Below are 115,343 nucleotides of genomic sequence, written 5' to 3' on the forward strand. Positions count from 1 at the left end.
AGTCGCCGACCACATCGCCTTTGTTGTCGAGCCAGAGGATGTCGCCGCGGATGGGCGCGGTGAACGCCTGGTTGAACAGGATCTGCTGGCGCAGCTTGGGCGGCACGTTGAGCAATTCCGGGTGGCGCACTGCCCAGACCAGGCCCTTGAGCGACTGGTCGTAGAGCTCGACGTTGCGCAGGATGTCGCTTTCGATCAGTTGCACGATGTTGCTCGACGAGCGCATCGCCGACTGTTCGACGCTGTCGCGCTCGCGGGCCAGCAGGTAGCTGACGATGGCCACGATGGCGAGCACGGCGAGGCAGCTGCCCAGGTTGAGGATCAGCTCGGGGTGTGACTTGTACAGGGCGGATCGTGGTGATCGGGTGGGCAACGTCATGCTCGCAACTGCATAAGCCCCGGGATCCATGGGGAGTGGGCCGGAAAGCGGCGGGCGATATTCTAGGGAAGCGGGGATTGTCGGACAAGATTAAAGGTGTTCCGCCCGACGGAAATGATTCAGTAGACCTATCGCGGGGCGTACGACAATTCTGAATCTGCAACCGAATGCTTCAGCCGAGCATTGCTTCGGACCTATCACCTCACCGTCGACGAAGTTCGGGACCACGCCGCGGTCCTGATGTCGACGATCCACAAGACCGCCGATGTCTACCTGGCGTTCAGCCCCGAAGACCGCCCCGAAGTGCTGGTGGACAACCTCTGTATCCTCGCCCAACTGCTCCAATGCCTGTTCGAACACGCCAGGTCGCAGGAGGTGGCGCCATGAGCGAAAAGCCCGAACCCGGCTACACCGCAGGCGAGGAGACCTTTCTCGAATGTTTTCGTGTTCAGCCCGGTGTGCCCTTCAGCCGGGCGTTCGATGAAATTTCGGTGTTGCAGGGCTGCATCCTGCACCTGACCACCGAGGCAGAATTCGAAGGGGATTTGCTGGCGGGGAGTGCGGCGCGAATGCTCAGCGCCATGGCCAAGGCCCTGATCAATGACCTGGAGATCAGGTTGAACAGAAACCGTTGAGGCGGGAAACGCTGTCGATGTGGGAGCGGCCTTGTGTCGCGAAAGGGCTGCGGAGCAGCCCCAGCATTCTGTGCATCACTCTGGAAGCGGGGGCCGCGTTGCGGCCCTTTCGCGACACAAGGCCGCTCCCACAAGGGCAAATGCAAACTGCTAGGCAGTTGCTCCCATAGGTGGGGGCTGCGTTAGAACACGTTCAGCGGATAATCCACGATCACCCGGAACTCGTCGTTGTCCGACACCGACGAGTACGCCGCGTTGGCCCGGTGCGTGGCATAGCGCAGCAGCACCGACAGGTCCTTCAGCTGGCCTTCCTGGAACACGTACTTCACGTCGAAGTCACGCTCCCAATGCCGGGCATTCTCGCCCTCGGGGTTGTAGAAGTTGTAGTACTGGGTGTCCTGGCTGGCCTTGGTCAGGTCGGCCTTGCCGCGCGAGTACGACAGTGTCGAGGTCAGGCCGGGGATGCCGACGCCGGCGAAGTCGTAGTTGTACTGCAGCTTCCACGAACGCTCGTTCGGCGCGTTGAAGTCCGAATACATGCGCGAGTTGTCCAGGTAGATGCTGTCACCCAGGTTGATGTAGTCGAACGGCGTGTCGCCGTTGACCCGCTGGTAGGCGGCGGTGACGCTGTGGTACCCGGCGGCCACGGTGAAGTGCACGCTCCAGGTGTTGTTGTCGATGTCGCCCAGCTTCGACTGGCCGGTGTCCTGGGTGTGGTAGAAGTGCACGCCCGGGTTCAGGCTGACCAGGTCGTTGACCTGATAGGTGTAGTCGAAGTCGGCGTAGTACTGGTTCCAGATGTCCTTCAGCTCGGCGGCGTAGACATTGGCGGTGACGCCCTCGGTGCCGCTCCACGACGCGCCGGCCCAGCTCAGGTTCTGGCTGTCCTGCTCGGGCGTCTGGTTGCTGTAGTAGGTGTTGATGCGGCGGTGGCCGCTCTGGTTGTACGGCTTGGTGAAGCTGACCTTGCCGCCTTCGAGCATCAGCCCGTCGATGCTGCGGTTGGTCACGGCGACGCCGCGGAAGGTCTGCGGCAGCATGCGGCTTTCGCCACCGGCGATCACCGGGTTGGTGAGGAACAGGTCACCGGCCTTGAACTCGGTGTCGAAGCCCTTGAGCTTGATCGCGCCGCCAGCGGTGGAGAAGGCGTGGCGCGCTTTGTCTTCCGGCGCACTTGGCAGGATCGAGGTGCCGGCGTGGCCGCCACCGCCGTCCAGCTTCAAACCGACCATGGCATGGGCGTCGAGGCCAAAACCGATCACGCCCGGCGTGTAGCCGGACTCGAAGCGGGCGACGGCACCCTGGCCCCACTCACGCTTGTCCTTGATCTGGGCATTCTTCTCGTTGCGGTTGAAGTAGGCATTTCTGAAATGCAGGTTCAGCGTGGAACCTTCGATGAAGCCATCAGCCTTGGCTTCATCGGCCTGTGCGGCCACGGGCATCGTTGCGGTCAATGCAACGAACAACGGGGTGAAACGAAACGCAAAAGACACCGGTACAAACTCCTTTGGTCAAGCGATGGGGCCGTTTTTTATTGTCGTGCCTGCAAGTTTCTTATTAGAGACGTAACAGCCGGGCTGATATTTTCGACACATAAAAAAAGCCGCTGCGGGGCAGCGGCTTGGAAAGGCTAACATATCGTCACAGGCGGTGCCCATGGTGTAGCCAAGGGAAATCTGGAGACGCGGGTGTGGCCGATCAGCTGTCGGCGTTGTCGTCGACGGACGCCTTGGAAGCGGTCTGCTGCACGTCTTTGGCAGCGTCGGCCTGGCGTGCCGCGAAGGCTTCCTGGTGAACGCTGGCAAGTTCGGCGTTACGGGCGACGAAGGCCGGGGATTCTTCCGCCATGGCCAGGGGCGACAACAACAGGGAAGACAGGACGAACACGCTGGCAATACCCATACTGTTGGACATTTGATGCAACCTTCTTGCGGGGCAAGTGCTAATGGAGACAGGGCTTAAGTTAGTCCCGTAAACACATGGGAAACAGAGGCCGTTTAGATAAGCACTGTTGCGCAAAAAGTAATGATCACGATGAATAACTTCAGATTTTTACCGCAAACCCGCGTAGTTGAGCGTTCGGCAGGTTGATACCAAAGGTATTGGCGCCGGCCTCACTTCGCACGAAAACATTGCCGCCATGCATCACGGCGATAGCCTTGACGATCGCCAACCCCAACCCATGGTTGCCACCCCCGCTGTTGCTGCGCGCCGCATCCACCCGATAGAACCGCTCGAACAGCATCGGCAGGTGCTCCTCGGCAATTGCCGGCCCCGGGTTGCTCACGGCGATGCTGACCTGTTCCTCTCCCGCCTCGATGCGCACCTGGATCACCTGGTGCGGCGCGGTGTGCTGCACGGCGTTGTTCAGCAGGTTGATCAGCGCCCGGCGCAGCTGGGCCTTTTCGAAACAGGCCTGGGCGTCGCCGCTGACGCTGACGCTGACTTGGGCATCCTCGAGGATGTAGTCGAGGTAGTCGAGGGTGGTGGCCACTTCCTCGGCCAGCGAGGCGCTGGTCAGCGAGGTGGCCTTGCTGCCTTGGTCGGCGCTGGCCAGGAACAGCATGTCGTTGATGATGCTGCGCAGGCGCTCGAGCTCCTCGAGGTTGGATTGCAGCACTTCGAAGTAGTGTTCGGCGCTGCGCCCGCGGGTCAGTGCGACTTGGGTCTGGCCGATCAGGTTGGTCAGCGGTGAGCGCAGTTCGTGGGCGACGTCGGCGTTGAAGGCTTCGAGTTGTGAGTAGGCCTGGGTGACGCGGTCGAGGGCGGCGTTGAAGGCGCCGGCGAACTGTGCCAGTTCCGGGGGCAGGTCGTGGGTCGGCAGGCGGCCGTCCAGGCGCGGCGGGGCCAGGGCCTGGGCTTCGTCCGACAGGGCTTGCAGGGGCTTGAGGCCGATGCGCGCTACCCAGTAGCCGAGCAGCGAGGCCAGCAGCACGCCGAAGGCGGCCAGGCCGACGATGGCCACCAGCAGGCTGTGCTGGGCCTGCCAGAAGGTCTCGGTGTCGATGCCGATCAGGAAGCGCAGCGGCGGGCGGTCACCCAATGCCGGCAACGCGCTGACCAGCACTTTGTACGGGTAGGGGCTGCTGGCCAGGCGCAGGTCGCGCATGCCCGGCGCGCCCTCGGCGAAGGCGCGGACCTGTTCGGTGGGGTGGCCGTATTCGAAGGCCGGGTCGCTGCTGACCACCCAGAAGCGGATACGCCGGTCTTCTTCGCTCAGCAGGTTGAGCTTGTTGTTGATCTTGGCCCAGTGCTCGGGGGTACCAAAGCGGTTGAGGGTGGATTCGAGCACGCTGAAACGAGCGTCCAGTTCGGCGGCCGGCAGCAGGTCGAGGCTGCGGTCGACCTGGCGGTACAGGGCGCTGCCGATCAGCACGAACACGGCCAGGGCCACCAGGGTGAACAGGGCCGAGAGGCGCAGGGCGATGGAGTTGCCGGGTTTGGTAGGGAGATGGCCTTGGATCATTTGCGGCTGCTCATCGGGGTGCTGTTGGTTTGGCGCGATTGCGTAGGAGCGGCTTTAGCCGCGATCACCCGCATGGCGGGTGCCAGGCACCGCGGTGCCTGCATCGCGGCTGAAGCCGCTCCTACGGATCTCTCGATCGCCTGCAAGTCACGCACGGTGCTCCAGGACATAACCCATGCCTCGAATGGTATGCAGCAGCTTGTTGTCGAACGGCCCGTCGAGCTTGGCCCGCAAGCGCTTGATGGCCACCTCGACCACATTGGCGTCGCTGTCGAAGTTGATGTCCCAGACCAGTTCGGCGATGGCGGTCTTGGACAAGATCTCGCCCTGGCGTCGGGCCAGCACGCTGAGCAGCGAGAACTCCTTGGCGGTGAGGTCCAGGCGTTGCCCCGCGCGGGTGGCCTTGCGCGCCATCAGGTCGATCCACAGGTCGGCCACCTGGATCTGCAAGGGTTCGTGAATGGCGCTGCGCCGGGTCAGCGCCTGCAGGCGGGCGACCAGTTCGAGGAACGAGAACGGCTTGCCCAGGTAGTCGTCGGCGCCTTCGCGCAGCCCATGGATGCGGTCCTCGACCCGCTCGCGGGCGGTGAGCATGATCACTGGCGTCTGCTTGCGTGCCCGCAGTGCGCGGAGTACGCCGTAACCGTCCAGGCCCGGCAGCATCACGTCGAGCACGATCACCGCGTAGTCGCCCTCCAGGGCCAGGTGCAGGCCGTCGATGCCGTCGCGGGCCAGGTCGACGGTGAAGCCCTGTTCGCTCAGGCCGCGATGCAGGTAGTCGGCGGTTTTCTCTTCGTCTTCGATGATCAGCACACGCATGGTCTTGTCTCAACTGGCGCTTGGCGCGGCGGCCGGGGTGGCCCGGCGGCGGTGGAACAGGTGTTCCAGGGCCAAGTATATGACCGGGGTGGTGAACAGCGTCAGGGCCTGGCTCACCAGCAGGCCGCCGACCACGGCGATGCCCAGCGGCTGGCGCAGCTCGGCGCCGGTACCGAAGCCGAACATCAGCGGCACCGCGCCGAGCAAGGCGGCGAGGGTGGTCATGATGATCGGGCGGAAGCGCACCAGGCACGCCTGGCGGATCGCCTGCTCGGGCGTCATGCCTTGATTGCGCTGGGCTTCGAGGGCGAAGTCGATGAGCAGGATGCCGTTCTTCTTGACGATGCCGATCAGCAGCACCACGCCGATCAACCCCATGATGCTGAAGTCCTGGCCGCTGGCCCAGAGCAGGATGATCGCGCCCAGGCCCGCGGACGGTAGCGTGGAGATGATGGTCAGCGGGTGCACGAAGCTCTCGTAGAGCACCCCGAGGATGATGTACACCGCCACCAGCGCGGCGAGGATCAGGTACGGCTGGCTCGACAGCGAGCTCTGGAACGCCTGGGCCGCGCCCTGGAAGTTGCCGGCGATGGCGTCGGGCATGCCCAGTTCGCGCTGGGTGCGTTCGAGGATCTGCACCGCGTCGCCCAGGGCCACGCCGGGGGCCAGGTTGAACGACAGGTTGGCGGCCGGGAACAGGCCGTCGTGGCTGATCGACAGGGGGCCGGTGCTGGGCGGCGCGACATGGGCCAGGGCCGACAGCGGCACCATCTCGCCGGACAGTGGCGAGCGCAGGTAGAAGTAGTTGAGGCTTTCAGCTTTGCCGCGCTGGCGGGCGTCCAGTTCGAGGATGACTTTGTACTGGTTGGTCTCGGTCTGGAACTCGCTGATCTGGCGCTGGCCGAAGGCGTCGTACAGGGCCTGGTCGACGTCGGTGGTGGTCAGGCCGAAGCGCGCGGCGGCCTGGCGGTCGATGTCGATGCGGGTGACGCTGGCGCCCAGTTGCAGGTCGTTGGACAGGTCACGGAACGCCGGATTTTCCCGCAGGCGTTCGGTCAGGCGCTGGGTCCACAGGTTCAGCGCCACGCCGTCGTTGCTCTTGAGCACATACTGGTACTGGGTGCGCGAAGGGCCGGAGCTGAGGTTGATGTCCTGGCCGGCGCGCATGTACAGGACGATGCCCGGCACCTGGGCCAGTTTCGGGCGGATCCGGTCGATCCACTCGCTGGCCGACACATCGCGTTCGCCCCGTGGCTTGAGCGAGATCCAGAAGCGGCCGTTGGCGATGGTCTGGTTGCTGCCGGTGACTCCGACCGAATGCGAGTAGGCGCGCACGGCCGGGTCTTCGCCGATGATCTTGGCCAGGGCCAGGTGCTTGTCGATCATCGAGGAATACGAGACATCCGCCGCCGCCTCGGTGGTGCCGAGGATGAAGCCGGTGTCCTGCAAGGGGAAGAAACCTTTGGGGATGCCCACGTAGCCGGCCACGGCCAGGGCCAGGGTGAGGCCGAACACGCCGAGGGTGATGCGCCGATGGGCCAGGGCGCGGTCCAGGCCCTTTTCATACCCGCGCAGCAGGCGCGGGCCGAACCCACCCTCGTGCTCGCCGGGCGGGCGACGCATGAACAGTGCGCAAAGGGTCGGGGCCAGGGTCAGCGACACCACCACCGAGATCAGGATGGTCGCCGTGGCGGTCAGGGCGAACTCCTTGAACAGCCGGCCCACCACCCCGCCCATGAACAGCAGCGGGATGAACGCGGCGATCAGCGAGAAACTGATCGACACCACGGTGAAGCCGATCTCGCCAGCGCCCTTGAGCGCGGCGGTGCGGCTGTCGTCGCCGGCTTCCAGATGACGGTGGATGTTCTCCACCACCACGATGGCGTCGTCGACCACGAAGCCCACGGCGATGACGATGGCCACCAACGTCAGGTTGTTGAGGCTGAAACCGAGCACGTACATCAGCGCGCAACTGGCGATCAGCGACACCCCCAGCACGCTGGAGACGATGAAGGTTGCCGACCACTGGCGCAGGAACAGCGCCATCACCCCGATCACCAGGGCCACGGCGATCATCAGGGTCAGCTCCACCTCGTGCAGCGAAGCGCGGATGGTTTGGGTGCGGTCCTGCAGCACTGACACCTCGACCGAGGCCGGCAGCATCTCCTGCAGGCGGGGCAGGGCGTCGAGCACCCGGTCCACGGTATCGACGATGTTGGCCCCGGGCTGGCGGAAGATCACCAGGTTCAGGCCGGGCTGGTCGCCGGACCAGGCCTTCACATAGGCGTTCTCGGCGCCGTTGATCACCTTGGCCACGTCGGCCAGGTGCACCGGCGCGCCGTTGCGGTAGCTGACGATCAGCCTGGCGTAGTCCTCGGGGTGGAACAGTTGGTCGTTGGCGGCGATGGTCGACACGCTGTGCTCGCCATAAAACGCGCCCTTGGCCAGGTTGAGGCTGGTCTGCTGGATGGCCTGGCGCACATCGGCCAGGGTCAGGCCGATGGCGGCGAGCTTCTCGGGCTGGGCCTGCACGCGGATCGCCGGGCGCAACTGGCCGGTGATGTTGACCAGGCCGACCCCGTCGATCTGGCTGAGCTGGCGGGCCAGCAGGGTCTCGGCGTAGTCGCTGAGCTCGTTGCCGGGCATCTGCGCGGAACTGACGGTGAGGATCAGCACCGGGCTGTCGGCCGGGTTCACCTTGCGCCAGGTGGGGGGGCTGGGCAGGTCCTGGGGCAGGCGCGCGGTGGCAGTGTTGATCGCCGCCTGGACTTCCTGGGCGGCGGTGTCGATGTTCTTGTCGAGGGTGAACTGCAGGATCAGCGTGGTCGAGCCCAGGGCGCTGCTGCTGGTCATCTGGGTCATGCCGGGGATGGCACTGAACTGCACCTCCAGCGGCGTGGCCACCGACGAGGCCATGGTCTCGGGGCTGGCGCCGGGCAGCGCGGCGGTGACCTGGATGGTCGGGAAGTCGGCCTCGGGCAGCGGCGCCACCGGCAGGCGCGGGAAGGCGATGGCGCCCAGCAGCACCAAGGCGAAGGTCAGCAGCAAGGTGGCGATGGGGTGGTCGATGCACCAGGCCGAGACACCGTTGCGGGCGTTCATGGCTGGCTCCTGCGGTCGGCCATCTCGGCCGGCGCCGGCGCATCCGGCGTGACCTCGACCTTCGACCCCGGCTTGAGGCGCGACTGGCCATCGAGCACCAGCTGATCGCCAGCCTTGACCCCGGCGACGATGTTCAGCGTGCTGTCCTGGTACAGCACCTTGACCGGCACGCTGGTGACCTTGTCGCCATCCACGCGATAGACGAAGTGGCCGTCGATGCTGCGCTGCACCACGGGCGGCGGCACCACCAGGGCGTTTTCATCCACCGCCGTGCGCAGGCGCACGGTGACCAGTTGGCCGGGCCACAGACGGCCGTCCTGGTTGTCGAACTCGGCCTTGACCCGCACCGTGCCGGTGGTGGCCGAGACCTGGTTGTCAATCAGGCTGAGGTGGCCCTTGGCGAGCAGGCTGCGTTCGCCGTCGGCGTCCATGTAGGCCTCGACTTCAGCGGGTGTGGGTGTTTTCAGCAGGCTTTGCAAGGTCGGCAACTGTTGCTGAGGCAATGAGAACTCCAAGGCGATCGGGTCGATCTGGGTGACGCTGAACAGGCCCTGCGTATCGGTGGTGCGCACCAGGTTGCCGGGGTCGACGTTGCGGATACCGACGCGGCCGGTCACCGGCGAAGCGATGCGGGTGTAGGAGAGCTGCACCGCGGCGTTGTCGATGGCGGCCTGGTCGCCGGTAATCGTGGCCTGCAGTTGGTTGACCAGTGCCTGTTGCTGGTCGAGGGTCTGCTTCGACACGCCGTCATCGGTGCTGAGCAACTGGTAGCGCTTGAGGTTGACCCTGGCCACCTGCAACTGCGCCTGGGTCTGGCCGAGCTGGGCGCGGGCCTGGTCGAGGCTGGCGCGGATCGCCCGGTCGTCGAGGGTGGCCAGCAGGTCGCCCTGCTTCACCCATTGCCCTTCCTTGACCAGCACCTGAGTGAGCACGCCCTCGACCTGGGGGCGCACCTCGACGCTGTGCAGCGACAGCACCGAACCAATGGCGCCGATGTAGCGTGGTACGTCCTGCTGGGCGACGGCGACCACCCGCACCGGCACGGCGCTCGCGCCACGGCTGGCGGGGGCCGACGGCCGTTGGGCCAGCCACAGGCCAGCAGTGGTCAGGGCGACCAGGGCCAGGGCGGCGAGAACGAGGGGGCGGGACGGACGTCGCATCGGGCGGGCACCTTGGCCAGGGGGCGGAAACAGTTTTCGGTTATCCAGGGTTATAGCGCGCCGACCGGGTCGCCAGCGTGACGCCTGGCTGTCACGGCTGTCAGTTTCGAGGCTTGATGGCCAAATGCCAATATCCTGCCGTGGATCAATATTGCCCCGTCATTTGCTTCTAGAGTCGAACGCCCTGCCGATTTCCCGAACAACAACGAGAGCCTCCGATGAAGTGCAATATGCCCGTTACCGGTCGCGAAGTGGATTACCCCGGCGATGCCAATATCCTCTCCACCACCGACCTGGACAGCCGCATCACCTACGCCAATGACGACTTCCTGCGGGTCAGTGGTTTCACCCGTGACGAGCTGTTGGGCCAGGCTCACCATGTGGTGCGCCACCCGGACATGCCGCCCCAGGCCTTTGCCCAGATGTGGCAGGCGCTCAAGGCCGGGCGTTCGTGGATGGGGCTGGTGAAGAACCGTTGCAAGAACGGTGATCACTACTGGGTCAGCGCGTTCGTCTCGCCGATCAGCAGCGGCGGGCAGACATTGGAATATCAGTCGGTGCGGACCAAGCCCAGCGTCGCGCAGGTCGAGGCGGCCGAGCGCTGTTACGCGCGGTTGCGCGAGGGACGGCGGGGCTGGCGCGAGCGGCTACCGGTGCCGGGGCTGGCGACACGGTTGTCGCTGGGTATAGCAGGGTTGTTGGCAGTGGTGATGGGGGCGGGGCACTGGTGGCTCGAGCGCCCGCTGTTGGCGTCGCTGGTGGAGATCGGCGTCGCGGCGGGCCTCAGCGCCGGGGTGATCCTGCTGTTGCTGCGCCCGCTCGAGCGCCTGCGCCGCCAGGCGCTGGCCATCGCCGACAATCCATTGAGCCAGCAGCTGTATACCGGTCGCCGCGACGGCCTGGGCCAGATCGAGTTCGCCATGCGCATGCTCAAGGCGCAGCTGGGGGCGGTGGTGGGGCGTATCGGCGACACCTCTTCACGTCTGGCCGGGCATTCCGGGTCGTTGGTCGACGCGCTGCACAGCAGTCATGCCAACAGCCTGGAGCAGCAGAGCGAGGCCGACCAGGTGGCCACGGCGATCCACCAGATGAGCGCCAGTGTCGCCCAGGTCGCCAGCAGCGCGCAGATGGCGGCGATGGCCGCCGACCAGGCCGAGGACGAGACGCAGTCTGGCCATCAGCTGGTCGACCGCAACCGCTGCGCGATCCAGGATCTGGCCGGGTCGTTGGTGGAAGCCAGCGAAGTGATCCAGCAGCTGGAGAACCACAGCAGCGAGATCTCCGGGGTGCTCGACGTGATCCGCGGCATCGCCGAGCAGACCAACCTGCTGGCCCTCAACGCCGCCATCGAGGCGGCGCGGGCCGGCGACCAGGGGCGCGGTTTCGCGGTGGTCGCCGACGAGGTGCGCGGCCTGGCCCAGCGCACCGCGCAGTCCACCCACGATATCCAGCGCATGATCGCCGCCCTGCAGGACGGCGCCCGTGCCGCGGTGCTGGTGATGCAGCAGAGCAGCGCCCATGCCGGGCACAGTGTCGAGCAGGCGCAACTGGCCAGCGACGCGCTGGACAGCATCAGCGTGCGGGTCAACCAGATCAACGAGATGAGCCTGCAGATCGCCGCGGCGGTGGAGCAGCAGAGCCAGGTGAGCGAGAACATCAACCGCAACATCATCAGCATCCGTCAGGCCAGCGAGGCGACGGTCAGTGTCGGGCAGCGCAGCCACAGCAGCGCCAGTGACGTGGCGGACCTGGCCAAGGACCTGCGGCGGCTGGCGGATGAGTTCTGGCGGCGCTGTCAGTAGGCGCGGCTTTAGCCGCGATGCAGGCGGTGCCGTTTGGGCACCCGCTTCGCGGGTGATCGCGGCTGAAGCCGCTCCTACAGGTGGCTTAGAAACCGATGAATGCGTAGTAGACCGGTGCTTCGCCCGTCACTTGCAGATGATGATCCGTTAGCTCGGTGGCCAGCGCCTCGTCCTGGACATGCACCCTCCAAGGGGCGTCGACGGTCTGTGGCGCCTGCCCCAGCACTGCGGCAAACGCCGCCATATCCGGCAACCACGCGGTAAACCCATTACCCTTCAACGCGCTGGTGGTCATCCCCAGCGCCTGGCAGATCGCCACTTTGGCGGCGATGTCGTCCCGGTCCGCCTGGCGCGACGCGTCGATCAATGCCCGCAGCCCGGCATCCACCGGCAGGCTGCCATGGATCAACTCCGGCCCTTGCTCCCAGGCCTCGGGCGGGCAGTCCTTGTTTTCCGGCCGCAGTGGCAGGTGCGGGTTGATCTCGGCCGGGTAGATCCGGCACACCAGCGGGCGGGTGTCATAGATGGTGCACAGGTCGTTGGCGTCGAGGTTGCGGCAACGCCCCGGGTTGAAGGCGGCGAAGGTCACCGACACGCGCAGTTCGCCCGCGCCGCAAGGCACGGGGTGGGACCGGCGCAACACATGTTCGCGTTGATCGGCCGGCATGCCGAGCCCATCGACGATGAACCCCTCGATCAACACTACTACTTGGCCACCAGACGCAGCCCACTGGCGCGATTCATCGAGGGTCAGTGGCACATGGTGGCCGGTGCAGCACTTGCCGCAGCCGGTACAGGCGAAACGAATGCTGTCACTCACGGCTTGCCGGTTTCCCACTCTGTGACGAACGCTTGCTGGCGCTGGCGATCGTACAGGCACAACTCGGTGCCAGTGCGTTGTTGCATGTGCTTCTGTGGGTAGGTGCCTTCGACCAGCAGCACGCTGTAGCCGACCTGGTCGTCGAACTCGGCGGGCTTGCCCAGCACGTGGGCATCCTTGAACTGGCTGGCGGCCAGGCAGGCCTTGAGCATGTGCTGGCGCTGGTCGCTCCAGGCCTGGTTGCTCGAAGCATGGGCTGCGCCGTTGAACAGGGCGCAAGCGAGCAGGACAGAGTTGAGACATTTCATATGCGTACTGGCCATGAACATCCGAAGGGCGCGAATTATGCCCGAACATTCTCCTGCATCAAGTCAGGAAAGTCCTGACTTGATTTGTCAGCGTTCTTCGAACACCACTGCCCGCGCCGCCGTCACCAGGCAGTTGGTCAGCTCCGGCGAGGAGAACTTGGTGAGGATGGCGTTGGCCCCCGCCAGCTTGGCCTTGTCGCCACTCATCGCGCTGTCCAGCGAGGTGTGCAGCAGGATGTACAGGTGCTGGAAGTCCGGCGTCTCGCGCAAGGTGCGGGTGAAGGCGAAGCCGTCCATCTCCGACATCTCGATGTCGGAGACGATGATGTTGATCTCCTTGTCGGTGCCTTGCAGCTCCAGCAGCACGTTGATCGCATCCTTGGCGCTGCGCGCGGTGTGACACTCGATACCCAGGTTACGCAGGGTATGCACCGACTGTTGCAGCGCCACCTGGCTGTCGTCCACCACCAGGATGTTGGCGGCGGCCAGCAGGCTGGCATCCTCTTCGCTGACTTCACCCGGGTGTGGCTCGTGCGGGGGCGGGGCGATGCCATGGATCACCTTTTCGATGTCCAGCACCTGCACCAGGGTGTTGTCGACCCGGGTCACGCCGGTGATGAACGAGCGGTTGCCCGAACCGAACGGCGGCGGCTTGATGTCGGTGCTCAGGCAATGAACGATGCGGCTCACCGCCTGCACGTGCAGGCCCTGGCGCGAGCGGCTGATCTCGGTGACGATCAGGCAGCCGCCGTCCGGGTCGGCCAGGGGCATCTCGCCGATGGCGCGGGACAGGTCGATCACCGACAGCGAGTTGCCGCGCAGGGTGGCCACGCCCTTCACGTGCGGATGAGCCTCCGGCAGCTTGGTCAGCGGCGGGCAGGGGATGATCTCGCTGACCTTGAGCAGGTTGATTGCCATCAGCTTGCCGCTGCGCAGGGTGAACAGCAGCAGGGACAACGAGTCCGCGCGGGCTTTTTGCGTGGCCATGGGCAACCTTTGGTTCGAAATGGGGAGGATGCCGGGTTATCGGCTTTTTAGTGCCGGGCTTTAGCTTAGTTTGCGATTATGGGCAGTGCTTTACCGCCTGTTCGCCGGCTTGACGACGAACAGAGCCAATCAACGCAACCCCAGGCGCTTGGCCAACCGGCTCAGGTTCGCCCGATCCAGCCCCAGCTCCCGTGCCGCAGCCGCCCAGTTGTCCCCGTGGCGCTTCAGGCACGCTTCTACGATCTGCCGTTGATAATCATCCATGGCCTCGCGCAGCCCACCCTCGGGCAGCGGCGCGTCGACGGGCGGTATCTCTGCTTCGGCACGCATGGCCGGCGCCACATTGCGCAGATCCAGGTCCGCCGCCTCCAGCGTCAGTATCTTCGGCCGCTGCCCGTGTTGCCCCAACGCCTTGAGCGCCGAGCGGCCGATCAGGTGCTCCAGCTCACGCACATTGCCCGGCCAGTCATAGACCAGCAGCGCGGCCTGGGCATCGGTGGAGAGCCTCAGGCTGCCCAATCCCAGCCGTGAGCGGTTCTGCTCCAGGAAATATCCGGCCAGCAACAGCACATCGCGGCCCCGTTCACGCAGGGGCGGTACCTGCAGGGGATAGACGCTCAGCCGGTGATAGAAGTCGGCCCGGTAGTTACCGTTGCGCACTTCCTCCGCCAGGTCGCGGTTGGTCGCGGCGATCAGGCGCACATCCACCTGGTGCTCACGGTCAGAGCCCAGCCGTTGCAACTGGCCGCTCTGCAGCACGCGCAACAACTTGGCCTGTACAGCCAGCGGCAATTCGCCGACTTCATCGAGGAACAGAGTGCCGCCGTTGGCCAGCTCGAACTTGCCGCGCCGTTCGCCGTGGGCGCCGGTGAAGGCACCACGCACATGGCCGAACAGCTCGCTTTCCACCAGGGTGTCGGGCAGCGCGGCGCAGTTCAGGCTGATCATCGGCTTGTTGGCGCGGTTGCTGGCGCTATGCAGTGCCTGGGCCACCAACTCCTTGCCGACGCCGGTCTCGCCGGTGATCAACACAGTCAGGTCGCTGCCGCCGACCAGGCGGATTTCCTCGACCAGTTGCTTGTGCGCCTTGCTCTGGCCGATCAGTTCCCTGTCCTGGCCGCTGGCCTGGCGGTACACCTCGGCGCGTTGGTGCTCGTCCTCGGCGCGCAGGGCCAGGTGCTCGATGCGTTCGGCCACGGTGACGGTGGCGGCGGCCAGGCTGGCGAAGGCTTGCAGGGCATCGAGCTCCAGGCTCTGGAACTGGCCGGGGGTGAGGGCGTCGAGGGTCAGCAGCCCCCAGGGGCGCTCGTCGACCATCAAAGGGCAACCCATGCAGTCATGCACTTCGAGGTCGGCGTGGGTGGCGTTGACCAAGCCGTCGTAGGGGTCGGGCAACGGGCTGTCGCTGGCGAAGCGGGTTGGTTCCGGGCGGCTGAGCAGCGCCTGGAAGCGTGGGTGCTCGCTGACCCGGAAGCGCCGACCGAGGGTGTCCGCCGACAGCCCGTCGACCGCCAGCGGCACCAGCCACTCGCCATCTAGGCGCAACAACGCTGCGGCGTCGCACGGCAGCAGGCCGCGCATGGCTTGCAGCAGGCGGCGGTAGCGCTCCTGGTCGGGCAGGTCGCAGGACAGGTCGCTGACCAGGGGGAGGAGGGCGGTAAGCAGGGGTTTTGCAGTCATATGGACTCCTGTTGGTCGGAATGACTATACGCTTGGGTGTGTCCTTATGACACCGCTAATGCTCAAAGCCCTGAATTCATTGGCTTTTAAAGTTGGCACGATTGCTGAAATAACCACGGCAACTATTCGAAGCCACAGGCTCAGGAGTCGCTGCAATGCTCAATGCCGAACAACGTGCAATCATCAAGGCCACTGTTCCCCTGCTGGAAAGCGGTGGCGAGGCGCTGACCACCCACTTCTACAAGCTGATGCTCAGCGAATACCCCGAAGTGCGCCCCCTGTTCAACCAGGCCCACCAGGCCAGTGGCGACCAGCCACGTGCCCTGGCCAACGGCGTGCTGATGTACGCCAAGCACATCGACCAGCTCGAACAGCTCGGTGACCTGGTCGGGCAGATCATCAACAAGCATGTGGCCTTGCAGATCCTGCCTGAGCACTACCCGATCGTCGGCGGTTGCCTGCTGCGTGCCATCGAAGAGGTGCTGGGCAAGGACATCGCCACCCCCGAGGTGATCGCCGCCTGGGCCGCCGCTTATGGACAGTTGGCGGATATCCTCATCGGCGCTGAAGAGAGCCTGTACAAGCAGAAGGAAGAAGCCGCCGGCGGCTGGCGCGGTGCCCGCGCATTCCGCCTGGTGCGCCGCGAACAGGAAAGCAGCGAGGTGGTCTCGTTCTACTTCGCCCCGGTAGACGGCAAGCCGGTCATCAAGGCCGAGCCGGGCCAGTACATTGGGCTGCAACTGTTCATCGGCGGCGTCGAGCAGCGTCGCAACTATTCCCTGTCGGCCCTGTGCGACGGTGAACAGTACCGCATCAGCGTCAAGCGCGAGGCTGAAGGCAAGGTTTCCAACTACCTCCACGACGAACTGATGGTGGGGGCGACGGTGCAGTTGTTCCCACCTTCCGGTGACTTCACCCTGGCCGCCAGCGACAAGCCGCTGGTGTTGATCAGCGGTGGCGTGGGCATCACCCCGACGCTGGCCATGCTCGAGGCGGCGCTGAAGACCGAGCGGCCGGTGCACTTCATCCACTGCGCGCGCAATGGCGCGGTGCATGCGTTCCGTGACTGGGTCGACGGGCTGGCCGCGAAGCATCCACAGCTCAAGCGCTTCTATTGCTACGCCGAGGACGACGGCAGCCGCGCCGCGGATGCGGTGGGCCTGCTGGACCAGGATCTGCTGGCCGAGTGGATGCCGCGCGAGCGCGATGTCGATGCCTATTTCCTCGGGCCCAAGGGTTTCATGGCGGCGATCAAGCGTCAGCTCAAAGGGTTGGGCGTGCCGGAAGGGCAGAGCCGTTATGAATTCTTCGGGCCGGCGGCGGCGCTGGAGTAATCGGTAGGCGCACAAGGCGCCTGTGGGAGCGGGTTTACCCGCGAAGCAGCCACCGAGGTGGATGGCAAGGGCTTTGCCCTTGTTCGCGGGTGAATCCGCTCCCACAGGCACCGTGCCTCAATATCAGTTCCGGTCTCATCCATTCCAATCGCTGCGGTTCGGCGTTTAGCCGTAGCGCTTCCCGCCATGCTCCCGGCCGTGGGTAATCGAGAACGAAGCGGACGATTGCATTCGCAGGGGGCGCTGCGGCCGAGCGCCGAACCGCAGCGATTGGGCCCAGCCCCTCTCTATATAAGGAAAGATGAAAGCCGCTACACCGGCCTTCATCTTTAATCCTCCTTTAATCACTGTATCCTTCACTCCCGACTGTCGAGGGGCCTTGCCCTGTCCGGCGCTCGGGCCGCCGTGTTTTTCACGCACAGCGGTTGAACCGAAACCGACCTGCTCGGTCCTAGGTCAACAGTGGATAGCCGCACGCCCCGCCTCGACACATTCAAAGGTCATCTCCAGCGTGTAGACTTGGCGCCCCCGGGCAGCCAACGCTGCCACTCTCCATCGAAGGAATCGGCAATGAACGAACTCACATCGCGCCTGAATCGGGAACGGCGCTTTCTGGTGCTCCTCGGCGTGATCTGCCTGGCGCTGATCGGTGGCGCCCTGTACATGCAGGTGGTGCTGGGCGAGGCGCCGTGCCCGCTGTGCATCCTGCAACGCTATGCGCTGCTGTTCATCGCGATCTTCGCCTTCATCGCCGCCGCCATGCCGGGGCGCAAGAGCCTGACCTTCTTCGAAGCATTGGTGGTGCTCAGCGCCATCGGTGGCATCGTTGCAGCCGGCAACCATGTGTATATACTCGCCAACCCGATGGTCAGCTGCGGCATAGACACGCTGCAACCGATCGTCGATGACCTGCCGCTGGCCAAGCTGTGGCCGTTGGTATTCCAGGTCGATGGCTTCTGCTCCACGCCGTACCCGCCGATCCTCGGGCTGTCGCTCGCCCAATGGGCCCTGGTCGCCTTCGTGCTGACCACCGTGCTGGTGCCCCTGGGGATCTACCGCAACCGCCGTCGCGGTTAGACCAAAGTCCCTATTTGACCCAGGTCTATTGCAGGGCGCGAGAAGGCACAAACCCTGCCGAATGATTGACCAGGATCAAGCTCGGGGCCTTGCGTGATGCGGGTTTAAGGGCTATTCAGCGGGGTGCGACAAACTGTCGCGAAGTTGATTTTTTGAGCATTATTGTTGCGCATTCTGTAAAAGACTGTTGCTCAATAAGTCATAGTCAATGGGGGGCGACCTCACTACAATCGCCCCCAATTTCCGTTCGGCACTGCTTGCGAGTCGCAGGATTGAAGGAAGCCGCAGCGCTCCCTTTTGCTGACTTCGTCAAGTTTCGCCCAACGGCGATACCGGGCGGACCCCCCTCCGCGTTTTCCCGCACCAAATGGACTTGGTCTGAAGTACAGGCCTGTTGCCTACGAAACCATAAGCACCGTTAACCCGCTTGAAGCCAAGATCCTGCAGTCGGATCCCGGGCAGGGGCGTGTACGGGCGCGAATTGCCGCACTTGGCAGGACGAAGTGTTGGCTACCAAAACACAAATTGCATTGAAGCAAGCTGATCTAGAGGTCGTGAGATGAGTAAAAAGCGTTACCCCAGACTGTTTGGCATATTGCCCTTTTTAGGCATGCTTTTACTCAGTGGGTGCAACTGGACCCTGCTCGACCCGAAGGGCCAGGTCGGCATTGAGCAGAAGAACCTGATCCTGATCGCCACCGGCCTGATGCTGCTGGTGGTCGTGCCCGTGATCATCATGACCCTGGCGTTCGCCTGGAAGTACCGTGCTTCCAACAAGGCCGCCACCTACACTCCCGACTGGTCGCACTCGACCAAGATCGAAGCCGCGGTGTGGATCATCCCGATCCTGATCATCATCGCCCTGGGTTACTTCACCTACCACTCCACCCACAAGCTGGACCCGTACCGTCCACTGGATTCCGACGTGAAACCGGTGCAGATCGACGTGGTCGCGCTGGACTGGAAGTGGCTGTTCATCTACCCGGAGCAGGGCATCGCCACGGTCAACAAGATCGTCTTCCCGGCTAACACCCCGGTCAACTTCCGTGTCACCTCCGACGCCGTGATGAACTCCTTCTTCATCCCGGGCCTGGGTGGCCAGATCTACGCCATGGCTGGCATGACCACCAAACTGCACCTGATCGCCAACGAGAACGGTGAGTTCGACGGTATCTCCGCCAACTACAGCGGCGCCGGCTTCACCGGTATGAAATTCAAGGCTGTTGCCACCTCGCAAGCTGACTTCGATGCATGGGTCGCTGAAGTGAAGGCATCGCCGAAGAAACTGGACCAGGCCGAATATGACGCCTTGGCCAAAGCAAGCGAAAACAACCCAGTCGCGCTGTACAGCGAGGCCCAGGCTGACCAGTTCCAGCGTATCGTCGACAAGTACGAAGGCATGAACCGCGGTCGTCCGAGCCACGAAGAAGCAGGCAGCAAAGATCTGGCCACTACCAAGGGTGTGGAATCGAGTATGCAACCAGCTGCCGGTGCAGAGGAGTAAGAGATGTTCGGTAAATTAACTCTGGAGGCGATACCGTATCACGAGCCGATAGTCATGGTGACGCTTGCCATGATCGCGCTCGGTGGTATTGCCGTCGTTGGTGCCATCACCTATTTCCGCAAGTGGACCTACTTGTGGACCGAGTGGCTGACCACGGTCGACCACAAGAAAATCGGCGTGATGTACATCATCGTCGCTATGGTCATGCTGCTGCGCGGCTTCGCCGACGCCATCATGATGCGTACCCAGCTGGCCGCCGCCACCGGTGGCTCCGAAGGCTACCTGCCGCCTGAACACTATGACCAGATCTTCACCGCTCACGGTGTGATCATGATCATCTTCATGGCGATGCCGTTCTTCACCGGCCTGATGAACCTCGCGGTTCCGCTGCAGATCGGTGCACGTGACGTTGCCTTCCCGTTCCTGAACTCCCTGAGCTTCTACCTGCTGCTGGCAGGCGTGCTGCTGGTCAACATCTCGCTGGGCGTTGGTGAATTCGCCAAGACCGGCTGGGTTGCCTATCCGCCGCTCGCGGGTATCCAGTACAGCCCTGGGGTGGGTGTCGACTACTACATCTGGGCGCTACAGCTCTCAGGTCTCGGTACGACACTGACCGGCGTGAACTTCCTCGTCACCGTGATGAAGATGCGCGCCCCTGGCATGAAGCTGATGGACATGCCGATCTTCACCTGGACCTGCACCTGGGCCAACGTGCTGATCGTCGCTTCGTTCCCGATCCTGACCGCCGCACTCGCCCTGCTGACCGTTGACCGTTATCTGGACTTCCACATTTTCACCAACGAGCTTGGTGGGAACCCGATGATGTACGTCAACCTGTTCTGGGCGTGGGGTCACCCTGAGGTCTACATCCTGATCCTGCCGGCCTTCGGCGTGTTCTCGGAAGTCACCTCGACCTTCGCAGGCAAGCGCCTGTTCGGTCACCACTCGATGATCTACGCATCGGGCGCGATCGCCATCCTCGGCTTCGCGGTCTGGCTGCACCACTTCTTCACCATGGGTGCCGGCGCCAGCGTCAACACCTTCTTCGGCCTGGCGACGATGCTGATCTCCATTCCGACCGGTGTGAAGCTGTTCAACTGGCTGTTCACCATCTACCAGGGCCGTCTGCGCTTCACCGCGCCGATCATGTGGACCCTGGGCTTCATGGTCACCTTCTCCATCGGTGGCATGACCGGCGTTCTGCTGGCTGTTCCAGGTGCCGACTTCGTTCTGCACAACAGCCTGTTCGTGATCGCCCACTTCCACAACGTGATCATCGGTGGCGCGGTATTCGGCTACATCGCCGGCTTCGCCTTCTGGTTCCCGAAAGCCTTCGGTTTCACCCTGAACGAGAAGTGGGGCAAGGCTGCCTTCTGGTTCTGGATCTCCGGCTTCTACGTTGCGTTCATGCCGCTGTACGCCCTGGGCTTCATGGGCATGACCCGTCGTCTGAACCACTCCGACAACCCACTGTGGGAACCCTACCTGTACGTGGCCGTCGTCGGCGCCGTGCTGATCCTGTTCGGTATCGCCTGCCAGCTGATCCAGATCTACGTCTCGGTTCGCGATCGCAAGGACAACATGGACGTCACCGGCGACCCATGGGGCGGCCGCACGCTCGAGTGGTCGACTTCGTCGCCACCTCCGTTCTACAACTTCGCTCACATGCCTGAGCATGTAGGCCTGGACGCCTGGCACGAAGCCAAGCAAGCCGGTGCCGCGTACAAAGCTCCGGCCAAGTACGAAGCGATCCACATGCCGAGCAACACCTCGACCGGTCTGTTCATGGGCCTGCTGTTGACCGTGTTCGGCTTCGCCTTCATCTGGCACATCTGGTGGCTGGTGGGTGCGAGCCTGGTTGCGACCATCGCTGTCTTCGTTCGCCACGCCGCGCGTGACGACCAGGGCTACATGGTTCCGGCCGAAGAAGTGGCGCGCATCGAAGGCGAGCGCATGAAGGCGCTGGCCCAGGCTGGTGCACTGCCTGCCGGCGGCGCACGTGTCGAATCGTTTGAACGGGTGTAATCAATGTCCAGTCAAGTAATGCACGGTGCTGCTCATGGTCACGACCATGGGCATGATGACCACCACCACGACTCGGGCCAGATGACCGTCCTCGGTTTCTGGCTGTACCTGATGACCGACTGCATCCTGTTTGCGTCGCTCTTCGCCACCTACGCGGTGCTGTCCGGCAGTTTTGCCGGCGGCCCGTCGGGTCACGACATCTTCCAGCTCGACTTCGTGCTGGTAGAAACCGCGTTCCTGCTGCTGTCCTCGATCACCTTCGGCTTCGCCATGCTGAAGATGTTCGACGGCAAGAAGGCAGGCGTACTGGGCTGGTTGGCCGTGACCTTCCTGTTCGGTGCTGGCTTCATCGCGATGGAAATCTATGAATTCCATCACCTGATCGCCGAAGGCTTCGGCCCGCAGCGCAGTGGCTTCCTGTCGGCGTTCTTCGCCCTGGTAGGTACCCACGGTCTGCACGTGACCGCCGGCCTGATCTGGATGGCGATCATGATGTATCAGATCAACAAGCACGGCATCACGCCGACCGCCAAGACCCGCATGAGCTGCCTGAGCCTGTTCTGGCACTTCCTGGACGTGGTCTGGATCTGCGTGTTCACCGTCGTCTACCTGCTGGGAGTTCTGTAATGGCTAGCGCACACGACACTCATCACGAGGGCAACCACGGTAGCGTGAAGTCGTACATGATCGGCTTCGTGCTCTCGATCATCCTGACCGCGATCCCGTTCGGCCTGGTGATGTTCCCGAGCCTGCCGAAGAACCTGACCGTCCTGATCGTGGTGGCCATGGCCGTCATCCAGGTGGTGGTGCACCTCGTGTACTTCCTGCACATGGACCGCTCGAAAGAGCAACGCTCCAACGTGTCGACGTTCCTGTTCACTGTTCTGGTAATCGCGCTGCTGGTCGGCCTGTCGCTGTGGATCATGTTCAGCATCCACTTCGAAATGCTGGCCAAGTGAGGTAAGACTGCATGTCCGTTAAGCACTTTATCCAAATCACCAAACCGGGGATCATTTTCGGTAACGTGCTTTCCGTGGCAGGCGGCTTCTTCCTTGCCTCGAAGGGCCATGTGGACTTCGCCCTGTTCCTGGCGGTGGTGATCGGCACTTCGCTGGTGGTCGCGTCCGGATGCGTGTTCAACAACTGCATCGACCGTGACATCGACCACAAGATGGAGCGCACCAAGAACCGCGTCATGGTGCAGGGCGGCATGTCGCTGCCCCTCGCGCTGGCCTACGCCACCCTGCTCGGGGTGGCTGGCTTCAGCCTGCTGTATGTCCAGGCCAACCCGCTGGCGGCGTTCTGCGCGCTGGTCGGTTTCGTCGTCTACGTCGGTTTCTACAGCCTGTGGCTGAAGCGCAAATCGGTGCACGGCACCTTGGTCGGCAGCCTGTCCGGTGCCATGCCTCCGGTGATTGGTTACTGCGCCGTGAGCAACAGCTTCGACCTGGCTGCGGTGACGCTGCTGGTGATGTTCAGCCTGTGGCAGATGCCGCACAGCTTCGCGATCGCGATCTTCCGCTTCAAGGATTACAGCGCCGCCAACATTCCGGTCCTGCCGGTGGCGCGCGGTATCCTGGCGGCGAAGAAGCAGATCGTGCTGTATGTGCTGGCCTTCGTCCTCGCCACCGTCATGCTGACCCTGGGCGGCTATGCCGGCCTGGGTTACCTCGCCGTGGCAGCCGCCATGGGCCTGTACTGGTTGTACATGGCCTGGGGTGGCTACAAGGCCGAGGACGACAGCAAATGGGCGCGCAAGGTATTCGGCTTCTCCATCCTCACCGTCACCGCCTTGAGCGTGATGATGTCGGTGGACAGCCAGACCGCGGCCGATGTGCTGATGACCTACGCCCGCTGACAGCTGCCTGAACAGCAAAAACGCCCCGGCTTGCCGGGGCGTTTTTTTTTGTGTCGGAAAATACATAACTATCCAGTTGACAGGGTCACGCACTTTGCTGGATTTTATCCGCCGCAGGTCAGGATGACCTGGCGGCCGTGGGTTGGCCGTACCCTCTTCCGACAAAGGACTGTACCGTGACCGTATCGAGCCTCGCTCTCTCGGCAGGCGGCGTGTTGCCGCGCCAACGCCCCCTCGCTGCCCCCATCGACACCGCACTCGCCATTCTTGAATGCCTGTTCCGCCGCCGCAGCCTGGCCCCCGGGCAGGACTCTGCGTTGGACGAGGCCGCCCTGGCACCGCACCTGCCCAAGGTGTTGGCCGCGCTCGAACAGGGCCTGCCGATCGAAATGGTGCTGCCGGCGTTCCCCGGCAAGTCGCCGAACCGCCAGAAGACCCTCGGCCCATTGCCCGATCTTGCCGAGCACCACGCCATCGACGAGCTGCACAGGTTATGCGAAGAGATCCGTGCGCTGCACGCACCGGGCGCGGTGATCCATATCTGCTCGGACGGTTATGTGTTTTCCGACCTGGTGCGCGTGCCCGATGCCCATGTTGAGGCCTACACCGACGATATCCAGCGCTACGCCGACCAGCACTACCCCGGCAGCTTCACCCTGTTCGACCTGAAGGACGCCTACCCGCATCTGGGTTGCCTGGATTCGATGCGCGAAGAGCTGATGATCGAGCACGGCCAGCCGCTGCGGGTATTGCAGCAGCGCTTCGAAGCCGAAGACCACATGATGCTGATGTACTGCGGTATCCACCGTTTCCTGTCGGAGGACTACGCCGGCCTGGCGGATTTCGCCGGCATGAGCATGAACGCGGTGAAGAAGGTGGCCAAGCCCGCGTCGCAGCGGGTGATCCAGCGCAGCGAGGCGTGGAGCGCCTTGCTGGAAGCCCGCTACCCCCAGTGCCTGCGCCTGTCGATCCACCCGCAACTGGCCGTGTCCGCCAAGATCGGCATCCGCCTGGTACCCACCAGCGACCTGTGGCGCACGCCTTGGCATTCGGTGGCCATCAAGCGCCGTGGCGTGGTCACCCTGGAGCGCCGCAGCAATGTCGACGAGCGTTACAGCCGCCTGGTGTTCAGCCGTGGCCGGCCATGCCACTACGCCAGTGTGCTGTGATGGAACGACTGGCCGATGTGCGTGCGGTGCTGTTCGACCTGGACGGCACCCTGGTGGACACCTTGCCCGATATCGCCTGGTGCCTGAATCATGTTCTGGGCCAGCACCGGTTGCCTCTACGGGCTGTCGAGTCTGTGCGCAACTTGATCGGTGGCGGGGTAGCCGCAATGATCGAACGGGTTGCGCACGAGCACGGTGTAGAAGATGCCCAGCACCTGCAAACAGCCTACAGCGCCTGCTATCGCCAGCACCTGGTCAGGCTGTCGAGGCCTTACGCGGGTGTCGAGCAGTTGCTCGAGGCCCTTGGCAAGCGCGGCCTGCCCATGGCGGTGGTAACCAACAAGGCCCATGCACTGGCATTGGCAGTGGTCGAGCGCCTGTTGCCGGCGAATGCCTTCGCCGTGGTTCTTGGTCATCGACCTGGGCAGCGGCTCAAGCCCGCGCCGGACGCCGCCCTGCAGGCCGCCGAGCGGCTCGGCGTGGCGCCTGAGCATTGCCTGTTCGTCGGTGACACGGCGTTCGACCTGCTCACCGCACAGGCCGCCGGCATGCCGGTGGCGGCGGCGGGCTGGGGCTATGGCGAGCCTGGTGTGCTGCGTGATCACAACCCACAGCTGTATTGCGAACACCCTCATCAGTTGCTCGCGGCCTTGTGCCCGGCAGCTGTGCAACCCCCGCGAGCCGAATTGACCGGTTCGCTGTAGCTTCCACTCAAGGACGACAGAAGATGCAAGACAAAGACAGCTGGGTCTCGGCCGTCAGCCAGGTGCTGGATGGTTATCTGCTCAAGGCCGAGGGTGATCGCTTCGCCGACGCCGGCAAGGCGCACCTGGCCAGGGACCTGGTACGTTGCTTCGAACGCGGTGAACCTGTGCGCATGGTGCTGCCGGGCTTCCCTTGCAAGTCGCCGAACGACCGCGACAAGACCTTTGGCGTGTTGCCGGACTTCGGCGAGGTCATGGCCATCGAACGCCTCGACCGCCTCGGTCAGGAGATCGCCGCCTTGCACGCGCCGGGTTGCGAGATCGTCATCCTCAGCGATGGCACCACCTTCAACGACATCGTCGGTGTGCCCGACGACGTTCGTCGGCAGTACAACCAGGCGTTGCGCACCCTGTGCGTCACCCACAGTATCCGCTGGGTGAGCATGGAAGACCTGTTCCCCCAGGCCAGCAGCCCGGAAGCGTTGCGTGCGACCCTGGTCAAGCAGGCCCGCCTGCCCTGGAAGAGCGTCGAAGCATTGATCGAACAGTGCCAGCAGGATGAAAACCTGGCCCGCAGCCACGACAAACTGTGCAGCCACCTCTACAACGACCTGCGCCTGTGCCGCCAGCCGGGGCAGGACGAGGACGAGCACCTGCGCCAGATCAGCCACAAGGCCTACCAGATGATGCTGCGTGGCCAGGCCCTCAACGCTGCTGTGGAGCGCTTCTTCCCCGAACACATCCGCCTGTCCGTGCACCAGTACGACAACGCCGGGCCCAAGTTCACCCTGGCCCTGGCCGACGGCCTGAGCCACGTGGCCAGCCCCTGGCATGCGGTGCCGGTGCGCCAGCTCGATGGCGGCCAGTCCTTGCGCGGCCGCGCCGAGATCGACGGCAGCCGGCATGTGCAGGTGACCTGGCAGGGGCGGCCGTGGCTGCTTCACGAAACCCAGGGTGAAGCGCTGCAAGGCTATCGCTTCGAATTGCAGAAGCTGCCGCTGTTTGGCCTGGTGGTCAGTGACCCCATGGGGCTGGGCTTCGAGCGGCTGTCCACCGAGACCTTGCAAGCGCTGGTGCGCAGTTTCGGCTTCGTTTGCCTGAGGGGCTGCGAGTACACCGACCAGGCCAGCTTCGCCGCCGACTGCGCGCGCTTCGGCACCATCTACCGTTGGGCCTTCGGCGAGGTGCACGTGGTCAAGCCAGCCGACCAGCCGCAGGGGGTGGTGCACTCACTGGAGAAGACGCCGTTGCACTGGGACCTCAACCTGCTGCCCGACAGCGATCCGTTGGTGCAGCGCGACCCCAAGTTCTGCGCCCATACCTTCATGCTCTACTGCAAGACGCCGCCGCAGCCAGGGGAAGGGCAGACCACCATCGTCGACAGCCGCAATGCCCTGGCCAAGGTTGGCCTGCGGACCGCCCGGCAGTGGCAGGGCATCGACATCACCTACTACACGCGCATGACCTATTTCGGCGGCTCACCGCGTTCTTATCCGCTGGTGGACCGCGATCCTCGCAGTGGCCAGCCGGTGTTGCGTTACCAGGAGGGTTGCGAGTCGTCGCTGCAGACCCTGGAGCAGCGCGTGGAGGGCGGTGACGAGGCCTTCCAGCGCGAACTGATCGAGCAACTGGACGGGCTGGTCTACGACCCTCATTGCCTGATCGCCCATGAATGGGCGGCGGGTGACCTGGTGCTGATCGACAACTACCAGACCTTGCACGGGCGCCTGCCCATGAGCCCGGCCTCGGCGTCGCGTGAGCTGTGGCGGGTGCAGGTGTACTGACTGGCCAGGTGCGTTCTGTGGGAGCGGCCTTGTGTCGCGAAAGGGCCGCATCGCGGCCCCAGGATTTATGCAACACCCCATAAATGCTGGGGCTGCTGCGCAGCCCTTTCGCGACACAAGGCCGCTCCCACAGGGCTTGTGTCGTTCAGTTTTTATTTGTTTTTCAATTGTTACGCCTGAAAAATTCTAATAAAACAGAAAATTATCCTTTACGAAATTTGCTCTGCGGGATTATCTTCTGAAACGGCCGCCGTAGCGGCCAACGTCGCTCGGACGGTTCCGGGCGCTTACGTCTGCAGAGGAACACATGGCCAATCCCGGTTCGCCGCGCCGCTTTGCGCGCATCGATCGTCTCCCCCCGTACGTTTTCAACATCACCGCCGAACTCAAGATGGCCGCCCGCCGCCGTGGCGAAGACATCATCGACCTGAGCATGGGCAACCCCGATGGCGCGACCCCGCCGCATATCGTCGAGAAGCTGGTGCAGGTCGCCCAGCGCGAAGACACCCACGGCTACTCCACCTCCCGCGGCATCCCACGCCTGCGCCGCGCCATCTCGAACTGGTACAAGGAACGCTACGACGTCGCGATCGACCCGGAGAGCGAAGCCATCGTCACCATCGGCTCGAAAGAGGGTCTGGCGCACCTGATGCTCGGTACCCTCGACCATGGCGACACCGTGCTGGTGCCCAACCCCAGCTACCCGATCCACATCTACGGCGCGGTGATCGCCGGTGCCCAGGTGCGCTCGGTGCCACTGGTGCCGGGCGTGGACTTCTTCAACGAACTGGAGCGGGCGATCCGCGAGTCGATCCCCAAGCCGAAGATGATGATCCTCGGCTTCCCGTCCAACCCCACCGCCCAGTGCGTGGAGCTGGACTTCTTCGAGCGCGTGGTGGCCCTGGCGAAACAGTACGACGTGCTGGTGGTGCACGACCTGGCCTATGCCGACATCGTCTACGACGGCTGGAAGGCGCCGTCGATCATGCAGGTGCCAGGCGCCAAGGACATCGCGGTGGAGTTCTTCACCCTGTCCAAGAGTTACAACATGGCGGGCTGGCGCATCGGCTTCATGGTGGGTAACCCGGAACTGGTCAGCGCCCTGGCGCGGATCAAGAGCTACCACGACTACGGCACCTTCACCCCGTTGCAGGTGGCGGCCATCGCCGCCCTGGAAGGCGACCAGCAATGCGTGCGCGACATCGCCGAGCAGTACCGCCAGCGCCGCAACCTGCTGGTCAAGGGCCTGCACGAGCTGGGCTGGATGGTCGAGAACCCCAAGGCCTCGATGTATGTCTGGGCCAAGATCCCCGAGGCTTATGCGCACCTGGGCTCGTTGGAATTCGCCAAGAAGCTGCTGGCCGAGGCCAAGGTCTGCGTGTCGCCGGGGATCGGTTTCGGTGATTACGGTGACGACCACGTGCGTTTCGCCCTGATCGAGAACCAAGACCGGATTCGCCAGGCGATCCGCGGGATCCGCCAGATGTTCCGGGCCGATGGCCTGATCAGCAAATAAGCTTCAAGCCTTAAGCTTCAAGCCGCAAGCGTAGCTGTGCCATGCAGCCTTCTTGCGGCTTTTCCTGATCGGCGAGGCAGGGAAGGCACAGCGCTTTTTCTTGCCACTTGTCGCTCACGGCTTGAGGCCGCGATGAGCGGCCATCTTTTTTTCTTTCCCCCTCTTCTCAGCCGTTCGCGCTTGGATTACAAATGGCGCCGCGGGCGCTCGCCCTCATAACAACAACCTCCCTCCCTGGCCATCATGTCCGAACAGAACCCTTGCCTGACCTGCGGCGCCTGCTGCGGCTACTTTCGTGTGTCTTTCTTCTGGGGTGAATGCCAGTCCGCCGGCGGCGTGGTGCCCGACGATCTGGTGGTGCAGATCAACCCGACCCGCGTCGCCATGATCGGCACCGACGCCAAGCCTTGCCGCTGCGTCAGCCTGGGTGGCGAGATCGGCACGCAGGTGGCGTGCAGCATCTATGAGAACCGCTCCAGCCCGTGCCGCGAGTTCGAGGCTTCCTGGGAGAACGGGGTGCACAACCCCAGCTGCGACGATGCCCGGGCGGCCTATGGCCTGCCACCGCTGACACCGCCAGGGGCCAACGAGCCGCATTGGCCGGATGACGGCGCCGAGGTGGCCTGACGCGGCGTATGAAACCTCTGTAGGAGCGGCTTCAGCCGCGATCACCCGCAACGCGGGTGCCGCATACCGCGATGCCAGCATCGCGGCTGAAGCCGCTCCTACAAACGTCTAACCTGTTCACGCTTTGGCAAAGTGACATGACCGTTCGTCGGTTGGATCCAGCCAGGATCCCCTTGAAACCCGCGAAACACGTGCCGCCTTGAAAAAGTATTAACACCATTTGATCCCCTCCAACGCCGTACTGCCCGTCCTACAGCGGCTACACATTCCCTCAAAGGAAATTCGTAGCCATTGATCAGGCGTTTCGGCCGTCGCGTGTTTCGCTGCTCTTTCTCACCCCGCTGCACACGCATTCAAGGACTGAATTGCCTGATCCACGAAGGAGCTCTCCGTGGACAGACGTGCCGCCTCCCGTTTCCCCTCCCGTTTCTCGCATCTGTCCCTGGCCATCAGCCTGGGCGTCGGCGCCTTGGCCTTCGGCCTGACGAGCGAGCAGGCGCTGGCCGTCTGCAGCGCAGCCGGCTCCATCATTACCTGCAACGGTGCGGCCAACCCCCTGGCACCCAGCTATACCAACGGCGGCAGTGGCCTCACGGTCAACGTCAACCCGGGGGCCTCGCTGGGCACCCTGCTGGGCGTGGGTGGCACGTCCCTGTCGCTGGCCGGCAACAACAACACGCTGAACAACTCCGGCACCATCGACCCGACCTTGCTCGGGCTGCTGAGCATTCAGTCTTCCGCCGTGCTGATCGGCAACACCGGCACCGGCAGCACGCTCAACATCAACAACAACGCCACGGGCGTGATCAAGGGCACCGGCGCCTTGCTGGGCGCCAACCTGCTGAACCTCACAGGCATGGCGCTGGACGCGCGCAACGGCGCCGCTGGCACCACCACCATCAGCAACGCCGGCAGCATCGGCTCCTCGGCGCTGGCCAGCCTCACCCTGGTGAGCGAGGACACCCCGGTCATCGCCGTCACCGGCGGCAGCACGGTGAACTTCACCAACACCGGCACCATACTCGGTCGGGCAGCGTTCGAGGCCTCGGCGGCGGGCAACACCTTCACCAACGCCGGCACCCTGACCGGCAGCCTGGCGATGGGCGCCAACAGCACCAACCGTTTCAACGCCATCACCGGCTCCAGTGTCAGTGCCGGGCTCGGGGTCGGCGTGGCCTTGCTGGTCACCAGCAACCCCAACCTGGCCTTCGCGGCGGCAGGCAAGATCGATGGCGGCGCCGGTGGCACCAACACCCTCGCGTTGCAGAACGCCATCGGAGGCGGTAGCGGGACCAGCGGCAGCGGTACCATCAATGCCACCAACTACATCAACTTCAGCCGGCTGATCGTCGACAGCGGCACCTGGAGCCTGATCGGCCAGGTGCTCAACGGCACCACCCAGACCACCCTCAATGGCGGTGCACTCAGCTTCGATAACTCCAGCGCCTTCGGCAGTGGCGGCATCACGGTCAACGGTGGCAGCCTGCAGGGCAGTGTCGGCGGGCTGAGCCTGGCCAATGCCCTGACCCTCAACGCCGGTCTGAGCGTTGGCGGCGCCAACGACCTGGCCCTCAATGGCGTGGTCTCGGGGGTAGGCGGGCTGACCAAGACCGGCGCCGGCCTGCTCACCCTTGGCGCCACCAACACCTACAGCGGCGGCACCACCCTGGCCGCCGGCGGCCTCAACCTGACCAGCGCTGCGGCGCTCGGCAGCGGCGGGCTCACCGTCAGCGGTGCCGGCAGCCTGCAAGGCAGCGTGCCACTGGTGCTGAACAATAACGTGACGTTGAACGCGGCGCTGACCTTGCCTGGCAGCAACGCCCTGACCCTGGGCGGCGTGCTCAGCGGTACCGGCTCGCTGGTCAAGAGCGGCAGCGGTGGCCTGACCCTGAACGGCGTCAACACCTACAGCGGCGGCACCACCATGGCCAGCGGCACCCTCACGCTCGGCAATGCCAGCGGCCTGGGCAGCGGCGCATTGGGCCTGACCGGCAACGGTACCCTCGATACCACGGCGACCATGACCCTGGCCAACGCCATCAACCTGGGCAGCAACACCCTGACCTTGCCGGGCAACAACGCCCTGACGCTCAACGGCCTGATCGGCGGTACCGGCAGCCTGGTCAAGAACGGTGCAGCCGACCTCACCCTCAACGGCGTGAACACCTTCAGCGGCGGCACCAGCCTGGGCGCGGGCAAGCTCACCGTCGGCGACAGCGCCGCGCTGGGCACCGGCGCCCTGGCGCTGACCGGCAATGCCAGCCTCGATGCCAGCACCGGAGTCAGTCTGGCCAATGCGCTCAACCTCGGGGCCAACACCCTCAACCTGCTGGGCACCAGCGCCACCACCCTGGGCGGTGTGATCAGCGGTACCGGCGCGCTGATCAAGAACGGTGCCGGCGACCTGACCCTGAACGGCAACAGCACCTTCAGCGGCGGCCTGACGCTCAACACCGGCAAGCTCACGGTCGGCCACAGCAACGCCCTGGGCGGCGGCGCGCTGACCCTGGGCGGCAACGCCAGCCTCGATGCCAGCACCACGGTCAACCTCGGCAACGCGGTCAACCTCGGCGCTAACACCTTGAACCTGTTGGGCACCAGCGCCACCACCCTGGGCGGCGTGATCAGCGGTACCGGCGCGCTGGTGAAAAGCGGCAGCGCCGGCCTGACCCTCAATGGCAGCAACACCTTCAGCGGTGGCACTACCCTCAACGCGGGCGTGCTGACCGTGGGCAACAACAACGCGCTGGGTACAGGCGCGCTCAGCCTGGGCGGCAACGCCAGCCTCGACGCGGGTGCGACGGTCAACCTGGGCAACGCCATCAACCTGGGCGGCAACACCCTGACCCTGCCCGGCAGCAATGCCGCCACCCTGGGCGGTGTGATCAGCGGTACCGGCGCACTGGTCAAGAACGGTGGCAGCAACCTGACCCTTTCCGGGGCCAACACCTTCAGCGGCGGCCTCAGCCTCAATGCCGGCACCCTGACCCTGGCCAGTGCCGCCGCCCTGGGGACCGGCGCATTGTCCGTCGGCGGCGCGTCGACCCTGGCCAACACCACGGCCTTCACCCTGAACAACGGCGTCAATCTCGGCGCCAACCTGACCCTGGCCGGCGCCAACAACCTGGTCCTGGCCGGCAACCTCAGCGGCACCGGTGGGCTGACCAAGAACGGCAGCGCCAGCCTGACCCTGGCCGGCAACAACACCCAGAGCGGCGTCACCACGCTCAACGCCGGTACCCTGGTGCTGGGCAGCGCCACCGCGCTGGGCAGCGGGGCGCTCAACGCCGCGGCCGGCACCACCCTCGACACCAGCGTCGCCGGGCTGAACATCGGCAACGCCGTGAGCCTGTCCGGCAACCTCACCCTCGCCGGTAGCAACGACCTCACCCTGGGCGGTGTGATCTCGGGTGTCGGCGGCCTGACCAAGAACGGCAGCACCACGCTGACCCTCACCGGCGCCAACACCCAGGTCGGCGCCACCAACCTCAACGCTGGCGCCATCGTGGTCGGCAGCAACACCGCGCTGGGCAGTGGCGCGCTCAATGCCGCCGCAGGCACCAGCCTGGATGCCAGCAGCGCGGTCAACCTCGGCAACGCCGTCAACCTCGCCGGCGCGCTGGGCATCGGCGGCAGCGCCAACCTTGGCCTTGGTGGCTTGATCAGCGGCGCGGGCAGCCTGATCAAGAACGGCAGCGCGACCCTCACCCTGTCCGGCCCCAACGCCTACCTGGGCGGCACCACCCTCAACGCCGGTGGCCTGGTGTTGGGCAACGGCGCCGCGCTGGGCGTGGGCAAGCTCACCGTGGCGGGTGCGGGCAGCCTGGATACCACGGCGGCTCTCAGTGTCGGCAACGCTGTCACCCTCGATGCCGACCTCACCCTGGCCGGCAGCAACAACCTGAGCCTCAACGGCGTGATCGACGGCACCGGCCGGCTGATCAAGAACGGCACCGCCACGCTCACCCTCGGTGGCCTCAACAGCTATGCCGGCGGCACGCTGCTCAATGCCGGCGGCCTGGTGCTCGGCAACGGCAGCGCGCTTGGCACGGGGACCCTGACCGTGGGCGGCGCCGCAAGCCTGGACAACAGCAGCGCCATCAGCCTGGGCAACAACGTCGCGCTCGACGCCAATCTCACTCTCGGCGGCAGCAACGCGTTGACCCTGGGTGGCGTGCTCAGTGGGGCAGGGCAACTGGTCAAGAACGGTGCGGCTACCCTGACCCTCGACGGCGTCAACACCTACACCGGTGGCACCACCCTGAATGCCGGTGGTGTGGTTGTCGGCAACGGCGGCGCCCTGGGCAGCGGCGCCCTCAACGTGACCGGTGTCGCCAGCCTCGACAACAGTGCCGCGCTGACCCTGGCCAACGACATCGGCCTGGGCGCCAACCTCACCCTGGGTGGCAGCAACAACCTCACCTTGAGCGGTGCTCTCAGCGGCACGGGCGGCTTGATCAAGAACGGCTTGGCCGACCTGACCCTTACCGGCAACAACACCTTCAGCGGCGCCATCGACCTGGTCGGTGGCAGCCTCACCACCGTGGGTACTGGCGCGCTGGGCAATGCCTCGTCGCTCAACGTCGGTGCCGGCGCCAGCCTCAACCTGGGCGCCAGCGCCGGGGTCGGCAGCCTGAGTGGTGCCGGCACGGTGAACGTGGCCGGTGGCGGCAACCTCACCGTGGGTGGCAACAACTCGAACAATGTCTTCAGTGGCGTGCTGGCGGGCGCTGGCGGGCTGATCAAGAACGGTACTGGCAGCCTGGAACTGTCGGGCGTGAACGTGCTGGCGGGCAACACCTCGGTCAACGCCGGCCTGCTCAACATCACCGGCGCCCTGGCCAGCGCCAACGTGCAGGTCAACAGCGGCGCCAGCCTGGGCGGCACCGGCAGCCTGCTGGGTGCCCTGGATATCGCCAACGGCGCGCACCTGCTGGCCAACAGCGGCGCGACCCTGGCCACCGGCGCGCTGACCCTGCACAGCGGCTCGATCCTCGATTTCGGCCTGGGCTCGCCGTCCACCGGCGGCACCGCGCTGGTCAACGTCAACGGCAACCTGACCCTCGACGGCACCCTCAATGTCACCGATATCGGCGGCTTCGGCACCGGTATCTACCGCCTGTTCGACTACACCGGCGCCCTGGTGGACAACGGCGTGGTGATCGGCAGCGTGCCGGGCAGCGTGCTGCCGGGCGACTTGCAGGTGCAGACCTCCATTGGCAGCCAGATCAACCTGCTGGTCGGCGGTGCCACCGGCACCGTGCAGTTCTGGGACGGCGGCCAGAGCGTGCCCAACGGCGTGATCGACGGCGGCACGGGGACCTGGAACGGCGTCAACACCAACTGGACCGACGTCAACGGCGTGCTCAACAACACCTGGACCAGCGACTTCGCGGTGTTCCAGGGTACCGCGGGCGATGTCACCGTGGTCGGCACCCAGGCCGCCACTGGCCTGCAGTTCGTCACCAACGGCTATCGCCTGATCGGCGCCGGTGGCCTGGACCTGGTCAACGGCAGCAACGGCGCCTTCACCGTGCGGGTTGATCCGGGTGTCACCGCCACGCTGAACGTCGGCCTCTCGGGCAGCGGCCAACTGGCCAAGCTCGACAGCGGCACCCTGGTGCTCAACGCTGCCAACAGCTACAGCGGTGGCACCCTGTTCAATGGTGGCAGCATCGTTGTGGGCAACAACACGGCCTTCGGCACCGGGGCGGTCAGCGCCGCCGCTGGCACCAACCTGGACAGCAACACCGCTGTCACCCTGGGCAATGCCTTTGCCCTGGGTGGCGCCTTGACCGTCGGCGGCAGCGCCGACCTGGGCCTGGCAGGCGTGGTTTCAGGTACCGGCAGCGTGATCAAGGCCGGTGGCGCCAACCTGACCCTCGGCAACGCCAACACCTACAGCGGCGGTACCAGCCTCGGGGCCGGTACCCTGACCTTGGGCAATGCCCAGGCGCTGGGTACCGGCGGCCTGACCGTGACGGGCGCCGCCAGCCTGGACACCAGCGCTAACCTGGCATTGGCCAATACCATTGCGCTGAACGCCAACCTCACCCTGCCGGGCAGCAACGACCTCACCCTCAACGGTGCGCTCAGTGGCACCGGCGGTTTGATCAAGGCCGGCGCCAGCACGCTGACCCTCAACGGCAGCAACAGCCAGCAGGGCAGCACCAGCCTCAACGGCGGCACCTTGGTGGTGGGCAGCAACACGGCGTTGGGCACAGGGGCTCTGAATGCGCTGGGTGGCTCCACCCTGAGCAGCAATGCCAACGTCACCCTGGCCAACCAGCTCAACCTGGCCGGCAACCTGACCATCGCCGGGGCGCAGAACCTGACCCTGGGCGGCAACGTCAACGGCGTCGGCGGCCTGACCAAGACCGGCAGCGGCACCCTAACCCTGAACGGCACCAACGGCAACCTGGGCAACACCAACCTCAACGCCGGCACCCTGGTGCTCGGCAGCGCCAGCGCCCTTGGTCTCGGCCAGCTCAACGCGGCGGCCGGTACCACGCTGGACAGCAATACCGCGCTGAACATCGGCAACACCGTCAACCTGGGGGGCAACCTCACGATCACCGGCAGCAACGACCTGGGCCTGGGCGGCCTGGTCACCGGCGCCGGCAGCCTGACCAAGAACGGCGCCAGCAACCTCACCCTCAGCGGCGCCAACACCCTGGCCGGTGGCGTGACCCTCAATGCCGGCACCCTCACCCTGGGTAACAGCCAGGCCCTGGGCAGCGGCACCCTGACCGTCGGCGGCGCCAGCAACCTGGCCACCAGCGGCCCCCTGACCCTGGCCAACCAGGTGACGCTGAACGACACCTTGAGCCTGCCGAGCAACAACAACCTGACACTGAACGGCGTGATCAGCGGAACAGGTGGCTTGACCAAGACCGGTTCCGGCAGCCTGACGCTTGGGGCCGCCAACACCTACCAGGGCACCACCACCCTCGGGGCCGGCAACCTGACCCTGGGCAACAACACCGCCCTGGGCTCCGGCAACCTGGCCGTGACCGGCAACAGCACCCTGGCCAGCATCGGTGTGTTGCAGGTGGCCAACGCCATCGGCCTTGGCACCGGCACCACCCTGGGTGTCAGCAACACCCAGACACTGACCCTCGATGGCGTCATCAGCGGTGACGGTGGCCTGAGCAAGCTGGGCAGTGGCCAGTTGATCCTCAACGGCAGCAACACCTACACCGGTGGCACCGCATTGCAAGCGGGCAGCCTGCTGCTGGGTAATGCCAGCGCCTTGGGCAGCGGCGCGCTGAACGTGAACGGCGCCGCCAGCCTCGACGCCAGCCAGGCACTGGCCCTGGGCAACGCTGTCAACCTGAGCGGTGGCAACCTCACCCTCGGCGGCAGCCAGGCGCTGACCTTCAACGGTGTGGTCGCGGGCAACAACAGCCTGATCAAGAACGGCGCCGCCAGCCTGACCCTCAACGGCAGCAATACCTACAGCGGCGGCACCACGCTCAATGGTGGCACCCTGGTGGTCGGCAGCAATACCGCCCTGGGCACCGGCGCCCTCAGCACCGGCGCCAACACCAGCCTCGATGCCAGCGGCGCGGGCGTCACCCTGGCCAATGCCGTGCACCTGGGCGGCACGCTCAACGTGCCGGGCAGCGCCAACCTCACCCTCAATGGCGTACTCGACGGCGCCGGCGGCCTGAACAAGTCGGGCGCCGCCACCCTGACCCTCAACGGCGCCAACAACTACCTCGGTGGCACCACCCTTGGCGCCGGCCAGCTGGTGGTCGGCAACGACAACGCGCTGGGGCAGGGTGCCCTGACCGTGGCCGGGGCCTCGACCCTGAGCGCCGGCAGCAGTGTCACCCTGGCCAACAACGTCACCCTCAATGCCGGCCTCACCGTCGCCGGCAGCAATGACCTGACCCTCAACGGCGTGCTCAACGGCACCGCCGGCCTGGTCAAGAACGGCAGCGGCAACCTGACCCTCAACGGCAACAATGGCTATCAGGGTGGCACCCAGCTCAACGCCGGGCGCCTGACCGTGGGCAACAGCGGTGCCCTGGGCACCGGCACCCTGGCGGTCACCGCCGATGCTACCCTGGCCAACAGCGCACCCATGGCCCTGGGCAACACCATCGCCCTGAGCAACGGTGCCAACCTGACCGTCGAAGCCGCCAACGCGCTGATCCTCAGCGGCGACCTCGGCGGCAGCGGCAACCTGGTCAAGACCGGTGTCGATGACCTCACCCTGGTCGGCGTCAAGACCTTCACCGGCAACGTCGATATCCAGGCCGGTTCCCTTACCGCCCTGGGCAGCGGCGTGCTGGCCAACGTCGACACCCTCAACGTCGGCGCCAGCGGCCAGCTCAACCTCAACGGCAATGCCAGCCTGGGCAGCCTGACCGGCAGCGGCCAGGTCGATGTCGGTATCGGCAGCGTGCTGAGCCTGGGCAGCAACAACCTCAGCAGCACCTTCGCCGGCGGCCTCAACGGCCTCGGTGGCCTGACCAAGGTCGGTACCGGCACCCTGACCCTGTCGGGCACCGGCAACCTGGCCGACAACACCCAGGTCAACGGCGGCACCCTGAAAGTCGATGGCAGCCTGGGCAGCAACCTGCTGACCGTCGCCAGCGGTGCCACCCTGACCGGTAGCGGCACCGCCAATGCCACCGTGGTCATCAACAACGGCGGCCACCTGGCCGGGCAGAGCGGCAGCACCCTGGGGCTCGGCAGCCTGGTGCTCAACAGCGGCTCGATCGTCGACGTCGGCCTGGGCGCGCCGTCCACCGGTGGCACCGCGCTGTTCAACGTCGGCGGCAACCTGACCCTCGACGGCACCCTCAATGTCGGCAGCATCGGCGGCTTCGGCAACGGTGTGTACCGGATCTTCGACTACACCGGCTCGCTCACCGACAACGGCCTGGACTTCGGCAGCCTGCCGGGGGGCGTGGGCCTCGGTGACGTGAGCCTGCAGACCGCCCTGGCCAACCAGGTCAACCTGCTGGTCAGCGCCGCTGGCCTGAACATCCAGTTCTGGGACGGCAGCCAGAGCGTGGCCAACGGCCAGGTCGACGGCGGCGCGGGTGTGTGGAACGCCGCCAACACCAACTGGACCGACCTCAACGGCGTGACCAACAGCACCTGGGGCAGCACCTTCGCGGTGTTCCAGGGCACGGCGGGCGACGTCACCGTCGACGGCAGCCAGACCGTCAACGGCATGCAGTTCGTCACCAACGGCTATCGCCTGCTGGCCGGCACGGGCGGGGCGCTCGACCTGATCAACGGCTCCAGTGGCGATACCAGCGTGCGCGTCGACCCGGGCGTGACGGCCACCCTCGATGTCGGTTTGACCGGTGTCGGCAAGCTGAACAAACTCGACACCGGCACCCTGGTGCTCAATGGCAGTAACAGCTACAGCGGCGGCACCACCCTCAGTGGTGGCACCCTGGTGCTGGGCAACAACAGTGCCCTGGGCAGTGGCGTGCTCGACACCGCCGCAGGCACCACCCTCGACAGCAACGCCGCGGTGGCCTTGGGCAACGCCGTCGTCCTGGGTGGCCCGCTGAATATCGCCGGCAGCAACAACCTCGCGCTCAACGGCAACATCAGTGGTGCCGGTGGCCTGCTCAAGGCCGGCAGTGCGCGCCTGGCGCTGGCGGGCAACAACACCTTCGCCGGCAACACCGCGCTCAACGGCGGCACCCTGGTGCTGGGCTCCAACACCGCGCTGGGCACCGGCAGCCTGAACGCCGCCAGCGGCACCAGCCTGGACAGCAGCCAGGCCGTCACCCTGGCCAACAACGTCAACCTGGCCGGCCCGCTCACGGTGCTGGGCGGCAACGACCTGACCCTCGGCGGCAGCGTCGCCGGCGCAGGCCGCCTGCTCAAGGCCGGCGCCGCGCGCTTCGCGCTGATGGGCGCCAACACCTACAGCGGCGGCACCGACCTGCAGTCCGGCACTCTGGTGGTCGGCAACAACGCCGCCCTTGGTACCGGCGGCCTGGACGTCACCGGCAACGCCAACCTCGACAGTGCCAGCGCCGTCAGCCTGACCAACCCGGTGAATGTCAGCGGCATCCTCAACGTGCTGGGCAGCAACGACCTGCAACTGGATGGCGTGCTCAGCGGAGGCGGCACGCTCAACAAAAGCGGCCTGGCCGACCTGACGCTGTCGGGCAACAACACCTTCAGCGGCGTGCTCAACATCCTCTCCGGCAGCCTGAGCACCATCGGCACCACCGCCCTGGGCACCCAGAGCGCGCTGAACGTCAGCACCGGCGCCAACCTCAACCTCGACGGCAACACCACCCTTGGCGACATCGGCGGCACCGGCGCGATCCAGATCGCCACCGGCAACAGCCTGAACGTCGAAGGCGGGGTGTTCGATGGCAATATCGCGGGCACTGGCACCCTGAACAAACTGGGCGCCGGCACCCTGTCGCTGAGCGGCAGCAACAGCCACACCGGCAACACCAACGTGCAGGCTGGCCGGCTGCGGGTGAACGGTTCGCTGGCCAGCAGCGCGGTCAACGTCGCCAGCGGTGCCACCCTGTCCGGCGCCGGTAGCCTCGGCGGCGCAGTGACCGTGGCCAGCGGCGGTGCCCTTGCGGCCACCAGCGGCGCCACCCTGAGCACGGGCAACCTGATCCTGGACAACGGCTCGAGCTTCAACGCGGCCCTCGGTGCACCGGTCGGTGGCGCCGCCGCGCTGGTCGATGTGGCGAACAATCTCACCTTGGGCGGCACCCTCAATGTCACCGACATCGGCGGCTTCGGCGCCGGGGTGTACCGCCTGTTCGCCTATGGCGGGAGCCTGGTCAACAACGGCCTGGCCATCGGCAGCGCGCCGGTGCCGGTCACCGACCTGACCGTGCAGACCGCCGTCGCCAACCAGGTCAACCTGGTGGTCGGCGGGGCCAGCAACGTGCTGTTCTGGGATGGCAGCCAGAGCGTCGCCAACGGCCTGATCGACGGTGGCAGCGGCACCTGGAACGCCGTCAACAGCAACTGGACCGACGCCAACGGCGTGCTCAACCAGACCTGGAACGACACCTTCGCCGTGTTCCAGGGCGCGCCGGGCACCGTCACCGTCGACGGCAGCCACACCATCACCGGCCTGCAGTTCAGTACCAATGGCTATGTGCTCAACGCCGGCGCCGCGGGTGAACTGCTGGGCAACGGCGCCACCAACCTGCGCGTCGACACGGGCGTCACTGCCACCCTCAATGTCGCCCTCAACGGTACCGGCAGCCTCGCCAAGCAGGACGCCGGCACCCTGGTGCTCAACGTCGCCAACGGTTACAGCGGTGGCACCGCGCTCAACGGCGGCACCTTGATGGTGGGCCATGACAGCGCGCTGGGCAGCGGTACCCTGACCGCCGCAGCCGGCACCACGCTGGACAGCAACAAGGCGGTCACCCTGGCCAACAGCGCTGTGCTCAATGGCGCCCTGGCCATTGCTGGCAGCAACGCCCTGACCCTCAACGGCGCCATCAGCGGCAGCGGCAGCCTGGTCAAGAACGGTGCCGGCCAGCTGACCCTGGGCGGCGCCAACAGTTACACCGGCGGCACCCAGATCAACGCCGGCAGCGTGGTGGGCAACAGCACCAGCCTGCAGGGCGCCATCCTCAACAACGCCGCGCTGACCTTCGAGCAGAACGCCAACGGCAGTTACACAGGCAACCTCACCGGCAACGGTACCTTGACCAAGAACGGCAGCGGCGAACTGCTGCTGACCGGCATCAACGGCCTGACCGGCGCCACCACCGTCAACGCCGGCAGCCTGCTGGTCAACGGCCGGCTCGACAGTGCCACCGTGCAGGTCGCCACCGGCGCCCGCCTGGGCGGCAGCGGCACCTACGGCGGCACCGTGCAGATCGCCGACGGCGCCACCCTGGCCGCAGGCCAAAGCGCAACGCCGTTGACCGTGGGCAACCTCAACCTGAGCTCGGGCAGCGCCCTGGACTTCAGCCTGGGTGCCCCGGCCGCGTCCACGACGGTGGTCAAGGTCAACGGTAACCTGGTGCTCGACGGCACGCTGAACATCACCAATCTCGGTGGCTTCGGCACCGGTGTCTACCAGCTGTTCAGCTACAGCGGCAGCCTTACCGACAACGGCCTGGTGTTCGGCGCCATCCCCGGTGGCGTGGCCCTGGCCGACCTCGGCCTGCAAACCGCCATCGCCAACCAGCTCAACCTGGTGGTGCAGAACTACGGTGAAGAGCTGCAGTTCTGGAACGGCGGCAAGACCAACCCCGACGGCAGCATCGGTGGCGGCAGCGGTACCTGGGGCCCGAACACCAACTGGACCAATGCGTCCGGCACCGCCTCCACTGGCTGGAGCGGCCAGTACGCCGTGTTCGGCGGCGCCCCGGGCACCGTCACCGTGGTCGGCAACCAGTCGTTCTCCGGCATGCAGTTCCTCAGCGACGGCTACCAGGTGGTCCCGGGCGCGGGCGGCAGCCTGACCCCGGTCAACGAGGCTGATGGTGGCCTGGCGCCGGTGCGGGTCAATGCCGGCGCCACCGCCGTGGTCAGCGCACCGCTGGTGGGCACAGGCGGTATCGAGAAGCTCGACGCCGGCACCCTGGTGCTCAGTGGCGCCAACACCTACAGCGGCGGTACCACCGTCAGCGGTGGCACCCTGGTGGGCAACACCACCAGCCTGCAGGGCAACATTCTCAACAACGCCAGCCTGGTGTTCCAGCAATCGGTCAACGGCACCTTCAATGGCACCCTGAGCGGCACCGGTACCACCACCAAGCAAGGGGCCGGTACCCTGCTGCTGACCGGCAACCAGCCCACCACCGGCGCGTTCAACGTCAACCAGGGCGTGCTCCAGGTCGGTGACGCGGCCCACCCAGGCACCACCCTCGGCGCCCAGGTGACCGTGGCCAACGGCGCCGCGCTGACCGGCAACGGCACCGTCGGCGGGCTGGTCAACAACGGCACGGTGATGCCCGGGCCAGGCGGCAACCTGAACGTGGCCGGCAACTTCACCAACGGCCCCAGCGGCACCCTGGTCATCGACCTCGGCGTCGAGCCGGTGAACTACCTGAACGTGGGCGGTACCGCCAACCTGGGCGGCAGCCTGCAGGTGCTGAACGTCGACGATGATGACGGGGTGTATACCGTGGTCAACGCGGCCGGTGGCATCAATGGCACCTTTGCCGGCACCAACCTGAGCAACTCGGCGTTCCTCAACAGTGTGCTCGCCTATGGCACCAACCAGGTGACCCTGTCGGTCAGCCGCAACGGCACCTCGTTCGCCGACGTCGCCGCCTCCGGCAACCAGCGCGGTGTCGCCACCGCCCTGGAAAGCGCCGGGGCCCCGGCGGCGCTGCGCAACACCATCGTGACCATGGACCGCGACTCGGCGCGCAGCGCCTTCGACAGCCTGTCCGGCGAGATCCATGCCAGCACCGCGACCGTGCTGATCGAGGACTCGCGCTACATTCGCGACGCGGTCAACGACCGCCTGCGCCAGGCCGACTGCACCCGCGAGAACGACCCACGGCGCACCCTGGCGCCCACCGCCAACCAGCAGCTCACCAGCGAAGGTTGCCAGGGCCAGGCCGTGGGCTGGATCCGCGCCATCGGCGGTTGGGGGGACTACGACGGCAACAGCAACCATGCCAGCGTCGACCGCGACCTGTCGGGCTTCATGCTGGGTGTGGACCGTGCACTGGATGACGAGTGGAAGGTCGGTGTCGCCGCGGGCTACACCCGCTCCAGCATCGACGCCCACCGTCGTCGTTCGGACGCTACCGTCGACAGCTACCACCTGACCACCTACCTGGGTTACCAGCTCGACGCCTTCGCCGCACGCCTGGGCGTGGCTTACGCCTGGCACGACATCGACACCAAGCGCGATGTCGCGGTGGGCAGCTACGACGACCGCCTCAAGGCCAAGTACAAGGCACGCAGCGCCCAGGTGTTCGGCGAGGTGGGGTATGCCATCGATGCCGGTGGTATCGCCCTGGAGCCGTTCGCCGGGTTGGCCTACGTCAACTACGACAGCGACACCGCCCATGAGAAGGGTGGGGCTGGGCGGTTGGAGGGCAAGGTCGACCAGGACGTGACCTACTCCACCCTCGGTGTGCGGGCGGGCAAGCACATCAAGCTCGACAGTGGTGGCACCATCACGCCACGGGTCTCGGTGGGCTGGCGCCATGCTTTCGGTGACGACAAGCCGGATGCCGACCTGCGCTTTATCGACGGGGGTTCCGGGTTCAGCACCGAGGGCGTGCCGATTGCCAAGGATGCGGCAGTGGTCGAGGCCGGGCTGGACCTGAGCGTCGGGGCCAGTGGCAAGCTGGGGGTTGGGTATTCCGGGCAGTTGTCCAACGAGAACCGCGACCATGGGGTGGTGGTGAGCTTCAGCATGGGGTTCTGAGGGGGACGGGAGAGGGGCGGCGCTCATGAGATCGAGCGCCGCTCGCGGATGAATCCGCTCCTACAATTATTGCAACGTGGGCATGATTGTCCGCCTTGTGGGCACGACGCGGTATCTCGGCTGGCAACCATGGCCTCACAGGTGCGGCACGTTGCAACAGATGTAGGAGCGGATTCATCCGCGATGCGCCGCGCGGGCGGCGCTCGATCTCATGGTCGCTGCAACTCCCCCGGCGAACACTTCGAAAAGCCAACGCCTAACCTCCGTCAGACATTTCCGAATCTGAAACAAAATCCTTCAGCCGGTCGGCGCTTGGGACCTATCCTACGCGCCTGCCGGAAGGCTCCGAATTGGCTGGAAATTACTCCGGGGGTAACGTCGCTGGGTCGTCAAATTTGGCGACCGGGTGTGAGAAGCCCGTTGTGTAACCAAGTCGACCTTCCAGACTATGGCGGTCGTACGCGTGCAGGCTTTGGCCTGGCCGTGGATTTCATGGTTGCACACGGTCTTCTCACCATGCGTACGGCTGCCACCCTTGTCTGTGAGAAGGATGGAGGTGGCTTCTTCATTGAAGGAGTGACCATGAAAAAACTAGTACCTGACCCACCTTACCCAATCCCCTTCGTCACCATCATCAGCGACCTCGCCCCCGAGGAAGCCATGGCCCACGCCAACAAGCTGATGCACACCCTCAGCGACACCATTCACGCCTACACCCACTGCCCACGCGACGAACGCCTGGACGTGCTGATGGACAGCGCCGAAATCCTCGCTCAACTGGTCATCGCGTTGGTCCGCCACGCTCGGGCCAAGGGGGCGCCGGTATGAGCGACGACCATAAGCCCGGCCCAACCCAGGGCACGACCACCTGCCTCGAGATCTTCCGTATCCAGCCGGGCATTCCTTTCGATCACGCCTTCAGCGACCTGTCGGTGCTGCTCGGGTGCGTGGCGCATTTCACCACCGAGGCCGAGATGGAGGGCGATCTCATGGCCGCCAGCGCCGCGCGGATTCTCAGCGGGCTGGCCAAGGGGCTGATCGATGATATGGAGTTGGGGCTGAGTAAAGGCAAATAAGCGCATCCCTTATCGAGACTGCCAGGCAGTCTCGATAAGGCAAGGTCAATAAGGGCTGACCAGGATGGCCAAGAGTGTGACCAAGGCGATCGGCGCGAAGAGCACCATCAACACGAGTATCAGGTGAATGAAGGCTTCCATGGTTTATCGTTGCGTGCCTCCAAAGAATGCCCAGCTGTGGAAAAACACCATGAAGAAACAGAAGACGAACGAGGCAGGCCAAAGCCACTCGTACAGCTCTGTGATGTCAAACACCAGTAGGAACTGCCTGTGGAGCGCCATGTAGAGGTACAGTGCGCCGATCAGGGTGTTGTAGAGATAGCTGGTTATGGCGCCAAACCAGAAAAACTCTCTCCGCGCCAGGTAACGCCTAAACATTACTGAAACAATAATGTCCGCTGTGATGAACGCGGTGAGAGCAAATATCATTTCCGGAAGTATTCCATGATCAACTGATAGGTCGTGACGCTGCTGACAAGGCCCTCCAGAAACAACGTGTGATGCCCCATCACACGGAATGCTCGCGCTCGATCAATGTCGTGATATTTATAGAGACGCCACGCTCCTGGTTTTAGTAATTTTCGAAAAAATACACCGTAACCTGCCAATCCTATATCTACCGTGTAGTAGGCGAGATTTCCCTCTCTCTCGGCATACCCTAGCTTCCCAGCGACTTGCTGATACCCCTTGCGAACCGGGCCGATAGTATTGTTCCTCTTATTCCACATATTGTTTCCGTTTTCGTAAACGTTGTTTGCGCCATGGGCGAGCATGGGTGCACCAAAAAAAGTGCATAAAATTGGGCCAGTGGCGCAGGCGCCCGCGCCAGCTGCCACCTGACTCACTCCGCCAACAAACCCAATCACCTGCTGGCCAAGCTTTTCAGCCTGGCCCCGTAAACTCACCTCTTCCGCCTTGAGCAACTTCAGCCCGTCTTCTGGGCTCAACTGTTGCAACGCCACCTTGTCCACGACCTGTTTGGAGAAATAGGCTATCTCCCGGTTGAACTGCATTCGTGCCATTCCATGGCGCAAATGACGTGCGCTAACTGTGCAGGCGAACGCTGTGAGCCGCGTAGCGGCTTGGGTGACATCCCAGTAGTCAGGCCCAAGTGGATAACTCTCCTGGCGTGCGTTCATGCTGGATCCTGCCAAGCAGAATGGGCCGAGGTATTGGCTGTATGGTGAATCCAACTGATATCGCGATAGCGGATGGCCAGGTATTCCTGAGCCTCTTGATCGTTTTGCAGCATGCTGTGAGGCATGTCCATCCGTTGCTCGACCAGTACGGCGCCACCGAGTTTGATGGTGAAGTAGCACTCGAGTTGCCCGGCGGGGTTGGTGCGGTAGAAGTTGAGGTCGCACTCCAGTCGCTCGCCGCTATCCACCGCTTGGGCCAGTAGTGGCGTAGCCTTATCGACGAACTTGGTGATCAGGATCGGTTCATGGAGCGAACGTTGGTTGTCGTCGCCGCGGGTTAGTTGATGGGCGAGTGACAACACCATCACTTCGTCGGTGTGGTCAGCCTGACAGCGGTTGCCGATGGAGGCCTCGGTGGAGCAACCTGCCGAGATCAGGCCCTGACGCTCGCCCGTGATGGAAAGATAACCGTGATGTGCCATGGACTAATTCCTTGTCTGTAGAAGTGCAAGACACTAAGGCAGGCGGCCTTGTGCTGTATGCAGGATCGCTCCGACAGCGCAATAGGAAACGCCTGCATAAGGCGAGGCCTCAGTCCTACAGTTGGGGCGCCAATTTAAACACCATGGTGCAAGACCACCTGCCTCGGGATCTTCCGTATCCAGCCAGGCATTCCTTTCGAACACGCCTTCAGCGACCTGTCGGTGCTGCTCGGGTGCGTGGCGCATTTCACCACCGAAGCGGAGATGGAGGGTGACCTCATGGCCGCCAGCGTTGCGCGGATTCTCAGCGGGCTGGCCAAGGGGCTGATTGATGATATGGAGTTGGGGTTGAATCGGTAGTTCATCGCGGGAATAGCCCTGTGTGTTCAGGGTGTTCGGCGGAAAAGTTGTAGCGCCCTTTAGACCGCGCGCCGCCCGCGCGGCGCATCGCGGATGAATCCGCTCCTACATCTGTTGCAACGTGCCGCACCTGCAAGGCCATGGTTGCCAGCCTTGGCGCAAGGCTTGAGACAGGCGGGGCGGCGGTAGTGCAAGCCGAAAATCCGCGTCGTACAAACAAGGCGGACAACCATGGCCTATCTGTCATGGCCACGTTGCAACAAATGTAGGAGCGGATTCATCCGCGATGCGCCGCGCGGGCGGCGCTCGATCTTATAGGCGCTGCAAGAATCGCGGCGGGCATCTGGTGGCCTTGATGCGGTCACGCCCCTGCGTCCAAAGACCTTGAAAGTGATAGGTCTTGGCACGACAACGCAGCCAACGGTGCCGGGTTACATCTGCGACTGAAGCCCTGCTGACTCAAGGAATAAGGTGATTATCTCAAGATTCAGCCGGCGCGAGAGTGGGCCAGCCAAGCAATTTCAACCGAGTCAAGCCCCTACCAACGGCGAACTTTTCTTCACATAGCCAAATGGATGAAGCGCAAGGGTGAATTTAAGACCCTTTGGATTCATTCGTTCAGCAGAACTGTCATTGCCCTCTGGCTTCAAATGCATACCTTGCGCGATGTATTTCTTTGAAAACGCTCTAGCACGGCGCTTTTGCGGGGGGCAAAATGTTTAAATCCAGTTACATGTCTGAAACAAGCTGAAATATAGAAAACAGTTTTAACGTGTGTGTCTTTGTAAATTCATATTTGTATTATTTTGATACAAATGCTGGATCGACAAAAAAATCCCCCGGCCATTTACTTGCCCCCGACTTCGGTGTGCACCAAGTGACTAGTGAGAAAGTTGCACGGATACCCCGCACTCCCGAATAAGTCCGTAGTTGAACACCCGACTTTGACGAATGAAGTCGGTGCCTTGCGCTTAACACTTTCAGACGTATCCGCCTTGTTGCGGATCGCCAGGCATGCTGGCCAAAAACAGAGGGCGAATGCGCCGTCTTAAATGGTGGGCGTGGTGTAAGTTGCGAGTCTGCTAGTTGTTAACGTCAAACTTTGATAAGGAATATCAGGCATGACGCAACTCCCCATCCAAGGTGTCCTTCCGGTCGCCATCCTGCCTTACAACAACGACCTCTCCCTGGATACCTCGGCCCTGCGCCTGCAGGTCGAACACATTCTGCACACCGGCTGCGACGGCGTGGTCATCGGGCAGATTTCCGAGGTCTCGCGGCTGACCACCACTGAGCGCTTCCGCGTGGCCGAACTGATCGCCGAACAGACCGGCGACAAGGGCCTGGCCATCATGAGCACCGGTGGCGAGAGCATCGCCCAGGCGATCGAATATTCGCGCCAGGCCGAACAGGCCGGCTGTGACGCGCTGCTGGTGATGCACCCGTCGATGTGGGCGCTCGATGACGAGCAGATGTACACCTACTTCGCCAATGTCGTCGAAAGCGTGCAGATCCCGGTGCTGGTGCACCACGCCAAGTCGCTGGCCAAGCGGCCGCTGTCGATCGATGTGCAGGCCCGCCTGCTCAAGGCCTTCGGCCCGCAGAAGGTGCAGTTCAAGCCCGAATCCGCCCCCACCGCGCCCAAGGTTTCGCTGCTGCGTGACGCCACCGGCGGCCAGGCGCGGATCTTCGAGGGCGACGGCGGCATGATGCTGGTCGATACCTACCAGCGCGGCCTGGCAGGGGTGATCCCGGCCACCGAGATCGCCGAGATCACCGTGGCCCTGTGGCGCGCCTTGCAGGCCGGCGACGAGCGAACCGCCCGAGCCATCGCCTACCCGCTGTCCTACCTGATGTGCCACATGATGGCGAGCATCGACTGTTACTTGCAGTTGTCGAAACACCTGCTCAAACGCCGCCGGTTGATGAGCAATACATTGATCCGCCCACCCGTGGATTTCACCATGGATGTGGAAACCCTCAAAGAAGTTGAAAAAGTCTACGACCAACTTTTCGAATTCGTGACCCAGTAATAAGGAAGTTACTCATGAAACGTATTGGTTTCTCCATTGAATTGACCAGCCTCGAAGCCGCCGAACTGTATAAAGCCATGCACCGTGATGTCCCCGTGCAAATTGCCGGTGAACACGGCGTACTGCGTGAAATCGGTTTGCAGCGTATGTCGATCTACCTGTTGCCGCCACGCACTTTGTTCATGCAAGTCGAAGCCCACGACCAGTTCGACCCGCTGCGCGACTTTACCCACGCGCTGTCGGTACACCCGGTGATCCAGGCCTGGGACGACCGCATGCACGGTGACGACAACCCGCTGCTCAAGCGCATCGAAGGCAACCGCACCGACCTCAACTGGTGGCGCCTGGAGCAGGTGTACGACTGGAGCCTGGAAACGGCGGGCCAGCAAAAATGACCGCGCACAACCAGTCATTCGTGTTGATGGACTGCACCTTCCGTGATGGCGGGTTCCAGACCGACTGGCGGTTTTCCGATGCCATGGTCGGGCACTACTTCGGTATGTGCCAGGCCGCCGGCGTGGACATTGTCGAGATGGGCTACCTGAACCTGGACCCCGCTGCCGGGGTCAGCCACCTCGGGTCATTCAAGGCATTGCCCGAGTCGCTGAGCGACGTGCAGCGCCAGCAGGTCGACCTGGGGCCGATGCGCGCGGCGGTGATGATCGATGCCTGGCGCGTCCTCGATCAGCCGGTGCAGGCTGTCGCCGAGGTAATCATGGCGGCGATCCGGCGTTCGCCGTTCCCCATCGCCATCCTGCGCATCGCGGCCATGAGCAGCCAGCTCGAGGGCAGCCTGGCGCTGGCCAAGGCGCTGGCGGGGCAGGACCTGGCGGTGATGATCAACCTGATGCAGGCCGCCGAGCTGACGCCGGAGCAACTGGCCCATGACCTGCCGGCCCTGGCCGTCGAACCGGTCACGGCGCTGTATTTCGCCGACAGTTTCGGGCGAATGTTGCCGGAGCAGGTCCATCGCCTGTTCAGCCAGGCGCGCGAGCTGACCCCGTTGCCGCTGGGCTTCCATGCCCACGACAACTATGGCCTGGCGGTCGCCAACACCCAGGCGGCGCTGGACGCAGGCGCCCGTCATGCCGACGGCACGTTCGCCGGGATCGGCCGGGGGGCCGGCAACGCGCCGACCGAAACCCTCGGCCTGCTGAAGTCGGGGACACGGGAAATGGCCGAGTGCGAGGCGTTTCTGGCGGAGCACATCGAACCGCTCAGGCATACGGCGAACTGGGGCTACTCGCCCACCTACCGCAGCCAGGCCAGGCACAACGTGCACCCGACCTACGCCCAGCGCCTGTTCGAAGGCACGCCGCTGACGGGCCTGGAGCGTATCGACATCCTCGGCAAGATCGCCGGGCATGCCGGGGCGCACAAGTTCGACGCGGGCATTCTCAGCCACTACCGGTGAACGAACATGGTCAAACTCGGTGAACTGCTGGCGGACTGCAAGTTGGTGTTCTTCGACTGCGACGGTGTGCTGCTGGACTCCAACGGGGTGAAGCTGGCCGCGGTCGATCACGCCCTGGCCGCCTACCCGGCGGTACTGCGTGAGCGCTGCAAGGACAGCTTCCGGCTCAACTTCGGCCGCCCGCGGCGCTGGCATTTCGAGGCCTTCCAGCGCGTGATCGGGGCGGCCCAGGAGGAGGACTTCGTGGCGGCGAGCATCGACCGCTACGAGCAGTACCTGCAAGCGCACTATCGGTTTTCGCCGGCAGTGGCCGGTGCACCGCACCTGCTGGCCCGGTTGGCGGCCCGTGGGGTCATCTGCACGGTGGTGAGTGGCGGGGTGGAGGCGGAGATCAATGCCGCGCTGGCCGAGTGCGGGATGGATCGGCTGCTGGCGCGGGTGGTGGGTTCGCCGGTGACCAAGATCGCGGCGATCAACGCGCTGCTCGAGCAGTACGACTGCAGCGCCGCGCAAGCCGTGTTCCTCGGTGATGCCAGCGCCGACGCCGAAGCCGCCATCGCCTGCAAGGTGCCGTTCATCTTCGTCAGCGGGCATGCGCTGATCGCCCGCTCGACCCTCAGCGCGAGCTGGCCGGAGGGTCACTGGGGCGGCGAAGTGCCCAACCTGCTGGCGGACAACGCTGTATCGCGCTTTTGCGTGAGCAACCAGACGATCAAGGAGGAATCATGAACACAACCACGCAGCGGCCGCTGCGCATCGCCATCACCGGCGTGAGCCGTGGCCTGGGGTTGGCCCTGAGCCAGGCGCTGGCCGCCCGCGGCCACCAGGTGTTCGGCTGCCAGCTGTCGGCCGACGCCGCGCCGGCGGCCCAGGCCAACCCGGCGCTGTTCAGTGCCTCGGTGGCGGTGCCCGAGGACATGCGGCGCTTCGCCGAGGCGGCGGGGCGCGAGGGGGCGATGGATATCGTGGTGTGCAATGCCGGGGTGATCAATGCGCGCAAGCCAGCCTGGGAAATCAGCCAGGAAGAGTGGGCGCAGGTGATGGAGGTCAATGTGCTGGGCGTGGTCAACACGCTGCACGCCTTCCTGCCGGCGATGCTCGACCGCGGCCAGGGCCTGTTCGTTGCCATCAGCTCCGGCTGGGGGCGTTCGGCGTCCTGGGGGCTCGGCCCGTACTGCGCGAGCAAGTTCGCGGTGGAGGGGCTGATCGGTTCGCTCAGTGCCGACCTGCCGGAGGGCTTGCACGCGGTGGCGCTGGACCCGGGCAACGGGGTGAACACCAAGATGCTCGCCCAGTGCCTGCCGGATGACCATACGCAGTACATCGCCCCGGGGCTGTGGGCCGAGCATGCCGCGGACTACATCGTCGACCAGCTCCATGGCCAAAAGCTCTCGGGCAGCCGTACGGTGCCGCACCCCGGCTGTTGACGGATTTCATGACAGGGAAGCAGACAATGCTGAAGAACAAACGTGTAGTGGTCACCGGCGGTGGCCGTGATTTCGGCCAGGCGGTTTCGGTCTGGCTGGCCCGCGAGGGCGCCCATGTGGACCTGTGCGCGCGCCAGCTGGACAGCGCCCGGGCCACTTGCGAGATCATCCAGGGTGAAGGCGGCTTGGCCCGTGCCTATGCCTGCGACATCGCCGACGCCCGCTCGGTGCGTGCGTTCGCCGAACAGTTGCAGGCCGACGAGCGGCCGGTGGATATCCTGGTGCTCAGTGCCGCGCAGTGGCTCGAAGGGCCGTTGGGCGAGGGTGACAGCGATGAAGAGATCGTCAGCACCATCAATTCCGGGCTGACCGGCTCGATCACCCTGACCCGGGCACTGCTGCCCAGCCTGCGCCGCTCTGGCGCGGCGGACATCATGGCGATGGTCTCGGTATGCGGCGTGCCGCAGTTCACCAACTCCGTCGCCCATCCGGCGTTCTTCGCGGCCAAGCATGGCATGAGCGGTTTCTGCCAGAACATGACCCACCACCTGGCGGCGGAAGGCATCCGGGTTACCGGTTTCTACCCGCCCGACTTCGAGGTGACCAGCCTCGATGAGACTGTCGACCCGGCAGGCCGGCTGCTCAATGGGCGCTCGATCTGGGAAACCATGCGCTTCGTGCTGACCCAGCCGCGCAGCTGCCATATCGACGCGGTGCACTTCCGTGGCCCGACCCGGCAGGACTTGATGTGATGCGCGCGGCCAACGCCCAGGCGCCGGCGGCGTATCAGTTGGCGGCCGATGACCAGCAATTGCGCCAGGTCATGGCCGCCAACATCGCCGCTGGCTACTTCAGCGCCGATTGCGATCCGGCGGTGTTCTACGACAAGTGCGCGCAGCATCGCGCTGTCAGCCAGATCGATCCAGGCCTGGCGTTCAACGGCCAGTCGCTGGCGTCGTTGCACGCTTTGCCGGGCGAAGCCGGGCGGACCTGGGTGGTGCGCCCGTCGCTTTCACCGGCGTCGCGGGGCTCGGCGTTGCTGCTCGGGCTCGGTGGCCTCGATGCGCCGGCGCTGGCGGTGGCGATGCAGGGCGTATCGGGGCCGTTCCTGCTGCATGAACACGAGCCGGGCGAGCCGCTGTTCATCAATGGTGTGTTCGCCCAGGGGCAGTTCATCGTCAGCGATGCCTGGCACTGCTACACCCTGGACCTGGAGGGCCGCAGGATTCTTACCGCGGTCACCAGCCTGCCCACGTCCCGGCTGCCCGACGGGCTGGTGCCACGGCTGGCGGCCGTGGCCAGCGGGCTGGGCATGGTGCATGGCCCGCTGCATGCCGAAGTGGTGGTCACCCAGCACGGGCCACGCCTGGTCAAGCTGTCGCCGCGCCTGGCCAGCACGCCGTTGCCCGAGTTGTGTCGGCTGGGGGGCTGGCCTTCCCAGGAAGACAGCTGGCGCCAGTTGCCGCGCATGGGCGCCGGCGCGGAACAACCGGTGGCGGACTACTCCTTCGTGGTGACCCGCCCAGGGCGTGTCAAAGCGTTTCGCTTCGACCGGGAGGTGCGTGGCCTGGCCAGTTTCAGCCACTACTTCGTCGCGCCGCCGCTGGGCGAGTACATGGCGATGACCACCGATGGCACCACCTACGGGTGCACCGTGTTCCTGCGTCATCGCAGCCTGGCGGTGCTGGAGGAGGACATCGCCCGGCTGCAGGCGCTCAACCTGGCCGACGCGTTCGAGTTCGACTAGCCCGCAGGCACTTTGCAACACCCTAACCGGACCGCCCGGGGCCGTCATCGTGCGATGACGACCCCGTGGCCCCGCTCAGCCTGAAATTCAGTAGAAAGGGAGTTCACATGAGTTTTGCAACAGATGTGTCCAGAAGCCCTTGCGAGCGCAAGGTACATGACGTGGTGGGCATTGGCTTCGGCCCGTCGAATATCTCGCTGGCCATCGCCCTGCAGGAGTTGGCCCCGGAACTGTCGGTGGCGTTCGTCGACAGCGCCCCAGGCTTTGCCTGGCACAAAGGCATGTTGTTCAAGAACGCCACCATGCAGGTGTCGTTCCTCAAGGACCTGGTGAGCTTCCGCAACCCGCGCAGCCACTTCACCTTCGTCAACTACCTGCACAGCAAGGGCCGCATCGCGGCGTTCTGCAACAAGAAGGACTTCTTCCCCGGGCGCGTGGAGTTCCATGACTACCTGAGCTGGTGCGCGGCCGAGTTCAGCGAGCAGGTGTTCTATGGCCACCGGGTGCTGCGCATCGCCGACGGCGGTGTGGCGGACGACGGCGCGCCGCTGTTCCGGGTCGAGATGCAGGTGGGCGATACCACCACCTCAATGCTCACGCGTTCCGTGGTGCACTCGCTGGGCCTTGAGCCGCAGATGCCGGACGATGTCCAGCCCGGTGAGCGCGTCACCCATGTGCATCACCTGCTGGCGCGGCTGCAGGAAGCCGACTTGCCGGCGGACGGCCATTGCGTGGTGGTTGGTGGCGGGCAGAGCGCCGCCGAGGCGGTGGAGTACCTGCTCGAGACCTACCCGGCGTTGAAGGTGACGGCGATCCACGCCCGTTACGGCTACACCCCCGCCGACGACAGCCCGTTCGTCAACGAGATCTTCGATGCCGAGGCCGTGGATGGCTTCCATGCGGCGCCGGCCCATGTGCGCAAGCACGTGCTGCGCACCCATGCCTCCACCAACTACGCCGCGGTCGACCTGGCGCTGATCGAGAAGCTCTACCGCCAATGGTACGACGACGAGGTCAGCGGCCAGCAGCGCCTGACCCTGGAGCGCCTGAGCCGGTTCCAGAAGGTGCAGGTGCAGGGCAATGGGCTGCAGGTGACGTTCGATCGGCAGCTGAGCGGCGAGGCACGGCAAGTCCACTGTGACTACCTGGTGTGCGCCACGGGCTTCCGCCCGCGCAACATCGCCGACCTGCTGTGCGCGCCGCTGGCGTCGCGGCTGGTCAAGGAGGAGGGCGGTGCGCAGTTGTCGCGCCATTACCGCCTGGCCTTCAAGGGCGAGGCCGCTCCGTTGCTGTATTCCACCGGTGTCGCCGAGGGCTCCCACGGGCTGAGCGCGACGCTGATTTCCAACATGGCCATCCGTGCCGGCGAAATCGTCGGTGACCTGAAGACCAGCTTGAGGCACAGGCAGTATGAAAAAGCCGTTTGATGTGATCATCGTGGGCGCAGGTATCGTCGGTGCGACCTGCTTCCATGTGCTGAGCCAGGCGGGCAAGCGCTGCCTGCTGCTCGACGAGAAACAACTGGCCTGCGGCATCACCGGCGCGTCGGGTTGCATCGTGCGGGTCACCCACGCCTCGCGCGAAGCCACGGCGGCGGCGGCCGAGGGTTACCGCTTCTACCAGCGACTGAGTACAGCCTCGCAGGGGCGGGTGCCGTTCGCTCGTACGGGCTATCTGCACTTCGCCGAAGTGCCCGATCTGGACCGCATGCACGGTTGGCTGGCGGAGGAGGGCATCGGCGCCGAACTGCTCGATGCCCAGGCGCTGGCCGCGCGTTTTCCGGCCTTGCCGATCAACGCCGAACTGGCGCTGCTCGAGCCTGGCTCGGGCTACATGGACGCCAGGCCGACCCTGGAGTACCTGGTCAGGGCCGGTATCGCGCTGGGCGGTGTCTACCAGGACGCGGTCACCCTGCACGGCTTGCGGGTCGATGGCAGCGGCAGCCGGGTGGCCGGCGTGGAGACCTCCAGTGGTGCGTTCGAGGCCGGGCATGTGGTGCTGGCCATGGGTAATGGCACCCCTGACTTCCTCGCGCGCCACTTTGGCGATGCCTTCGGCCTGTGGAACCAGCACATCCAGGTCACCCGCTTCAAAGGGCCTGCCGCGCTGGCCACCGCGCCGTGCTTCATCGATGACGTCAACGACCTCAACGGGCGCTGGTGCCCGCTGACCGGCGGCTTCTACGTGGGCACCCCCACCGGCCTGCGAGTGCCGGCCAGCCAGGCCTATGCCGCGGCCAGCCCGGCCCATGCGCAACTGACCCGTGAACGCGGCGAGCGGCGCTTCCCCTGGCTGCGCACGGCCAGTGCCGAAGGCGCGCTGTGCCACAGCGACTGCTACAGCGCTCAGCCCATCGCCCTGCTCGGCGAGCAGCCCGGGTTGCCTGGCGGTGTGCTGGTGGCGTCGGGCTTCAGTGGCGGTGGCTTCAAGATGGCGCCTTACGCCGCCATGCGTGTTGCCCGTGTGATCACTCAAGGATAGAGACAAGAACAATGAAAAAAATCAGCATGTTCGAGCCAAGCAAGCGCTTCTACAACGTCGACTCGCGTGCCGTTGATCTCGAAGGCACCAATATCAACCTGATGGGCTGCACGCTGGCGCCGGGGCAGGAGAGTCAGCCGCACAACCATTTCGAGGACGAGCTGTTCGTCTTCACCGCGGGCCATGGCCTGGTGCGCACCGCCCAGGAGGTGCTCGAAGTGCATGCCGGCGACGCGGTTCACTGCCAGCGTTTCGAGCCCCATACCATTCGCAACCTGAGCGCCAGCGAGCCGCTGCAGTTCCACTCGCTGTACTGGGACGCCGGGGAGGTGAACCCGGTCGAAGCGCAGCCGGTGCTCGACACGCTGATCTTCGCCACCCCGCCCACCCCCAATGGCGACTTGCACCTGGGGCATCTGTCGGGCCCCTACATTGCCGGCGACGTGCTCAAGCGCGTGCTGGCCGGCGCGGGCGCGCAGGTGTTCTATGGCAGCGGCCGCGACGACAACCAGACCTACGTGGTGACCTGCGCGGCCCGGGAAGGGTTCAGCCCCAGCGAGTGCGCCGACCATTATGCCGAGGCGATCCGCGAGACCTGGCAGGGCTATGGGATCGACATGGACTTTTTCATCACCCCGGACAACCAGGGTGAGTATGCCGATTTTGTCCATCACTACCTGCAACGCCTGTACGACCAGGGTTTGATCTACGCCAAGGATACTCCGGTGTTCGTCGACAACCAGGGCAACGCGCTGCACGAAGCCTTCATCCACGGTGGTTGCCCGCATTGCGGCGAGAGCAGCGATGGCAATGCCTGCGAGGCCTGTGGCCAGCCGAACCAGTGCGTCGACCTGACCCAGCCGCGGGTCAAGCAGGATGGCCGGCAGCCGCAACTGAAGATCGAGACGCGCTTGTTCTTCCGCCTGAGCGCGTTGGCCGATGAACTGGCCAGCTATGTGCAGACGGCGAACATGCCGGCGCACGTCTACCAGCTGTGCCACACCATGCTCAGCCAAGGGCTGCCGGATATCTGCATCAGCCACCGCAGCGACTGGGGCATTCGCCATCGCCTGCCGGGGATGCAGGACCAGGTGGTATACGTCTGGTTCGAAATGGCCTTCGGCTACCTGTGGGCCGCCAGCGAACTGCCGGGCGCCGAAGGTGATCGTGTCGCCAGGGCCGCGCAGCGTTACGCGGGGGCCATGGACATCGTTCACTGCTACGGCTTCGACAATGCCTATTACCACACCCTGCTGTTCCCGGCGGTGTACCTGGCGTTGGGGCTGACGCCACCGCGGCACCATGTGGTCAACGAACTGCTCGACCTCAACGGCAGCAAGTTCTCCACCAGCCGCCGGCACCTGATCTGGGGCAAGGACTTCCTCACCGAGGCCGGGGCCGACTATGCCCGCATGGCATTGATGCTGACCCGGCCCGAAGGGGTGAGGACCAACTTCACCGTGGGCCAGGTCTGCGAGCGGATCAACGACCTGTTCGCCGACAAGCTGACCCACTGGGTGCAGCGCCTGCAGCAGCATGTCGCCCGGCAGGGTGGCCAGGTGCCTGAGTCGGGTGCCTGGCTCAGCGACCAGAAGATCTACCACGGTGAGCTGATGCAGTGGATGGCGGGCTACCGGCAGGCAGCCGCGACCCAGACCTTCTCGCCACGGCGCATGGCCGAGCAGGTGGCCCAGGTGATCGACCGGGCGTGGCGCTTCGGCCTGGCGCAGGAACACCTGCTGGCGCCCGGGCAACCCTTGTCCAACCATGCGCGCACCGCCGTGGCGCTGCTGGCGCTCACCGCACGCTGGCTGGCCCATGCCACCGCCCCGTTGATGCCGGGGGTGAGCCGCCAACTGAACGAGGTGCTGAACATCGAGGCGCAGGCCAACGACGCAGCCCAGGCCTGCACGTTCTTCGCCGGCAATCATGTACTGGCCCAGGGCGCCACGCTTGAGCTGCCCAAGCTGTCGCCAGAGGCACTGGCGCAACTGATGCCAGGGCGGGCGGGATGAGCCAGGTCTCGTCATCGCGCCCGGTCGGTATCGTCGGGCCGCTGAGCGGTGCGCGCGCGGCCTATGGGCAGTGGCTGCGTCGAGCCGCCGAAGGCACGACCTTGCCACTGCTGTGGGCCGACGACGGTGCCGACCCGGCCATGGCGGAGGTGGCCGCGCGCTACCTGCTCGATGCCGGCGTCGAGGGGGTGATCGGCCACTTCAACAGCGAATGTGCCCGGGTGGCCGGGCGCCTCTACCAGGCGGCCGGCGTGCCGCTGCTGTTGCCCGCCGCCACGGCGCCTGACCTGTGCCATGCCGTGGGGGCCTGGCGCTTGTGTGCCAGCGAAACGCGGCAGATCGCGGTGATGCTCGAATACCTCGCCCGGCATGCCGGGCGAGTCGAGCCGCCCTGGGCGCAGCCGGGGGCCTATGGCGAGCGGTTGGCCAGGGCGCTTGGCGAAGGGTTGGGCGAGAGGGCAGTGTCGCATACCGGGCCGGTGGTCCACGCCTTGATGGGCTCGCACGTCGCGGTGGCGCGGGAGATCCATCGCCGGGCCCAGCCCGGCGCGGTCTACCTGGTACCCGACGATTGCCTGATCGACGAGTTCGACAGCCTGCTGGCCGGCTCAGGCGTGGTGACGTTGTGCCCACACGCCACGCCGGACTTCGGCGAGTGCGTGGGCCTGGCGCTGCGCCTGGTCGAGGCGGCGCGGGCTGGCGGTCACGACCTGGCCGGTTACCTGGAGGCTCACCCCGACTTCGACCAGCGCCAGTACCGGCATGCCGACTACCGCATGGTGCGGCGTGAATACCCCATTGAATTGACCCAGCCTCTGTAGGAGCGGCTTCAGCCGCGATCACCCGCAAGGCGGGTGCCACACACCGCGGTGCCTGTATCGCGGCTGAAGCCGCTCCTACAGAGCCCAAGCAGGATACTTTGAACATGCAAATGCGCAAACCGATCGCCATGAACCCGCCACGGCTACTGCCCACCATCGGCGAGGGTGACCTTGCCGGCGGCGATATCGACCTGATGCTGGAGGCGCTGCGCCAGGCGCTGAGCCGACCACGTGGCGAGCTGTCGGCACCGGACGAAGCGCCAGCCATCAGCCGTGCCGTCGAGCAGCGCGTCGGCCATCCCATCAGCGAGGCCGGGCTGGGGCTGTCGGCCGCGCTCGATGTGTTTGGCAGCCTGCTGGCACAACAGGGCGTGCCCACTGACCATCCTGGTTATCTCGCCTATATAGGTTCTGCGCCGACCCCGGCCGCCGTGCTGATGGATGGGCTGCTGTCGGCCACGGGCATGATCGGCTCCGGCTGGCTGGGGGGCGCCGGGCTGATCTGGGCCGAGAACCAGGCCTTGCGCTGGCTGGCCGACCTGGCGCAGTTGCCGGGCGAGGCGGGCGGCTGTTTCGTCAGTGGCGGAACAGCCGGCAACTTCTCCGCGCTGGCGGCCGCCCGGCAGCGCTACCGCGAGCGCACGGGGCGGCGCGGCGGGCTGGTGCTGACGGGCTCGGCGGCCCATGCCTCGATCGACGTCAGTGCCGGGCTGCTCGACCTTGAGCGGGTCGGCGTGGCCTGTGACGAACAGGGGCGGATGACGGCGGCCGGCCTGGAGCAGGCCCTGGGTGAACTGGCCGCCGATGGCCGGCTGGAGCAGGTCGTGGCGATCGTCGCGGTGGCCGGCTCGACCAACGCCGGGCAGATCGACGACCTGCCGGGCGTCGGTGCCATCGCCCGTCGGCAGGGTATCTGGTTCCACGTCGATGCCGCCTACGGCGGCGCGTTTCTCTGTGTCCCGCAGGTGCGCCCGCAGTTCCAGGGTATCGAACTGGCCGACTCGCTGATCATCGACCCGCACAAAGGCCTGTTCGTGCCCTATGACTGCTGTGCGCTGCTGTATGCACAGCCGCAACAGGCCATGTCGGCCTTCACCCAGGAGGCGTCCTACCTGGACCAGATCAACGAGTCGCAGCAGTTCAACCCCATGCACTATGCGTTTCACCTTTCCCGTCGCGCACGGGGCGTGCCGTTGTGGTTCTCGCTGGTGGTGCATGGCAGCGACGCCTATCGGCATACCCTGGAACGCATCCTGGCGCTGACCGATAACTTGCGCCAGCGCATCGCCCGGCACCCACGGCTGGAGCTGATCGAGGCATCGGGGTTGAGCGTGATCCTGTTCAAGCGCCGCGGCTGGCAAGCGGCCGACTACGAGGCCTGGGCGCAGGGCTGCCTGCGCGATGGGATCGCCCTGGTGGTGTCGACGCGCTGGCAGGGAGAAACGGTGATGCGGCTGTGCATCATGAACACCGGCCTCGACGAGGCGCGCTGCGACCGTTTGTTGGCGGGGTTGTAGGGGCGCGCGGGTGAGTCTTGCCGGGGCGGCTATGCCCGCCCTGGCGCTGACGCTAGACTGTCACCTTCCCCACAATCGGACAGGAGTCCCGGCGTGCCTCACCCCCGCAGTTTCCCCAGCGACCTGTGCCTCGACAGCCCACGCCTGCAGCTGCGCCCCATGCGCCATGGCGATGCGCAGCAGTGGCTGACCATCATGGCCGACCCGGAAGTGATGCGTTACTGGTACCACGCCCCCTGGCAGACCCTGGCCGAGGCCGAAAGCGCCCTGGCCGCCGACCGCGAAGCCTATGCCGCCGGCCAGATGCTCAAGCTGGGCATGTACCGCCGCGACAACGGCGAGCTGATCGGCATGGTCCAGCTGTTCAACCTGGAGGAGGGTTCGCGCCGTGGCGAGATCGGCTACTGCCTGGCCAAGTCCGCCCAGGGCCGGGGCTACATGGACGAGGCCCTGACCTGTTTCATCGACTACCTCGCCCACACCCTGCACCTGCGTCGCCTGGAGGCGGAGATCGACCCGCGCAACCTGGGTTCGGCGCGCACCCTCGAACGCCAGGGCTTTGTCCTCGAAGGCACCTTGCGCGCGCGCTGGTGCGTGGCGGGGGAGTTGTCCGACTCGGGGCTCTACGGGTTGCTGCTCGAACCGCCAGTGGCCTGATGCCCGATTGCGTCATGGACGCGCTTTTTGCTGTTGGATGGAGCCTTCGCTTTGCCTGTTTCCCATGTGACGTTCACGTTGTTGCTGTTCTTGCTGTGCCTGTGTTTCGACGCAATCCTGATGGGCGCCGACGGGCATATGCCGGCGCTGCAAGTCCTCCTCATGGGCCCTTGGGGGATCGCCTTCGGGCAATACCAGTGGTTCGCCAACCCGCTGTTGGGGCTGGCGATACTCGCCCATCGGCGTTTTCGCCGGCTGGCGCTCGGCGCCGGGGTGATCGCGCTGGGCCTGGCGCTCAGTTGCCTTGGCATCGAGCGGGTGCCGGACAACCGCAGCTATGACTTCCTGCCTTTGACCGGCTTTGGTGCCGGCTACTACCTGTGGACACTGGCGATCCTGGTGTTCTGCCTGGGGCAGGCCTGGTGGTGCCGGAAAGTGTACGCGGCAATCGATGTACCGCGCTGGCGCTGGTTCGATGGCGTGCTGATCGTGGCCCTGGTGGCGACGATCTATGCGGGGACGCAGATGCCGAGCCTGCGCGTCCAGCCCACCAGCCACGCCGAGGCGATCGAGCAGGCCGAGGCAGGTTGAAGGCGCGCCGTGTCTCGCCATCGGGTTTGGATACAGGGCGCAGGCTGGGATAAGGTCGCACTCTGTCCGTTTTCACCAGGTGCCTCACTTGCCCGCTTTCTACCTGACCACCAGCCTGGCCCTGTACCTGCTGAGCCTGGCCTTCGATGGCGCCCTGCTGGGCGCCGGGCGGCACATGCCGGCGTTGCAGATGTTGCTGTACGGCCCCTGGGGCATCGCCTTCGGGCTGCACCAGTGGTTCGCCAACCCGCTGCTGGCGCTGGCGATCCTTGCCCACCGGCGCTTCCGTCGGCTGGCGCTCGCCATCGGTTTACTGGCGCTGTACCTGGCGGCCAGCAGCTTTGGCATCACCCGGTTGCCGGACAACCAGAGCTATGCGTTCCAGGATGTGACCGGGTTCGGCGCCGGGTTCTACCTGTGGTTGCTGGCGTTCGTGGTGTTCTGCGCGGGGCAGGCCTGGTGGTGCTGGAAGGCGTGTTCGGCCGCCGACGTACCGGGCTGGCGCTGGCTGGATGTGGTGCTGATCGCGGCCTTGGGCACGGCGCTGTATGCCGGCACCCAGATGCCCTCGCTGCGTTTCGAGCCGCACAAGGTGATCGCGCCGCCGGAGCAGCCGCGGGCGTTGTGACAACGGCCAGGCGCGGCACATTCCTTGACGGCACCGGCCCCTACAGGTGGGGTGCCGTTCTTGAGGTTATCGCGGTCCCTGTAGGAGCGGGTTTACCCGCGAACACCGGCAAAGCCGGTGCCATCCACCACCCGACCGCTCCCACAGTGCTTGCGGTGAGGCTGGCTCAGCGCGCCGTCCCCCACTGCACCACCAGCATCCCCACCACGATCAGCCCCACCCCCGCCAGGCGCGCCAGGTTCACCGGCCGCTCCGGCAGCCCCATCAGCCCGAACTGGTCGATCAGCAGCGACGACAGCACCTGCCCGGCGATCACGCAGACGATGAACCCCGCCGCCCCCAGGCGCGGCGTGAGCACCAGCGCGGCCGTAATGTAGAGCACCCCAGCCACCCCGCCGAACCATGCCCACCAGGGGGCGCTCGCCAGCTGCTGCACCTGCGGCATGGGCGCGCGCATCAGCAACAAGGCCGGCACCAGCATCAACAGACTGACCAGCAGCGACACGCCTGCGGCCCACAGCGGATGCCCCAGCAGGCGCCCAAGCGCGGTATTGCTGCCTGCCTGGAACGGCACGGCGGCGCCGGCCAGCAGGGCCACGAGCAAGGGTAGGGCGGCAAGCAGGGTAGCGGGCATGTGATGACTCCTGAACAGAACCTGGCCTGAGTCTCGGCTATCCACCGGCATGATGGAAATTCGAATACCGTACAGGCTGTATTCGTGTCATGGATGAAGTGCCTCAACGAAGCGGCACAGCAGTGCTAGGCTGTGCGGCGTTCCCCCGCGATAAGGAAGCGTCATGTTCAAGCATCACCTGATCGGCGCCGCTGCCCTGCTGGCCATGGCCGGTGCCCAGGCCGAGGACTATTCATCTGCTTACACCCAATGCATGGACAAGGCCTCCAGCACCCTGGCCATGGGCGCCTGCATCCAGACCGAAACCAAGCTGCAGGACGATCGGCTCAACCGGGTGTACAAGCAGCTAATGACCAAGCTCGATGGCCAGCAGCAAAAAGACCTGCGCGAGGTGCAGCGGACCTGGGTGAAGTACCGCGACGGCAATTGCGCATTCCACGGCACGCTCAGCAACGGCAGCCTTTACCGCATCGAAGGGGCGATGTGCCTGATGGACATGAGCAAGGATCGGGCGGCGGAGCTGGAGCGGGTGCTCAGCCCCGGGCAGTGATCGGGGCACTCCACTCTGTAGGAGCGGCTTCAGCCGCGATTACCCGCGAAGCGGGTACCAGGCTCCGTGTTGCCTGCATCGCGGCTGAAGCCGCTCCTACAGGGCAAGTATCAGCCGAAGCGGTGTTGGCGTTGTGCACGGGCCCTGAGGTACTCCCGCACTTCCACCCCATCCCCGGCAAACTCGATCCGCCCCGCCTTGGCCTCGCGCTGGTAGGCATACATCGGGTCGTAGTACTCCTTGAGCAACCCCTCGATCCAGCCACGGTGCAGGCTCACATCGCCACTGCGCAACTGCTCGTCCAGCGCCTGCCCCAACAGCTCGGACAAGCGCTGGAAACGCTCGCCACCCAGGCGCTTGTAGATATTCGCCATGCTCTGGCGCATGCGTTCGGCGAACAGTCGACGACCATCCTCATCGCCGTGCACCGCGACGAATTCGGCGCACAGGTTGGTCACGTAGTCGCGCAGGATGCGCTCGACGCGGTTGTCGAAAGTGTCTTCCAGCCACACCAGCGGATAGCGTTGCATCCCCTGGTACAACCCCAGCGGTACCGTGCAGCTACCGACGATTCGCCCTTCGTCTTCCAGCACGAACTGCCCGATCCCCCGTGCACGCTTCTTCAGCATGTCGATGGCCAGGCCGTTCTCGAAGTCGATCTGTGCCGGTTGCGCGGTGGCGCGTTTGCCGAAGCTCGAGCCACGGTGGTTGGCATGGCCCTCGAGGTCCAACACGTTGTCCAGTTGCTGCAGCACGTCGGTCTTGCCGGTACCGGTCAGGCCACCCAACAGCACGAAGTCGCACTGCTCGACCGCCTGTTGCGTGGTGTCCAGCAGGAACGTACGCATGGCCTTGTAGCCACCGACCACCTTCGGGTAGTGGATGCCGGCATCCTTGAGCCAGCCCTGGACGATCTGCGAACGCAGCCCGCCACGGAAGCAGTAGAGGTAACCGTCGGGATGGGCCTGGGCGAAGGCCGCCCAGGCTTCCAGGCGCTGCTGCTTGAGCGCGCCGTTGACCAGCTGGTGGCCCAGGGCGATGGCGGCCGCCTGGCCCTGCTGCTTGAAGCAGGTGCCGACTTTCTGCCGTTCCTGGTCGTTCATCAGCGGCAGGTTGACGACACCGGGGAAGGCGCCCTTTTTGAATTCGATCGGCGCGCGCATGTCCATCATGGGCACGTCATCGAGGAACAGCGTGTTGAAGTCGGTGCAGTCGGGGCGCATCAGATCACCTCGACCGCGTGGCTCTGTCGCTCGACCAGCGCGCCGATCGGCGCAAGCGCCAGGCCCAGCTCCTCTGCCACGGCGAGGAATTCGGCCTCGCCTTCCGGGGTGACCGCCACCAGCAGGCCACCGCTGGTCTGCGGGTCGCACAGCAGGTGCTTCTGGTCGTCGGTCAACGTGCCGATCTTGTGGCCGTAGCTGTCGAAGTTGCGCAGGGTGCCGCCGGGAACGCAGCCTTCGGCCAGGTAGTGGTCGACGCTGGGCAGGCGCGGTACGGCATCGAACTGCAGGCGCGCGGTCAGGCCGCTGCCTTCGGCGACCTCGACCAGGTGGCCGAGCAGGCCGAAGCCGGTGACATCGGTCATGGCCGCCACGCCGTCGAGCTTGCCGAAGCGGCTGCCGGGGGTGTTGAGGGTGCACATCCAGTCGCGGGCCAGGCCCTGGTCCTGCTCGCGCAGCTTGGCCTGCTTCTCGGCGGTGGTGAGGATACCGATACCCAGCGGCTTGGTCAGGTAGAGCTTGCAGCCAACGCGGGCGGTGTCGTTGCGCTTGAGGTGGCGCTTGCTCACCACGCCGGTCACGGCTAGGCCGAAGATTGGCTCGGGGGCGTCGATGGAGTGGCCGCCCGCCAGGGGGATACCGGCTTCGGCGCATACGGCGCGGCCGCCACGGATCACCTCGCGGGCGACCTCCGGCGGCAGCACATTGACCGGCCAGCCGAGGATGGCGATGGCCATCAGCGGGTCGCCGCCCATGGCATAGATATCGCTGATGGCGTTGGTGGCGGCGATGCGGCCGAAGTCGTACGGGTCGTCGACGATGGGCATGAAGAAGTCGGTGGTCGAGACCACGCCGCGCTCGTCATCCAGGGCGTAGACCGCGGCGTCGTCGCGCGAGGCGTTGCCCACCCACAGCTTGGGGTCGAGTGCCTGGGTGCCGCTCTCGGCGAGGATCACATCCAGCACTTTCGGGGAGATCTTACAGCCGCAGCCAGCGCCGTGGCTGTATTGTGTCAGACGAATCGGCTCGCTCATACGCACCTCGGATTTTCGTGATGGGCGATTGTAGCAAAGCTGGCCTTTGCGCCTGCGCCTCTTATACTTGCCCCGATCAGCGCATGGCGCGCGACGCGCTGTGGGAGCGGGTTTGCCCCGCGATGCGCTATCGACTTCTTCCCCGCCCTTGAATCGGAGAACCCCCATGTTCAAACGCCCACTGGCACTGGCTGCCGGCCTCGTCCTGTCCTGCTGCGCCGTTGTCGCCCAGGCCGCCGACGTACTGCGCGTCAGCGCCATCCCCGACGAAGCGCCGACCGAGCTGCTGCGCAAGTTCAAACCGCTGGGCGAGTACCTGGAGCAACAGCTGGGGATGAAGGTGCAGTTCGTGCCGGTCGCGGACTACCCGGCCGTCGTCGAGTCGCTGGCCAGCGACCGCCTGGACCTGGCCTGGCTGGGCGGCTTCACCTTCGTCCAGGTGCACCTGAAGGATCCCAAGGCCACGCCGCTGGTGCAGCGTGAGCAGGATGCCAAGTTCACCTCCAAGTTCATCACTGCCAACCCGGATGTGAAGAGCCTGGCCGACCTCAAGGGCAAGACCTTCGCCTTCGGCTCGATCTCGTCCACCTCCGGCAGCCTGATGCCGCGCTTCTTCATGCTCAAGAACGACAACATCAAGCCCGAGGCGTACTTCAGCCGCGTCGCCTATTCCGGCGCCCATGACGCCACCGCCGCCTGGGTCCAGGCCGGCAAGGTCGATGCCGGCGTGCTCAACGCCAGCGTCTGGGACAAGCTGGTCGCCGCCGGCAAGGTCGACACCAGCAAGGTGAAAGTCTTCGCCACCACGCCGGAGTACTTCGACTACAACTGGACCGTGCGCGGCAACATGGACCCGGCGCTCAAGGAGAAGATCAAGCAAGCCTTCCTCGCCCTCGACCCGGCCAAGCCGTCGGACAAGGCGATCCTCGACCTGCAGGCCGCCAGCCGGTTCATCGAAACCAAGCCGGAAAACTACGCAGGCACCGAACAAGCCGCGCGCGAGGCCGGCCTGCTCAAGTGAGTATTCGTCTCCAGGGGGCCGGCCTGCGCCATGGCCAGGTCCAGGCCCTGAACAACGTGGACCTGCACATCGACAACGGTGAACGGGTGGCGATCATCGGCCCGTCGGGGGCCGGCAAGTCGAGCCTGTTGCACCTGATGGCCACCGCCGTAAGGCCCAGCACCGGGCAATTGGATCTGTTGGGCGAGCAGCCCTGGTCGCTCTCGTCCGGCGCTCGCCAGCGCTTGCGGGCGCGGATTGGCCTGGTGCACCAGGCGCCGCCCCTGCCGCCTCGCCAGCGTGTGGTGACTGCGGTGCTGGCCGGGCGCCTGGGGCAGTGGGGCACGTTGCGCGGTCTGCTCAACCTGATCCACCCCGGCGATGTACCCGGCGCCCGCGCGGTGCTGACCGAGCTGGGCATGGTCGACAAGTTGTTCGTGCAGTGCGGGCAGTTGTCCGGTGGCCAGTTGCAGCGGGTTGGTATCGCCCGCGCGTTGTACCAGCGGCCTGAAGTGCTGCTGACCGACGAGCCGGTTTCGGCCATGGACCCGGTACTCGCCGACCACAGCCTGGCGTTGCTCAACCGCCATGCCCAGGCCCATGGGGTGACGCTGGTGGCCAGCCTGCATGCGGTGGAACTGGCCCTGACGCACTTCCCAAGAATCATTGGTATTCGCGCCGGTGAAGTCGCCTTCGATTGTCCCGCCGAGGCTGTCACCCCAACAATGCTCGATGCGCTCTACGCCAATGAACAACTGGGCTCTCCAGTAACGCCGACAGCTACCGTGCTGGTGCAGATCCCAAGATGCTGAGTGCCGACCGCCGCGACCCTGCGGCACTCCCGAGATTGCTGTTGTCACTGGTATGCCTGGCCCTGTTGTGGCCGGGGTGGCAGTTGAGCGAGCTCGACCCCGGTGTGCTGTTTCATGCCGAGAACCGCAAGCAGATGGCCAGTTTCGTCGGTGCGTTCTGGCCACCGGCCCATGATGCCGACTTCCTCGCATTGCTGTCGGAGGCCACGTTGCAGACCTTGGCCGTGGCCACGGCGGGCATGACCCTGGCGCTATTGCTGGCCGTGCCCGCGAGCCTGCTGGCCAGCCGCGCGTTGTCGCTGCGGGCGGCGTCGACCGCTGGCCGGTTGGGCCTGTGGTCGCGCACCGTGCGCCTGCCGGTGCGTGGCCTGCTGATCTTCCTGCGCAGCGTGCCCGAGATCGTCTGGGCGCTGCTGTTCGTCCGCGCCGTGGGCCTGGGGCCGACGGCCGGGGTGCTGGCCATCGCCATCACCTACAGCGGCATGCTTGGCAAGGTGTACGCGGAAATCTTCGAGTCGGTGGACCAGCGCCCGGCCCATGCCTTGTTGCAGGCGGGCAGCGGGCGGTTGTCCGCGTTCTTCTACGGGATCCTGCCCCAGGCTTCGACCGAGGTGGTGTCCTACACCGTCTACCGCTGGGAATGCGCGGTACGCGCCTCGGTGGTGATGGGCTTCGTTGGTGCTGGCGGCCTGGGCCAGCAGATCGACCTGTCGATGCGCATGTTCGCCGGTGCCGAGGTGGCGAGCATGCTGCTGACGTTTCTGCTGCTGGTGGTGCTGGCCGATCTGCTCAGCCGCTTCCTGCGCGGGAGGCTGGCATGAACCGGTTGATCAACGGGTTAGTGATTGTCGCGATCCTGGCGGCGGTGGTGGCGTCGTTCGTCTACCTGGAGCTCGACCTGGCCTCGCTCGTCGGCAATGGCGGGTTGGCGCAGATGGGCGAGTATGCCGCGCGCTTCCTGCATCCGGACCTGTCCGTGGAGCACCTGCGCGCGGTCGGGCGCGGGGCGTTGGAGACGCTGGCCATGTCCGGGCTGGGCACGTTGCTGGCGATGGTATTGGGGATGCTCCTGGCACTGCCCGCCGCAGGCCGTTTCGGCTGGCCGCTGCAAGGCGCGGCGCGGTTGCTGCTCAATGGGTTGCGGGCGATTCCCGAACTGGTCTGGGCGGCGTTGACCGTGCTCGCGGCCGGCCTCGGCCCCAACGCCGGCACCCTGGCGCTGGCGCTGCACACGGCCGGCGTGCTGGGGCGGTTGTTCGCCGAAGCGCTGGAGAACGCGCCACCGGAACCGGCCGCGGCGATTCGCTTGCAGGGCGGCAGCCAGATCGCGGCATTCTGTTTCGGCACCTTGCCCAACCTCTGGCCGCAGTTGCTGGCGTACAGCTTGTATCGGTGGGAGAACAACATCCGCATGGCCAGTGTGCTGGGCTTTGTCGGTGCGGGTGGGTTGGGGCAGATGCTGTATGCGACCCTGAGCCTGTTCCAGGAGGCCCAGGCCAGCACGGTGATCATGGCCATGCTGGTGTTGGTGCTTTTGGTGGATGCACTGAGTGATGTGTTGCGGCAACGCTTCGTGCGTGCCTGACGACAGCAACTTGTGGATGGCACCGCCTGCGTCGGTTTCGCGGGTAAACCCGCTTCCACATTTTATTAAACGATATGGCTGAGACACCGCCATCCTTGTAGGAGCGGGTTTACCCGCGATGGGCTGCAAAGCAGCCCTGATCCGGGCAACACAAACTCAGGTGATCACAATGAGCCCCAGACAATCACCTGCTTCACCTCCGCCAGCGCCACCCGCCAGTCACCCGATGTTCGCTGTTCCTCAAATCTGAATGGTACGAAACCCAGTTGTGGATGAAGCAGCAGCCCAACGGTGTTGTGGTTTAAACACAATACCTACACGTCCCTCGCTGCGAACTGTTCACGAACCAGCCCGATCATGCTCTGTACCAGATTTGGAACTACGCCCTATTCTAAGCTGCCTACACGGCAGTGAACTCCCCTTACCGGGCGTACCAGATTTGCTTGATTTTCTGAGCTGCCTATACGGCAGTGAGCCCGTTGAACTCGCTTGGCTTGCTCAGCGTTACTTTCTGAGCTGCCTACACGGCAGTGAACTTTGAGCCAGACACGATCGTCGCCGAGCGCGAATTTCTGAGCTGCCTACACGGCAGTGAACCCGAGGACGCCACTGGCGAGGTCGAGGCATTCGTTTCTGAGCTGCCTACACGGCAGTGAACCTGCGCTGGCCGTGCCCGGTTCATCCGCCGAATTTCTGAGCTGCCTACACGGCAGTGAACATGAAGAAGGCGGCGAGCGCGCAGACCTGCGCTTTCTGAGCTGCCTACACGGCAGTGAACTTCACCGACGCGCCAGCCTCCACGATCCGCGATTTCTGAGCTGCCTACACGGCAGTGAACTTGTCAGCGCCCGGGTTGCGCGCTGCACGAACTTTTCTGAGCTGCCTACACGGCAGTGAACGCAGTACCACCTTCAACGTGCCAGACCTGCGTTTTCTGAGCTGCCTACACGGCAGTGAACGGTGACGCATTCCAAGGCCCTGACGGGCGGTGTTTCTGAGCTGCCTACACGGCAGTGAACATCAACCTGCTGCGGATCGAGGAGAACCTCTCTTTCTGAGCTGCCTACACGGCAGTGAACAAGGTGGTACTGCCATCGCCCGCGCCGCCAAATTTCTGAGCTGCCTACACGGCAGTGAACTGGTTAGCGCAACGGCCGTTGTCAGCCTTGCGTTTCTGAGCTGCCTACACGGCAGTGAACTGACCTCACTGAGATCGACAGCATCTTGCAGTTTTCTGAGCTGCCTACACGGCAGTGAACAGCGCCACTAGTACATCGCCTTATGATGGGTTTTTCTGAGCTGCCTACACGGCAGTGAACACATGGCAGGCAACGCCGTTCCGCCGCTGGCGTTTCTGAGCTGCCTACACGGCAGTGAACGACAAGGAGGTGGCATACGAGGCTGGCCAGATTTTCTGAGCTGCCTACACGGCAGTGAACAAGAACCCGCGCCGCCGGCTCGGCGTCGAGGTTTTCTGAGCTGCCTACACGGCAGTGAACGTGTTGGTCGCGACCTGCTGGGCCAGGCCGTTTTTCTGAGCTGCCTACACGGCAGTGAACGCGAATCGCCCGCCAAACTTCAATGGATCGTGTTTCTGAGCTGCCTACACGGCAGTGAACAGGTTGTTGGCCGGCGCCACCTTGTTCGAGGGTTTCTGAGCTGCCTACACGGCAGTGAACTAGAACCCGAATAACCTAACTGACTGAATGGATTAAGGAATAACTCAGTTCATGCCTCAATACCCTTTTTGCGACCACCCCTGTAAGTCATTGATTTTACGTGGGTGGCCACCTTCTCAAGAAAAAAGGGTCAGAACCACGGCACGGTCGCGTTGCTACTCAAACCATAACTCCCAAAGCCCCCTCCCTGTGCTTCATCGACAAGTGGGCCGTGGCGCACAAACAGCTTGAACAGTTGTCCAGTTGTGTGACTGCGCAATTGTGCAAACGGAAGGTCACTCAGCTTGCGCTTGCTGTCCGGTATGCGCTGCAAGGCTTCCTCTTCACTGATCCCGTGCCGCTTGACCAGCCGCCGACGCAGGCGCTCCGGGTTGCTGTCGACTTGCACCCGCGAAACGCATCGATGCCGAGCGTCAGCTGGCACCTGCTCAACGCCTGATGCCTGGGTATGGTCACGCATTCCGCTGAGCCAGTTGAGCGCTTGCAGTTGTTCCAGAGCGGTTTTGCATCCGTGCACGCGCAGGCGTTTGCCAAGGCTGTACGGTTTCGTACTGTGGTCCGGGAAGCTGATGCCGATATCGTTTCTCTGCAGGTCGTGCAGCGCCCGATGGAGCTTCGCCAGCAGCGCGCTCATCAACATCGCCTGGGGGAAGTCAGGGTCTGGCAGTAGCGTCAGTTCGAGGTACTGATCCATGGCTCAGCCCGCCTCGCCAAACACACCGCCACGGATCAGGGTGGCAATGACAAAGTGCTGTTGCTCCAGGGCTGGCACCTTGTCCTTGAGTACCCAGCCGTCAAGCAGGGAGTAGAAGTCGTCCTTGCTCTTGTTGCGCGGCTGGCGATAGGCCTTGCCCTGGGTGGTGACCGACCCATAGGGTTCGACGGCGATCGGCCCGTTGCTGGCGGCTTCCTCATACCAGGTGTCGATGCTGCGCAAGGCGTTGCCGACCTTCTGCGAGTGAAGCCCGGCAATGCCGCTGACGGTGTACAGGGTCTTGCTCTTGTCGCCACGGCCGCGGTCCATGATCAGTTCCTGGGACGGGAACACTTCCTGGCCGGCACCCAGGCGGGCAAGTGCGGTGATGCGCAGCAGCACATGCTGCTCACCGAGCAGGCCGTTGCTGATGATCTGGGCCAGCGCCTTCAGCGCCGTGGCATTGTTGCCATGGCTGTCGAAATGGCGCAGGGACAGGCTGAGGGCGTCGAAGGTCCAGGTTTCTCGGGCCTGACCGTCCACCAGTTGTTCCACTTTGACTTCGACCTGCTCGGCGCCAATTCGGTTGCGCCAGAGGAAGCGGGCGTTGGCCAGGTTGCAGGCGTAGCGATAGGCCAGTTCGTTGAAACCGTTCTGTTCGGCATAGCCTTTCACGGTTGCTTGAAGTTTGTGCCGGTAAGCCGCGTCGTTGCAGGCCGATGGTTGGTCGATATTGCCCAGCACGCGCAGGGTGAACGAGACCTGAAGGGTATCGGCGTCGTGGGGCAGGGTGGCGACATCAATAGTTTGCGGGTTCGGTTTCTGTACTTCGGCGTCCAGCTTGGCGGGGTCCAAGTCCTTGGTCTTCATGCGGTTGGAAATGGTGCCGCGTACGGACTTTTCACGTACGGCAATTGGCACCCAGCTGTCGCGTTTTTCCCAGTTGCCAGCATGGAACAGCGCGTCCGACGGGTCGAGCTTGCGCTCGAAAGCCAGAACGGAGGCGGTCTTGAGGGTGTCAGTGGTCATTGGCAAATCCTTCTGTAATGAGATGACGGCTTCAGTCGAAGTTGAATACGATGTCGGGTTGGTAATCGTTTCGGCAGCGGTAGAGCCCGCTTTCCACGCAGACAGTCGGGTACCAGAGCAGCTGCTCCATTGATTCCAGGCGGTGTGGACTCAGCCATTCACCGATGCTGTAAAGGCTCTCCACGATCCGAACCGGCGTGTCGCTGTCACGGGCATTGAGTACCGAGCCAGCGGGTTGCAACGGCGTCAGCGCGCCGTAGCCGACCGGAATGGGTACGATCCAGCCGAGGCCCTGACGGTCGTTGTGCCAGGCTGCCTTGCCGCTGGCGTCGGGTTCGCCGGCGTGCCAATTGATCCGGGCCAGTGACAGCAGTGCATCCAAGGCGGTGGCGCCAGGCTGGGTGCTCTGCAGTTCGTTTTGCCGTTGCATCAATAGGTCATGGCGTTCGACCAAAGTGAAGCCAGGTAGCCAATTGGGGGCGGTGTTTGCAAACACTTCCTGGCGATCGTCTTCACTGCCACTCAGGGGCATGAAGTAAGGTGTCTGATCGGTGGTTGGTTGTATCGCCGGTACGAAACTACCACCTGCAAGTCGCAGGCTGTGGAGCAGGTCCAGCAGTTGCCGGGCGAGCGTATTGGCCTGGGACGGGTCATCCAGCGCTGCCCCTTTCACACCCAGCAACAACGTGAGCTCCAGATGGATTCGACCCTCTTCGACGATGGGAGAGGGGCTGCCATTGCGGTCATTCGGGTTGCGTGTGAGGTGCAGGGCTTTCACATAGCGGTCCGAGCTGGCCTGCTCTTCGTGTTGGTGGACAACGACACCAACTGCCGGGAACCTCAAGTCGATGCCTGTCGCACGTGCCTTGCGCTCCAGCGCGCACATCAGCCCAGTGAACGCTGTCATGGACGGGAAGCCGTGAGTCAGAGGGCTGGAAATTGAATTAGCGTTTTGAATGCGCAAGTGAGGCAGAACCAGAAGTGCCTCCAGTTTTGCAAGTTCAGACACGGTTGGCCTCCTTTTGACTGGCGGTGAAGCCTAGGGTGTGCTCGAGTGCCTTGCGGGCCCACTGCAAGTGCTCCGCATCGCTGACGGGGAAGCCTTTATGCCGGAGTAAATTGTTGAGCCAGAGCGCAAAGTGCTTTGCGACCTCATCTGGCCAGGTTTGCTGCTCGACCATTCGTTGAAGTGCCAGATCCTCGTCTGTGAAGTCTGCGCGAATGTCCAGGCTGGCACGGCCAGGATCCAGCCAAACCTGTTCACATAGGGGGAGGCGGCATTCCGAGGTACGGGTCCAGCCCGCAGGTAGTTGGGTGCGGATGCTCAATCCAAACGCGGTCAGGGCAAGGCCGAGTGCTCGCTGAATGCGGTCGAGGCGTTTGCGAGCGGCGAAGTCCGCAGGCGGTTCCTCCTTGAAGTGACCATATAGAGCATTCAGCTGGCGCTGTACTCCGTCAAAGCGATGGAAGCGCGAAAATGCGGAGTCGACCGACAGCAACGGTTTGAGTGCCAGTGATTTCCAGGTGGGGGGAAGGGAGGCAAGCAGGTAGTTCACACCGCCTCGTTCGCTATTGAGCTGGCTGATGTTCTGCGGTTTGGTGCCACCCAGCTTGCGTGCGACGAGTTCACGGTACTCGCGGTAAGTGTCGCTGTGTTCTTCGTTGTTGCGTCGCGCTTGCCGGGCGAGTTTGTTGGCTTCACCAAAGCGTGCATCGTTGATCTCCGTGTGCACGGCATGCACCAGGCTGCTGGGAAACAGTGGTTGCAGCAAATGGAATGAGGCCGTCTGTGTTGGGTCGTTGCCTACACACCAGTACAGCTGCTTGGCTTTTTCATGGGAGACCACCGACTCACCTTGGCGTATCAGGCCCTTGAAGGCTGCTGCCCACGCCGTGGCCTGCTCGATATCGGGCGTTAGCGCACTCAGCAGATCGGGATCGTCGTGCTGCAGCCAGTCGAGCAGCGCACGACCCTCGACCTGCAGTTTGAGAAATTTGTAGACGTCCAGTGCGGCAGCGTTGCCGACAATGTCTGTGGCGTATTGGTCGCCCAATGAGTGGCTACCAACTTCCTTATGGGAGGGGAGTGATTTCGGATCGACGAACAGGCTGCTGCCACGGGCGTCTGGGTGGGTTGCCTTGAGTACATGGGTCACAGCCTGGATTTGTGTCACACGCCGGGCGGCGTCGGCGAGCCAGGTCGAGTACTCATATTTGGCGGCGGTGACGGGGTCGTCCTTGCCGTTGAGCTTGGTGTCGCGGCGGTCGTTGATGAACTGGATGATGGTGCTGCGGAATAAGCTTGATCGTGTGAGTTTTTCTTCCATAAGAAACTCTGACTCATTGCCAGCTTGGCAGTTTGTTGTGAACCAGCCTGGGCAAGGCTGGAATGTTTTTGAGCAGTCTTACCTGCAATTCACGAGGGGACTGTCAGATTTTTTGTGTGCGGGCCGGTAACGGCCTGCCGTCAGGCAGGCCCTGATTCTCACCAGGTCGGCCTGATGAACCGATCTCCGTACAGAATCGCAAATTGATTCATCGCGCTTTTCCAATCATGGGCCGGTTTTCCCCAATTGGCTGTTATGTTGCGCAATCCCAGCCAAATCAGTTTGGTCGCTGCGTCATCATTCGGGAAATGCCCGCGAGTCTTGATGACCTTGCGTAGCTGGGCGTTGATGCTCTCGATGGCGTTGGTGGTGTAAATCACCTTTCTGATGGCCGGTGGGAAGACGAAAAATGGAATCACTCGATCCCAGGCGCGTCTCCAGGCAGCCACCACCGTTGGATATTTCTCGCCCCACGGCCCGTTCTCAAACTCATCGAGTGCTTGCTCAGCCGCTTCAGCATTAATGGCTTGGTAAATCGGCTTCAGCTCCTTGGCCAGAGCCCGCCGCTTGTCCCAGGCCGCGAAGTCGAGGCTGTTGCGGATCAGGTGCACGATGCACGTTTGCAACGTCGTCTCTGGAAACACGGCACTGAGAGCCTCTGGCATACCTTTGAGGCCATCGGTCACGGCAATCAGCACATCTTCGACACCGCGCGTCTTGAGATCGTTAAAGACCTTCATCCAAAACTTCGCGCCCTCGGTGTTCTCGATCCAGATGCCCAGGATATCCCGCGTCCCGTCGGGGAGGACGCCCAGGGCCAGGTAAATGGCCTTGTTGCGCACCAGGCCCTCTTCGCGGATCTTCACCCGCAGTGCATCGAAGAAAATGACCGGGTACATCGGCTCCAGTGGCCGCTGTTGCCACGCGCCAATCTCGTCCATGACCTCGTCTGTCACAGAGCTGATGAAGTCGGGTGAGACCTCTGTTCCATACTGCTCGGACAAAAAGGCTCGGATCTCTCTGACCGTCATTCCACGGGCGTACATGGCGATGATCTTGTCATCGAAACCGGTGTACCGCCGCTCGTGCTTGGGGATCAGAATGGGCGAAAAACTGCCGTCTCGATCGCGAGGAATTTCCAGCCGCAGTGGGCCATCCCCCGTTAAAACCGTCTTGCCACTCTTGCCGTTACGCTGGTTGGTTTCATCCTCTGGGCGCTGCGCGCCCGGCGGATAGCCCAGGTGGTGGCCAAGCTCGGCATGCAGAGCGCGTTCGATCAGGGCCTTCTTGAACGCCGCAGAGGCATCCTCGATAGCTTCTGCGGTCATCAGGCCCTCACCGAACTGCTCCAGCAGCTCTTTGGGGATTTTGGGCAGGTCACGCAAGGGTTTCTTTTTGGTTGGCATACATGCACCTCTTACTCATGTTATGCCCGAACACAAAATTTCTGACACCCTCTTCACGAGTAATGCCATTTAGCCATTAGTAACGGTTCGTGCTCTTCTTGGCAAACCCCAAGACCGGGTGATACCGCCACCCTGACTTGCTGGAAGGGACGCTCACCGGGGTAAATCTCCTGGCACACTCCTCCAACGAAATGTCCTGCGCCACTGCCAACTCTTCCAATTGAGCCATCAGGTCGACCTCACCCCAAGGGCATATACCGCTTCCCAGGTGTGCTTGCAGGTCGACCCTTTCCAGCATGCTTTCACAGGCCAGGTAGTCCGGAGGTTTCCGCTTATCGGGTTGATGCAGGCTATGCAGGCATAGTCGTTCCTCATCGTCATCGAGCTTGAACACCAGATCGACCATTGGCTGTGTCTGCTTGCGAAACGGTTGGTGCTGGGGCAGTACCCAGGTCAGCGCGGCGTTTGGGTATTGCCATGCACAGGTGGCGTCCAAGTCGGATCTGCCATCGCTAGGTAGCATCAGTTCCGCGAGGCGTCGATGTTCGAGGTCCACAAGATTGTCTTTGGTTTTCAAGGCAGCGTCGGGGCGAGGTTGAATACGCGGGCGAGCGTTGAAAGGAGCGAGGTCTTCCTGCGACAGCAGATGCTCAAGGCTGTGCTTGTTCAGGCGGAAGGGATGCCTGGGGTCCTTTGTGTCCTGTTCGAAACCCGGATAGATGAAGGCAGCACAGCTTTCCTTTTCCGGGTCCGATTTGTTCTCGAAGTGTTTCAGGTTGAATTCGAACACCAGCAGATTCGGTGACATGCAAGGCATTCGTCGGTGCCGTTGCACGCGCCCTGCCAGTTGAACCAGCGACCGAACGGAGGAGGGTTCGACGATTGCCCAGTCGTAGTCATGATCTCGGCCAACCTCCGTGACAGGCGAGCCGAGCACCACGAACAGGTGGTCCAGTTCCGGATAGGCATCCAGTGCCTGGCGGACCTCGGGCAGGTCGTACACTGCTTCCGGCTGCTTGCGATTGAGGCATCGATCCAGCCGCGTCTCGATGGCCGAGCGCAGAATCATGGGGAAGCGTGAGTGATAGACGGCCAGGTGAATACGCTGTCCCGTTGCAGCTCCTTGTTTGAATAACGCCAGGGCGACATCGAACAACGGTTCGATATTAGCCATGCGTATCAGGCCAAAGCTCACACGCTTGGCGCTACGCGGACAGGCCTGAGCATGGCGACCGTGGGCCTGTTGCATCGCCTGGAACAGCTGCCCGGCGAAGTGTTCGCGAACGCGGGCTTCAGTGTAGGAGCCTTCCATTTTCCAGGGCAGTATCTCGACATTCCGTATGGGCTTTTCACTTTCGATGCCCAACGCGGCAACGCGCCGGGACACGAACAGTGCATGCTGTTCGGCGAGCGTACCAGCACTGTCACAGTCGAAGTCGAGGGTTGAAAACTCGTCGACCCAAAGGCAGGGGATATCAATCTGCGGATGCGATGCATGCAGAGGTTCGCCACGATTGCGTCGATATTGCTGTCTGCCTGCCTGGTAAGCGTGGAACATGCCGGTCACCAGCGCCGGCGGCAGGGTCGCGGAGGAGAGCAGCACCCGCGATCCAAGCATGCCGGCCCAATGCATCAGTCGGGTGAGTGCCGGCAGGTCGTTGAGGTCGAAGTCATCGAGTTCGTCCAGTACCAGGTCACCACTCATCAGCCTCAGCATCGGCGCGATCTGCCTCCCGGCGCGTTGCGCTTCGGTTGCTGGCATCAGGTGGTCGATGGTGCAGACCAGCAGCGGTGCCGCGAGCATGGCGCGGATGTGCGGGTCCCCCATCGCTTTACCCAGAAGCCCATGGCCATCGGTGTTGCCTTCGTAGAACACATGGCTGTCTTCATCTATCAGGTTCTGGATCGAGGCCGAACCATGGCGTTCATGCTGGGCTTCGAAGTACTCCTGTAGCAGCCCGGAGTCTGAACCGCCTACACGAATGGCCAGTTCGTTATCACCCAGGTACAGGTCATGGCGATAGCTTTCGCCCGTCTGCCGGGTGAGCGTCCTCAAGCCCAAGGCGAAGGCGCAGCGCATGCCAAGCTGCGGGTTGGCGAGGGCATTCATGATCCGCGCATTGGCCAAGGTCTTGCCGCAGCCGGTGGAGGCCATGTTGATGATGAACGCACCACGCTCGGCACTGGCATCGCGCAGGCTACCGGCCTTGTCGGCGGCTTTGTCCTGCCAGCGGAAGCGTTCTTCACCACTGCGTTTGCGCAAGCCCTTGTGCTGGACCAGGCGCGGCAGGTGGCGTTCGAAACGGGGCAGCGCGTGGACGATGCTGGCGCACATCCGCTCCACCCCCAGCAGGTGTTCATCGAGAGGTTGCTTGGGGCTACCGTCGCTGTTGGTGTTGGCGTGCAGTGGTGTCGTACCGTCACCCTGTACCCGCCGGCTATCGCCTGGGCCGAGGCTGGAATAGTGGTGGTCGCCAAGCATCAGGCTCAAGCGTGCCAGGTGCATTACATAAGGGTTGTGCAGCCAGTCGCCTTTGCCGGGTTTGTTGCGCAGTGCCAGCAACTGGTTGGCCAATTTGGCGGCTTTGGCTCGCCACTTCGGTTCGGTTACCGGGAGGCCATGATCGAACTGCCAATAGCTGCCTGGCGATTCAGCACTGTTCGGGTCTGGTGTTTCGTTCCAGTGAGCGCTGATGTTCTCCAGCAAGTGTTCCAGCTTGCGGCGGTTCATGCCTAGGGTTCGGCTACCTAAACGCGTTTCAGTACCTGTGCGCTTGTCTTCGAGATTAGGCACCACCGGCAAACGGTGGTGGCTGACCACCAACCAACCAATGGCGGCTGCCAGAGGCGGAAGCTGGCGAAAGGGCGGAATGGTCTGAGTATCCAGGCCATCACGCATCAACCGGCCTGGTGCAAGCCAACTGGCGTCGTCCTCCAGGGTCGGGGCAGCCAAGCGTTGCAGCCATGTCTCATCGTCATCGTTACCCACGAACGCCTGGAGCAGGCGAAGTGAAATCCACTCGTGGCGATACAGGTTCCGGGTTATGGATTGTGTGCGTAGGCGTTTTTGGAACGAAGCACAGGATTTGCCGAGGTCATGCAGCAGCGCCGCCATGCGGGCAAGCAGTTGGATGTCCTCTGCGGTGTGCCAGTCGTTTTCGTCCTCTTTGCGCAGCATATCGCGTCGTGTGCTGTGGGTAGGGACCGCGCCCTGCGCATTGAAGCGGCTGGCATTGCCGACGATCCACAGCAGTTCACTGTGGTCCAGGCCGCGAATCCAGTGGCAGGCGACGGAGGTGTTGCGCCTGGCGGTTTTCCTCAGCAGGCGACGCAAGGTATCGAGGCCGGCTTTGGTGATGGGCGTTTGCCAGGTACGGTCACCGCGACGCTCGGCGAACTGATCCAGGATCCGGCGGGTTTCGCTGAGCGCGCGTTTGTCGCATTGGGAGATCAACAGGATGTTCACGCCAGTGGTGCTCCCAGTTGTTCGGCGACTGCCTTCAGGCTGTCGATCATGAAGTCCAGGGCTTCGTTGCGCGTCAGACTCTCGATGCACGCCTGGCGGAAGGCCTGCTCATCATCACCGCGCATCGCCGAGAGGAATGCCAGTGGCAGGATAAGGCCGTCCTTGATCAGGTCGGCGACATCGAACACCAGCCCGCCACGGCGTGTCTTGCCATGCAGCACAGCGAGGCCATGCGGCAAGCCAAGTACCCAGGTGGCTGTGGCGCCCAGGCCATAGGCGAGGTAATTGCCGTGGTCGAGAAAGCGATTGGCGGGGTCTGTGCCGCTGCCGCGCTTGGCACGGGTGAACTCACCGTAACGGGTGGCATTGGCGGCGAGCTTGAACAGGCGTTTGGTCAGGCGGGCCTCCTCGGTCAGCAACTCGTCGTGATTGCGGGCCTGCTCGACACGTGAGAGGGATTGGCCAAGCAGGTCGTTGAAGGCAGAGGCGTCAACGCTGAAACCTGCCTTGTCGAACGAGCGATTGCCACACCATTGCTTGCCCAGGTAATCCAGGCGCAGGCGCTGGAATGCCTTGGCGGCGTCCAGGCGTTTTTCTGCGTCAAACCAGAATGAAACCCAGCGTTGCAGGTACTCGGTGGGGCGGTATTCGCTCTGGGGGGAGAACCACGCGATATCGATGCCCACTTCATTGGCGCTGAACAGGGGCGTGGCGCCGCTGCCGCAAAAACCGACCAGTACGCCGGCTCGGGCCAGTTCGCGCATGGCGGCCTGGGTGACCGAGGTGCCAGTCCCCAGCAGCACCGTGGTGGTGTTGGCGATGGGAATGTTCCAGTAGAGCGATTGCTTGCCGGCATCGGTGACGTACTCGACCCGGCCGCCTTTTACCAATACCCGGCAGTGCTGGAGGTAGTAGATGTTGGCTCGTTTGGAGTGGAGGATGCTTTTGAGGTCTGACGAGGGGATGCCTTCCATGGTGGCCGTATGCTCGTGAGTGGATTGGGCTGGTCGTTATAGCTGAGTTGGAGAGCCGGGTGCTTGTGGATTCTGTTGCGAGAGACTTCTGCCTTGCCACGTTAGCTGGGTAGCACGTAGGAGATCACACATACCGCTGTGGGAGCGGGTTTACCCGCTAAAAAGGCGACGCGGAGTTCACGGCGGTTCGACGCTTCGATAAACCCGCCCACATGCACCTCGCCAGCCTCGGTAACAGCACTGTACCTGTAGGAGCCGGCTTGCCGGCGAATGGGCCAGTGCGGCCGGCACAAGGCAGTTGCTCCCACAGGGACCTGTTGAATGAATGGATTACGTGCTGTTCCATGAGAGGAAGACTGACCCTCTTTTTAAGGGCGTGAGGTTGGGCTTTATAAATCAATTAGTTACGGAAGCTGGCGGAAAAAGGGTGTTTGGGCTTCTCAAGTGATTTTGGTTTTATACCTCAATGAGTTAAGGTTTTTGGGCTCTAGTTCACTGCCGTGTAGGCAGCTCAGAAACATGGCGATGATGTCGGCAACCCGGGCGCGTTGTTCACTGCCGTGTAGGCAGCTCAGAAAATGATGGTGCATCAGGCCGACAGGGCGACCCCGTTCACTGCCGTGTAGGCAGCTCAGAAAACCGGCCGAATGTCGTCGTCATTGAGGTGGGCGTTCACTGCCGTGTAGGCAGCTCAGAAATGATGGATTCGGACGACTGCATCAAAGTCATTGTTCACTGCCGTGTAGGCAGCTCAGAAATGGTAGTAGACGTAGCAGTTGACGCCTTGGTCGTTCACTGCCGTGTAGGCAGCTCAGAAATCCTGCGGCCAAGGCCTCAGCCTTCAGAGATGGTTCACTGCCGTGTAGGCAGCTCAGAAATTGATCTTGATCTGCTTTTTCTCTGGAGACTCAGTTCACTGCCGTGTAGGCAGCTCAGAAACTCTGGAGTCGTAACCCTGCCGGCCTGGATGAAGTTCACTGCCGTGTAGGCAGCTCAGAAAAAACGCGCACGCGCGCGACTCAGGCAGTTCCGGTTCACTGCCGTGTAGGCAGCTCAGAAATTGAGTACCGCGGTGAAGCTTGCCTTCGTGACGTTCACTGCCGTGTAGGCAGCTCAGAAAAGCATCGGCTTGCCATCACTACCGGCAATGATGTTCACTGCCGTGTAGGCAGCTCAGAAAACAGCCGTAAAGGCCCGGCAATGGATGGGCCAGTTCACTGCCGTGTAGGCAGCTCAGAAATGTCCACGAACAGCAGCACGGCCCAGGGGCACGTTCACTGCCGTGTAGGCAGCTCAGAAATTCGAGGCCCAGTTGTGTTGGTACTACTCCGAGTTCACTGCCGTGTAGGCAGCTCAGAAATTTGTCGGAGAGGACGCCGGGGACGTTTTCCCGTTCACTGCCGTGTAGGCAGCTCAGAAATTTCAGGCAGCCGCAGCGGTATGGATGGGCGGGTTCACTGCCGTGTAGGCAGCTCAGAAAATGAACAGTTCCTGGTTCCCGATCCGAAGCGCGTTCACTGCCGTGTAGGCAGCTCAGAAAGCGTGGCTCACGGAGACGCGACCCGCCAGCGCGTTCACTGCCGTGTAGGCAGCTCAGAAAGGGTGGTCTGGACGCGTTGCGCGTAAAGAAAGGTTCACTGCCGTGTAGGCAGCTCAGAAATTCAAAGGCCTCGGCTTCCAGTGGCGTAATGCTGTTCACTGCCGTGTAGGCAGCTCAGAAAATGGGGGTTGAAGAGGTTAGGCGTTTGATGGCTGTTCACTGCCGTGTAGGCAGCTCAGAAATGGGTGCGGCCCGACCCTTGGATCAGCAGCGGGTTCACTGCCGTGTAGGCAGCTCAGAAATTGGCACCGGCGCCGACTGGGGCGGCCAGCACGTTCACTGCCGTGTAGGCAGCTCAGAAATGGCAGCGGTACCGGTCCGTTCGATGAGCTGAGTTCACTGCCGTGTAGGCAGCTCAGAAAAACCAGGGAAGCGAAAGCCCCAGGATGATTGGTATTCACTGCCGTATAGGCAGCTCAGAAAACCCAGGCCATGAACGGCAGCGCGAGCTTGGACATTCACCGCTGTGCAGGCGGCTGAAACATCAAGGCGTTTGCAGGCAAGGCTAACGCCTCGCATTCGCCAGCAAGGCTGGCTCCTACAGGTGGAGGGCGAGGCTGAAAGCCAGGCACAAAAAAACCGACCATAAGGTCGGTTTTTTCTGGATCTTGGTGCCCCGAGGGAGACTCGAACTCCCACTCCTTTCGAAAACGGATTTTGAATCCGCCGCGTCTACCAATTCCGCCATCAGGGCTTGTGGCGCCGCAGTATAGAGAGGTCGCACAAGCCGGTCAATCGGCTTTCATGGTCAATTTTCACGCATTGGGCTAAACTTCCCGGCCCTGTCGAACCGAACATCATCATGCGCGTCGCCGATTTCTCTTTCGAACTCCCTGACTCACTCATCGCCCGCCACCCACTGGCCGAGCGCCACGGCAGCCGCCTGCTCGTGCTCGATGGCCCCAGCGGCGAGCTGGCCCACAAGCAGTTCACCGACCTGCTCGAGTACCTGCGCCCGGGCGACCTGATGGTGTTCAACAACACCCGGGTGATCCCGGCGCGGCTGTTTGGCCAGAAAGCCTCCGGCGGCAAGCTGGAAGTGCTGGTCGAGCGCGTGCTCGACAGCCACCGCGTGCTGGCCCACGTGCGCGCCAGCAAGGCGCCGAAAGAGGGCGCGCAGATTCTCATCGACGGCGGTGGCGAAGCTGAAATGGTCGCCCGCCACGATACGCTGTTCGAACTGCGCTTCAGCGAAGAGGTGCTGCCGCTGCTCGAACGCGTCGGCCACATGCCGCTGCCGCCGTACATCGACCGCCCGGACGAAGGCGCCGACCGCGAGCGCTACCAGACCGTCTACGCCGAGCGCGCCGGCGCCGTGGCCGCGCCCACCGCCGGCCTGCACTTCGACGAGGCGCTGCTGGAAAAGATCGCCGCCAAGGGCGTCGAGCGCGCCTTCGTCACCCTGCATGTGGGCGCGGGCACCTTCCAGCCGGTGCGGGTCGACAAGATCGAAGACCACACCATGCATAAAGAGTGGCTCGAAGTGAGCCAGGACGTGGTCGACGCGGTAGAAGCGTGCCGCGCCCGTGGTGGCCGGGTGATCGCGGTGGGCACCACCAGCGTGCGCTCGCTGGAGAGCGCGGCGCGCGACGGCGTGCTCAAGGCGTTCAGCGGCGACACCGACATCTTCATTTTCCCGGGCCGCCCGTTCCACGTGGTCGATTGCCTGGTCACCAACTTCCACCTGCCGGAGTCCACGCTGCTGATGCTGGTCTCGGCCTTCGCCGGTTACCCCGAGACCATGGCCGCCTACGCGGCGGCGGTCGAGCAGGGCTACCGCTTCTTCAGTTACGGTGATGCCATGTTCATCACCCGCAATCCGGCGCCACGCGGCCCAGAGGATCAAGCATGAGTCGCACCTGTCGAATGTCGTTCGAACTGCTGGCCACCGACGGCAAGGCCCGTCGCGGCCGGCTGACCTTCCCCCGTGGCACCGTCGAGACCCCGGCCTTCATGCCGGTGGGCACCTACGGCACGGTCAAGGGCATGCTGCCGCGTGACATCGAGGCCATTGGTGCCGAGATCATCCTCGGCAACACCTTCCACCTGTGGCTGCGCCCAGGTACCGAGGTCATCAAGAAACACAACGGCCTGCACGACTTCATGCAATGGAAGGGCCCTATCCTCACTGATTCCGGTGGTTTCCAGGTGTTCAGCCTGGGCGCCATGCGCAAGATCAAGGAGGAAGGCGTGACTTTCGCATCGCCCGTGGATGGCTCGAAAGTGTTCATGGGCCCGGAAGAGTCCATGCAGGTCCAGCGCGACCTGGGCTCGGACATCGTGATGATCTTCGACGAGTGCACACCCTACCCGGCCGAGCACGACGTGGCGCGCACCTCCATGGAACTGTCGCTGCGCTGGGCCCAGCGCTCGAAGAACGCCCACGGCGACAACACCGCGGCGCTGTTCGGCATCGTCCAGGGCGGCATGTATGAAGACCTGCGCATGCGCTCGCTGGAGGCACTGGTCAACATCGACTTCGACGGCCTGGCCATCGGCGGCCTGTCGGTGGGCGAGCCCAAGCACGAGATGATCAAGGTGCTGGACTACCTGCCCGCGCAAATGCCGGCTGACAAACCTCGTTACCTTATGGGGGTAGGCAAGCCGGAGGATCTTGTAGAGGGTGTGCGCCGCGGCGTCGACATGTTCGACTGCGTGATGCCCACGCGCAATGCGCGCAACGGCCATCTGTTCGTCGATACCGGGGTGATCAAGATCCGCAACGCGTTCCATCGCCACGATGATTCGCCGCTGGATCCGACCTGCGATTGCTACACCTGCACCAACTTCTCCCGCGCTTATCTGCACCACCTGGACAAGTGCGGCGAAATGTTGAGCAGCATGCTGAATACCATCCACAACTTGCGCCATTACCAGCGCTTGATGGCCGGTTTACGCGAGGCTATTCAACAGGGTAAATTGGCCGCCTTTGTCGACGCCTTCTACGCCAAGCGCGGGCTGCCTGTGCCGCCTTTGGACTGACTGTTCGCACCCATTATTAGAAATTCCATTAGGAGAGCCCAATGAGCTTCTTGATTCCCGCCGCCTACGCGGACGCAGCAGCCCCAGCCGCCGGCCCCGCCGGTACCGGCTTCGAGTGGATCTTCCTGGTCGGCTTCCTGGTCATCTTCTACCTGATGATCTGGCGCCCGCAGGCCAAACGCGCGAAAGAACAGAAGAACCTGCTGAGCAACTTGCAGAAAGGTGACGAAGTTGTCACCAACGGCGGCATCGCCGGCAAGATCGTCAAGGTTTCCGATGACTTCGTGGTCCTGGAAGTATCGGACAACGTCGAGCTGAAGTTCCAGAAGGGCGCCATTGCCGCGACCTTGCCAAAAGGTACGCTCAAGGCTATCTGAGTTACCGGTTTCATTTTTCCAGTCGGGGCGCGCAAAGCGCCCCGCGTCTTGAACGGGCGGCGTGATGCTGAACAAATACCCTCTGTGGAAATACCTGCTGATCGTGGTGGTACTGGCGGTCGGCTTCATTTATTCCGCACCCAACCTCTACCCGGATGATCCGGCGGTGCAGATCAGCGGCGCCAGTTCCGCCCTGCATGTCAGCCAGGCCGACCTCGACCGCGTCACCAAGGCGCTGGGCGATGCCGGCATCGCCGTCAAAGGCGGCAGCCTGGGCGTGAAGGGCAGTGCGCTGGTGCGCCTGACCAACCAGGAAGACCAGTTGCCAGCCAAGGATGTGGCGCGCAAGGCCCTCGGTGACGACTATGTCGTGGCCCTGAACCTGGCCCAGACCACCCCGCAGTGGCTGCGCAACCTGGGTGCCAGCCCGATGAAGCTGGGCCTGGACCTGTCCGGTGGTGTGCACTTCCTGCTGGAAGTGGATATGGACAAGGCCATGACGGCCCGCATGAAAGTCTACGAAGGCGAGGTCAAGACCTTGCTGCGCAAAGAGCGCGTCCGCTACCGCAGCCTGCCCCAGCAGGACGGCGGCATCATGCTGGGCTTCGCCGACGACGCTACCCGCGAGCAGGCACGTGCCCTGATCCGCAAGAATTTCAATGATTTCGACCTGACCACCACCGAGCGCAACGAGCTCGCCGTGCTGCGTCTGGCGCTGACTCAGGCGAAAGTCGCCGAGATCCGCGAATACTCGATCAAGCAGAACCTGACCACCGTCCGCAACCGTGTCAACGAGCTGGGCGTGGCCGAGCCGCTGGTCCAGCGCCAGGGCGCCAACCGCATCGTGGTCGAGCTGCCGGGCGTGCAGGACACCGCCGAAGCCAAGCGTATTCTCGGCAAGACCGCCAACCTGGAGTTCCGCTTTGGTGCTGAACCAGGCGCGTCGAAAGCCACCACCGAAGTGTTCGAGTTCCGCGAAGGCGGCCGCTCCGCCGCGGTCGAGCGCGGCCTGATCATCACCGGTGACCAGGTCACCGACGCCCAGGCCAGCTTCGACGAACACGGTCGCCCGCAGGTGAATATCCGTCTGGATGGCCACGGCGGCGAGCTGATGAGCCGCGCCACCCGTACCAACGTCGGGCGCAGCATGGCGGTGATCTTCATCGAGCAGAAGCCGATCACCCGCTACGAAAAGCAGACCGTCGACGGCGTCGAGAAGGACGTTGCCGTACAGAGCTTCAAGGAAGAGAAGAAGATCATCAGCCTGGCGACCATCCAGTCGCCGCTGGGCAGCCAGTTCCGCATCACCGGCCTGAACGGCCAGGGCGAATCGTCCGAGCTGGCCCTGCTGCTGCGTGCCGGTGGTCTGGCCGCGCCGATGTACTTCGCCGAAGAACGTACCATTGGCCCGAGCCTGGGTGCCGACAACATCACCAAGGGTATCGATGCGTCGCTGTGGGGCATGCTGTTCGTCTCGCTGTTCATCATCGCCATCTACCGTGGCTTTGGCGTGATCGCCACCGTCGCCCTGGCGGGCAACATGGTGCTGCTGCTGGCGCTGATGTCGCTGCTGGGCGCCACGCTGACGCTGCCGGGTATCGCCGGTATCGTGCTGACCATGGGTATGGCGGTGGACGCCAACGTGCTGATCTTCTCGCGTATCCGCGAAGAGCTGAACGCCGGCATGTCGGTGCAGCGCGCCATCCATGAAGGCTTCAACCGTGCGTACACCGCGATCATCGACGCCAACCTGACCAGCCTGCTGGTCGGTGGCATCCTGTTCGCCATGGGTACCGGCCCGGTCAAGGGCTTCGCGGTCACCATGTCCCTCGGGATTTTCACCTCGATGTTCACCGCCGTCATGGTGACCCGCGCCATGGTCAACCTGACCTGCGGCGGGCGTGACATCAAGAAGCTGTGGGTTTGAGGGAGCTGCGATGAAAACCATCAACTTCATGGGCGTGCGCAATGTCGCGTTCGCCGTTACCGTGCTCCTCACCGTGCTGGCGTTGTTCAGCTGGTGGCACAAGGGCCTGAACTTCGGCCTGGACTTCACCGGCGGTACGCTCATCGAGCTGACCTACGAGCGCCCGGCCGACCTGAAGGCGGTGCGCGCCGAGCTGGTCGAATCCGGCTTCCACGAGGCCGTGGTGCAGAGTTTTGGTGCTACCACCGACCTGCTGGTGCGCATGCCGGGCGACGACCCGCTGCTGGGCAACAAGGTCGCCGCCGCGCTGCAGAAGATCGGCGGTGACAACCCGGCCACGGTCAAGCGTGTCGAGTTCGTCGGCCCGCAGGTGGGTGAAGAGCTGCGCGACCAGGGCGGCATGGGCATGCTCCTGGCCCTGGGCGGCATCCTCATCTACCTGGCCTTCCGCTTCCAGTGGAAGTTCGCCGTCGGCGCCATCGTCTCGCTGGTGCACGACGTAGTGGTGACCCTGGGTATCCTGTCGTTCTTCCAGATCACCTTCGACCTGACGGTGCTGGCGGCGGTGCTGGCGATCATCGGCTACTCGCTCAACGACACCATCGTCGTGTTCGACCGGGTGCGCGAGAACTTCCGGGTGATGCGCAAGGCCTCGCTGATCGAGAACATCAACGTCTCGACCACCCAGACCCTGCTGCGCACCATCGCCACTTCGGTGTCGACCCTGCTGGCGATCGCCGCACTGCTGTTCTTCGGTGGCGACAACCTGTTCGGTTTCTCCCTGGCACTGTTCATCGGTGTCATGGCGGGTACCTACTCGTCGATCTACATCGCCAACGTGGTGCTGATCTGGCTGAACCTGAACAGCGAAGACCTGATTCCTCCGGTCAAGAACGAGGGTGTGGACGACCGCCCGTAAGGCTTCGTCCTGCGCCATTTGGCGTAAAGAGAGGCGCGAGTGTTGAACTCGCGCCTTTTTTTTTGCTCCAAGGCTGGGAAGAAGGCGGGTCGGAGCCCGCAGGTACGATCAGGAGGTTCACGTGAACAAATCAATGCTGGTGGGTGCGGTTCTGGGTGCTGTCGGTGTAACCGCCGGAGGTGCTGTGGCGACCTACAGCTTGGTGAACAAAGGGCCTGAATACGCCCAGGTCACCGATGTGCAGCCGATCAAGCAGCAGGTGAAGACACCACGCGAGGTCTGCAAGGATGTCACCGTGACGCGCCAGGCGCCGGTCAAGGATCAGCATCAGATCGCCGGTACGGTGGTAGGTGCCATCGCTGGTGGTCTGCTGGGTAACCAGATTGGTGGCGGTACTGGCAAGAAGATTGCCACCGTGGCCGGTGCGGTCGGTGGCGGCTATGCCGGCAACAAGGTGCAGGAAGGCATGCAGGAGCGTGACACCTACACCACCACGCAGACGCGCTGCAACACGGTCAACGACATCAGCGACAAGGTCGTGGGTTACAACGTGACCTATACCATCGGTGACCAGGTGGGCAAGGTGAAGATGGATCACGAGCCGGGCTCGACCATTCCGCTGGACAAGAATGGCAAGCTGGTCCTGAGCCAGAACCAGCCGGGGCAGTGAGCCGTTTTCGGGCTGCTCTTGTGTGGGAGCGGCCTTGCGTCGCGAAAGGGCTGCGAAGCAGCCCCGACAATCTCGCGGCAGGCCGCAGATCCTGGGGCCGCTTCGCGCCCCTTTCGCGACACAAGGCCGCTCCCACAAAGCGGTGGGCACGGACATAAAAAAAGCACCCCGAGGGGTGCTTTTTTGTGCCCGTTGCAATCCGCGCTTAGCGCTTCATGTGCTCGGGCAGGTGCGGCTGGATGGCGGTCAGCACAGCCTTGAAGCACTTGATGTTGCCCGCGACGATGTGGCCCTTCTCGAGGAAGTCGTGGCCACCGTTGAAGTCGCTCACCAGGCCACCGGCTTCCTGGATCAGCAGCACGCCTGCGGCCATGTCCCAATCGGACAGGCCCGACTCCCAGAAGGCGTCGAAGCGGCCAGCGGCCACATAAGCCAGGTCCAGGCTGGCGGAACCGGCGCGGCGGATGCCGGCGGTCTGCCCGGTCAGGGCGCGGAACATGCCCAGGTAGTTGTCCAGGTCGGCCATCTGGTTGTCACGGAACGGGAAACCGGTGCCCAGCAGCGCGCCTTCCAGGCTGGTGCGCGAGCTGACGCGGATGCGGCGGCCGTTCAGTTGGGCGCCACGGCCACGGCTGGCGGTGAATTCTTCCTGGCGAACCGGGTCGAGGACCACGGCGTGCTCCAGGCGGCCGCGGTATTTGCAGGCGATGCTGACGGCGAAGTGTGGCACGCCGCGCAGGAAGTTGGTGGTGCCGTCCAGCGGATCGATGATCCACAGGTAATCCTTGCCTTCTTCGCCTTTGCCGGCGTGCAGGCCAGTCTCTTCACCCTGGATCGAGTGGTTCGGGTAGGCTTTGCGCAGGGCGTCGACGATGACCTTCTCGGCGGCGCGGTCAACCTCGGACACGTAGTCCTTGGCCTGCTTTTCGTCGACTTTGATGCTGTCCAGGCGTTCGATGGAGCGGAAAATCAGTTCACTGGCGCTGCGAGCCGCGCGCAGGGCGATATTCAGCATAGGCTGCATGGGAAGGTCACCTGGAGATGTTAAAGAAGAAAGCCGACCATTCTAGCAGAAAACTTTAACGACTGAAGTGTCACATTTGCTTTCATGGCGTTACGCTGGTCGGTTCTGTAAGATCGAACCCTCATATTATCTGCATCCGAGAGCACGACACCTTGCTGCAAAATATTCGTGTTGTCCTGGTCAATACCAGCCATCCCGGCAACATCGGTGGCGCTGCGCGTGCCATGAAAAACATGGGCCTGTCGCGCCTGGTGCTGGTGCAGCCAAAGGCATTTCCCTCTGCCGAAGCCTCGGCGCGGGCCTCTGGCGCCGATGATCTGCTCGACAATGTCCAGGTGGTCGATACGCTTGAACAGGCGCTGGTCGGCTGCAGCCTGGTCATGGGCACCAGTGCCCGCGAGCGCAGCATCCCCTGGCCGTTGATCGACCCGCGAGAGTGCGGGGCCAAGGCCGTGGCGCATGCCGCCGGCGGCGAAGAGATCGCCCTGGTGTTCGGGCGCGAGCACGCCGGCCTGACCAACGAAGAACTGCAGCGATGTCACTTCCACGTGCACATTCCCTCGAACCCCGACTTCAGCTCGCTGAATCTGGCCGCCGCCGTCCAGGTGCTCTCTTATGAGGTGCGCATGGCCTGGCTGGCAGGGCAGGGCACGGCGGCCAAGGTCGAGAAGGTCGACGCCAGCGAGCTGGCGACCATGGACGAAATGGAGCTGTTCTATGACCACCTGGAGAAAACCCTGGTGGACATCGGCTTCCTTGACCCCGAGAAGCCCAAGCATCTGATGGCGCGCCTGCGCCGGCTGTATGGGCGAAGCTCGGTCGAGCGTCCGGAAATGAGCATTTTGCGCGGCATCCTCACCGAGACCCAGAAAGTCGCACGGGGCGAGCCGCATAAACGGAAGGACTGAACAGATGTTCGAGCGTCTGCGTGAAGATATCCAGAGTGTTTTTCATCGTGACCCGGCGGCGCGCAACGCCTTTGAAGTGCTGACCTGCTACCCGGGCATGCACGCGATCTGGTTGCACCGCTTGGGTCATGCCCTGTGGGTCCGCGACTTCAAGTGGCTGGCGCGCCTGGTGTCGAACTTCGGGCGCTGGATGACCGGTATCGAGATTCACCCCGGTGCCACCATCGGCCGGCGCTTCTTTATCGACCACGGCATGGGCATCGTCATTGGCGAGACCGCCGAGATTGGTGATGATGTCACGCTCTACCAGGGCGTGACCCTGGGTGGCACCAGCTGGAACAAGGGCAAGCGCCACCCCACGCTGGAGAACGGCGTGGTGGTGGGTGCCGGTGCCAAGGTACTGGGGCCGTTCACTGTCGGTGCCGGCGCCAAGATCGGCTCCAACGCCGTGGTCACCAAGGCGGTGCCGGCAGGCGCCACCGCGGTCGGCATTCCCGGGCGGATCATCGTCAAGGTCGAAGATGACGCGGTCGAGGCCAAGCGCAAGGCGATGGCCGAGAAGATCGGCTTCGATGCCTATGGCGTCAGCGGCGACATGCCCGACCCGGTGGCGCGCGCCATCGGCCAGATGCTCGACCACCTGCAGGCAGTCGACGAGCGGTTGGAGGGGATGTGCGGGGCGATGACCAGGATGGGTAGCGACTACTGTGCCAAGGAACTGCCGGCACTGCCCGCCGATGACTTCGCTGAAGTGAAGCAGGTGGCCCGGGGCGACACTCAGTCGCATTGATTCCGCCGGCTCGACACAAGGGGCGTGTGCTTGCGCCCCTTGTCTGCTACACTCGCGCCCGCCTTCCACATGCATACCCGACTAAAGCACTAGGTCTAATAGTTGACTTAAATGCTCGGGAATCGCATACTCGCACACATCTTGTAACTCCCGTGGTAACCACACGCCATGCGACTGACTACCAAAGGCCGATACGCCGTGACCGCCATGCTCGACCTGGCGTTGCACGCGCAGCATGGGCCGGTGTCTTTGGCCGATATTTCCGAGCGCCAGGGCATTTCCCTCTCTTATCTGGAACAGCTGTTCGCCAAGCTGCGCCGCAGTAGCCTGGTTTCCAGCGTTCGCGGCCCGGGCGGCGGCTACCAGCTGTCGCGCGGCATGGAAACCATCCAGGTGGCCCAGGTTATCGACGCGGTCAACGAATCGGTCGATGCTACCCGTTGCCAGGGCCTGGGGGATTGCCATGCCGGTGATACCTGCCTGACTCACCACCTGTGGTGCGACCTGAGCCAGCAGATCCATGAATTTCTCAGCGGCATCAGCCTGGCCGACCTCGTCATGCGCCGCGAGGTGCAGGAAGTCGCCCAGCGCCAGGACCTGCGCCGTGTCGCCGGCCGGGTTGCCCTGCTGGACAAGATTGAGACGTCCGCCGTCGACTGAAACAGCCGCGACGAGCGACGCCACCGCCTGATAGGAGATACTCAATGAAGTTGCCGATCTACCTCGATTACTCCGCGACCACCCCGGTCGATCCCCGTGTCGCCCAGAAGATGGCCGAGTGCCTGCTGGTCGACGGGAACTTCGGTAACCCGGCCTCGCGTTCCCACGTGTTTGGCTGGAAAGCTGAAGAAGCAGTCGAGAACGGCCGCCGCCAGGTCGCCGAGCTGATCAACGCCGACCCGCGCGAAATCGTCTGGACCAGCGGTGCCACCGAGTCCGACAACCTCGCTCTGAAAGGCGTCGCGCACTTCTATCAGACCAAGGGCAAGCACATCATCACCTCCAAGATCGAGCACAAGGCGGTCCTGGACACCGCTCGCCAGCTCGAGCGCGAAGGTTTTGAGGTCACCTATCTCGAGCCGGGCGAAGACGGCATCGTCACCCCGGCCATGGTCGAAGCCGCCCTGCGCGACGACACCATCCTGGTCTCGCTGATGCACGTGAACAACGAAGTCGGCTCGATCAACGACATCGCCGCCATCGGTGAACTGACCCGCTCGCGCGGCGTGCTGTTCCATGTCGACGCCGCCCAGTCGGCCGGCAAGGTCGAGATCGACGTGCAAAAGCTGAAAGTCGACCTGATGTCGTTCTCGGCGCACAAGGTCTACGGCCCGAAAGGCATCGGCGCGCTGTACGTCAGCCGCAAGCCGCGGGTTCGCCTGGAAGCCATCATTCACGGCGGTGGCCATGAGCGCGGCATGCGTTCGGGCACCCTGCCGACCCACCAGATCGTCGGCATGGGCGAAGCCTTCGCCATCGCCAAGCAGGAAATGGCCGCTGAAAATGTGCGCATCAAGGCCCTGAGCGACCGCTTCTTCAAGCAGGTCTCCGATCTTGAAGAGCTGTACGTCAACGGCAGCCAGACCGCCCGCGTGCCGCACAACCTGAACCTGAGCTTCAACTACGTCGAAGGCGAGTCGCTGCTGATGTCCCTGAAGGATATCGCCGTGTCGTCCGGTTCGGCCTGCACCTCCGCTTCGCTCGAGCCGTCCTATGTCCTGCGTGCCCTGGGTCGCAACGACGAACTGGCGCACAGCTCGATCCGCTTCTCCTTCGGCCGCTTCACCACCGAAGAAGAAGTCGACTACGCCGCGCAGGAAGTCTGCAAGGCCGTGAACAAGCTGCGTGAATTGTCGCCGCTGTGGGACATGTACAAAGACGGCGTCGACATCTCCAAGATCGAGTGGGCCGCCCACTAAGCAGTCGCCGGCAAGAGCGGCTCCCTGATGAGGAAGGAATTGCACCATGGCATACAGTGAAAAGGTCATCGACCACTACGAAAACCCGCGCAACGTCGGCAAGATGAACGCCGACGACCCGGATGTCGGCACCGGCATGGTCGGCGCCCCGGCCTGCGGCGACGTGATGCGCCTGCAGATCAAGGTCAACGAGCAGGGCGTGATCGAAGACGCCAAGTTCAAGACTTACGGCTGCGGTTCGGCCATCGCCTCCAGCTCCCTCGCCACCGAGTGGATGAAGGGCAAGACCCTGGACGAGGCCGAGACCATCAAGAACACCCAGCTGGCTGAAGAGCTGGCGTTGCCGCCGGTCAAGATCCACTGCTCCGTGCTCGCCGAAGATGCCATCAAGGCCGCTGTTCGCGATTACAAGCAGAAGAAAGGCTTGATCTGAGTCGCCTGACGCAAGGTAAGGAGTTCTGATGGCTATCAGCATGACAGAAGCCGCCGCCAACCACATTCGCCGCTCCCTCGACGGGCGTGGCAAGGGTGAGGGCATTCGCCTGGGCGTGCGCACCACCGGTTGCTCGGGCCTGGCCTACGTGCTGGAGTTCGTCGATGAACTGGCAGAAGAGGACCAGGTGTTCGAGAACCATGGCGTGAAGGTCATCATCGACCCGAAGAGCCTGGTCTATCTCGATGGCACCGAGCTGGACTTCGTCAAGGAAGGGTTGAACGAAGGCTTCAAGTTCAACAACCCCAACGTGCGCGGTGAGTGTGGCTGCGGCGAAAGCTTCAATGTCTGAGGCTTGACGTGGGTACTCCTTGCCATTACGCCCTGTTCGACCTGCAGCCGGCCTTCCGCCTGGACCTCGACAAGCTGGCCGTTCGCTACCGCGAACTGGCCCGCGAGGTCCATCCTGACCGTTTCGCCGACGCTTCCGAGCGCGAGCAGCGGGTCGCCCTGGAAAAGTCCGCCGCGCTGAACGACGCCTACCAGACCTTGCGCAGCGCGCCGCGCCGCGCCCGTTACCTGCTGGCCATCGGTGGCCACGAAGTGCCCCAGGAAGTCACCGTGCACGACCCGGACTTCCTGCTGCAGCAGATGCAGTGGCGCGAAGAGCTCGAAGAGCTGCAGGACGAAGCCGACCTGGACGGTGTCGGTGTGTTCAAGAAGCGCCTCAAGGTCGCCCAGGACACATTGAACGATGACTTCGCCGACTGTTGGGATGACGCCGCCCAGCGCGACAAGGCCGAACGCCTGATGCGCCGCATGCAGTTCCTCGACAAGCTCGCCCAAGAAGTGCGCCAACTGGAAGAGCGCCTCGACGATTAATCCCGGCGTTGCCGTGACGACGCCTAAGGTACTCAGAAAAGCATGGCCCTACTGCAGATCGCCGAACCCGGTCAGAGCCCCCAGCCGCACCAGCGCCGCCTGGCGGTGGGCATCGACCTGGGCACCACCAACTCCCTCGTCGCCGCCGTTCGCAGCGGGCGCAGCGAACCGCTGCCCGATGCGCAGGGCAACGTCATCCTGCCGTCTGCCGTGCGCTACCTCGACAACGCTGTCGAAGTTGGCCTGGCTGCGCGCGAGGCGGCTCCCCGCGACCCGCTCAACAGTATCCTGTCGGTCAAGCGCCTGATGGGGCGCGGCCTGGCAGACGTCAAGCAACTGGGCGAGCAACTGCCGTACCGTTTTGTCGGTGGGGAGTCGCACATGCCGTTCATCGACACCGTCCAGGGGCCGAAAAGCCCGGTGGAAGTGTCGGCCGACATCCTCAAGGTGCTGCGTCAGCGCGCCGAGGAAACCCTCGGCGGCGAGCTGGTCGGTGCGGTGATCACCGTGCCTGCCTATTTCGACGACGCTCAACGCCAGGCCACCAAGGATGCCGCCAAGCTGGCCGGCCTCAACGTCCTGCGCTTGCTCAACGAGCCGACCGCGGCAGCCGTGGCCTATGGCCTGGACCAGGATGCCGAAGGCGTCGTGGCGATCTTCGACCTGGGCGGCGGCACTTTCGACATTTCCATCCTGCGCCTGACCGCCGGTGTCTTCGAAGTGCTGGCCACCGGTGGCGACACGGCCCTGGGCGGTGACGACTTCGACCATGCGATCGCCGGCTGGATCATCGAGCAGGCAGGTTTGTCCGCCGACCTCGACCCGGCCACCCAGCGCCTGCTGCTGCAGACCGCTTGTGCCGCCAAGGAAGCCTTGACCGACAGCGAAGCGGTCAGCGTCCAGCATGGCGCCTGGCAGGGCGAGCTGACCCGTAGCGCTTTCGACGCCATGATCGAACCGATGATCGCCCGCAGCCTCAAGGCCTGCCGTCGCGCCGTGCGCGACAGCGGCATCGAGCTGGAGGAAGTCGGCGCGGTGGTGATGGTCGGCGGTTCGACCCGTGTGCCGCGTGTGCGCGAGGCGGTCGGTACATTGTTCGGACGTACCCCGCTGACCTCCATCGACCCGGACCAGGTGGTCGCCATTGGCGCCGCGATCCAGGCCGATACGCTCGCCGGCAACCGCCGCGAGGGTGGCGAGCTGCTGCTGCTCGACGTCATCCCGTTGTCGCTTGGTCTGGAGACCATGGGCGGGCTGATGGAGAAGGTGATCCCGCGCAACACCACGATCCCGGTGGCGCGCGCCCAGGAATTCACCACGTACAAAGATGGCCAGTCGGCCATGATGATCCACGTGTTGCAGGGCGAGCGCGAGCTGATCAGCGACTGTCGCTCGCTGGCGCGCTTCGAGCTGCGCGGCATCCCGGCCATGGTCGCGGGCGCGGCGAAGATTCGCGTCACCTTCCAGGTCGACGCCGACGGCCTGCTCAGCGTCGCGGCCCGCGAACTGGGCTCGGGCGTGGAGTCGAGCATACAGGTCAAGCCGTCCTACGGCCTGACCGACGGCGAGATCGCTCGTATGCTCAAGGATTCCTTCGAGCACGCCGGCGCCGACAAGCATGCGCGCCAGTTGCGCGAGCACCAGGTCGACGCCGAGCGCCTGCTCGAGGCGGTGCAGGGCGCCCTGGACGCCGATGGCGAGCGCCTGCTCAGCAGTGACGAGCGCGACGCGATCGAATTCCAGATGCAAGAACTACGTGATTTGCTGACCGGCACCGATGGCGCCGCCATCGAGCAACAGACCAAGCGTCTGTCGCAGGTGACCGATGCATTTGCCGCCCGTCGCCTTGATTCGACGGTCAAAGCCGCACTGGCCGGGCGCAACCTGAATGAGATCGAGGAGTAACCGATGCCGCTGGTGACATTCCTGCCGCACGAGAAGTTCTGCCCCGAGGGGTTGACCGTGGAAGTACCGACCGGGACCAACATCCTGGAACTGGCCCACGACCATCACATCGAGATGGAAAGCGCCTGCGGCGGCGTCAAGGCCTGCACCACCTGCCATTGCATCATCCGCAAGGGCTTCGACTCCCTTGAAGAAGCGGACGAGCTCGAAGAGGACATGCTGGACAAGGCCTGGGGCCTGGAGGCGCAGTCGCGCCTGGGTTGCCAGGTGGTCGTCGGCGATGAGGACCTCACCATCGAGATCCCCAAGTATTCGCTCAACCACGCCGCCGAAGCGCCGCACTGAGGGCCTGTACATGAGTCTGAAATGGGTTGATGTACTTGAGATCGCCATCCAGCTTGCGGAAAGCAAGCCCGAGGTCGATCCTCATTACGTGAATTTCGTCGATCTGCGCGCATGGGTCATGGCTCTGCCGGACTTCGATGACGATCCGTCGCGTTGCGGCGAGAAAGTTCTCGAGGCCATCCAGGCGGCCTGGATCGAAGAAGCCGACTGAACGCACGCTGCAGGTTAGGCAATCCCCTGGAACCCGCGTATAATTCGCGGGTTTAATTTTTCGCAACACTCAATATTCTGGAGTTTTCCATGGCTGTTCAACGTACTTTCTCGATCATCAAGCCTGACGCCGTCGCCAAAAACGTCATCGGCAAGATCACCACTCGCTTCGAAGAAGCCGGCCTGAAAATCGTCGCTTCGAAAATCAAGCAACTGTCCAAGGCCGAAGCCGAAGGCTTCTACGCCGAGCACAGCGCTCGTGGCTTCTTCGGCGACCTGGTTGCCTTCATGACTTCCGGCCCGGTCGTTGTCCAGGTTCTGGAAGGCGAGAACGCCATCGCTCTGAACCGTGAGCTGATGGGCGCCACCAACCCTAAAGAAGCTGCTCCAGGCACCATCCGCGCTGACTTCGCCGAGTCGATCGACGCCAACGCCGTTCACGGTTCGGACTCCGAAGCCGCTGCCGCTCGCGAAATCGCTTACTTCTTCGCAGCTACCGAGGTAACCACTCGCTAAGCGAAAGCTTACGGGTGTGAGGGTGAATCCATGACGACATCGACTGGCAAGATCAACCTGCTGGGGCTGACCCTGGCGGAAATGGAACAGTTCTTCGACTCAATCGGGGAGAAGCGCTTCCGCGCCGGGCAGGTGATGAAATGGATTCACCATTTTGGCGTCGATGATTTCGCCGCCATGACCAATGTCGGCAAGGTCTTGCGCGAAAAGCTCGAGGCCGTTGCCGAGATTCGGGGCCCGGAAGTGGTCAGCGAAGACATTTCCGCCGACGGCACCCGCAAGTGGGTGGTTCGCGTTGCTTCCGGCAGCTGCGTAGAAACCGTCTACATCCCCACCGACGATCGCGGCACGCTGTGCGTATCGTCGCAAGCCGGCTGCGCCCTGGACTGCAGTTTCTGCTCCACCGGCAAGCAAGGCTTCAACAGCAACCTCACCGCCGCCGAAGTGATCGGCCAGGTGTGGCTTGCCAACAAATCCTTCGGGACCGTCCCCGCCAAGATCGACCGCGCCATCACCAACGTGGTCATGATGGGCATGGGCGAGCCCTTGCTGAACTTCGACAATGTCATCGCCGCCATGAAGATCATGATGGAAGATCTGGGCTATGGCATCTCGAAGCGTCGCGTCACGCTCTCCACCTCGGGCGTGGTACCGATGATCGACGAGCTGGCCAAGCACATCGACGTGTCGCTCGCACTGTCGCTGCACGCCCCCAACGATGAGCTGCGCAACAAGCTGGTACCGATCAACAAGAAGTACCCGCTGAAGATGCTGCTGGAATCGTGCATGGGCTACATGTCCACGCTCGGCGGCAAGCGCGTGCTCACCATCGAGTACACCCTGCTCAAGGACGTCAATGACCAGCCCGAGCATGCCGCGCAGATGATCGAGTTGCTGCGCGACGTACCGTGCAAGATCAACCTGATCCCGTTCAACCCGTTCCCGCACTCGGGCTACGAGCGACCCAGCAACAACGCCATCCGTCGCTTCCAGGACCTGCTGCACCATGGTGGTTTCAACGTCACCACCCGTACCACCCGCGGCGACGACATCGATGCCGCCTGCGGCCAGCTGGTGGGCCAGGTCAACGACCGCACCCGTCGCAGCGAGCGTTACATCGCCGTGCGCCAGCTCGCCGACGAGCCGCAAGACAACGCCGCGCGCCCCTGACGAGCACTCCGCCCATGACCCTGCGCGCCGCGCTGTCGATCCTGACGCTTTCGCTGCTGGTTGGCTGCGTGTCCGGCGGCGCGGGCGATCCGCTGGCCAACCGCCAAGGGCGTGAGGAAGCGGGGCGGGCCTACGTGCAGTTGGGGCTTGGGTATTTGCAACAAGGTTTGACCGAGCAGGCCAAGGCGCCGCTGGGCAAGGCCCTGGCCTTGAGCGAGCGCGATGTCGATGCCCACGCGGCATTGGCCTTGGTGTTCCAGGCAGAAGGCGAGCCGGCGCTGGCCGCCCAGCACTTCGAGAAAGCGCTGGCCATACGCCCGAGCGACACACGAATCCGCAACAACTACGGCAGTTTCCTATATGCTCAGGGCCGCTTTGATGACGCCCAGGCGATGTTCCGCCAAGCGGCCGCCGATACCCTGTATCCTGAGCGCTCCCGGGTCTACGAGAACCTGGGGCTGACGGCCCTGAAGCTGGGGCAGGGCGAACAGGCCCGCGAGCATCTGGAAAAAGCCCTTCGGCTCAATCAGCGGCAACCGAGGGCTTTGCTTGAAATGGCTGAGTTGTCCTACGAAAACAGGCATTATGTGCCGGCCCGGGACTACTACGATCGATTCAGCCAGCTGAGCGACCAGAATGCCCGCAGTCTGCTGCTGGGCAGCCGCCTGGCCCGCGCCCTCGACGACCGGGGCGACGCGGCCCGCCTGGGCCAGCAATTACAACGACTTTATCCCGGTACGCCGGAATATCAGCAATACCTGTCGGAGCAACGATGAAAGCCGCGCACACTGAAGTAGCAGCAGCGACTCGCCAAAACCCCGGTGACGTCTTGCGTCAGGCCCGCGAGAAACGGGACTGGAGCCAGGCCGAGGTCGCTCGCAAGCTCAATCTCACGGTATCTTCGCTGAACAACCTGGAAAACGGCGCCTTCGACAAGCTGCCGGGGCATACCTTCGCCCGCGGTTACATCCGTGCCTACGCCAAACTGATGGACATGGACCAGGCACCGCTGGTCGAGGCGTTCGACCAGATTACCGGCACCCACGCCAAGGGCAGCGAAGTGCATGCCCTGGGCCGCATCGAGGAGCCGGTGCGCCTGTCCCACAACATCCTGCGCGTGGTCAGCCTGCTGCTGCTGGTGGCCGTGGTCGGTGGCAGCTTCCTCTGGTGGCAGGACAACACCAGCCTGCGCGGCAAGGACCTGGCCAAGATCGCCCTGGAGCATGTCGAAGTCGAGAGCGCCGACGGCACCACCCAGATCCACCCGCTGGACGAGCCGGAAGACCAGGCCGTGAGCGAAGGCCAGCAGCCTGAAAGCGAAGTGCTGCCACTGGAACCCGCGGCCAGCGAGCAGCCCCCGGCCAGTACCGCCGAGGCTCCCGCGACAGCGGTAGCCGCGCCTGCGCCGGTCGCGCCGGCCGCCGCGCCACAAGCGCCGGCTGTCGCCGTGGCGCCGACCGCTCCGGCAGCGCCTGCCGCACCGGTTGCCCCGGTCGCTCCCGTGGCCACCGCGCCCGCACCGGTAGCTCCGGCACCCGCTGTCGAGGCTGCGCCCGCCCCGGCCGGCAGTGGCAATGTACACATCCAGTTCACCGCCGATTGCTGGACCCAGGTCTCAGATGGCAACGGCAAGGTGCTGTTCAGCGCCATCAAGCGCAAGGGCGACAGCCTGGAACTGACCGGCAAGCCACCGTTCGCGGTGCGCCTGGGCTTCGCCCGTGGCGCCCAGGTGAGCTACAACGGCCAGGCGGTCGATGTCGCCCCGTTCACCAGTGGCGAAACCGCTCGCCTGAAGTTGGGACAGTAAGACATGCACGGCGAATCTCCGATCAAACGTCGCGAATCCCGCAAAATCTGGGTCGGCAATGTGCCGGTGGGTGGCGATGCCCCCATCGCGGTGCAGAGCATGACCAACACCGACACCAACGATGTCGCCGCCACCGTGGCGCAGATCCAGCGCCTGGTCGATGCCGGCGTGGACATCGTGCGTGTCTCGGTACCGGACATGGACGCCGCCGAGGCGTTCGGCAAGATCAAGAAGCTGGTCAGCGTGCCGCTGGTCGCCGACATCCACTTCGACTACAAGATCGCCCTGCGCGTGGCCGAACTGGGCGTCGACTGCCTGCGTATCAACCCGGGCAACATCGGCCGCGAAGACCGCGTGCGCGCGGTGGTCGACGCCGCCCGTGATCGTGGCATCCCGATCCGCATCGGCGTCAACGCCGGCTCCTTGGAAAAAGACCTGCAGAAGAAGTACGGCGAACCCACCCCCGCCGCGCTGGTCGAGTCGGCGCTGCGCCATGTCGAGCACCTGGACCGCCTGGACTTCCAGGACTTCAAGGTCAGCGTCAAGGCCTCCGACGTGTTCATGGCCGTCGAGGCCTACCGCTTGCTGGCCAAGCAGATCATCCAGCCGCTGCACTTGGGGATAACCGAAGCCGGTGGCCTGCGTTCGGGGACGGTGAAATCCGCCGTCGGCCTAGGTATGCTGCTGGCCGAGGGTATCGGTGACACCATCCGTATTTCGCTGGCGGCCGACCCGGTCGAGGAAGTGAAGGTCGGCTACGACATCCTCAAGTCGCTGCACCTGCGTTCCCGTGGCATCAACTTCATCGCCTGCCCGAGCTGCTCGCGGCAGAACTTCGATGTGGTCAAGACCATGAACGAGCTGGAAGGGCGCCTGGAAGACCTGCTGGTGCCGCTGGACGTGGCGGTGATCGGTTGCGTGGTCAACGGCCCGGGCGAAGCCAAGGAGTCGCACGTCGGCCTGACCGGCGGCACCCCGAACCTGGTCTACATCGACGGCAAGCCATCGCAGAAGCTGAACAACGACAACCTGGTCGACGAGCTGGAGAAGCTCATCCGCCAGAAAGCGGCCGAGAAGGCCGAGGCCGACGCGGCGCTGATCGCCCGTGGCTGATACACAGAATTCGTAAGGACTACTCGTGAGCAAATCGCTGCAAGCCATCCGTGGCATGAACGACATCCTGCCCGACCAGTCGCCGCTGTGGCGCTATTTCGAGGGCACCGTGGCCGGCCTGCTGGACAGCTATGGCTACAGCCAGATCCGCACGCCGATCGTCGAGTTCACCGAGCTGTTCAAGCGCTCGATCGGTGAAGTCACCGATATCGTCGAGAAGGAGATGTACACCTTCCAGGACAACAAGGACTCGCTTACCTTGCGCCCGGAAGGTACCGCCGCTTGCGTGCGCGCAGTGCTCGAGCACGGCATCATCGGTAATGGCCAAGTGCAGAAACTCTGGTACGTGGGCCCGATGTTCCGCCACGAGCGCCCGCAACTGGGACGCTACCGTCAGTTCCACCAGATCGGTGTCGAGGTGTTCAACCTGGCCGGCCCCGATATCGACGCCGAACTGATCATGCTCACCTGGCGCCTCTGGGCGTTGCTGGGTATTCAGGATGCGGTGACCCTGGAGCTCAACAGCCTGGGCACCAGCCAAGCCCGCGCGCGTTATCGTGATGCACTGGTCGAATTCCTCTCGCAACGCATTGATCAACTGGACGAAGACAGCCAGCGCCGCCTGAAGAGCAACCCGCTGCGTATCCTCGACAGCAAGAACGAAGGCACCCAGGCCGCCCTGGTGGGCGCACCGAAGCTCGAAGAGTATCTGGACGAAGAGTCCCGCGTGCACTTCGATGGCGTGAAAGCGCGTCTTGACGCTGCTGGCATACCCTTCGTGATCAACACCAAGCTGGTACGCGGCCTGGATTACTACAGCAAAACGGTGTTCGAGTGGGTCACCGACAAGCTCGGTGCCCAGGGCACGGTCTGCGCCGGTGGGCGCTACGATGGCCTGGTCGAGCAGATGGGCGGCAAACCAACCGCTGGCGTTGGCTTTGCCATGGGTATCGAGCGCCTGCTGCTGCTGATCGAAACCCTGGGCCAGGTACCTGAGTCGATCAGCCGTACCATCGATGTCTACCTGTGCGCCTTTGGTGAGCAGGCGGAGCTGGCTGGCCTGAAGATCAGCGAGCAACTGCGTGATCGCCTGCCGAACCTGCGCCTGGCGGTCAACGCCGGTGGCGGCAACTTCAAGAACCAGTTCAAGAAAGCTGACAAAAGTGGCGCGCTGTTCGCCCTGATCCTCGGCGACGACGAACTGGCCAAGCAAGAAGTCGGCCTCAAGCCCCTGCGTGGCCAGGGCGAACAACAGAACATTGCCTGGGATGCGCTTGCCGCGCACCTGGAAACCGCGATCGCCCAGGCGTAACGCGGTTCAACAACGAATAGGCGAATAGGAGTATTGGGGTGTCGAGTACCGATGATGAAGGCCTGGCAGCGGCCAAGGACTGGTGGAACCGCAACGGCAAGCCGCTACTGACCGGCGCCCTGCTGGCCGGCGTGGTGGTGATGGGCTGGCAGACCTGGCACAAGTACCAGGCCAACCAGTCGCAAGGCGCCTCGGCGTTGTATCAGGCCCTGCTGGAAACCTCGCTGACCCCGAGCGGCCAGCCTGACGCAGGCAAGGTCGCCGAACTCTCCGGCAAGCTCAAGAGCGAGTTCGGCGGTACCGCTTATGCCCAGTACGGCAGCCTGTTCGTGGCTAAAGTGGCGGTGGACAGCGGCAAGCTGGACGACGCGGCCAGCGAGCTGAAAGGCGTGATGGACAAGCCGGCCGACGCCACCCTGGGCGAGATATCGCGCCAGCGCCTGGCCCGTGTACTGGCTGCCCAGGACAAGGCCGAAGACGCGCTGAAGCTGCTCGACGGCGACACCGACAAGGCCTTCCTCGCCAGCCGCGAGGAGCTCAAGGGCGACCTGCTGGTACAGCTGGGCCGCGCCGACGACGCGCACAGCGCCTACGAAAAAGCCAAGGCCGCGCTGTCCGACGACGCCGCGATCGGTGGCCTGCAACTGAAGCTGGATGACCTGGCCAAAGGGGACGCCTGAAGTGAAGGGTTGGAAACAAGCAGCAGTGCTCACCCTCGCCGTGCTGGCAGCGGGTTGCAGCAGCAACAGCAAGAAGGAACTGCCCCCGGCCGAGCTGACCAAGTTCACCGAGGAAGTGGTGCTGAAGAAGCAGTGGAGCCGTTCGATCGGTGACGGCCAGGGCGAGACGTACAACACCCTGGTACCGGCCATCGAGAACGACCGCATCTACGCTGCTGATGTCACTGGCAAGGTCTTCGCGCTGAACCGCCTCGACGGCGACGTGGTGTGGAAGAAGGACCTCGAGCTGCCGGTTTCCGGCGCCGTGGGCGTAGGCTACGGCCTGGTCATGCTGGGCACGCTCAAGGGCGAGGTCATCGCCCTGGACTCCAGCACCGGTGAGGAACGCTGGCGTTCCCGCGTCACCAGTGAAGTGCTGGCACCGCCCGCCAACAACGGCGACGTGGTGGTGGTACAAACCCAGGACGACCGTCTGATCGGCCTCGACGCCGCCACCGGCGACCGTCGCTGGATCTACGAGAACACCCCAGCCGTGCTGACCCTGCGCGGTACCGGCGCCCCCGTGGTGACCAACCGCCTGGCCGTGGCCGGCCTGTCCACCGGCAAGGTGGTGGCGGTCGATATCAGCAACGGCGTGCCGGTGTGGGAGAGCCGCGTGGCCATCCCGCAGGGCCGTTCCGAGCTGGATCGCGTGGTGGACATCGACGGCGGCTTGCTGCTGTCTGGTGGCACCCTCTACGTGAGCACCTACCAGGGCCGCGTCGCGGGCCTGGATGTGGAGAGCGGCCGTGTGATGTGGCAGCGCGATGCCTCCAGCTACGTAGGGGTCGCCCAGGGCTTCGGCAACGTCTACGTGAGCGAGGCGTCGGGCACCGTCGAGGGTATCGACGAGCGTTCGTCCAGCGCCCTGTGGAGCAACGACACCATGGCTCGCCGTCAGCTGTCGGCGCCGGAAGTGTTCTCCAGCTATGTGGCTGTCGGTGACTTCGAGGGTTACCTGCACCTGCTCAGCCAGGTCGATGGCCGCTTCGTCGGCCGTGAGCGTATCGACAGTGATGGCCTGCGCGCCCGCCCCCTGGTGGTCGGCGACACCATCTATGTCTTCGGCAACAGCGGCAAGCTCGAGGCACTGACCATCCGCTGAAGCTAAGCTTGAGACCGTCAACGGCTCAGGCAGCGGCGTAGGAAACGCCGCCCGAACACCGGCCGCTGCTCTGCAGCGGCCTTTGCATTTTCAAGAATTCAAGAGTGGAGAGCCGCATGGTTCCCGTAATCGCCCTGGTGGGCCGGCCGAACGTCGGTAAATCCACCATGTTCAACCGCCTGACCAAGACCCGCGATGCCATCGTCGGCGACCTGTCGGGCCTGACCCGTGACCGCCAGTACGGCGACGCCAGCTGGCAGGGTCGTTCCTACATCCTCATCGACACCGGTGGTATCACCGGTGACGAGGTGGGCATGGACGAGAAGATGGCCGAGCAGTCGCTGATGGCCATCGAAGAAGCCGACTACGTGCTGTTCCTGGTCGATGCCCGCGCCGGCATGACCGCCGCCGACCAGATGATCGCCGAGCATCTGCGCAAGCGGAACAAGGAAGCGATCCTGGTTGCCAACAAGATCGACAACATCGACGCCGATGTCGCCCGCGCCGAGTTCTCGCCGCTGGGCATGGGCAACGCCATTCCGGTGGCCGGCTCGCAAGGTCGCGGTATCAACGCGCTGATGGAGGCCGTGCTCGGCCACATTCCGCGCGATCCGGTCGAGGACGCCCTCGACGAGGACGTCGCCGAAGGCGAGGAAGCGACGCGCATCCCTGGCCCGAGCGAGAAGGATGGCATCAAGATCGCCATCATCGGCCGCCCCAACGTGGGCAAGTCGACCCTGGTCAACCGCATGCTCGGTGAAGAGCGCGTGGTGGTGTATGACCAGCCGGGCACCACCCGTGACAGTATCTACATCCCGTTCGAGCGCGATGGCGAGAAGTACACCTTCATCGACACCGCAGGTGTGCGCAAGCGCGGCAAGATCCACGAGGAAGTCGAGAAGTTCTCGGTGGTGAAGACGCTGCAGGCGATCAAGGACGCCAACGTGGTGATCTTTGTCATGGACGCCCGCGAAGGCGTGGTCGACCATGACCTCAACCTGCTGGGCTTTGCCCTGGACGCCGGCCGCGCCGTGGTCATCGCCCTGAACAAGTGGGACGGCATGGAGCCGGGCGAGCGCGACTACGTGAAGACCGAGCTGGAGCGCCGGCTGTTCTTCGTCGACTTCGCCGACATCCACTTCATCTCGGCGCTGCACGGCACCGGCGTGGGCCACCTGTACAAGTCGGTGCAGGCCGCGTTCATGTCGGCGGTTACCCGCTGGCCGACCAGCCGCCTGACGCAGATTCTGGAGGACGCCATCAGCGTGCACCAGCCGCCGCTGGTCAACGGCCGTCGCATCAAGTTGCGCTACGCTCACCTGGGCGGTGCCAACCCGCCGCTGATCGTGATCCACGGCAACCAGACCGACAAGATCCCCAACTCGTATTCGCGTTACCTGGAGAACACCTATCGCCGGGTGCTGAAGCTGGTCGGCACGCCGATCCGCATCGAGTACAAGGGCGGCGACAACCCGTTCGAGGGCAAGAAGAACACCCTCACCGATCGCCAGGTCAACAAGAAGCGCCGCCTGATGTCGCACCACAAGAAGGCCGAGAAGAAGCGCCGCGACAAGCGGAAATAAACGGCAAGCTGTAAGCTGCAAGCCGCAAGAAAAAGCAGGCGCTGATCCCTGCCGCTTTTTCTTGTCGCTTGGAGCTTGTAGCTTATAGCTCTCAGTCCCCCAGGAAAGAGGGCTCCATGATCCGCAGCAAACTGCCGAATGTCGGCACGACCATCTTCACCACCATGTCGCAACTGGCCATGCAGACCGGTGCGCTCAACCTCTCCCAGGGTTTCCCTGACTTCAACGGCCCCCAGGCCTTGCTCGATGCCGTTGGCCGCCATGTGGCCGCCGGGCATAACCAGTATTCGCCCATGACCGGCCTGCCAGCGTTGCGTCAGCAGGTGGCTGCGAAGGTCGCCCGGTTGTATGGCGTGAGCGTCGATGCCGACCTTGAAGTGACCATCACCCCGGGTGCCACCGAGGCGATCTTCTGCGCCATCCAGGCGGTGGTTCACGCCGGTGACGAAGTGATCGTCTTCGACCCCTGCTATGACAGCTATGAGCCATCGGTGGAACTGGCCGGTGGACGCTGCGTGCATGTGCCGCTGTGCGACGGCAGCTTCAGCGTCGACTGGCAGAAGTTCAGCGATGCCCTCAGCCCACGCACGCGCATGGTCATTCTCAACTCGCCGCACAACCCCAGCGGCGCGCTGATCAGCCGGGACGACCTGGACCAGCTGGCGAAGCTGATCGCCGACCGCGATATCTACCTGGTCAGCGACGAGGTCTACGAACACCTGATCTACGACGGCGTGCGCCACGCCAGTGTGCTGGCCCATCCGCAGCTTCACGCCCGGGCGTTCGTGGTCAGCTCGTTCGGCAAGACCTACCACGTCACTGGCTGGAAGACCGGCTATGTGATCGCGCCACCGGCGTTGAGCGCTGAATTGCGCAAGGTGCACCAGTACGTCAACTTCTGCGGCGTGACGCCCCTGCAATGCGCCTTGGCCGATTTCATGGCCGAACACCCTGAGCACATCGATGAGCTGCCGGCCTTCTACCAGGCCAAGCGTGACCTGTTCTGCGACTTGCTGCAGGATTCGCGTTTCACCTTTACCCGTACGCCGGGCACCTATTTCCAACTGGTGGACTACTCGCAGATCCGGCCCGACCTGAACGATGTCGACATGGCCCTGTGGCTGACCCGCGAACATGGCGTGGCCAGTATTCCGGTATCGGTGTTCTACCAGCACCCCATCCCCGAGCAACGCCTGGTCCGCCTGTGCTTTGCCAAACGTGAGGAGACGCTGCAACAGGCAGCGGAGAAACTATGCGCGATCTGAGCCAACTGCCGAACCTGAAAATCGCCCTGGTGCAGACCACCCTGGCCTGGCACGACCGCGAGGCGAACTACGCGCATTTCGAGGAACTGATCGGGCAGGCCGGCGAGGTGGATCTGGTGGTGCTGCCGGAAATGTTCACCACCGGTTTCTCGATGGAGTCCGAAAGCCTCGCCGAACCAGAGAACGGCCCCACCTACAAGTGGCTCAAGGCCCAGGCGAAGAAAGCCAACGCGGTGATCACCGGCAGCGTGATCATCCAAGCCGCCGATGGCAGCCACCGCAACCGCCTGCTGTGGGCGCGGCCCGATGGCGAGATTCTGCATTACGACAAGCGTCACCTGTTCCGCATGGCCGGTGAGCACAAGCACTACACCCCCGGTGAACGCCAGGTGCAGTTCGAGATCAAGGGTTGGCGAGTACGCCCGCTGATCTGCTACGACCTGCGCTTCCCGGTGTGGAGCCGCGATGCCCAGGACACCGACCTGCTGCTGTACACCGCCAACTGGCCAGCGGCGCGGCGCTTGCACTGGAACCGCCTGCTGCCGGCACGGGGCATCGAGAACCTGTGCTTCGTGGCGGCGGTGAACCGGGTGGGCACCGATGGCAAGGGCTTCGCCTATTCCGGCGACAGCCAGGTGCTGGACTTCCAGGGTGAGAGCCTGTTGAGCGCGGGGGAGGCTGACGGCGTGTTTACCGTAGTGCTGCGAGCGGCGGAGCTGGCGGCGTATCGTGCCCGGTTCCCGGCGAACCTGGATGCCGATACCTTCGAATTGAATTATTGAGGCAGTTCGCCGGCAAGCCGGCTCCTACAAAGGCATATGACCTGTAGAAGCCGGCTTGCCGGCGAACAGTCGCAAGATCAGTACACGTCCCGCCGATACCGCCCATCCTCGATCAGCTGTTGCACGACATCTTCCCCCAGAATCCCGCCTATCGCTGCATCCACGCCTGCGGCCATCCCTTGCAGGCTGCCACAGACATACACGCAAGCGCCCTCATCGATCCAGCGCTTGAACTCGGCGGCGTGCTGCAGCAGCACATCCTGCACATAGACCTTCTCCGCCTGGTCCCGTGAAAACGCCAGGTCCAGCCGTTGCAGGTCGCCATCTCGCAGCCAGCCTTGCAGTTCGTCGCCGCACAGTAGGTCATGGGCCTGGTTGCGTTCACCGAACAGCAGCCAGTTGCGTTGCTCGCCGGCCGCGATTCGTGCCCTGAGCAAGCTGCGCAGCCCGGCCAGGCCAGTACCGTTGCCGATCAGAACCATGGGGGCGGAAGCCTCGGGCAGGTGGAAACCACTGTTGCGCCGCAGGCGCAGGCTCACCGTGCCGTCCAGCGGCAGGTACTCCGTCAGCCACCCTGAACCCAGGCCCAGGCTGCCGTCGGGGTGGCGCTCCTGGCGCACGATCAGTTCCAGCACGCCATCGCTGGCGATGGAGGCGATCGAGTACTCGCGCGCAGCCAGCGGGATCAATGCATCGACCAACGCCTGGGCGTGCAGGCCGACCAAATGCTCGCGACTCTGCGGCAACTGGCGACTAGCCAGGGCCTGGGCGAGGGTTTCGTTCAGGCCGTCCCGTTGCACGGGGCTTTCTGGAGGCAGTCCGAGCCCGGCGAGGAAGGCGTCGACATGTACCTGGCGGTGGCGAGGCAGAATTTCTACCAGGTCTCCGGCTTCCCAGGTTACAGCGGCGGGAGGTAGCAGGCCGAGCAGGTAGACAGGGGCGCCCTGGCTACCAGGATTGAGCAGCTCTTTTCGGGTCAGGCGCCAGTTGTCGAAACGCGGAGGCTGCCAGGCGCCCACCGGGCGGGCGCCGGTGAGCTGGGCCAGTTCCTGCTGCCATTGTTGCAGCGCGGTGGGGTCGGCGTTGTCCACTTCAACCGCGCCGAAGGCGCTGCTGGCGCCACGTTCACCGAGCCAGGCCTGCAGGCGCCGGGCGAAGCCACAGAAGTGCGGGTACTGACGGTCGCCCAAGGCGAGCAAGGCATAGTCCAGATGCTCCAGTGCCCAGGGCTGGCCCAGCACCTTGCGTTCGAAGGCGCGGGCGCTGTCCGGCGCCTCGCCATCACCGAAGGTGCTGACCACGAACAGCGCGCGCTTGGCCTGGCGCAGTTCCTGCTCGCCCAGTTCCCCCAGCGGGCGTACTTGCACCGGCAGCCCGGCGGCCTGCAACTGGCCCGCGCTCTGCCAGGCCAATCGCTCGGCGAAGCCGCTCTGGCTGGCGAAGCCGATCAGCCAGCTGTCGCCACTGCTCGCGCCGGTGTCCACCGCACCGCGGGCGGCGCGGACCTGGCGCTTCTTGCGGCGGCGGTCGAGGTACAGCAGCCAGCCGGTGACGAAGAACAGCGGCATGGTCAGGCTGGCGAGGGTGACGATGATCCGCCCCGGCAGGCCGAAATAGCTGCCCACGTGCAGGGCGTAGACACTCTGCAGCAGCTGGGCCTTGAATGATTTGTCGGTGTAGCGCTCGTGGCGCTTGACCTGGCCGGTGGCTGGGTCGAGGGTCAGGGTGTTGAACGCGCGCTCATGGTCGGCGCCGTCGAGCAGGTAGAACAAGGTCGCCGGTTGTCCGCCTGCGGGCGGAAGACGCAAGTTGTAGGTCAGAAGGTCAGGGCCAGCGGCTTCCTTCAGGTTGGCCCAGATGGCGTCGTAGTCGACCACCAGCGGTGGTGCGTTCTTGTCGACCTTGGGCGGGCCATGGCGGCCGCCACGGCCTTCACCGCGTTTCTGCTCTCCGGCGGCCGGCTTGTCGGCCAACAGTGTGTTCAGGCCTTCGCGGTACCACTCATAGGACCAGAACAGCCCGGTCAGGGCGAACAGCAGGTAGAACAGCAGGCACCAGGTACCGAATACCGCGTGCAGGTCCCAGTTGAACGCGCGGCCTTTCTTTGCCCAGTCCAGGGTCAGCCAGGCTCGCCAGTTCAGCGCTTGGCGCGGCCAGCGCAGGTACAGGCCGGAAAGGCAGAAGAAGATCAGCATCAGGGTGCAGGCACCGGTGATCTGCCGGCCGGTGTCGCCCATGGCCAGGAAGCGGTGCAGGTTGAGCACGAAGTCGAAGAAACCCAACCCCGCGACTTCACCCTTGAGTTCGCCGGTGTATGGGTCGGCATAGCGCAGCTCGCCACGGCGCTTGCCTGGGGGCGGGGTAAAGAAGATCCGCGCGGCGTTGCCTTCGCGGGTATCCACCCAGAGCATCGAAACGGTATCGCCTTGCGCGCTCTCCACCCGGCGTACCAGCTCGGCCGGTGGCAGCACGCCCTCCTGGCGTACCTCGACCTTGAGCACATCGGCATTGAATGCGCGCAGCAGTTCTTCCTGGAACGACCAGATGGCGCCGGTGATGCCCATCAGCGCCAGCACCAGGCCTGCGGTGATGCCAAAGAACCAGTGCAATTGGAACAGCGTCTTCTTCACCACATCGATCACCTTGTGTTGCCGCCAGAGCCCGCGCGGCGTGCATTATGCCTTGATACGCAAAAGCCCCGTCCATAACCATGGACGGGGCTTGGGGGGGCCACCTTTAGAAGTGCACGCTGGTGGTCAGCAGTGCGGTCCGGCCCGCCGCCTGGTTGGCGAAGTGGGTGGAGAAGGCCTTGTCGTAGTAGACCTCGTTGGTGAGGTTCTGCACGTTCAGTTGCAAGTCGATGTTCTTGGTCAGCTTGTAGGCGGCCATGGCGTCATAGCGCACGTAGCTGTCGACCATGGTGGTGTTGGCCACGTTGCCGTACACGTCATCCACGTAGAAGGCGCCGCCACCGATGGTGAACTTCGGCGTGACCTGGTAGGTGGTCCACAGGCTGGCGCTGTTGTTCGGCGTGTTCGGCAGCTGGTTGCCGTCGTTGGCCTTGCCCAGCGCACCGCCGTCGATCTGGCGGGCCTGCATGTAGGTGTAGCCGGCGAACACCTGCCACTTCTCGGTGATCTTGCCGCTGGCCGACAGCTCGATGCCCTGCACGCGGGTTTCGCCGACGTTTTCGTAAGTCGTGGTGCCGACCTGCACGCGGGCGTTTTCCTTCTCGGTGCGGAACAGCGCGGCGGTCAGGGCCAGGCGCTCGTCAAGCAGGTCCCACTTGGTGCCGATTTCGTAGTTGGTGGTCTCTTCCGGCTCCATGTCGCTGCTCAGCAGGTTGCCGGAGCGGTCGGTGGTGTTGCCCAGCGGGTTGCCTTCCATGCCTTCGCCGAGCGAAGCGCCTGGCGGGGTGGCGGAGGTGGCGTAGGATACATAGATGCTGCCGTTGTCGGCCGGCTTCCAGACCACGCCCAGTTGGCCGGTGATGAACTCGCTGGTGTCGCTGCCCTTGGAGGCAACACCCTGCTTGTTGACCACGGTGGTGCCGGAGGCGTCGTAGCCACGGTACTGGGTGTCGAAGTGGTCATAGCGCAGGCCCATGTTCACCAGCCACTGCGGAGTCAGCTCCAGGGTGTCGAACACGTACAGCGCACGGGTGTTGCTCTTGGTGTCGGTACCGGCGTAGTTGCGGGCGATGGAGCCATTCCACGGATCGTCCGGGTTCGGGTTGCTCAGCGAGGTGCAGTTGTAGCCGCTGTTGGCGCCAATCAGGCCTGGGTTGCAGGTCGTGGCCGTTGCACCGCGGGTGTTGGTGTCGACATCGTAAGTGGAGCGCTTGCTTTCCTCGCGGCTCAGCTCGATACCCGTGGAGAAGCTGTTCTTCAGGCCGCCCACGTAGAACTCGCCGAACAGGTCGGTCTGGTTGGTGGTGGTGGCGGTGTTGCCCACGCGGGTGTTGGCCCGGCGCCAGACGCTGCCGTTGTTGACGTTGCCCTTGCTGTCGTCGGGTTGCGTGAGGATGTAGTCCTGCATGCTGTTGCCGTGGCGCAGGGTGTTCTTGATGGTCAGCGCGTCGGTCAGGTCGTGCTCGATGGCGAAGGTGGCGATGTCCACGCGCGACTTGCGGAAGTCGCGGCCGGTCAGGCCGTAGAAGTTGTCGTGGTCGCCACCGGCGTAAGGTTTGCTCGGGTGGGCCGAGGTACGGTTGCCGGTGCCACCTGCTGGCACGGTGTACGGGATGCCCGAGTCCGGCAGGTCGTCGCTTTCCAGGTGGTAGTAGTCGAGGTTGACGCGGGTCGGCGTGCCCAGGCCGAAGGCCAGGGACGGGGCGATGCCCCAGCGGTCGTAGTTGACCTTGTCGCGGCCGGCCACGTTGCTCTCGTGGGTCATCAGGTTGAGGCGCCCGGCCACGCTGTCGCTGAACTGGTAGTTGCCGTCGAAGGTGTAGCGCTGGGTCTGGTCGCTGCCCCAGGTCCAGGCGCCGTCCAGCGAGTTGCCCAGGTGCGCGCGCTTGCTCACCAGGTTGATGGTGCCGCCGGCGGCGCCGCGGCCACCGATGGCCGAGTTCGGACCCTTGGCCACTTCCACCGATTCGATGGCGAAGATTTCACGGGTTTGCGCGCCGGTGTCGCGCACGCCGTCCAGGTACGTGTCGCCTTGGGCGTCGAAGCCGCGAATGAAGGGGCGGTCGCCCTGCGGGTTACCGCCTTCGCCGGCGCCGAAGGTGATGCCCGGCACGGTGCGCAGGGCGTCCTGCAGGTTAAGGGCGTTGGTGTCCTTGATCACCTGCTGCGGGATCACGGTGACCGAACGCGGGGTGTCCACCAGCGGCGCGGTGTACTTCTGCGACGCGGCCTTCTCGACCTTGTACTCGGTGCTTGCCTGCTCGGCCTTGCCGTTGATGCTGGTGGCATCGAGGGTGACGGCGGCAGGATCGGCGGCATAGGCGGAGGTGGCGGTGATCGCCATGCCGATGGCAGAAACGAGCAGACGAGGTGAACTCACAGCGGTTGGCACGTGACGCATTGTTGTAGACCTTCCCCAAGGTATGAAGGCCGCGGATGTTAATGTAAGCGAATGTAAGGAACAATTGAGAAGCGTTACCATTCGACAGAAATTTACATTCTTTACAATTTCACCTTACGGTTTTTACGGGCTCATACGTCGCGGCGGGATCAGGGGGGCTTGTGATCCGTAAAAGGTAATCAATATCATTGGCGGCTCTCTCTCCGCATCAGGTGCCATTGCCATGCTGCTTCACATTCCCGGGCTGTTCGATGCCGACGAAATCTCGCGTATCCGCGAAGCCCTGGAACAGGCCGACTGGGCCGATGGCAAAGTCACGGCCGGCTATCAGTCGGCCAAGGCCAAGCACAACCTGCAACTGCCCGAGGGGCATGCCCTGGCCAAGGAAATCGGCAATGCTTTGATCGACCGACTGTGGCGCAACCCGCTGTTCATGTCGGCGGCGCTGCCGCACAAGGTGTTCCCGCCGCTGGTCAATTGCTACCGCGAGGGCGGCAACTTCGGCTTCCACATCGACAATGCCCTGCGCCAGCCCAAGGGCAGCCCGGAGCGCATCCGCACCGACCTGTCCTCGACCCTGTTTCTCAGCGACCCGGACAGCTATGACGGCGGCGAACTGGTGATCCAGGACACCTTTGGCGTGCAGCAGGTCAAGCTGGCGGCCGGCGACATGGTGCTGTACCCCGGCACCAGCCTGCACAAGGTCAACCCGGTTACCCGTGGCGCGCGCTACGCGGCGTTCTTCTGGACCCAGAGCCTGGTGCGCGAGGACAGCCAGCGCACCCTGCTGTTCGAGATGGACAACGCCATCCGCCAGCTCACCGCCGATGTGCCGGAGCATCCGTCGCTGCTGCAACTGACCGGCACCTACCACAACCTGCTGCGCCGCTGGGCCGAGGTCTGAACCGTGTCCTATCCGTTGCGCCGTGAACACGTGGTGGATGTCGCCGGGTTGCAGGCGATGCTCGAGCACAGCCCTGGCCAAGCCGCCCAGGCGATCCTGGCGGCGGCGGGGCAGGGTGTGGTCGAGGCGCAGTTGCTGCTGGGGCAGATCCTGCTGGATGGGCGGGGGATCGAGCAGGATGCGTTGGTCGCCAGGCGCTGGTTCGCCATCGCCGCTCAAGCGGGTAGTGCGATGGCGCACAACATGCTTGGCCGGTGCCTGGAGCATGGCTGGGGTGGTGAAGTGAGCCTGGCGCAAGCGGCCATTCACTATGCGCGCGCGGCTGATGCTGGGCTGGACTGGGGCCTGTACAACCTGGGCAACCTGTTGGCCACCGGGCGCGGGGTTCCGGCCAACCAGGCCCAAGCGTTGGCGTGCTATGAAAAGGCGGCGCACATGGGGCATGCCAAGTCGATGAACCTCTACGGGCGCTATCTGGAACAGGGCATCGCCACTGTCGCCAGCCCGGCCCGTGCCGTGCGTTGGTATCGGCGCTCCGCCGAAGCGGGGGATTTCCGGGGGATGTTCAGCCTGGCGATGGTGCTGGCCGAGCGCGGGGCACTGGCGGACGCGTGCGTCTGGTTGGCACGTGCCCGGGCTCAGGGCAACCTGGCATTCCTGCGCAGCAGCGTGGCAACCCTGCTTGCCGCTGGGCCTTTGCTGTCAGAGCAGGCTATAGGATTCATGAATGAAATCAGCAGGCGCGAGGAAGTTTCGCCTGCTTAAAGTGTGAAAAGCATACGCAGATAGTTGCCCTTTCTCAGCTTCGCCAAGGGCAACACTCATGCGCTACATCCAAGACCGCTCCTTCATCGCAACCCTGACTTCAGTGACACCCGATTATCCGGGGCATCTCGACTCCGTCGAGGGGACACCCCGCGAGCGCCGCAATGCCTGGCTGACCGTGACATCCCCGGGGGCCATCGAGACCCAGCAGCGCTTCTGGTTCGGCTACTTCGAAGGGCGCGATGCCGGCTACCAGGTGCGTACGCTGGAGTCGGCACCGGGGGGCTCGCACTACGCCATCTGGGATCTGGACTTTCAGAACTATATTGGCTACTACCCGTCGAGCAAGTCCCCGACCCTCTGGCGGGTGCGGGTTGACGGTACCAAGTTGAAACAGCCCGAACAACGCCTGTACCAAGGGGTGACACTCGCTGCGCCAGCCCTTGCCATGCTCA

96 protein-coding genes, 1 tRNA gene and 2 CRISPR repeat arrays (2 of these 99 running past the window's edge) are annotated in these 115,343 nt (G+C 64.1%); of the genes, 69 read left to right on the top strand and 28 right to left on the bottom strand.

Features of this window, described 5'->3' with window-relative positions:
- A protein-coding gene (locus tag JYG34_RS04375) for a sensor domain-containing diguanylate cyclase (protein ID WP_213661112.1) crosses the window boundary here: on the bottom strand, window positions 1-373 show its 5' portion. The gene continues 1,133 nt to the left of window position 1, outside the view; 373 of the gene's 1,506 nt are visible here — the first part of the coding sequence; the start codon lies at window positions 371-373; its stop codon lies off the left edge, out of view.
- 189 nt (window positions 374-562) lie between these two features.
- Here JYG34_RS04375 and JYG34_RS04380 point away from each other — a divergent pair, with 189 nt between their 5' ends.
- Entirely contained in the window at window positions 563-766 is a 204-nt protein-coding gene (locus tag JYG34_RS04380; RefSeq protein WP_213659630.1) for a hypothetical protein, read from the top strand.
- Window positions 763-1,014, top strand: coding sequence for a DUF3077 domain-containing protein (locus JYG34_RS04385; RefSeq protein ID WP_213659631.1), 252 nt, complete (start codon window positions 763-765; stop codon window positions 1,012-1,014). Before JYG34_RS04380 ends, JYG34_RS04385 begins: the two co-directional genes overlap by 4 nt.
- A 182-nt stretch (window positions 1,015-1,196) precedes the next feature.
- Here JYG34_RS04385 and JYG34_RS04390 read toward each other — a convergent pair whose 3' ends face one another.
- The 6 genes from JYG34_RS04390 to JYG34_RS04415 all read right to left on the bottom strand — a co-directional run bounded on the left by JYG34_RS04390 (window position 1,197) and on the right by JYG34_RS04415 (window position 9,561).
- Window positions 1,197-2,456 (bottom strand): OprD family porin, encoded by a 1,260-nt coding sequence (locus JYG34_RS04390; RefSeq protein WP_434011675.1) that lies wholly within the window; start codon window positions 2,454-2,456, stop codon window positions 1,197-1,199.
- 256 nt (window positions 2,457-2,712) lie between these two features.
- Window positions 2,713-2,928 (bottom strand): hypothetical protein, encoded by a 216-nt coding sequence (locus JYG34_RS04395; protein WP_213659633.1) that lies wholly within the window; start codon window positions 2,926-2,928, stop codon window positions 2,713-2,715.
- Window positions 2,929-3,058: 130 nt separating this feature from the next.
- Complete coding sequence (locus tag JYG34_RS04400; protein WP_213659634.1) at window positions 3,059-4,480, bottom strand: heavy metal sensor histidine kinase; 1,422 nt, start codon at window positions 4,478-4,480, stop codon at window positions 3,059-3,061.
- Window positions 4,481-4,627: 147 nt separating this feature from the next.
- Window positions 4,628-5,299: a heavy metal response regulator transcription factor gene (locus JYG34_RS04405; protein ID WP_213659635.1), complete on the bottom strand. Its 672-nt coding sequence runs from the start codon at window positions 5,297-5,299 to the stop codon at window positions 4,628-4,630.
- Window positions 5,300-5,308: 9 nt separating this feature from the next.
- Window positions 5,309-8,401 (bottom strand): multidrug efflux RND transporter permease subunit, encoded by a 3,093-nt coding sequence (locus JYG34_RS04410; RefSeq protein WP_213659636.1) that lies wholly within the window; start codon window positions 8,399-8,401, stop codon window positions 5,309-5,311.
- A complete protein-coding gene (locus JYG34_RS04415; RefSeq protein WP_213659637.1) occupies window positions 8,398-9,561 on the bottom strand; it encodes an efflux RND transporter periplasmic adaptor subunit in 1,164 nt (387 codons plus the stop codon). Before JYG34_RS04415 ends, JYG34_RS04410 begins: the two co-directional genes overlap by 4 nt.
- Window positions 9,562-9,779: 218 nt before the next feature.
- Here JYG34_RS04415 and JYG34_RS04420 point away from each other — a divergent pair, with 218 nt between their 5' ends.
- A complete protein-coding gene (locus tag JYG34_RS04420; protein ID WP_213659638.1) occupies window positions 9,780-11,363 on the top strand; it encodes a methyl-accepting chemotaxis protein in 1,584 nt (527 codons plus the stop codon).
- An 85-nt stretch (window positions 11,364-11,448) separates the two neighbouring features.
- Here the strand turns inward: JYG34_RS04420 and JYG34_RS04425 are convergent, their stop codons facing one another.
- The 4 genes from JYG34_RS04425 to norR form a co-directional block, all read right to left on the bottom strand.
- Window positions 11,449-12,183, bottom strand: coding sequence for a YkgJ family cysteine cluster protein (locus JYG34_RS04425; RefSeq protein WP_213659639.1), 735 nt, complete (start codon window positions 12,181-12,183; stop codon window positions 11,449-11,451).
- The gene (locus JYG34_RS04430; RefSeq protein WP_213659640.1) at window positions 12,180-12,491 is read right to left on the bottom strand and encodes a hypothetical protein; all 312 of its coding nucleotides are present in this window, start codon (window positions 12,489-12,491) and stop codon (window positions 12,180-12,182) included. The genes JYG34_RS04425 and JYG34_RS04430 overlap by 4 nt, the downstream gene beginning before the upstream one ends.
- An 87-nt stretch (window positions 12,492-12,578) precedes the next feature.
- Window positions 12,579-13,478, bottom strand: coding sequence for a chemotaxis protein (locus JYG34_RS04435; protein WP_213659641.1), 900 nt, complete (start codon window positions 13,476-13,478; stop codon window positions 12,579-12,581).
- Between the two features lie 129 nt (window positions 13,479-13,607).
- On the bottom strand, window positions 13,608-15,158 hold the full coding sequence (norR, locus tag JYG34_RS04440) for a nitric oxide reductase transcriptional regulator NorR (RefSeq protein WP_213659642.1): 1,551 nt from the start codon (window positions 15,156-15,158) through the stop codon (window positions 13,608-13,610).
- Between the two features lie 155 nt (window positions 15,159-15,313).
- Here norR and hmpA point away from each other — a divergent pair, with 155 nt between their 5' ends.
- From hmpA to JYG34_RS04515, 15 genes are all read left to right on the top strand, one after another.
- Complete coding sequence (gene hmpA / locus JYG34_RS04445) at window positions 15,314-16,492, top strand: NO-inducible flavohemoprotein (protein ID WP_213659643.1); 1,179 nt, start codon at window positions 15,314-15,316, stop codon at window positions 16,490-16,492.
- A gap of 570 nt (window positions 16,493-17,062) precedes the next feature.
- Complete coding sequence (locus JYG34_RS04450; RefSeq protein WP_213659644.1) at window positions 17,063-17,569, top strand: disulfide bond formation protein B; 507 nt, start codon at window positions 17,063-17,065, stop codon at window positions 17,567-17,569.
- A gap of 559 nt (window positions 17,570-18,128) precedes the next feature.
- Complete coding sequence (gene cyoA / locus JYG34_RS04455; RefSeq protein WP_213659645.1) at window positions 18,129-19,073, top strand: ubiquinol oxidase subunit II; 945 nt, start codon at window positions 18,129-18,131, stop codon at window positions 19,071-19,073.
- 3 nt (window positions 19,074-19,076) lie between these two features.
- Window positions 19,077-21,098 (top strand): cytochrome o ubiquinol oxidase subunit I, encoded by a 2,022-nt coding sequence (cyoB, locus tag JYG34_RS04460; protein WP_213659646.1) that lies wholly within the window; start codon window positions 19,077-19,079, stop codon window positions 21,096-21,098.
- A 3-nt stretch (window positions 21,099-21,101) separates the two neighbouring features.
- Entirely contained in the window at window positions 21,102-21,725 is a 624-nt protein-coding gene (gene cyoC / locus JYG34_RS04465; protein ID WP_011532289.1) for a cytochrome o ubiquinol oxidase subunit III, read from the top strand.
- A complete protein-coding gene (cyoD, locus tag JYG34_RS04470) occupies window positions 21,725-22,057 on the top strand; it encodes a cytochrome o ubiquinol oxidase subunit IV (RefSeq protein WP_186658833.1) in 333 nt (110 codons plus the stop codon). The genes cyoC and cyoD overlap by 1 nt, the downstream gene beginning before the upstream one ends.
- An 11-nt stretch (window positions 22,058-22,068) precedes the next feature.
- Window positions 22,069-22,956 (top strand): heme o synthase, encoded by an 888-nt coding sequence (gene cyoE, locus JYG34_RS04475; protein WP_213659647.1) that lies wholly within the window; start codon window positions 22,069-22,071, stop codon window positions 22,954-22,956.
- Between the two features lie 176 nt (window positions 22,957-23,132).
- Window positions 23,133-24,125, top strand: a complete 993-nt coding sequence (locus JYG34_RS04480; RefSeq protein WP_213659648.1) for an isocyanide synthase family protein — start codon at window positions 23,133-23,135, stop codon at window positions 24,123-24,125.
- Window positions 24,125-24,829 (top strand): HAD family hydrolase, encoded by a 705-nt coding sequence (locus tag JYG34_RS04485; protein ID WP_213659649.1) that lies wholly within the window; start codon window positions 24,125-24,127, stop codon window positions 24,827-24,829. Before JYG34_RS04480 ends, JYG34_RS04485 begins: the two co-directional genes overlap by 1 nt.
- A 23-nt stretch (window positions 24,830-24,852) precedes the next feature.
- Window positions 24,853-26,613, top strand: coding sequence for an isocyanide synthase family protein (locus JYG34_RS04490; protein WP_213659650.1), 1,761 nt, complete (start codon window positions 24,853-24,855; stop codon window positions 26,611-26,613).
- Between the two features lie 307 nt (window positions 26,614-26,920).
- On the top strand, window positions 26,921-28,129 hold the full coding sequence (gene alaC, locus JYG34_RS04495; RefSeq protein WP_213659651.1) for an alanine transaminase: 1,209 nt from the start codon (window positions 26,921-26,923) through the stop codon (window positions 28,127-28,129).
- A 243-nt stretch (window positions 28,130-28,372) separates the two neighbouring features.
- Window positions 28,373-28,756 (top strand): YkgJ family cysteine cluster protein, encoded by a 384-nt coding sequence (locus JYG34_RS04500; protein ID WP_046857051.1) that lies wholly within the window; start codon window positions 28,373-28,375, stop codon window positions 28,754-28,756.
- A 391-nt stretch (window positions 28,757-29,147) separates the two neighbouring features.
- Window positions 29,148-43,124, top strand: a complete 13,977-nt coding sequence (locus tag JYG34_RS04505; RefSeq protein WP_213659652.1) for an autotransporter-associated beta strand repeat-containing protein — start codon at window positions 29,148-29,150, stop codon at window positions 43,122-43,124.
- Window positions 43,125-43,706: 582 nt separating this feature from the next.
- Window positions 43,707-43,952 (top strand): hypothetical protein, encoded by a 246-nt coding sequence (locus JYG34_RS04510; RefSeq protein ID WP_213659653.1) that lies wholly within the window; start codon window positions 43,707-43,709, stop codon window positions 43,950-43,952.
- The gene (locus tag JYG34_RS04515) at window positions 43,949-44,200 is read left to right on the top strand and encodes a DUF3077 domain-containing protein (protein WP_213659654.1); all 252 of its coding nucleotides are present in this window, start codon (window positions 43,949-43,951) and stop codon (window positions 44,198-44,200) included. The genes JYG34_RS04510 and JYG34_RS04515 overlap by 4 nt, the downstream gene beginning before the upstream one ends.
- A gap of 144 nt (window positions 44,201-44,344) precedes the next feature.
- On the opposite strand, the gene JYG34_RS04520 is transcribed toward JYG34_RS04515, so the two are convergent.
- The 3 genes from JYG34_RS04520 to JYG34_RS04530 are packed head-to-tail and all read right to left on the bottom strand — an operon-like array spanning window position 44,345 to window position 45,821.
- Window positions 44,345-44,629, bottom strand: coding sequence for a hypothetical protein (locus JYG34_RS04520; RefSeq protein ID WP_213659655.1), 285 nt, complete (start codon window positions 44,627-44,629; stop codon window positions 44,345-44,347).
- Window positions 44,626-45,339, bottom strand: a complete 714-nt coding sequence (locus tag JYG34_RS04525; RefSeq protein WP_213659656.1) for a DUF4225 domain-containing protein — start codon at window positions 45,337-45,339, stop codon at window positions 44,626-44,628. The genes JYG34_RS04520 and JYG34_RS04525 overlap by 4 nt, the downstream gene beginning before the upstream one ends.
- Window positions 45,336-45,821 carry an Hcp family type VI secretion system effector gene (locus JYG34_RS04530; protein WP_213659657.1) on the bottom strand — a complete coding sequence of 162 codons (486 nt, stop codon included), beginning with the start codon at window positions 45,819-45,821 and terminating at the stop codon, window positions 45,336-45,338. The genes JYG34_RS04525 and JYG34_RS04530 overlap by 4 nt, the downstream gene beginning before the upstream one ends.
- Before the next feature lie 168 nt (window positions 45,822-45,989).
- Between JYG34_RS04530 and JYG34_RS04535 the strand changes: the two genes are divergently transcribed.
- The 16 genes from JYG34_RS04535 (at window position 45,990) to JYG34_RS04610 (ending at window position 61,512) form a co-directional block, all read left to right on the top strand.
- Window positions 45,990-46,181, top strand: a complete 192-nt coding sequence (locus JYG34_RS04535) for a DUF3077 domain-containing protein (RefSeq protein WP_213661113.1) — start codon at window positions 45,990-45,992, stop codon at window positions 46,179-46,181.
- Between the two features lie 1,121 nt (window positions 46,182-47,302).
- Entirely contained in the window at window positions 47,303-48,214 is a 912-nt protein-coding gene (locus JYG34_RS04540; protein WP_213659658.1) for a dihydrodipicolinate synthase family protein, read from the top strand.
- Between the two features lie 14 nt (window positions 48,215-48,228).
- Window positions 48,229-48,609, top strand: coding sequence for an L-rhamnose mutarotase (locus JYG34_RS04545; protein ID WP_213659659.1), 381 nt, complete (start codon window positions 48,229-48,231; stop codon window positions 48,607-48,609).
- A complete protein-coding gene (locus JYG34_RS04550) occupies window positions 48,606-49,628 on the top strand; it encodes a homocitrate synthase (RefSeq protein ID WP_213659660.1) in 1,023 nt (340 codons plus the stop codon). The genes JYG34_RS04545 and JYG34_RS04550 overlap by 4 nt, the downstream gene beginning before the upstream one ends.
- A gap of 6 nt (window positions 49,629-49,634) precedes the next feature.
- Window positions 49,635-50,357 carry an HAD family hydrolase gene (locus tag JYG34_RS04555; RefSeq protein ID WP_213659661.1) on the top strand — a complete coding sequence of 241 codons (723 nt, stop codon included), beginning with the start codon at window positions 49,635-49,637 and terminating at the stop codon, window positions 50,355-50,357.
- The gene (locus JYG34_RS04560; RefSeq protein ID WP_011532307.1) at window positions 50,354-51,055 is read left to right on the top strand and encodes an SDR family oxidoreductase; all 702 of its coding nucleotides are present in this window, start codon (window positions 50,354-50,356) and stop codon (window positions 51,053-51,055) included. Before JYG34_RS04555 ends, JYG34_RS04560 begins: the two co-directional genes overlap by 4 nt.
- A gap of 26 nt (window positions 51,056-51,081) precedes the next feature.
- Window positions 51,082-51,807, top strand: a complete 726-nt coding sequence (locus JYG34_RS04565; protein ID WP_213659662.1) for an SDR family oxidoreductase — start codon at window positions 51,082-51,084, stop codon at window positions 51,805-51,807.
- Complete coding sequence (locus JYG34_RS04570; protein WP_213659663.1) at window positions 51,807-52,802, top strand: hypothetical protein; 996 nt, start codon at window positions 51,807-51,809, stop codon at window positions 52,800-52,802. Before JYG34_RS04565 ends, JYG34_RS04570 begins: the two co-directional genes overlap by 1 nt.
- A 107-nt stretch (window positions 52,803-52,909) precedes the next feature.
- Window positions 52,910-54,229, top strand: a complete 1,320-nt coding sequence (locus JYG34_RS04575; RefSeq protein ID WP_213659664.1) for a lysine N(6)-hydroxylase/L-ornithine N(5)-oxygenase family protein — start codon at window positions 52,910-52,912, stop codon at window positions 54,227-54,229.
- Window positions 54,213-55,283, top strand: a complete 1,071-nt coding sequence (locus JYG34_RS04580) for an NAD(P)/FAD-dependent oxidoreductase (protein ID WP_213659665.1) — start codon at window positions 54,213-54,215, stop codon at window positions 55,281-55,283. The genes JYG34_RS04575 and JYG34_RS04580 overlap by 17 nt, the downstream gene beginning before the upstream one ends.
- An 11-nt stretch (window positions 55,284-55,294) precedes the next feature.
- Entirely contained in the window at window positions 55,295-57,298 is a 2,004-nt protein-coding gene (locus tag JYG34_RS04585) for a class I tRNA ligase family protein (protein WP_249746217.1), read from the top strand.
- Window positions 57,295-58,119 carry an ABC transporter substrate-binding protein gene (locus JYG34_RS04590; RefSeq protein ID WP_213659666.1) on the top strand — a complete coding sequence of 275 codons (825 nt, stop codon included), beginning with the start codon at window positions 57,295-57,297 and terminating at the stop codon, window positions 58,117-58,119. Before JYG34_RS04585 ends, JYG34_RS04590 begins: the two co-directional genes overlap by 4 nt.
- A 104-nt stretch (window positions 58,120-58,223) precedes the next feature.
- Window positions 58,224-59,636, top strand: a complete 1,413-nt coding sequence (locus JYG34_RS04595) for a pyridoxal phosphate-dependent decarboxylase family protein (protein WP_213659667.1) — start codon at window positions 58,224-58,226, stop codon at window positions 59,634-59,636.
- A 93-nt stretch (window positions 59,637-59,729) separates the two neighbouring features.
- Window positions 59,730-60,293: a GNAT family N-acetyltransferase gene (locus JYG34_RS04600; RefSeq protein WP_213659668.1), complete on the top strand. Its 564-nt coding sequence runs from the start codon at window positions 59,730-59,732 to the stop codon at window positions 60,291-60,293.
- 51 nt (window positions 60,294-60,344) lie between these two features.
- Window positions 60,345-60,884, top strand: coding sequence for a hypothetical protein (locus JYG34_RS04605; protein ID WP_213659669.1), 540 nt, complete (start codon window positions 60,345-60,347; stop codon window positions 60,882-60,884).
- An 88-nt stretch (window positions 60,885-60,972) separates the two neighbouring features.
- Window positions 60,973-61,512: a hypothetical protein gene (locus JYG34_RS04610; protein ID WP_213659670.1), complete on the top strand. Its 540-nt coding sequence runs from the start codon at window positions 60,973-60,975 to the stop codon at window positions 61,510-61,512.
- A 166-nt stretch (window positions 61,513-61,678) separates the two neighbouring features.
- Here the strand turns inward: JYG34_RS04610 and JYG34_RS04615 are convergent, their stop codons facing one another.
- Complete coding sequence (locus tag JYG34_RS04615) at window positions 61,679-62,146, bottom strand: DMT family transporter (protein ID WP_213659671.1); 468 nt, start codon at window positions 62,144-62,146, stop codon at window positions 61,679-61,681.
- 163 nt (window positions 62,147-62,309) lie between these two features.
- Here JYG34_RS04615 and JYG34_RS04620 point away from each other — a divergent pair, with 163 nt between their 5' ends.
- Window positions 62,310-62,696, top strand: coding sequence for a lysozyme inhibitor LprI family protein (locus JYG34_RS04620; RefSeq protein ID WP_213659672.1), 387 nt, complete (start codon window positions 62,310-62,312; stop codon window positions 62,694-62,696).
- A gap of 110 nt (window positions 62,697-62,806) precedes the next feature.
- Here JYG34_RS04620 and mnmH read toward each other — a convergent pair whose 3' ends face one another.
- Together mnmH and selD are read right to left on the bottom strand one after the other, a co-directional pair.
- Window positions 62,807-63,919, bottom strand: coding sequence for a tRNA 2-selenouridine(34) synthase MnmH (gene mnmH / locus JYG34_RS04625; protein WP_213659673.1), 1,113 nt, complete (start codon window positions 63,917-63,919; stop codon window positions 62,807-62,809).
- Complete coding sequence (gene selD, locus JYG34_RS04630) at window positions 63,919-64,953, bottom strand: selenide, water dikinase SelD (protein ID WP_213659674.1); 1,035 nt, start codon at window positions 64,951-64,953, stop codon at window positions 63,919-63,921. The genes mnmH and selD overlap by 1 nt, the downstream gene beginning before the upstream one ends.
- Window positions 64,954-65,119: 166 nt before the next feature.
- Between selD and JYG34_RS04635 the strand changes: the two genes are divergently transcribed.
- The 4 genes from JYG34_RS04635 to phnE are packed head-to-tail and all read left to right on the top strand — an operon-like array spanning window position 65,120 to window position 68,350.
- Entirely contained in the window at window positions 65,120-65,974 is an 855-nt protein-coding gene (locus JYG34_RS04635) for a putative selenate ABC transporter substrate-binding protein (protein ID WP_213659675.1), read from the top strand.
- On the top strand, window positions 65,971-66,765 hold the full coding sequence (locus JYG34_RS04640) for a phosphonate ABC transporter ATP-binding protein (protein WP_213659676.1): 795 nt from the start codon (window positions 65,971-65,973) through the stop codon (window positions 66,763-66,765). The genes JYG34_RS04635 and JYG34_RS04640 overlap by 4 nt, the downstream gene beginning before the upstream one ends.
- Window positions 66,759-67,586 carry a PhnE/PtxC family ABC transporter permease gene (locus tag JYG34_RS04645; protein WP_213659677.1) on the top strand — a complete coding sequence of 276 codons (828 nt, stop codon included), beginning with the start codon at window positions 66,759-66,761 and terminating at the stop codon, window positions 67,584-67,586. Before JYG34_RS04640 ends, JYG34_RS04645 begins: the two co-directional genes overlap by 7 nt.
- A complete protein-coding gene (phnE, locus tag JYG34_RS04650; protein WP_213659678.1) occupies window positions 67,583-68,350 on the top strand; it encodes a phosphonate ABC transporter, permease protein PhnE in 768 nt (255 codons plus the stop codon). Before JYG34_RS04645 ends, phnE begins: the two co-directional genes overlap by 4 nt.
- Window positions 68,351-68,738: 388 nt before the next feature.
- Window positions 68,739-70,029: direct repeats of the CRISPR family, unit length 28 nt; unit sequence TTTCTGAGCTGCCTACACGGCAGTGAAC.
- A 130-nt stretch (window positions 70,030-70,159) separates the two neighbouring features.
- Here the strand turns inward: phnE and cas6f are convergent.
- From cas6f to JYG34_RS04690, 8 genes are all read right to left on the bottom strand, one after another.
- Window positions 70,160-70,723, bottom strand: coding sequence for a type I-F CRISPR-associated endoribonuclease Cas6/Csy4 (cas6f, locus tag JYG34_RS04655; RefSeq protein ID WP_213659679.1), 564 nt, complete (start codon window positions 70,721-70,723; stop codon window positions 70,160-70,162).
- Window positions 70,724-70,726: 3 nt separating this feature from the next.
- Entirely contained in the window at window positions 70,727-71,752 is a 1,026-nt protein-coding gene (gene csy3, locus JYG34_RS04660; RefSeq protein ID WP_213659680.1) for a type I-F CRISPR-associated protein Csy3, read from the bottom strand.
- 31 nt (window positions 71,753-71,783) lie between these two features.
- Window positions 71,784-72,761 (bottom strand): type I-F CRISPR-associated protein Csy2, encoded by a 978-nt coding sequence (gene csy2, locus JYG34_RS04665; RefSeq protein WP_213659681.1) that lies wholly within the window; start codon window positions 72,759-72,761, stop codon window positions 71,784-71,786.
- The gene (gene csy1 / locus JYG34_RS04670) at window positions 72,754-74,079 is read right to left on the bottom strand and encodes a type I-F CRISPR-associated protein Csy1 (protein ID WP_213659682.1); all 1,326 of its coding nucleotides are present in this window, start codon (window positions 74,077-74,079) and stop codon (window positions 72,754-72,756) included. Before csy1 ends, csy2 begins: the two co-directional genes overlap by 8 nt.
- Before the next feature lie 158 nt (window positions 74,080-74,237).
- Window positions 74,238-75,485, bottom strand: coding sequence for an IS256 family transposase (locus tag JYG34_RS04675; protein WP_213657248.1), 1,248 nt, complete (start codon window positions 75,483-75,485; stop codon window positions 74,238-74,240).
- A gap of 76 nt (window positions 75,486-75,561) precedes the next feature.
- Window positions 75,562-78,951, bottom strand: coding sequence for a type I-F CRISPR-associated helicase Cas3f (cas3f, locus tag JYG34_RS04680; RefSeq protein ID WP_213659683.1), 3,390 nt, complete (start codon window positions 78,949-78,951; stop codon window positions 75,562-75,564).
- Entirely contained in the window at window positions 78,948-79,925 is a 978-nt protein-coding gene (cas1f, locus tag JYG34_RS04685) for a type I-F CRISPR-associated endonuclease Cas1f (RefSeq protein WP_213659684.1), read from the bottom strand. Before cas1f ends, cas3f begins: the two co-directional genes overlap by 4 nt.
- A 490-nt stretch (window positions 79,926-80,415) precedes the next feature.
- Window positions 80,416-81,948: direct repeats of the CRISPR family, unit length 28 nt; unit sequence GTTCACTGCCGTGTAGGCAGCTCAGAAA.
- Between the two features lie 186 nt (window positions 81,949-82,134).
- Window positions 82,135-82,219, bottom strand: a tRNA-Leu gene (locus JYG34_RS04690).
- 108 nt (window positions 82,220-82,327) lie between these two features.
- Here JYG34_RS04690 and queA point away from each other — a divergent pair.
- From queA to JYG34_RS04720, 6 genes are all read left to right on the top strand, one after another.
- Window positions 82,328-83,377, top strand: coding sequence for a tRNA preQ1(34) S-adenosylmethionine ribosyltransferase-isomerase QueA (gene queA, locus JYG34_RS04695; protein WP_213659685.1), 1,050 nt, complete (start codon window positions 82,328-82,330; stop codon window positions 83,375-83,377).
- Window positions 83,378-83,391: 14 nt separating this feature from the next.
- Window positions 83,392-84,507, top strand: coding sequence for a tRNA guanosine(34) transglycosylase Tgt (gene tgt / locus JYG34_RS04700; RefSeq protein WP_162042942.1), 1,116 nt, complete (start codon window positions 83,392-83,394; stop codon window positions 84,505-84,507).
- A 41-nt stretch (window positions 84,508-84,548) separates the two neighbouring features.
- Entirely contained in the window at window positions 84,549-84,884 is a 336-nt protein-coding gene (yajC, locus tag JYG34_RS04705) for a preprotein translocase subunit YajC (protein WP_003259111.1), read from the top strand.
- 64 nt (window positions 84,885-84,948) lie between these two features.
- Window positions 84,949-86,811: a protein translocase subunit SecD gene (gene secD / locus JYG34_RS04710; RefSeq protein ID WP_213659686.1), complete on the top strand. Its 1,863-nt coding sequence runs from the start codon at window positions 84,949-84,951 to the stop codon at window positions 86,809-86,811.
- A 10-nt stretch (window positions 86,812-86,821) separates the two neighbouring features.
- Window positions 86,822-87,730 (top strand): protein translocase subunit SecF, encoded by a 909-nt coding sequence (gene secF / locus JYG34_RS04715; protein ID WP_213659687.1) that lies wholly within the window; start codon window positions 86,822-86,824, stop codon window positions 87,728-87,730.
- Between the two features lie 121 nt (window positions 87,731-87,851).
- Entirely contained in the window at window positions 87,852-88,400 is a 549-nt protein-coding gene (locus JYG34_RS04720; RefSeq protein WP_011532331.1) for a glycine zipper 2TM domain-containing protein, read from the top strand.
- A 205-nt stretch (window positions 88,401-88,605) separates the two neighbouring features.
- Here JYG34_RS04720 and suhB read toward each other — a convergent pair whose 3' ends face one another.
- Complete coding sequence (gene suhB / locus JYG34_RS04725) at window positions 88,606-89,424, bottom strand: type III secretion system regulator SuhB (protein WP_213659688.1); 819 nt, start codon at window positions 89,422-89,424, stop codon at window positions 88,606-88,608.
- 152 nt (window positions 89,425-89,576) lie between these two features.
- Here suhB and trmJ point away from each other — a divergent pair, with 152 nt between their 5' ends.
- From trmJ to JYG34_RS04830, 21 genes are all read left to right on the top strand, one after another.
- Complete coding sequence (trmJ, locus tag JYG34_RS04730) at window positions 89,577-90,332, top strand: tRNA (cytosine(32)/uridine(32)-2'-O)-methyltransferase TrmJ (protein WP_213659689.1); 756 nt, start codon at window positions 89,577-89,579, stop codon at window positions 90,330-90,332.
- A gap of 4 nt (window positions 90,333-90,336) precedes the next feature.
- On the top strand, window positions 90,337-91,122 hold the full coding sequence (gene cysE, locus JYG34_RS04735) for a serine O-acetyltransferase (protein WP_213659690.1): 786 nt from the start codon (window positions 90,337-90,339) through the stop codon (window positions 91,120-91,122).
- Window positions 91,123-91,290: 168 nt separating this feature from the next.
- Window positions 91,291-91,782 (top strand): Fe-S cluster assembly transcriptional regulator IscR, encoded by a 492-nt coding sequence (gene iscR, locus JYG34_RS04740; protein WP_011532335.1) that lies wholly within the window; start codon window positions 91,291-91,293, stop codon window positions 91,780-91,782.
- A 44-nt stretch (window positions 91,783-91,826) separates the two neighbouring features.
- The gene (locus JYG34_RS04745; protein ID WP_011532336.1) at window positions 91,827-93,041 is read left to right on the top strand and encodes an IscS subfamily cysteine desulfurase; all 1,215 of its coding nucleotides are present in this window, start codon (window positions 91,827-91,829) and stop codon (window positions 93,039-93,041) included.
- A gap of 46 nt (window positions 93,042-93,087) precedes the next feature.
- Window positions 93,088-93,474 (top strand): Fe-S cluster assembly scaffold IscU, encoded by a 387-nt coding sequence (gene iscU, locus JYG34_RS04750; protein WP_011532337.1) that lies wholly within the window; start codon window positions 93,088-93,090, stop codon window positions 93,472-93,474.
- A 28-nt stretch (window positions 93,475-93,502) separates the two neighbouring features.
- Window positions 93,503-93,826 carry an iron-sulfur cluster assembly protein IscA gene (gene iscA, locus JYG34_RS04755; RefSeq protein ID WP_011532338.1) on the top strand — a complete coding sequence of 108 codons (324 nt, stop codon included), beginning with the start codon at window positions 93,503-93,505 and terminating at the stop codon, window positions 93,824-93,826.
- An 8-nt stretch (window positions 93,827-93,834) separates the two neighbouring features.
- Window positions 93,835-94,356: a co-chaperone HscB gene (hscB, locus tag JYG34_RS04760; protein WP_011532339.1), complete on the top strand. Its 522-nt coding sequence runs from the start codon at window positions 93,835-93,837 to the stop codon at window positions 94,354-94,356.
- Window positions 94,357-94,398: 42 nt separating this feature from the next.
- A complete protein-coding gene (hscA, locus tag JYG34_RS04765) occupies window positions 94,399-96,261 on the top strand; it encodes a Fe-S protein assembly chaperone HscA (protein ID WP_213659691.1) in 1,863 nt (620 codons plus the stop codon).
- Window positions 96,262-96,264: 3 nt separating this feature from the next.
- The gene (gene fdx, locus JYG34_RS04770; protein ID WP_028689592.1) at window positions 96,265-96,606 is read left to right on the top strand and encodes an ISC system 2Fe-2S type ferredoxin; all 342 of its coding nucleotides are present in this window, start codon (window positions 96,265-96,267) and stop codon (window positions 96,604-96,606) included.
- Between the two features lie 10 nt (window positions 96,607-96,616).
- Window positions 96,617-96,817, top strand: coding sequence for a Fe-S cluster assembly protein IscX (gene iscX / locus JYG34_RS04775; RefSeq protein ID WP_028689593.1), 201 nt, complete (start codon window positions 96,617-96,619; stop codon window positions 96,815-96,817).
- Between the two features lie 89 nt (window positions 96,818-96,906).
- Window positions 96,907-97,332 (top strand): nucleoside-diphosphate kinase, encoded by a 426-nt coding sequence (gene ndk / locus JYG34_RS04780; protein WP_011532343.1) that lies wholly within the window; start codon window positions 96,907-96,909, stop codon window positions 97,330-97,332.
- Between the two features lie 30 nt (window positions 97,333-97,362).
- Window positions 97,363-98,502: a 23S rRNA (adenine(2503)-C(2))-methyltransferase RlmN gene (gene rlmN, locus JYG34_RS04785; RefSeq protein ID WP_213659692.1), complete on the top strand. Its 1,140-nt coding sequence runs from the start codon at window positions 97,363-97,365 to the stop codon at window positions 98,500-98,502.
- A 14-nt stretch (window positions 98,503-98,516) separates the two neighbouring features.
- Window positions 98,517-99,278, top strand: a complete 762-nt coding sequence (gene pilW, locus JYG34_RS04790; RefSeq protein WP_213659693.1) for a type IV pilus biogenesis/stability protein PilW — start codon at window positions 98,517-98,519, stop codon at window positions 99,276-99,278.
- Entirely contained in the window at window positions 99,275-100,309 is a 1,035-nt protein-coding gene (locus JYG34_RS04795) for a RodZ domain-containing protein (RefSeq protein WP_213659694.1), read from the top strand. Before pilW ends, JYG34_RS04795 begins: the two co-directional genes overlap by 4 nt.
- A 3-nt stretch (window positions 100,310-100,312) precedes the next feature.
- On the top strand, window positions 100,313-101,422 hold the full coding sequence (gene ispG / locus JYG34_RS04800; protein WP_011532347.1) for a flavodoxin-dependent (E)-4-hydroxy-3-methylbut-2-enyl-diphosphate synthase: 1,110 nt from the start codon (window positions 100,313-100,315) through the stop codon (window positions 101,420-101,422).
- 25 nt (window positions 101,423-101,447) lie between these two features.
- Window positions 101,448-102,734 (top strand): histidine--tRNA ligase, encoded by a 1,287-nt coding sequence (gene hisS, locus JYG34_RS04805; RefSeq protein WP_213659695.1) that lies wholly within the window; start codon window positions 101,448-101,450, stop codon window positions 102,732-102,734.
- Window positions 102,735-102,772: 38 nt separating this feature from the next.
- Window positions 102,773-103,414 carry a tetratricopeptide repeat protein gene (locus JYG34_RS04810; RefSeq protein ID WP_213659696.1) on the top strand — a complete coding sequence of 214 codons (642 nt, stop codon included), beginning with the start codon at window positions 102,773-102,775 and terminating at the stop codon, window positions 103,412-103,414.
- Window positions 103,389-104,558 carry an outer membrane protein assembly factor BamB gene (gene bamB, locus JYG34_RS04815; RefSeq protein WP_086009437.1) on the top strand — a complete coding sequence of 390 codons (1,170 nt, stop codon included), beginning with the start codon at window positions 103,389-103,391 and terminating at the stop codon, window positions 104,556-104,558. Before JYG34_RS04810 ends, bamB begins: the two co-directional genes overlap by 26 nt.
- Before the next feature lie 116 nt (window positions 104,559-104,674).
- Entirely contained in the window at window positions 104,675-106,141 is a 1,467-nt protein-coding gene (der, locus tag JYG34_RS04820; RefSeq protein WP_011532351.1) for a ribosome biogenesis GTPase Der, read from the top strand.
- Between the two features lie 116 nt (window positions 106,142-106,257).
- A complete protein-coding gene (locus JYG34_RS04825; protein ID WP_213659697.1) occupies window positions 106,258-107,406 on the top strand; it encodes a pyridoxal phosphate-dependent aminotransferase in 1,149 nt (382 codons plus the stop codon).
- Window positions 107,394-108,188, top strand: a complete 795-nt coding sequence (locus JYG34_RS04830; RefSeq protein WP_213659698.1) for an amidohydrolase — start codon at window positions 107,394-107,396, stop codon at window positions 108,186-108,188. The genes JYG34_RS04825 and JYG34_RS04830 overlap by 13 nt, the downstream gene beginning before the upstream one ends.
- A 77-nt stretch (window positions 108,189-108,265) precedes the next feature.
- Here the strand turns inward: JYG34_RS04830 and JYG34_RS04835 are convergent, their stop codons facing one another.
- Both JYG34_RS04835 and JYG34_RS04840 read right to left on the bottom strand, forming a co-directional pair.
- Window positions 108,266-110,821 carry a sulfite reductase flavoprotein subunit alpha gene (locus tag JYG34_RS04835; protein ID WP_213659699.1) on the bottom strand — a complete coding sequence of 852 codons (2,556 nt, stop codon included), beginning with the start codon at window positions 110,819-110,821 and terminating at the stop codon, window positions 108,266-108,268.
- Window positions 110,822-110,924: 103 nt separating this feature from the next.
- Window positions 110,925-113,219: a TonB-dependent receptor gene (locus JYG34_RS04840; RefSeq protein ID WP_213659700.1), complete on the bottom strand. Its 2,295-nt coding sequence runs from the start codon at window positions 113,217-113,219 to the stop codon at window positions 110,925-110,927.
- 223 nt (window positions 113,220-113,442) lie between these two features.
- On the opposite strand from JYG34_RS04840, the gene JYG34_RS04845 reads away from it, so the two are divergent.
- The 3 genes in view from JYG34_RS04845 to JYG34_RS04855 are tightly spaced (at most 58 nt apart) and all read left to right on the top strand, a layout consistent with a single transcriptional unit that may run on beyond the window.
- Window positions 113,443-114,123 (top strand): Fe2+-dependent dioxygenase, encoded by a 681-nt coding sequence (locus JYG34_RS04845; protein WP_213659701.1) that lies wholly within the window; start codon window positions 113,443-113,445, stop codon window positions 114,121-114,123.
- A gap of 3 nt (window positions 114,124-114,126) precedes the next feature.
- Window positions 114,127-114,888, top strand: coding sequence for a tetratricopeptide repeat protein (locus JYG34_RS04850; RefSeq protein ID WP_213659702.1), 762 nt, complete (start codon window positions 114,127-114,129; stop codon window positions 114,886-114,888).
- Window positions 114,889-114,946: 58 nt separating this feature from the next.
- On the top strand, window positions 114,947-115,343 hold the 5' portion of the coding sequence (locus JYG34_RS04855) for a hypothetical protein (protein WP_213659703.1). The gene runs 134 nt beyond the window's last position; the window shows 397 of its 531 coding nt (coding positions 1-397); the start codon lies at window positions 114,947-114,949; its stop codon lies off the right edge, out of view.

The organism is Pseudomonas entomophila (assembly GCF_018417595.1).
Taxonomy (GTDB): domain Bacteria; phylum Pseudomonadota; class Gammaproteobacteria; order Pseudomonadales; family Pseudomonadaceae; genus Aquipseudomonas; species Aquipseudomonas entomophila_C.

Excerpts from the sequence above, each read along its gene's own strand:
- JYG34_RS04545 (WP_213659659.1), top strand. The coding sequence starts at position 48,229 with ATGAAACGTATTGGTTTCTCCATTGAATTGACCAGCCTCGAAGCCGCC.
- ndk (WP_011532343.1), top strand. The coding sequence starts at position 96,907 with ATGGCTGTTCAACGTACTTTCTCGATCATCAAGCCTGACGCCGTCGCC.
- JYG34_RS04540 (WP_213659658.1), top strand. The coding sequence starts at position 47,303 with ATGACGCAACTCCCCATCCAAGGTGTCCTTCCGGTCGCCATCCTGCCT.
- JYG34_RS04580 (WP_213659665.1), top strand. The coding sequence starts at position 54,213 with ATGAAAAAGCCGTTTGATGTGATCATCGTGGGCGCAGGTATCGTCGGT.
- suhB (WP_213659688.1), bottom strand. The coding sequence starts at position 89,424 with ATGCAGCCTATGCTGAATATCGCCCTGCGCGCGGCTCGCAGCGCCAGT.
- JYG34_RS04420 (WP_213659638.1), top strand. The coding sequence starts at position 9,780 with ATGAAGTGCAATATGCCCGTTACCGGTCGCGAAGTGGATTACCCCGGC.
- pilW (WP_213659693.1), top strand. The coding sequence starts at position 98,517 with ATGACCCTGCGCGCCGCGCTGTCGATCCTGACGCTTTCGCTGCTGGTT.
- cyoC (WP_011532289.1), top strand. The coding sequence starts at position 21,102 with ATGTCCAGTCAAGTAATGCACGGTGCTGCTCATGGTCACGACCATGGG.
- fdx (WP_028689592.1), top strand. The coding sequence starts at position 96,265 with ATGCCGCTGGTGACATTCCTGCCGCACGAGAAGTTCTGCCCCGAGGGG.
- cyoA (WP_213659645.1), top strand. The coding sequence starts at position 18,129 with ATGAGTAAAAAGCGTTACCCCAGACTGTTTGGCATATTGCCCTTTTTA.
- bamB (WP_086009437.1), top strand. The coding sequence starts at position 103,389 with ATGACCTGGCCAAAGGGGACGCCTGAAGTGAAGGGTTGGAAACAAGCA.
- cyoD (WP_186658833.1), top strand. The coding sequence starts at position 21,725 with ATGGCTAGCGCACACGACACTCATCACGAGGGCAACCACGGTAGCGTG.
- JYG34_RS04615 (WP_213659671.1), bottom strand. The coding sequence starts at position 62,146 with ATGCCCGCTACCCTGCTTGCCGCCCTACCCTTGCTCGTGGCCCTGCTG.
- hmpA (WP_213659643.1), top strand. The coding sequence starts at position 15,314 with ATGCTCAATGCCGAACAACGTGCAATCATCAAGGCCACTGTTCCCCTG.
- ispG (WP_011532347.1), top strand. The coding sequence starts at position 100,313 with ATGCACGGCGAATCTCCGATCAAACGTCGCGAATCCCGCAAAATCTGG.
- JYG34_RS04515 (WP_213659654.1), top strand. The coding sequence starts at position 43,949 with ATGAGCGACGACCATAAGCCCGGCCCAACCCAGGGCACGACCACCTGC.
- selD (WP_213659674.1), bottom strand. The coding sequence starts at position 64,953 with ATGAGCGAGCCGATTCGTCTGACACAATACAGCCACGGCGCTGGCTGC.
- JYG34_RS04410 (WP_213659636.1), bottom strand. The coding sequence starts at position 8,401 with ATGAACGCCCGCAACGGTGTCTCGGCCTGGTGCATCGACCACCCCATC.
- JYG34_RS04550 (WP_213659660.1), top strand. The coding sequence starts at position 48,606 with ATGACCGCGCACAACCAGTCATTCGTGTTGATGGACTGCACCTTCCGT.
- JYG34_RS04485 (WP_213659649.1), top strand. The coding sequence starts at position 24,125 with ATGGAACGACTGGCCGATGTGCGTGCGGTGCTGTTCGACCTGGACGGC.
- JYG34_RS04645 (WP_213659677.1), top strand. The coding sequence starts at position 66,759 with ATGCTGAGTGCCGACCGCCGCGACCCTGCGGCACTCCCGAGATTGCTG.
- JYG34_RS04845 (WP_213659701.1), top strand. The coding sequence starts at position 113,443 with ATGCTGCTTCACATTCCCGGGCTGTTCGATGCCGACGAAATCTCGCGT.
- JYG34_RS04430 (WP_213659640.1), bottom strand. The coding sequence starts at position 12,491 with ATGAAATGTCTCAACTCTGTCCTGCTCGCTTGCGCCCTGTTCAACGGC.
- JYG34_RS04530 (WP_213659657.1), bottom strand. The coding sequence starts at position 45,821 with ATGGCACATCACGGTTATCTTTCCATCACGGGCGAGCGTCAGGGCCTG.
- JYG34_RS04575 (WP_213659664.1), top strand. The coding sequence starts at position 52,910 with ATGAGTTTTGCAACAGATGTGTCCAGAAGCCCTTGCGAGCGCAAGGTA.
- queA (WP_213659685.1), top strand. The coding sequence starts at position 82,328 with ATGCGCGTCGCCGATTTCTCTTTCGAACTCCCTGACTCACTCATCGCC.
- hscA (WP_213659691.1), top strand. The coding sequence starts at position 94,399 with ATGGCCCTACTGCAGATCGCCGAACCCGGTCAGAGCCCCCAGCCGCAC.
- cysE (WP_213659690.1), top strand. The coding sequence starts at position 90,337 with ATGTTCGAGCGTCTGCGTGAAGATATCCAGAGTGTTTTTCATCGTGAC.
- JYG34_RS04500 (WP_046857051.1), top strand. The coding sequence starts at position 28,373 with ATGTCCGAACAGAACCCTTGCCTGACCTGCGGCGCCTGCTGCGGCTAC.
- cyoB (WP_213659646.1), top strand. The coding sequence starts at position 19,077 with ATGTTCGGTAAATTAACTCTGGAGGCGATACCGTATCACGAGCCGATA.
- phnE (WP_213659678.1), top strand. The coding sequence starts at position 67,583 with ATGAACCGGTTGATCAACGGGTTAGTGATTGTCGCGATCCTGGCGGCG.
- JYG34_RS04590 (WP_213659666.1), top strand. The coding sequence starts at position 57,295 with ATGAGCCAGGTCTCGTCATCGCGCCCGGTCGGTATCGTCGGGCCGCTG.
- cyoE (WP_213659647.1), top strand. The coding sequence starts at position 22,069 with ATGTCCGTTAAGCACTTTATCCAAATCACCAAACCGGGGATCATTTTC.
- yajC (WP_003259111.1), top strand. The coding sequence starts at position 84,549 with ATGAGCTTCTTGATTCCCGCCGCCTACGCGGACGCAGCAGCCCCAGCC.
- csy3 (WP_213659680.1), bottom strand. The coding sequence starts at position 71,752 with ATGACCACTGACACCCTCAAGACCGCCTCCGTTCTGGCTTTCGAGCGC.
- JYG34_RS04825 (WP_213659697.1), top strand. The coding sequence starts at position 106,258 with ATGATCCGCAGCAAACTGCCGAATGTCGGCACGACCATCTTCACCACC.
- JYG34_RS04390 (WP_434011675.1), bottom strand. The coding sequence starts at position 2,456 with ATGCCCGTGGCCGCACAGGCCGATGAAGCCAAGGCTGATGGCTTCATC.
- JYG34_RS04525 (WP_213659656.1), bottom strand. The coding sequence starts at position 45,339 with ATGAACGCACGCCAGGAGAGTTATCCACTTGGGCCTGACTACTGGGAT.
- norR (WP_213659642.1), bottom strand. The coding sequence starts at position 15,158 with ATGACTGCAAAACCCCTGCTTACCGCCCTCCTCCCCCTGGTCAGCGAC.
- JYG34_RS04400 (WP_213659634.1), bottom strand. The coding sequence starts at position 4,480 with ATGATCCAAGGCCATCTCCCTACCAAACCCGGCAACTCCATCGCCCTG.
- iscX (WP_028689593.1), top strand. The coding sequence starts at position 96,617 with ATGAGTCTGAAATGGGTTGATGTACTTGAGATCGCCATCCAGCTTGCG.
- JYG34_RS04555 (WP_213659661.1), top strand. The coding sequence starts at position 49,635 with ATGGTCAAACTCGGTGAACTGCTGGCGGACTGCAAGTTGGTGTTCTTC.
- JYG34_RS04395 (WP_213659633.1), bottom strand. The coding sequence starts at position 2,928 with ATGTCCAACAGTATGGGTATTGCCAGCGTGTTCGTCCTGTCTTCCCTG.
- JYG34_RS04635 (WP_213659675.1), top strand. The coding sequence starts at position 65,120 with ATGTTCAAACGCCCACTGGCACTGGCTGCCGGCCTCGTCCTGTCCTGC.
- JYG34_RS04435 (WP_213659641.1), bottom strand. The coding sequence starts at position 13,478 with ATGGCCACGCAAAAAGCCCGCGCGGACTCGTTGTCCCTGCTGCTGTTC.
- JYG34_RS04675 (WP_213657248.1), bottom strand. The coding sequence starts at position 75,485 with ATGCCAACCAAAAAGAAACCCTTGCGTGACCTGCCCAAAATCCCCAAA.
- JYG34_RS04620 (WP_213659672.1), top strand. The coding sequence starts at position 62,310 with ATGTTCAAGCATCACCTGATCGGCGCCGCTGCCCTGCTGGCCATGGCC.
- JYG34_RS04585 (WP_249746217.1), top strand. The coding sequence starts at position 55,295 with ATGAAAAAAATCAGCATGTTCGAGCCAAGCAAGCGCTTCTACAACGTC.
- JYG34_RS04830 (WP_213659698.1), top strand. The coding sequence starts at position 107,394 with ATGCGCGATCTGAGCCAACTGCCGAACCTGAAAATCGCCCTGGTGCAG.
- tgt (WP_162042942.1), top strand. The coding sequence starts at position 83,392 with ATGTCGTTCGAACTGCTGGCCACCGACGGCAAGGCCCGTCGCGGCCGG.
- JYG34_RS04570 (WP_213659663.1), top strand. The coding sequence starts at position 51,807 with ATGCGCGCGGCCAACGCCCAGGCGCCGGCGGCGTATCAGTTGGCGGCC.
- JYG34_RS04565 (WP_213659662.1), top strand. The coding sequence starts at position 51,082 with ATGCTGAAGAACAAACGTGTAGTGGTCACCGGCGGTGGCCGTGATTTC.
- secD (WP_213659686.1), top strand. The coding sequence starts at position 84,949 with ATGCTGAACAAATACCCTCTGTGGAAATACCTGCTGATCGTGGTGGTA.
- JYG34_RS04795 (WP_213659694.1), top strand. The coding sequence starts at position 99,275 with ATGAAAGCCGCGCACACTGAAGTAGCAGCAGCGACTCGCCAAAACCCC.
- alaC (WP_213659651.1), top strand. The coding sequence starts at position 26,921 with ATGGCCAATCCCGGTTCGCCGCGCCGCTTTGCGCGCATCGATCGTCTC.
- JYG34_RS04405 (WP_213659635.1), bottom strand. The coding sequence starts at position 5,299 with ATGCGTGTGCTGATCATCGAAGACGAAGAGAAAACCGCCGACTACCTG.
- csy1 (WP_213659682.1), bottom strand. The coding sequence starts at position 74,079 with ATGGAAGAAAAACTCACACGATCAAGCTTATTCCGCAGCACCATCATC.
- JYG34_RS04840 (WP_213659700.1), bottom strand. The coding sequence starts at position 113,219 with ATGCGTCACGTGCCAACCGCTGTGAGTTCACCTCGTCTGCTCGTTTCT.
- JYG34_RS04510 (WP_213659653.1), top strand. The coding sequence starts at position 43,707 with ATGAAAAAACTAGTACCTGACCCACCTTACCCAATCCCCTTCGTCACC.
- cas6f (WP_213659679.1), bottom strand. The coding sequence starts at position 70,723 with ATGGATCAGTACCTCGAACTGACGCTACTGCCAGACCCTGACTTCCCC.
- rlmN (WP_213659692.1), top strand. The coding sequence starts at position 97,363 with ATGACGACATCGACTGGCAAGATCAACCTGCTGGGGCTGACCCTGGCG.
- JYG34_RS04520 (WP_213659655.1), bottom strand. The coding sequence starts at position 44,629 with ATGATATTTGCTCTCACCGCGTTCATCACAGCGGACATTATTGTTTCA.
- secF (WP_213659687.1), top strand. The coding sequence starts at position 86,822 with ATGAAAACCATCAACTTCATGGGCGTGCGCAATGTCGCGTTCGCCGTT.
- JYG34_RS04560 (WP_011532307.1), top strand. The coding sequence starts at position 50,354 with ATGAACACAACCACGCAGCGGCCGCTGCGCATCGCCATCACCGGCGTG.
- JYG34_RS04490 (WP_213659650.1), top strand. The coding sequence starts at position 24,853 with ATGCAAGACAAAGACAGCTGGGTCTCGGCCGTCAGCCAGGTGCTGGAT.
- iscR (WP_011532335.1), top strand. The coding sequence starts at position 91,291 with ATGCGACTGACTACCAAAGGCCGATACGCCGTGACCGCCATGCTCGAC.
- iscA (WP_011532338.1), top strand. The coding sequence starts at position 93,503 with ATGGCTATCAGCATGACAGAAGCCGCCGCCAACCACATTCGCCGCTCC.
- mnmH (WP_213659673.1), bottom strand. The coding sequence starts at position 63,919 with ATGCGCCCCGACTGCACCGACTTCAACACGCTGTTCCTCGATGACGTG.
- JYG34_RS04745 (WP_011532336.1), top strand. The coding sequence starts at position 91,827 with ATGAAGTTGCCGATCTACCTCGATTACTCCGCGACCACCCCGGTCGAT.
- der (WP_011532351.1), top strand. The coding sequence starts at position 104,675 with ATGGTTCCCGTAATCGCCCTGGTGGGCCGGCCGAACGTCGGTAAATCC.
- JYG34_RS04450 (WP_213659644.1), top strand. The coding sequence starts at position 17,063 with ATGAACGAACTCACATCGCGCCTGAATCGGGAACGGCGCTTTCTGGTG.
- cas1f (WP_213659684.1), bottom strand. The coding sequence starts at position 79,925 with ATGGAAGGCATCCCCTCGTCAGACCTCAAAAGCATCCTCCACTCCAAA.
- JYG34_RS04415 (WP_213659637.1), bottom strand. The coding sequence starts at position 9,561 with ATGCGACGTCCGTCCCGCCCCCTCGTTCTCGCCGCCCTGGCCCTGGTC.
- iscU (WP_011532337.1), top strand. The coding sequence starts at position 93,088 with ATGGCATACAGTGAAAAGGTCATCGACCACTACGAAAACCCGCGCAAC.
- JYG34_RS04385 (WP_213659631.1), top strand. The coding sequence starts at position 763 with ATGAGCGAAAAGCCCGAACCCGGCTACACCGCAGGCGAGGAGACCTTT.
- JYG34_RS04595 (WP_213659667.1), top strand. The coding sequence starts at position 58,224 with ATGCAAATGCGCAAACCGATCGCCATGAACCCGCCACGGCTACTGCCC.